The 115,343-nt window shown below is 41.7% G+C and carries 112 protein-coding genes and 1 tRNA gene (2 of these 113 running past the window's edge); 66 read left to right on the top strand and 47 right to left on the bottom strand.

Annotated features, from left to right (window positions below):
• The 6 genes from HC175_RS10675 to HC175_RS10650 all read right to left on the bottom strand — a co-directional run.
• A protein-coding gene (locus HC175_RS10675; RefSeq protein ID WP_168138481.1) for a substrate-binding domain-containing protein crosses the window boundary here: on the bottom strand, positions 1 to 684 show its 5' portion. The gene continues 165 nt to the left of window position 1, outside the view; 684 of the gene's 849 nt are visible here — the first part of the coding sequence; its start codon is at positions 682 to 684; its stop codon lies off the left edge, out of view.
• Positions 681 to 2,732, bottom strand: coding sequence for a polyphosphate kinase 1 (ppk1, locus tag HC175_RS10670; RefSeq protein WP_168138480.1), 2,052 nt, complete (start codon positions 2,730 to 2,732; stop codon positions 681 to 683). Before ppk1 ends, HC175_RS10675 begins: the two co-directional genes overlap by 4 nt.
• Positions 2,733 to 2,802: 70 nt before the next feature.
• Positions 2,803 to 3,675: a nucleoside phosphorylase gene (locus HC175_RS10665; protein ID WP_168138479.1), complete on the bottom strand. Its 873-nt coding sequence runs from the start codon at positions 3,673 to 3,675 to the stop codon at positions 2,803 to 2,805.
• A gap of 1 nt (position 3,676) precedes the next feature.
• Positions 3,677 to 4,612, bottom strand: coding sequence for a DUF1835 domain-containing protein (locus HC175_RS10660; protein WP_168138478.1), 936 nt, complete (start codon positions 4,610 to 4,612; stop codon positions 3,677 to 3,679).
• A 24-nt stretch (positions 4,613 to 4,636) separates the two neighbouring features.
• Entirely contained in the window at positions 4,637 to 4,993 is a 357-nt protein-coding gene (locus HC175_RS10655) for a translation initiation factor (protein WP_168138477.1), read from the bottom strand.
• 3 nt (positions 4,994 to 4,996) lie between these two features.
• Positions 4,997 to 5,944 carry an isopenicillin N synthase family dioxygenase gene (locus HC175_RS10650; protein ID WP_168138599.1) on the bottom strand — a complete coding sequence of 316 codons (948 nt, stop codon included), beginning with the start codon at positions 5,942 to 5,944 and terminating at the stop codon, positions 4,997 to 4,999.
• 132 nt (positions 5,945 to 6,076) lie between these two features.
• On the opposite strand from HC175_RS10650, the gene HC175_RS10645 reads away from it, so the two are divergent.
• The 15 genes from HC175_RS10645 (at position 6,077) to HC175_RS10575 (ending at position 19,953) form a co-directional block, all read left to right on the top strand.
• Positions 6,077 to 8,080 carry an alpha-ketoacid dehydrogenase subunit alpha/beta gene (locus HC175_RS10645; protein WP_168138476.1) on the top strand — a complete coding sequence of 668 codons (2,004 nt, stop codon included), beginning with the start codon at positions 6,077 to 6,079 and terminating at the stop codon, positions 8,078 to 8,080.
• Positions 8,081 to 8,208: 128 nt separating this feature from the next.
• Entirely contained in the window at positions 8,209 to 8,370 is a 162-nt protein-coding gene (locus HC175_RS10640; RefSeq protein ID WP_029033028.1) for a DUF1328 family protein, read from the top strand.
• Positions 8,371 to 8,445: 75 nt separating this feature from the next.
• The gene (locus tag HC175_RS10635) at positions 8,446 to 8,925 is read left to right on the top strand and encodes a lipocalin family protein (protein WP_168138475.1); all 480 of its coding nucleotides are present in this window, start codon (positions 8,446 to 8,448) and stop codon (positions 8,923 to 8,925) included.
• Between the two features lie 5 nt (positions 8,926 to 8,930).
• Positions 8,931 to 9,623 carry a YiaD family glycine zipper/OmpA-like lipoprotein gene (locus tag HC175_RS10630; RefSeq protein ID WP_168138474.1) on the top strand — a complete coding sequence of 231 codons (693 nt, stop codon included), beginning with the start codon at positions 8,931 to 8,933 and terminating at the stop codon, positions 9,621 to 9,623.
• Between the two features lie 55 nt (positions 9,624 to 9,678).
• Positions 9,679 to 10,797 carry an NAD(P)/FAD-dependent oxidoreductase gene (locus HC175_RS10625; protein ID WP_168138473.1) on the top strand — a complete coding sequence of 373 codons (1,119 nt, stop codon included), beginning with the start codon at positions 9,679 to 9,681 and terminating at the stop codon, positions 10,795 to 10,797.
• Positions 10,794 to 11,501 (top strand): methyltransferase domain-containing protein, encoded by a 708-nt coding sequence (locus HC175_RS10620; RefSeq protein WP_168138472.1) that lies wholly within the window; start codon positions 10,794 to 10,796, stop codon positions 11,499 to 11,501. The genes HC175_RS10625 and HC175_RS10620 overlap by 4 nt, the downstream gene beginning before the upstream one ends.
• 7 nt (positions 11,502 to 11,508) lie before the next feature.
• Positions 11,509 to 12,561 (top strand): type III polyketide synthase, encoded by a 1,053-nt coding sequence (locus HC175_RS10615; RefSeq protein WP_168138471.1) that lies wholly within the window; start codon positions 11,509 to 11,511, stop codon positions 12,559 to 12,561.
• On the top strand, positions 12,555 to 13,349 hold the full coding sequence (locus HC175_RS10610; RefSeq protein ID WP_168138470.1) for an enoyl-ACP reductase FabI: 795 nt from the start codon (positions 12,555 to 12,557) through the stop codon (positions 13,347 to 13,349). Before HC175_RS10615 ends, HC175_RS10610 begins: the two co-directional genes overlap by 7 nt.
• A gap of 69 nt (positions 13,350 to 13,418) precedes the next feature.
• Positions 13,419 to 14,225: an SDR family NAD(P)-dependent oxidoreductase gene (locus HC175_RS10605; RefSeq protein WP_209309968.1), complete on the top strand. Its 807-nt coding sequence runs from the start codon at positions 13,419 to 13,421 to the stop codon at positions 14,223 to 14,225.
• A gap of 4 nt (positions 14,226 to 14,229) precedes the next feature.
• Positions 14,230 to 14,664 carry a 3-hydroxyacyl-ACP dehydratase FabZ family protein gene (locus HC175_RS10600; RefSeq protein WP_168138469.1) on the top strand — a complete coding sequence of 145 codons (435 nt, stop codon included), beginning with the start codon at positions 14,230 to 14,232 and terminating at the stop codon, positions 14,662 to 14,664.
• On the top strand, positions 14,661 to 15,932 hold the full coding sequence (locus tag HC175_RS10595) for a beta-ketoacyl-[acyl-carrier-protein] synthase family protein (protein ID WP_168138468.1): 1,272 nt from the start codon (positions 14,661 to 14,663) through the stop codon (positions 15,930 to 15,932). Before HC175_RS10600 ends, HC175_RS10595 begins: the two co-directional genes overlap by 4 nt.
• Positions 15,933 to 15,991: 59 nt before the next feature.
• Positions 15,992 to 16,246 (top strand): acyl carrier protein, encoded by a 255-nt coding sequence (locus HC175_RS10590; RefSeq protein ID WP_168138467.1) that lies wholly within the window; start codon positions 15,992 to 15,994, stop codon positions 16,244 to 16,246.
• Positions 16,243 to 16,845, top strand: a complete 603-nt coding sequence (locus HC175_RS10585; protein ID WP_168138466.1) for a 4'-phosphopantetheinyl transferase family protein — start codon at positions 16,243 to 16,245, stop codon at positions 16,843 to 16,845. The genes HC175_RS10590 and HC175_RS10585 overlap by 4 nt, the downstream gene beginning before the upstream one ends.
• Before the next feature lie 59 nt (positions 16,846 to 16,904).
• Positions 16,905 to 17,636 (top strand): hypothetical protein, encoded by a 732-nt coding sequence (locus HC175_RS10580; RefSeq protein ID WP_168138465.1) that lies wholly within the window; start codon positions 16,905 to 16,907, stop codon positions 17,634 to 17,636.
• Between the two features lie 286 nt (positions 17,637 to 17,922).
• Positions 17,923 to 19,953, top strand: a complete 2,031-nt coding sequence (locus HC175_RS10575; protein WP_168138464.1) for an aconitate hydratase — start codon at positions 17,923 to 17,925, stop codon at positions 19,951 to 19,953.
• Positions 19,954 to 20,000: 47 nt separating this feature from the next.
• Here HC175_RS10575 and HC175_RS10570 read toward each other — a convergent pair whose 3' ends face one another.
• Complete coding sequence (locus tag HC175_RS10570) at positions 20,001 to 20,567, bottom strand: 3-hydroxyacyl-CoA dehydrogenase NAD-binding domain-containing protein (RefSeq protein ID WP_168138463.1); 567 nt, start codon at positions 20,565 to 20,567, stop codon at positions 20,001 to 20,003.
• Positions 20,568 to 20,765: 198 nt separating this feature from the next.
• On the opposite strand from HC175_RS10570, the gene HC175_RS10565 reads away from it, so the two are divergent.
• Complete coding sequence (locus HC175_RS10565) at positions 20,766 to 21,251, top strand: DUF4251 domain-containing protein (RefSeq protein WP_168138462.1); 486 nt, start codon at positions 20,766 to 20,768, stop codon at positions 21,249 to 21,251.
• A 336-nt stretch (positions 21,252 to 21,587) separates the two neighbouring features.
• On the opposite strand, the gene HC175_RS10560 is transcribed toward HC175_RS10565, so the two are convergent.
• A complete protein-coding gene (locus tag HC175_RS10560; RefSeq protein ID WP_168138461.1) occupies positions 21,588 to 22,061 on the bottom strand; it encodes a DUF1569 domain-containing protein in 474 nt (157 codons plus the stop codon).
• A 218-nt stretch (positions 22,062 to 22,279) separates the two neighbouring features.
• Here HC175_RS10560 and HC175_RS10555 point away from each other — a divergent pair, with 218 nt between their 5' ends.
• Positions 22,280 to 24,145 (top strand): M61 family metallopeptidase, encoded by a 1,866-nt coding sequence (locus HC175_RS10555; protein ID WP_168138460.1) that lies wholly within the window; start codon positions 22,280 to 22,282, stop codon positions 24,143 to 24,145.
• A gap of 65 nt (positions 24,146 to 24,210) precedes the next feature.
• Here HC175_RS10555 and HC175_RS10550 read toward each other — a convergent pair whose 3' ends face one another.
• The 3 genes from HC175_RS10550 to HC175_RS10540 all read right to left on the bottom strand — a co-directional run bounded on the left by HC175_RS10550 (position 24,211) and on the right by HC175_RS10540 (position 25,903).
• The gene (locus HC175_RS10550) at positions 24,211 to 24,654 is read right to left on the bottom strand and encodes a cold-shock protein (RefSeq protein WP_168138459.1); all 444 of its coding nucleotides are present in this window, start codon (positions 24,652 to 24,654) and stop codon (positions 24,211 to 24,213) included.
• Positions 24,655 to 24,876: 222 nt separating this feature from the next.
• Positions 24,877 to 25,332, bottom strand: coding sequence for a cupin domain-containing protein (locus HC175_RS10545; protein WP_168138458.1), 456 nt, complete (start codon positions 25,330 to 25,332; stop codon positions 24,877 to 24,879).
• Between the two features lie 112 nt (positions 25,333 to 25,444).
• Positions 25,445 to 25,903, bottom strand: a complete 459-nt coding sequence (locus HC175_RS10540; RefSeq protein WP_168138457.1) for a universal stress protein — start codon at positions 25,901 to 25,903, stop codon at positions 25,445 to 25,447.
• A gap of 173 nt (positions 25,904 to 26,076) precedes the next feature.
• Here HC175_RS10540 and HC175_RS10535 point away from each other — a divergent pair, with 173 nt between their 5' ends.
• The gene (locus HC175_RS10535) at positions 26,077 to 27,318 is read left to right on the top strand and encodes an APC family permease (RefSeq protein ID WP_168138456.1); all 1,242 of its coding nucleotides are present in this window, start codon (positions 26,077 to 26,079) and stop codon (positions 27,316 to 27,318) included.
• Between the two features lie 2 nt (positions 27,319 to 27,320).
• On the opposite strand, the gene HC175_RS10530 is transcribed toward HC175_RS10535, so the two are convergent.
• Positions 27,321 to 27,986 (bottom strand): hypothetical protein, encoded by a 666-nt coding sequence (locus tag HC175_RS10530; RefSeq protein WP_168138455.1) that lies wholly within the window; start codon positions 27,984 to 27,986, stop codon positions 27,321 to 27,323.
• Between the two features lie 154 nt (positions 27,987 to 28,140).
• Between HC175_RS10530 and HC175_RS10525 the strand changes: the two genes are divergently transcribed.
• Positions 28,141 to 28,524 (top strand): hypothetical protein, encoded by a 384-nt coding sequence (locus tag HC175_RS10525; protein WP_168138454.1) that lies wholly within the window; start codon positions 28,141 to 28,143, stop codon positions 28,522 to 28,524.
• Between the two features lie 139 nt (positions 28,525 to 28,663).
• Here the strand turns inward: HC175_RS10525 and HC175_RS10520 are convergent, their stop codons facing one another.
• The gene (locus HC175_RS10520; RefSeq protein WP_168138453.1) at positions 28,664 to 29,050 is read right to left on the bottom strand and encodes a nuclear transport factor 2 family protein; all 387 of its coding nucleotides are present in this window, start codon (positions 29,048 to 29,050) and stop codon (positions 28,664 to 28,666) included.
• A 195-nt stretch (positions 29,051 to 29,245) separates the two neighbouring features.
• Between HC175_RS10520 and upp the strand changes: the two genes are divergently transcribed.
• Positions 29,246 to 29,905, top strand: a complete 660-nt coding sequence (upp, locus tag HC175_RS10515; protein ID WP_168138452.1) for a uracil phosphoribosyltransferase — start codon at positions 29,246 to 29,248, stop codon at positions 29,903 to 29,905.
• Here the strand turns inward: upp and tamL are convergent.
• Both tamL and HC175_RS10505 read right to left on the bottom strand, forming a co-directional pair.
• A complete protein-coding gene (gene tamL / locus HC175_RS10510) occupies positions 29,902 to 32,244 on the bottom strand; it encodes a translocation and assembly module lipoprotein TamL (RefSeq protein WP_168138451.1) in 2,343 nt (780 codons plus the stop codon). The genes upp and tamL overlap by 4 nt on opposite strands.
• A gap of 2 nt (positions 32,245 to 32,246) precedes the next feature.
• Positions 32,247 to 37,253, bottom strand: a complete 5,007-nt coding sequence (locus tag HC175_RS10505; protein ID WP_168138450.1) for a translocation/assembly module TamB domain-containing protein — start codon at positions 37,251 to 37,253, stop codon at positions 32,247 to 32,249.
• A 326-nt stretch (positions 37,254 to 37,579) separates the two neighbouring features.
• Here HC175_RS10505 and HC175_RS10500 point away from each other — a divergent pair, with 326 nt between their 5' ends.
• Positions 37,580 to 38,440 carry an OmpA family protein gene (locus tag HC175_RS10500; protein WP_168138449.1) on the top strand — a complete coding sequence of 287 codons (861 nt, stop codon included), beginning with the start codon at positions 37,580 to 37,582 and terminating at the stop codon, positions 38,438 to 38,440.
• A gap of 48 nt (positions 38,441 to 38,488) precedes the next feature.
• Here HC175_RS10500 and HC175_RS10495 read toward each other — a convergent pair whose 3' ends face one another.
• Entirely contained in the window at positions 38,489 to 38,905 is a 417-nt protein-coding gene (locus tag HC175_RS10495; RefSeq protein WP_168138448.1) for a DoxX family protein, read from the bottom strand.
• A 211-nt stretch (positions 38,906 to 39,116) separates the two neighbouring features.
• On the opposite strand from HC175_RS10495, the gene HC175_RS10490 reads away from it, so the two are divergent.
• The 7 genes from HC175_RS10490 (at position 39,117) to HC175_RS10460 (ending at position 47,241) form a co-directional block, all read left to right on the top strand.
• Entirely contained in the window at positions 39,117 to 39,605 is a 489-nt protein-coding gene (locus tag HC175_RS10490; protein ID WP_168138447.1) for a DUF4402 domain-containing protein, read from the top strand.
• A gap of 166 nt (positions 39,606 to 39,771) precedes the next feature.
• Positions 39,772 to 40,266 carry a DUF4402 domain-containing protein gene (locus tag HC175_RS10485; RefSeq protein ID WP_168138446.1) on the top strand — a complete coding sequence of 165 codons (495 nt, stop codon included), beginning with the start codon at positions 39,772 to 39,774 and terminating at the stop codon, positions 40,264 to 40,266.
• Positions 40,267 to 40,354: 88 nt separating this feature from the next.
• Entirely contained in the window at positions 40,355 to 40,846 is a 492-nt protein-coding gene (locus HC175_RS10480; RefSeq protein WP_168138445.1) for a DUF4402 domain-containing protein, read from the top strand.
• Between the two features lie 70 nt (positions 40,847 to 40,916).
• Complete coding sequence (locus HC175_RS10475) at positions 40,917 to 41,735, top strand: fimbrial biogenesis chaperone (RefSeq protein ID WP_168138444.1); 819 nt, start codon at positions 40,917 to 40,919, stop codon at positions 41,733 to 41,735.
• A gap of 60 nt (positions 41,736 to 41,795) precedes the next feature.
• Complete coding sequence (locus tag HC175_RS10470) at positions 41,796 to 44,153, top strand: T9SS type A sorting domain-containing protein (protein ID WP_168138443.1); 2,358 nt, start codon at positions 41,796 to 41,798, stop codon at positions 44,151 to 44,153.
• Between the two features lie 4 nt (positions 44,154 to 44,157).
• A complete protein-coding gene (locus HC175_RS10465; protein ID WP_168138442.1) occupies positions 44,158 to 44,661 on the top strand; it encodes a DUF4402 domain-containing protein in 504 nt (167 codons plus the stop codon).
• A gap of 111 nt (positions 44,662 to 44,772) precedes the next feature.
• Positions 44,773 to 47,241, top strand: a complete 2,469-nt coding sequence (locus HC175_RS10460; RefSeq protein ID WP_209309967.1) for a hypothetical protein — start codon at positions 44,773 to 44,775, stop codon at positions 47,239 to 47,241.
• Positions 47,242 to 47,320: 79 nt separating this feature from the next.
• On the opposite strand, the gene gndA is transcribed toward HC175_RS10460, so the two are convergent.
• Together gndA and HC175_RS10450 are read right to left on the bottom strand one after the other, a co-directional pair.
• Positions 47,321 to 49,240 carry an NADP-dependent phosphogluconate dehydrogenase gene (gene gndA / locus HC175_RS10455; protein WP_235942584.1) on the bottom strand — a complete coding sequence of 640 codons (1,920 nt, stop codon included), beginning with the start codon at positions 49,238 to 49,240 and terminating at the stop codon, positions 47,321 to 47,323.
• A complete protein-coding gene (locus tag HC175_RS10450; RefSeq protein ID WP_168138596.1) occupies positions 49,237 to 49,749 on the bottom strand; it encodes a GreA/GreB family elongation factor in 513 nt (170 codons plus the stop codon). The genes gndA and HC175_RS10450 overlap by 4 nt, the downstream gene beginning before the upstream one ends.
• 75 nt (positions 49,750 to 49,824) lie before the next feature.
• Between HC175_RS10450 and HC175_RS10445 the strand changes: the two genes are divergently transcribed.
• Positions 49,825 to 51,069 (top strand): glycosyltransferase family 4 protein, encoded by a 1,245-nt coding sequence (locus HC175_RS10445; RefSeq protein ID WP_168138441.1) that lies wholly within the window; start codon positions 49,825 to 49,827, stop codon positions 51,067 to 51,069.
• A gap of 49 nt (positions 51,070 to 51,118) precedes the next feature.
• Here the strand turns inward: HC175_RS10445 and HC175_RS10440 are convergent, their stop codons facing one another.
• Entirely contained in the window at positions 51,119 to 52,447 is a 1,329-nt protein-coding gene (locus HC175_RS10440; protein WP_168138440.1) for an aspartate kinase, read from the bottom strand.
• 100 nt (positions 52,448 to 52,547) lie between these two features.
• Here HC175_RS10440 and HC175_RS10435 point away from each other — a divergent pair, with 100 nt between their 5' ends.
• Positions 52,548 to 53,195: a hypothetical protein gene (locus HC175_RS10435; RefSeq protein ID WP_168138439.1), complete on the top strand. Its 648-nt coding sequence runs from the start codon at positions 52,548 to 52,550 to the stop codon at positions 53,193 to 53,195.
• Here HC175_RS10435 and HC175_RS10430 read toward each other — a convergent pair.
• Positions 53,192 to 54,022: an SMP-30/gluconolactonase/LRE family protein gene (locus HC175_RS10430; RefSeq protein WP_168138438.1), complete on the bottom strand. Its 831-nt coding sequence runs from the start codon at positions 54,020 to 54,022 to the stop codon at positions 53,192 to 53,194. The two genes, HC175_RS10435 and HC175_RS10430, sit on opposite strands and share 4 nt — an antisense overlap.
• Positions 54,023 to 54,144: 122 nt before the next feature.
• Here HC175_RS10430 and HC175_RS24630 point away from each other — a divergent pair, with 122 nt between their 5' ends.
• Entirely contained in the window at positions 54,145 to 54,279 is a 135-nt protein-coding gene (locus HC175_RS24630) for a hypothetical protein (RefSeq protein ID WP_029036126.1), read from the top strand.
• Positions 54,280 to 54,290: 11 nt separating this feature from the next.
• Here HC175_RS24630 and HC175_RS10425 read toward each other — a convergent pair whose 3' ends face one another.
• The 3 genes from HC175_RS10425 to HC175_RS10415 all read right to left on the bottom strand — a co-directional run bounded on the left by HC175_RS10425 (position 54,291) and on the right by HC175_RS10415 (position 56,214).
• On the bottom strand, positions 54,291 to 54,923 hold the full coding sequence (locus HC175_RS10425) for a CPBP family intramembrane glutamic endopeptidase (protein WP_168138437.1): 633 nt from the start codon (positions 54,921 to 54,923) through the stop codon (positions 54,291 to 54,293).
• 63 nt (positions 54,924 to 54,986) lie between these two features.
• Complete coding sequence (locus HC175_RS10420) at positions 54,987 to 55,754, bottom strand: phosphatase PAP2 family protein (protein WP_168138436.1); 768 nt, start codon at positions 55,752 to 55,754, stop codon at positions 54,987 to 54,989.
• Complete coding sequence (locus HC175_RS10415) at positions 55,738 to 56,214, bottom strand: 3D domain-containing protein (protein WP_235942583.1); 477 nt, start codon at positions 56,212 to 56,214, stop codon at positions 55,738 to 55,740. Before HC175_RS10415 ends, HC175_RS10420 begins: the two co-directional genes overlap by 17 nt.
• A 286-nt stretch (positions 56,215 to 56,500) precedes the next feature.
• Here HC175_RS10415 and HC175_RS10410 point away from each other — a divergent pair, with 286 nt between their 5' ends.
• Complete coding sequence (locus tag HC175_RS10410; protein WP_168138594.1) at positions 56,501 to 56,929, top strand: FKBP-type peptidyl-prolyl cis-trans isomerase; 429 nt, start codon at positions 56,501 to 56,503, stop codon at positions 56,927 to 56,929.
• Between the two features lie 68 nt (positions 56,930 to 56,997).
• Here the strand turns inward: HC175_RS10410 and HC175_RS10405 are convergent, their stop codons facing one another.
• Complete coding sequence (locus tag HC175_RS10405; RefSeq protein WP_168138435.1) at positions 56,998 to 57,351, bottom strand: 4Fe-4S dicluster domain-containing protein; 354 nt, start codon at positions 57,349 to 57,351, stop codon at positions 56,998 to 57,000.
• A gap of 64 nt (positions 57,352 to 57,415) precedes the next feature.
• Here HC175_RS10405 and HC175_RS10400 point away from each other — a divergent pair, with 64 nt between their 5' ends.
• From HC175_RS10400 to HC175_RS10365, 8 genes are all read left to right on the top strand, one after another.
• Positions 57,416 to 58,489, top strand: a complete 1,074-nt coding sequence (locus HC175_RS10400; protein ID WP_168138434.1) for an acyl-CoA reductase — start codon at positions 57,416 to 57,418, stop codon at positions 58,487 to 58,489.
• Positions 58,490 to 58,587: 98 nt separating this feature from the next.
• Positions 58,588 to 59,652 carry a 3-phosphoserine/phosphohydroxythreonine transaminase gene (serC, locus tag HC175_RS10395; protein ID WP_168138433.1) on the top strand — a complete coding sequence of 355 codons (1,065 nt, stop codon included), beginning with the start codon at positions 58,588 to 58,590 and terminating at the stop codon, positions 59,650 to 59,652.
• A 27-nt stretch (positions 59,653 to 59,679) separates the two neighbouring features.
• Positions 59,680 to 60,630, top strand: a complete 951-nt coding sequence (locus tag HC175_RS10390) for a D-2-hydroxyacid dehydrogenase (protein WP_168138432.1) — start codon at positions 59,680 to 59,682, stop codon at positions 60,628 to 60,630.
• 116 nt (positions 60,631 to 60,746) lie between these two features.
• Positions 60,747 to 61,358, top strand: a complete 612-nt coding sequence (locus HC175_RS10385) for a DUF937 domain-containing protein (RefSeq protein WP_168138431.1) — start codon at positions 60,747 to 60,749, stop codon at positions 61,356 to 61,358.
• A gap of 1 nt (position 61,359) precedes the next feature.
• Positions 61,360 to 61,779: a DUF6146 family protein gene (locus tag HC175_RS10380; RefSeq protein WP_168138430.1), complete on the top strand. Its 420-nt coding sequence runs from the start codon at positions 61,360 to 61,362 to the stop codon at positions 61,777 to 61,779.
• Between the two features lie 62 nt (positions 61,780 to 61,841).
• On the top strand, positions 61,842 to 62,162 hold the full coding sequence (locus HC175_RS10375; protein WP_168138429.1) for a DUF6787 family protein: 321 nt from the start codon (positions 61,842 to 61,844) through the stop codon (positions 62,160 to 62,162).
• Positions 62,163 to 62,477: a hypothetical protein gene (locus HC175_RS10370; RefSeq protein ID WP_168138428.1), complete on the top strand. Its 315-nt coding sequence runs from the start codon at positions 62,163 to 62,165 to the stop codon at positions 62,475 to 62,477.
• Between the two features lie 60 nt (positions 62,478 to 62,537).
• Positions 62,538 to 64,829 (top strand): TonB-dependent receptor, encoded by a 2,292-nt coding sequence (locus HC175_RS10365; RefSeq protein ID WP_168138427.1) that lies wholly within the window; start codon positions 62,538 to 62,540, stop codon positions 64,827 to 64,829.
• A gap of 69 nt (positions 64,830 to 64,898) precedes the next feature.
• On the opposite strand, the gene HC175_RS10360 is transcribed toward HC175_RS10365, so the two are convergent.
• Both HC175_RS10360 and msrA read right to left on the bottom strand, forming a co-directional pair.
• Entirely contained in the window at positions 64,899 to 65,204 is a 306-nt protein-coding gene (locus tag HC175_RS10360; protein ID WP_168138426.1) for a hypothetical protein, read from the bottom strand.
• Between the two features lie 41 nt (positions 65,205 to 65,245).
• Complete coding sequence (msrA, locus tag HC175_RS10355; protein WP_168138425.1) at positions 65,246 to 65,797, bottom strand: peptide-methionine (S)-S-oxide reductase MsrA; 552 nt, start codon at positions 65,795 to 65,797, stop codon at positions 65,246 to 65,248.
• Between the two features lie 107 nt (positions 65,798 to 65,904).
• On the opposite strand from msrA, the gene HC175_RS10350 reads away from it, so the two are divergent.
• The 8 genes from HC175_RS10350 to HC175_RS10315 all read left to right on the top strand — a co-directional run bounded on the left by HC175_RS10350 (position 65,905) and on the right by HC175_RS10315 (position 75,358).
• The gene (locus tag HC175_RS10350; protein ID WP_168138424.1) at positions 65,905 to 68,316 is read left to right on the top strand and encodes a DUF5916 domain-containing protein; all 2,412 of its coding nucleotides are present in this window, start codon (positions 65,905 to 65,907) and stop codon (positions 68,314 to 68,316) included.
• A gap of 32 nt (positions 68,317 to 68,348) precedes the next feature.
• Positions 68,349 to 69,008 (top strand): ABC transporter ATP-binding protein, encoded by a 660-nt coding sequence (locus HC175_RS10345; protein ID WP_168138423.1) that lies wholly within the window; start codon positions 68,349 to 68,351, stop codon positions 69,006 to 69,008.
• A 65-nt stretch (positions 69,009 to 69,073) separates the two neighbouring features.
• Positions 69,074 to 69,838: a TIGR02757 family protein gene (locus tag HC175_RS10340; protein ID WP_168138422.1), complete on the top strand. Its 765-nt coding sequence runs from the start codon at positions 69,074 to 69,076 to the stop codon at positions 69,836 to 69,838.
• Positions 69,839 to 69,933: 95 nt separating this feature from the next.
• A complete protein-coding gene (locus HC175_RS10335; protein WP_168138421.1) occupies positions 69,934 to 71,112 on the top strand; it encodes a sensor histidine kinase in 1,179 nt (392 codons plus the stop codon).
• Positions 71,113 to 71,147: 35 nt separating this feature from the next.
• Positions 71,148 to 73,070, top strand: a complete 1,923-nt coding sequence (locus HC175_RS10330; protein ID WP_168138420.1) for a BatA domain-containing protein — start codon at positions 71,148 to 71,150, stop codon at positions 73,068 to 73,070.
• Entirely contained in the window at positions 73,067 to 74,320 is a 1,254-nt protein-coding gene (locus HC175_RS10325; RefSeq protein ID WP_168138419.1) for a dihydroorotase, read from the top strand. Before HC175_RS10330 ends, HC175_RS10325 begins: the two co-directional genes overlap by 4 nt.
• 49 nt (positions 74,321 to 74,369) lie before the next feature.
• The gene (locus HC175_RS10320) at positions 74,370 to 74,696 is read left to right on the top strand and encodes a magnetosome magnetite crystal formation protein family (RefSeq protein WP_168138418.1); all 327 of its coding nucleotides are present in this window, start codon (positions 74,370 to 74,372) and stop codon (positions 74,694 to 74,696) included.
• A complete protein-coding gene (locus HC175_RS10315) occupies positions 74,696 to 75,358 on the top strand; it encodes an alpha/beta hydrolase (protein ID WP_168138417.1) in 663 nt (220 codons plus the stop codon). The genes HC175_RS10320 and HC175_RS10315 overlap by 1 nt, the downstream gene beginning before the upstream one ends.
• On the opposite strand, the gene HC175_RS10310 is transcribed toward HC175_RS10315, so the two are convergent.
• A complete protein-coding gene (locus HC175_RS10310; RefSeq protein WP_168138416.1) occupies positions 75,355 to 75,852 on the bottom strand; it encodes a hypothetical protein in 498 nt (165 codons plus the stop codon). The two genes, HC175_RS10315 and HC175_RS10310, sit on opposite strands and share 4 nt — an antisense overlap.
• Positions 75,852 to 76,613 carry an MBL fold metallo-hydrolase gene (locus HC175_RS10305; protein WP_168138415.1) on the bottom strand — a complete coding sequence of 254 codons (762 nt, stop codon included), beginning with the start codon at positions 76,611 to 76,613 and terminating at the stop codon, positions 75,852 to 75,854. Before HC175_RS10305 ends, HC175_RS10310 begins: the two co-directional genes overlap by 1 nt.
• A gap of 122 nt (positions 76,614 to 76,735) precedes the next feature.
• Between HC175_RS10305 and HC175_RS10300 the strand changes: the two genes are divergently transcribed.
• Positions 76,736 to 78,190 (top strand): TonB-dependent receptor, encoded by a 1,455-nt coding sequence (locus HC175_RS10300; protein ID WP_168138414.1) that lies wholly within the window; start codon positions 76,736 to 76,738, stop codon positions 78,188 to 78,190.
• A gap of 68 nt (positions 78,191 to 78,258) precedes the next feature.
• Here the strand turns inward: HC175_RS10300 and HC175_RS10295 are convergent, their stop codons facing one another.
• A complete protein-coding gene (locus HC175_RS10295) occupies positions 78,259 to 78,735 on the bottom strand; it encodes an SRPBCC family protein (protein ID WP_168138413.1) in 477 nt (158 codons plus the stop codon).
• A gap of 210 nt (positions 78,736 to 78,945) precedes the next feature.
• On the opposite strand from HC175_RS10295, the gene HC175_RS10290 reads away from it, so the two are divergent.
• A complete protein-coding gene (locus HC175_RS10290) occupies positions 78,946 to 79,788 on the top strand; it encodes a phosphatase PAP2 family protein (RefSeq protein WP_168138412.1) in 843 nt (280 codons plus the stop codon).
• Between the two features lie 56 nt (positions 79,789 to 79,844).
• Positions 79,845 to 81,338 (top strand): S10 family peptidase, encoded by a 1,494-nt coding sequence (locus HC175_RS10285; RefSeq protein ID WP_168138593.1) that lies wholly within the window; start codon positions 79,845 to 79,847, stop codon positions 81,336 to 81,338.
• Between the two features lie 69 nt (positions 81,339 to 81,407).
• Here HC175_RS10285 and HC175_RS10280 read toward each other — a convergent pair whose 3' ends face one another.
• A complete protein-coding gene (locus HC175_RS10280; protein ID WP_168138411.1) occupies positions 81,408 to 82,226 on the bottom strand; it encodes an HAD family hydrolase in 819 nt (272 codons plus the stop codon).
• A 291-nt stretch (positions 82,227 to 82,517) separates the two neighbouring features.
• Between HC175_RS10280 and HC175_RS10275 the strand changes: the two genes are divergently transcribed.
• From HC175_RS10275 to HC175_RS24205, 7 genes are all read left to right on the top strand, one after another.
• The gene (locus tag HC175_RS10275) at positions 82,518 to 83,333 is read left to right on the top strand and encodes a universal stress protein (RefSeq protein WP_168138410.1); all 816 of its coding nucleotides are present in this window, start codon (positions 82,518 to 82,520) and stop codon (positions 83,331 to 83,333) included.
• 236 nt (positions 83,334 to 83,569) lie between these two features.
• On the top strand, positions 83,570 to 84,502 hold the full coding sequence (locus tag HC175_RS10270; protein ID WP_168138409.1) for a manganese catalase family protein: 933 nt from the start codon (positions 83,570 to 83,572) through the stop codon (positions 84,500 to 84,502).
• Positions 84,487 to 85,272: a DsbA family protein gene (locus HC175_RS10265; RefSeq protein ID WP_209309966.1), complete on the top strand. Its 786-nt coding sequence runs from the start codon at positions 84,487 to 84,489 to the stop codon at positions 85,270 to 85,272. The genes HC175_RS10270 and HC175_RS10265 overlap by 16 nt, the downstream gene beginning before the upstream one ends.
• Before the next feature lie 147 nt (positions 85,273 to 85,419).
• A complete protein-coding gene (locus tag HC175_RS10260; protein WP_168138407.1) occupies positions 85,420 to 85,788 on the top strand; it encodes an ArsR/SmtB family transcription factor in 369 nt (122 codons plus the stop codon).
• Positions 85,785 to 86,378, top strand: a complete 594-nt coding sequence (gene merTP / locus HC175_RS10255; protein WP_168138406.1) for a mercuric transport protein MerTP — start codon at positions 85,785 to 85,787, stop codon at positions 86,376 to 86,378. The genes HC175_RS10260 and merTP overlap by 4 nt, the downstream gene beginning before the upstream one ends.
• Positions 86,378 to 87,724 carry a dihydrolipoyl dehydrogenase family protein gene (locus HC175_RS10250; RefSeq protein WP_168138592.1) on the top strand — a complete coding sequence of 449 codons (1,347 nt, stop codon included), beginning with the start codon at positions 86,378 to 86,380 and terminating at the stop codon, positions 87,722 to 87,724. Before merTP ends, HC175_RS10250 begins: the two co-directional genes overlap by 1 nt.
• The gene (locus HC175_RS24205) at positions 87,681 to 87,956 is read left to right on the top strand and encodes a GDCCVxC domain-containing (seleno)protein (protein ID WP_438865930.1); all 276 of its coding nucleotides are present in this window, start codon (positions 87,681 to 87,683) and stop codon (positions 87,954 to 87,956) included. The genes HC175_RS10250 and HC175_RS24205 overlap by 44 nt, the downstream gene beginning before the upstream one ends.
• 98 nt (positions 87,957 to 88,054) lie before the next feature.
• Here the strand turns inward: HC175_RS24205 and arsB are convergent, their stop codons facing one another.
• The 6 genes from arsB to HC175_RS10215 all read right to left on the bottom strand — a co-directional run bounded on the left by arsB (position 88,055) and on the right by HC175_RS10215 (position 96,222).
• On the bottom strand, positions 88,055 to 89,113 hold the full coding sequence (arsB, locus tag HC175_RS10240) for an ACR3 family arsenite efflux transporter (protein WP_168138404.1): 1,059 nt from the start codon (positions 89,111 to 89,113) through the stop codon (positions 88,055 to 88,057).
• Positions 89,114 to 89,119: 6 nt separating this feature from the next.
• Positions 89,120 to 89,893 (bottom strand): metallophosphoesterase family protein, encoded by a 774-nt coding sequence (locus HC175_RS10235; RefSeq protein WP_168138403.1) that lies wholly within the window; start codon positions 89,891 to 89,893, stop codon positions 89,120 to 89,122.
• 247 nt (positions 89,894 to 90,140) lie between these two features.
• Positions 90,141 to 93,221 carry an efflux RND transporter permease subunit gene (locus HC175_RS10230; RefSeq protein ID WP_168138402.1) on the bottom strand — a complete coding sequence of 1,027 codons (3,081 nt, stop codon included), beginning with the start codon at positions 93,219 to 93,221 and terminating at the stop codon, positions 90,141 to 90,143.
• Positions 93,222 to 93,239: 18 nt separating this feature from the next.
• A complete protein-coding gene (locus HC175_RS10225) occupies positions 93,240 to 94,742 on the bottom strand; it encodes an efflux RND transporter periplasmic adaptor subunit (protein WP_168138401.1) in 1,503 nt (500 codons plus the stop codon).
• A 15-nt stretch (positions 94,743 to 94,757) separates the two neighbouring features.
• Positions 94,758 to 95,021, bottom strand: coding sequence for a hypothetical protein (locus HC175_RS10220; RefSeq protein WP_168138400.1), 264 nt, complete (start codon positions 95,019 to 95,021; stop codon positions 94,758 to 94,760).
• Between the two features lie 16 nt (positions 95,022 to 95,037).
• A complete protein-coding gene (locus HC175_RS10215) occupies positions 95,038 to 96,222 on the bottom strand; it encodes a TolC family protein (protein WP_168138399.1) in 1,185 nt (394 codons plus the stop codon).
• A 300-nt stretch (positions 96,223 to 96,522) separates the two neighbouring features.
• Between HC175_RS10215 and HC175_RS10210 the strand changes: the two genes are divergently transcribed.
• The gene (locus HC175_RS10210; protein ID WP_168138398.1) at positions 96,523 to 96,705 is read left to right on the top strand and encodes a hypothetical protein; all 183 of its coding nucleotides are present in this window, start codon (positions 96,523 to 96,525) and stop codon (positions 96,703 to 96,705) included.
• 385 nt (positions 96,706 to 97,090) lie between these two features.
• Here the strand turns inward: HC175_RS10210 and HC175_RS10205 are convergent.
• Positions 97,091 to 97,164, bottom strand: a tRNA-Arg gene (locus tag HC175_RS10205).
• Between the two features lie 321 nt (positions 97,165 to 97,485).
• Between HC175_RS10205 and HC175_RS10200 the strand changes: the two genes are divergently transcribed.
• From HC175_RS10200 to HC175_RS10185, 4 genes are read left to right on the top strand one after another with little or no spacing between them, the layout of a single operon-like run.
• Positions 97,486 to 99,366 (top strand): peptidase MATCAP family protein, encoded by a 1,881-nt coding sequence (locus HC175_RS10200; protein WP_235942581.1) that lies wholly within the window; start codon positions 97,486 to 97,488, stop codon positions 99,364 to 99,366.
• A complete protein-coding gene (locus tag HC175_RS10195; RefSeq protein WP_168138396.1) occupies positions 99,363 to 100,412 on the top strand; it encodes a glutathione synthetase in 1,050 nt (349 codons plus the stop codon). Before HC175_RS10200 ends, HC175_RS10195 begins: the two co-directional genes overlap by 4 nt.
• A gap of 51 nt (positions 100,413 to 100,463) precedes the next feature.
• A complete protein-coding gene (locus HC175_RS10190; protein ID WP_168138395.1) occupies positions 100,464 to 101,513 on the top strand; it encodes a glutathione synthetase in 1,050 nt (349 codons plus the stop codon).
• A gap of 13 nt (positions 101,514 to 101,526) precedes the next feature.
• Positions 101,527 to 102,426 carry a M14 family metallopeptidase gene (locus tag HC175_RS10185; RefSeq protein WP_168138394.1) on the top strand — a complete coding sequence of 300 codons (900 nt, stop codon included), beginning with the start codon at positions 101,527 to 101,529 and terminating at the stop codon, positions 102,424 to 102,426.
• Positions 102,427 to 102,432: 6 nt separating this feature from the next.
• Here the strand turns inward: HC175_RS10185 and HC175_RS10180 are convergent, their stop codons facing one another.
• The 8 genes from HC175_RS10180 to HC175_RS10145 form a co-directional block, all read right to left on the bottom strand.
• Positions 102,433 to 102,774, bottom strand: a complete 342-nt coding sequence (locus HC175_RS10180) for a hypothetical protein (protein WP_209309965.1) — start codon at positions 102,772 to 102,774, stop codon at positions 102,433 to 102,435.
• A gap of 90 nt (positions 102,775 to 102,864) precedes the next feature.
• Complete coding sequence (locus tag HC175_RS10175) at positions 102,865 to 103,731, bottom strand: EamA family transporter (protein ID WP_168138392.1); 867 nt, start codon at positions 103,729 to 103,731, stop codon at positions 102,865 to 102,867.
• An 11-nt stretch (positions 103,732 to 103,742) separates the two neighbouring features.
• Complete coding sequence (locus tag HC175_RS10170; protein WP_168138391.1) at positions 103,743 to 104,117, bottom strand: sensory rhodopsin transducer; 375 nt, start codon at positions 104,115 to 104,117, stop codon at positions 103,743 to 103,745.
• Positions 104,114 to 105,301 (bottom strand): D-arabinono-1,4-lactone oxidase, encoded by a 1,188-nt coding sequence (locus HC175_RS10165; RefSeq protein ID WP_168138390.1) that lies wholly within the window; start codon positions 105,299 to 105,301, stop codon positions 104,114 to 104,116. The genes HC175_RS10170 and HC175_RS10165 overlap by 4 nt, the downstream gene beginning before the upstream one ends.
• Positions 105,302 to 105,673 (bottom strand): sensory rhodopsin transducer, encoded by a 372-nt coding sequence (locus HC175_RS10160; RefSeq protein WP_168138389.1) that lies wholly within the window; start codon positions 105,671 to 105,673, stop codon positions 105,302 to 105,304.
• On the bottom strand, positions 105,657 to 107,270 hold the full coding sequence (locus HC175_RS10155) for an alpha-amylase family glycosyl hydrolase (RefSeq protein WP_168138388.1): 1,614 nt from the start codon (positions 107,268 to 107,270) through the stop codon (positions 105,657 to 105,659). The genes HC175_RS10160 and HC175_RS10155 overlap by 17 nt, the downstream gene beginning before the upstream one ends.
• A complete protein-coding gene (locus HC175_RS10150; protein WP_168138387.1) occupies positions 107,267 to 108,907 on the bottom strand; it encodes an alpha-amylase family protein in 1,641 nt (546 codons plus the stop codon). The genes HC175_RS10155 and HC175_RS10150 overlap by 4 nt, the downstream gene beginning before the upstream one ends.
• A gap of 6 nt (positions 108,908 to 108,913) precedes the next feature.
• Positions 108,914 to 109,879, bottom strand: a complete 966-nt coding sequence (locus HC175_RS10145; RefSeq protein WP_168138386.1) for a TIGR03885 family FMN-dependent LLM class oxidoreductase — start codon at positions 109,877 to 109,879, stop codon at positions 108,914 to 108,916.
• A 186-nt stretch (positions 109,880 to 110,065) separates the two neighbouring features.
• Here HC175_RS10145 and HC175_RS10140 point away from each other — a divergent pair, with 186 nt between their 5' ends.
• Positions 110,066 to 110,527, top strand: coding sequence for a hemerythrin domain-containing protein (locus HC175_RS10140; RefSeq protein WP_168138385.1), 462 nt, complete (start codon positions 110,066 to 110,068; stop codon positions 110,525 to 110,527).
• Between the two features lies 1 nt (position 110,528).
• Here HC175_RS10140 and corA read toward each other — a convergent pair whose 3' ends face one another.
• Positions 110,529 to 111,611 carry a magnesium/cobalt transporter CorA gene (corA, locus tag HC175_RS10135; protein WP_168138384.1) on the bottom strand — a complete coding sequence of 361 codons (1,083 nt, stop codon included), beginning with the start codon at positions 111,609 to 111,611 and terminating at the stop codon, positions 110,529 to 110,531.
• A 119-nt stretch (positions 111,612 to 111,730) separates the two neighbouring features.
• Between corA and recQ the strand changes: the two genes are divergently transcribed.
• Entirely contained in the window at positions 111,731 to 113,833 is a 2,103-nt protein-coding gene (gene recQ, locus HC175_RS10130) for a DNA helicase RecQ (RefSeq protein ID WP_168138383.1), read from the top strand.
• 73 nt (positions 113,834 to 113,906) lie between these two features.
• Here recQ and HC175_RS10125 read toward each other — a convergent pair whose 3' ends face one another.
• Entirely contained in the window at positions 113,907 to 114,692 is a 786-nt protein-coding gene (locus tag HC175_RS10125; RefSeq protein ID WP_168138382.1) for a tRNA pseudouridine synthase A, read from the bottom strand.
• Between the two features lie 127 nt (positions 114,693 to 114,819).
• On the opposite strand from HC175_RS10125, the gene HC175_RS10120 reads away from it, so the two are divergent.
• Positions 114,820 to 115,343, top strand: the 5' portion of a protein-coding gene (locus HC175_RS10120) for an AI-2E family transporter (protein ID WP_168138381.1). 550 nt of this gene lie beyond the right edge of the window; only the first 524 of its 1,074 coding nucleotides appear in the window; the start codon lies at positions 114,820 to 114,822; its stop codon lies beyond the right edge, outside the window.

Genomic DNA, 115,343 nt, shown 5'->3' with positions numbered 1-115,343 from the left:
TGCGAGCGCCACTTCAATCTTTGGGATCTCCTTAAATTCTGAAGTCACCTTATTTAGAGTTTTGAGCATATTTATTATTGAGGCTGCAGATTTTTCCATTATTTCCTTTCTCACCGCAATCACAAAACAGGACCATGGGGTCGGGCAATCGGCAATTCTTCTGAAAGTGCCATTATCCACTAATGGTTTGGTCGTAAAATGTTCCCACATGAAATAGCCAGCAGTTCCGTTATCTAAAGCTGTAATGGCACCATTAATATCTCCCACCACCTCGAACTTCAGCTGTGCCGGATCCCATCCAAGGTTTCTGGCATTTACGTAGGCCATGAGATGGGAACCGCTGCCATAACGGCTTATTGCCACTGTTTCATTCCGCAGGTCTTCCATAGTCCTAAAAGAACTACCAGCCGCCACATGAATTCCCCAAATCAAGGGGGAAGCAATATATTCCTGAACGATCACCGCCTCATTTCCATTAAGGATGTCCTTAACGATTCCTTCTGTTAGGATAACGGCAACATCTATTTCTTTATTTCGCAAAGCTTTGCACATTGCTCCTGTACCGTCTGGAAAATCCTGCCAGGCCACATCTATACCATTGTTCTTAAAGTTGCCATCTTCGATGCACAGGTGCCATGGTAAATTAAAATGTTCGGGCACACCACCTACTTTGATCCTTTTCATGAGGTATGTTTTTGTTTCAGATAATTATAAATCTCATATTGTGAACGAATGTCCTTTTCTCCGCGCTTTTTCTGAACAAATTCATTTTTTTCAAGAGGCTCCTGAATTCTCGCCTTCATATTATCCCGCAATTGAATTTCAAGAATATCCTTGAATTCTGCCGCAATATCTTCATCGTATAGGGGAGCGATTACTTCTATACGGCGGTCGAGATTGCGGGTCATCCAATCTGCACTGCCAAAATAAAGTTCCTCATTTCCGTCATTTTCAAAGAGGTAGATCCTACCGTGTTCCAGGTAACGATCAACTATGCTGGTCATATAAATATTTTCGCTAAGACCTTTCACACCTGGCAGAAGGCAAGTGAAACCCCGCACCAATAACCTTACAGAAACACCTGCCTCACTGGCATCATACAAAAGCTCAATGATCTCCTTGTCTTCAAGGCTATTCATCTTTGCAGTGATTCCCGCTTTTTTCCCCATTTTTGCATTGGTGATCTCCCTGGTGATCATATCACTGAAATCCTTCCGGGTAGAAAAAGGTGAAATCAGGAGATGTTTTGCTCTTGGAATGATCAACTCTCCCTCCAGTACCTGAAACACACGCAGAAGTTCGGATGTTATCTTTTCATGTGCCGTGAACAGAGCATGGTCACAGTAAATTCTGGCTGTTTTACTGTTAAAATTTCCAGTACCAATATAGGCGTAACCTTTAAGCTTCCCTTCCTCCTCTCTGTTTACAAGCAGGATCTTGGAGTGAACCTTTATCTTTGGATAGCTGTAAATCACTTTGGCGCCTTCGTCTTCCAGTTTTCTTCCCCAGTCTATATTGTTCTTTTCATCAAACCTCGCCTTTGCTTCAATAAAAACAGTTACGTTTTTGCCATTTTTGACAGCCTTAAGCAGGGAAGAGGTTACTATAGATTCGTCGGCTACGCGATAAATGGAGATCTTTATTTCCTTGACCTGTTCATCTACGGCAGCTTGCTGAAGAAATCTTTCCACATAGTCAAAAGACATGTATGGAAAGTGAACGGCCTGGTCCTTTTCTGAAATAACATCGAAATAATTTGTGGCATTTTCAAGAACTGCATGCTTTACGGCAGGCATTTCTTCAAAATGCAACTCCGGATTCTCACTTGGGTCGGGAAAGGAAAAATAATCGCTAAAATTATGATATCTGCCTCCGGGCATCATATCGATCTTTCCTAATTTCAGCGTTTTCCTGAGTACCTTTTGTGCATGAACTGGCATGGCCGAATCATAAAGTAATCTTGTAGGCTGTCCTTCAGATCTTTGATTCAGGGATTCATAGATCTTTTCGGCAAGAAGCCCATCCACTTCATCATCTATGTATAACTCGGCATCTCGCGAGAGTTTGATCTCATAAATTCCATCAATATCATCTCCCGGAAATAAATGTGCAATATTTGCCTTTACAACATCATCCAAAAAGGTGATCTCATGTGCTTTTGTTTCTGAAGTAAAATGGATGAACCTGCCACATTCTTCGGTAGGGATATTAACTATCCCGAATTTCTCGGAATCAGGAAATAACACCATGAAATAAAGCTGATTATTTTCCAGGAACAGGTCTCCCTCGTCATGATCTTCAACAACAACGGTTTTCACGCAATCTTTGATCTTCTGAAAATATCTGCGGGCAAATTCTTCCTGTAGGGGAGTGTAGGCTTCCTTGTGAACGAGGTAAATTCCTTTTCGTTCAAGTTCGGGAATGATCTCCTCCCGGTATATTTCTCCAAATCTTTCCTGTTGTTTCCTAACTTCTCTCAGGATTTCCTTTACGGTCTTATTCGGTTTTAGAGCCAGTCGTTTCCTGATACTTTTTTCCACCCTTTTCATTTGCCGAAGCTGTGAAACACGCACCCGAAAATATTCGTCCAGGTTCATTGAAAAAATAGCAAGGAATTTAAGTCTCTCGTAAAGAGGAGTAGTAGGATCTTGTGCTTCCTGAAGCACTCTTTCATTAAAACTTAACCAATTTAAATCTCGATGCCTTAAAATCTTGTCTTCAGGCTTTAGCATACGGCGGGGTTTCCCCAAAAATACGAATATGCAGAAGCCACGTTTTTAATATTGTGTTAAATGAAAATTTTTATCCCACCAGTTTATCCAGAGCGTACCTGATGGTTTTATCTATGGCTTGTGCCCCGTCGCTGGTGAAGTTACCAGTTGCACGATTGGCTATGATCGAATTTACAGAGAGGGCTCGATGTCCCAGCATTTTGCTCAATCCATAAATAGCTGAAGTCTCCATCTCAAGATTGGTGATCTTTTTCCCTCTATGAGAGAAGGTGGCTAGTTTTCCTTTCATGTTATCATCTCGCAAAGGTAATCTCAACACCCTTCCCTGCGGCGCATAAAAACCGACATTAGATCCTGTAAAGCCTTCATAGACTTCGGGAGAGGAAAATTGTGCAATAAGATGTTGATCTGCTGCAACCACGTAGGGTTTACTATTGCGATCGTAAATATCCAGGTGTCGTTCAAGGGCTTTATTAAAGTCCTCAAGCTGTATTTCATCGCTTTGATAGAAATGCAGCAAACTATCAAAACCTACCGCAAGATGGCTCAATAGTATAGAGTCAACAGGAATTTCCTGCTGAATGGAACCTGAGGTACCTATTCTTATAATGTCAAGCTGCGTATGTTCTGGTTTTATTTCACGTGTATCGAAATCTATATTGACCAAAGCATCCAGTTCATTTAAAACGATGTCAATATTGTCTGTTCCAATTCCTGTAGAGATCACGGTTATTCTCTTGCCTTTGTAGGTACCTGTCTGCGTATGGAATTCCCGTTTTTTGACAACAACTTCAACAGTATCGAAATACTGAGTGATCTTTTCGACCCGATTCTGGTCTCCAACAAGAAGTATGGTTTGAGCTATTTGTTCTGGCAACAGGTTCAAGTGATAAATACTGCCATCCTGGTTCAGAATTAATTCTGAAGCGGCTAAATGATTCATTCTATAATTTTAATAGGTCATGATTTACGGAGTCGTATAGAAAATCATATTTTCTAACGCCTCCATAATACTCGTTATCTTTTAAATTCTGATAGTAATTTTTGGAGCCAGCTAGTGCATTTCTTCCATCCCCATTAATGATAACTCCATCTTCTGAAGTGTCGTAGAAGGGGCTGAGCTTGTCAATTACTCTTTCCATCTGTACGTCCACGTATCCATAATAGCCCTGATACTGCAGTGCATAACCCAACAGGTGGTTGAGTGATTTTATCTGGTGTTCATCAATTAACTTAAGAACATTGATCTCAAGTGAATTAAGACCGGTCTTTAAACCTGGAAATCTTTCAATATGTGCTCTAATACAACTCGACAGATATTCAAAATTTGTAGTTTTCTTTATTTCTGATGCCAGTTTCTTTGGATTTTTACTGCAGTAGAGCTCCCATATAAGCTGCGCCGTCTGGATGTCATCATCAGTTAAGGAGATACGGTGCTTGTAATGCTGTCTAAGATGCTTGCCCGAGAGTTGAGAAAGAGGCGCCATTTCTTCCTCTCCCTTTAACTTCCGACTACAAACAAGGGAAAAAGGCCCCTGTTTTTTATTCTGTACAAGGAAACTGATAAGAGCCAGCATATTCATGTGGGAAAAAAGGTCGAATTCGAACCAAAGTACGATCTCATCATGCCCATTGATCGCTGCCAGTTTCACGAGCTCCTGAAGAAACCTTTCCCGGTAGTGCTCCTCAGAGATCCTGTAGTTTTCCTTAAGGAAAGTTTTTCGAAGCAGAACAAATTCTTCATCTCCCACATCCATAGAGGTAGGACCTTCACACAACATTTCTCGCCACGTGATCACTTCCCCCGGCAAATCCAGAGAAAGGATTTTTTGCGAGATGTCATCACCGTTGGTGATATGCAGAAAGTTTTTTTCCTCCATATATTTGATCTGAGTTGATCTGGGTTAACCGCCTATCCTTTTCACCTTGTATCCCAGGTCTTGAAGATAGGCCATTATTTTATCCCGCACATCGCCTTGAATAATAATTTCTCTGTCCTTAACAGATCCTCCAACGCCGCATTTTTTCTTTAGATCTTTCCCAAGTTGATTGAGATCTTCTTCTGGACCTATATAACCTTTTATAACGGTGACTTTTTTCCCTGCCCGGCCTTTGGAACTATAGTGGGCTTCAAGCAGCTGTTCATGTGGCTGAAGGATTTCGTCGTATTCCTGCGCTCCATACTCCTTAGGATCGAATTCTTCATTTGTCGAAAAAACAAATCCGCCTAGATCTTCCAGCCCCATTTTTTTCTTAGCCATGGTCTATTTTTTCAGCCCTATCTCTACCAGCCTCTGGTGTAAAAATTCACCAGCAGTAATATCTGGATATGATTTTGGATTCTCGTCATCAATACATTCCTCAAGGCAGTTTAGAGGCATCTCACTACGTGGGTGCATAAAAAATGGAATGGAATATCTTGGACTGCCCCATTGCTCACGTGGCGGATTAATAACTCTGTGAATGGTGGAGCGCAACTTATTATTGGTATGTCTTTCCAGCATATCACCCACGTTTATTACCAATTCATCTTCCTGAGGAATGGCATCAATCCATTGCCCATCTTTGCGAAGCACTTGCAGGCCTCCTGTAGAAGCTCCCATTAAAAGCGTAATAAGATTAATGTCCCCGTGAGCTCCTGCGCGTTCAGCTCCTTTAGGTTCTTCTGTTATTGGTGGGTAGTGTATTGGTCTTAAAATACTATTGCCGTTACTTGCCCAATGGTCAAAATAGAACTCATCAAGACCTATATACAGCGCCAGAGCTCTTAAAACATAGATCCCGGTCTTTTCGAGCATTCTGTAGGCTTCCATACCTGTATGATTGAAATCCTGCAATTCCTCAACCTGTACGTTTTCGGGGTACTCCTCAATAAGATTAGCATCTTCTGAAGGTTCCTGACCAAAATGCCAGAACTCCTTTAGATCTCCTTCCTTTTTTCCTTTCGCATGTTCTTTTCCAAATGAGATATAACCGCGCTGGCCTGCAAGCCCTTCTATTTCGTACTTCTTCTTTGTTTCCAATGGAAGCGCGAAGAAATTTTTTACTTCTTTATATAGTTCATCAACCAGGTTATCGCTTAGAAAATGATTTTTTAATGCTACAAATCCTATCTCTTCGTAAGCCTTACCGATTTCATTAACGAATTTCTGTTTTCTCTCTGGATCATCAGATAAAAAATCTGCCAGGTCAACACTTGGAATATTGTTCATTTCCATAAGATCATGTTTAAATATTATCACAAAGTTAAATAAAATCCCAAGAGTGTAGCGGGCTTTAAATAATTCTTAATTGAGCGATATCTAATTTTAAGTACATTTGAAAAAGTATTGTTTCCTATGCAAATGAGTAGACCAGAAATCGCCACACAAATTAATTTTGAAAGATCGGGTTATGACAATGAGCAATTGCTCATGCTTTATAAGGCCCTTTTAAAACCCAGAATGATCGAGGAAAAGATGCTGGTGCTGCTGCGCCAGGGAAAGATCTCAAAGTGGTTCAGCGGAATTGGACAGGAAGCCATTTCAATAGGAGTGACCTTATCCTTGCTGAAGGAGGAATACATCCTGCCAATGCATAGAAATCTGGGAGTCTTTACTGCCCGGGAAATTCCGCTTTATAGATTATTTAGTCAGTGGCAGGGAAAAGCATCCGGTTTTACGAAAGGAAGAGACCGCAGTTTCCATTTTGGTACGCAGGAATTCAGGATCATTGGGATGATCTCCCACCTTGGCCCACAATTGGGAGTTGCCGATGGAATTGCCCTCGCGCATAAGCTTCAAAAAGAGCAAAATATTACTGCAGTTTTTACAGGGGAAGGCGGTACAAGCGAAGGAGACTTCCATGAAGCCTTGAACATAGCTTCTGTTTGGTCATTGCCAGTGTTATTTTGTATCGAAAATAACGGATATGGCCTTTCCACACCAACTTCAGAACAATATAATTGTAAAGATCTCGCAGATCGTGCTGCAGGCTATGGAATGGAATCTCATATCATAGACGGAAATAATATTCTTGAGGTATACAGTAAGATCTCCCAACTTGCTGAAAGCATGAGAAACGATCCGCGCCCGGTCCTGGTGGAATTCAAGACTTTTAGGATGCGAGGCCATGAGGAAGCCAGTGGAACAAAATATGTTCCCGATGACCTTATGGAGGAATGGGCGAAGAAGGATCCTGTAGATAATTTCAGGGAGTTTTTACTGAATCAAAACGTACTTTCCGAAGCACTCGATAAGGAATATCGAGAAGAAATAAAATCAGAAATTGATGAAGATCTGAAAAGGGCAAATTCAGAAGCAATTATAGAATTCAATGAAAGTGAAGAGTTAAATGATGTTTACCAGGAATTTAAATATCAAGAGGTTAGCCCTTCAGAAGAAACTGAGGAGCTGAGATTTATTGATGCCATTTCCCGAGGTTTGAAACAGTCCATGGAGCGCCATGAAAATCTGGTACTTATGGGACAGGATATTGCAGAATACGGAGGAGTTTTCAAAATCACCGAAAACTTCGTGGAATCCTTTGGCAGGGATAGGGTGAGAAACACTCCTATTTGTGAATCGGGCATCCTGGAAACAGCAATGGGGCTTTCCATCAAGGGAATGAAAGCCATGGTGGAAATGCAGTTTGCCGATTTTGTTAGCTCCGGATTTAATCCTATTGTTAATTATCTGGCTAAGGTGAATTACAGGTGGGGACAAAATGCAGATGTTGTGGTAAGGATGCCATGTGGCGCTGGAGTAGGAGCGGGCCCTTTTCACAGTCAGACCAACGAAGCCTGGTTCACCAAAACTCCGGGGCTTAAGGTAATATATCCCGCATTTCCTTATGATGCCAAGGGATTATTGAATACAGCTATTAATGACCCTAACCCGGTTCTTTTCTTTGAACATAAGGCCCTGTACAGAAGTATTAGGCAACAAGTACCGGTTGATTACTATACGCTGCCCTTTGGAAAAGCATCTTTATTAAGAGAGGGAAAAGAGATCTCTGTCATTTCTTTTGGAGCTGCAGTACACTGGGCACTTGAAATTTTAGAAAACCATCCAGAAATACAGGCAGATCTGCTTGATCTGCGCAGCCTTCAACCTTTAGATAAGGACGCGATCTATAACTCGGTCAAAAAAACAGGAAAAGTTATTATTCTGCAGGAAGATTCTGTCTTTGGCGGAGTAGGTTCTGATATTGCGGCGATGATTGGAGAGGAATGTTTTGAATTCCTTGATGCTCCGGTAGTTAGAGTAGGGAGCCTGGAAACCCCTGTGCCCTTCTCGAAAGCCCTTGAAGAAGGCTATCTTCCAAAGAAGCGATTTGAAGAAAAAATCCTTCAGCTTTTGCAGTATTAAGAAAGAATTGGCTTCTGCTTTGGCTTGTTAGGATTTCTTTACAAAAATATTGTTAAATAAGTAATAATCTTTTGCCTGCCGCAAGCCCTCAATGTAATTTAGAGTAACTAACCAATAAACTTTAAATTATGATACGTTTGATCGTTATCTTTTTAATCATTGCAATTATTGCTGCCATTTTTGGATTTGGAGGAATCGCAGAAGGTGCTGCCGACATCGCGCAGATCATTTTCTACATTTTCCTTGTTCTTCTGGTAATAGCGCTGATAAGTCGACTTTTCAGAAGATAATTGTAGGACAACTAATCCAGTGTCAGGTATGGAATATTTTGGCATTGGATTTTTTAATTAATCTAAATATCAAATATGAAAAAGATTGCTTTATTATTTTTAACTGTGGCTTTTCTGGTATCCTGCGGGAGTAGCAAAGTAGCCAATGAAGCGAGAAAAACCATGAATGGTGACTGGCAGTTGACCAGTATTACCTATCCTGGAAATAATCAAAATGTAGAGGTAACCCTGCTGGACAATATTCCGGCAAGATGTCTCGAAAACAGCTCGTGGGTCTTCGTGAGCAACAATAATACTGGTTCATACCAACCTTCTGGCATGACTTGTGACTCTAATACCAGGTTCTTTAGATGGTCAATAGATGATACGAATGCGGCAATGGGTAATTTTGACCTTATGTTCAAACCTACAAATGCCGATCATAAATCTGAAACCGGGAACACAGGTTACAGGATAAATCTTTCTAACCTTACGGGAGACCAGATGGTTTGGGAACAAACCGTAAACTTTGAAGGAAAGCCCTTCACAATAAGAATGAACTTTACTAAAAACTAAATAATATGAAATTGACACAAAACAGATTTTTTGCACTTCTTTTTGCAGTAGCCACTCTGGTTGGTTGTGATGCAACCAGAAATGCGAATAATAAACAAAAAGGTACCGTTATTGGCGCTACAGGTGGTGCCGTAATTGGTGGTGTTGTAGGTAACAATGTAGGTGATGGAAATACCGCATTAGGTGCCATTATTGGTGGCGTAGTAGGTGGTGCAGCAGGTGCTTATATTGGAAACCGAATGGACAAACAGGCACAGCGAATTGAAGAAGAAATTCCTGGAGCAGAGGTAGAAAGAGTAGGTGAAGGTATTAATGTCACTTTTGATGAGACCAGTGGTGTATATTTTGCTACAGATAAGTACGCAGTAGAAGGGCAGTCAAGAGAAGCTCTTATGTCACTTGCCAACATCTTTAAGGAGTATCCAAATACAGATATCCTGGTTGAAGGCCACACAGATAGTACTGGTAGTGACGCCTATAATCTTACGCTTTCCAAGAACAGAGCACAAGCTGTTACTAATTTCCTGGTAAACCAGGGAATTTCTCCTGGAAGGATAGATACAAAATGGTATGGTGAAGCTCAGCCTAAGTATGATAATACTACGGTAGAAGGACGTTCCAAGAACCGAAGAGTGGAATTGGCCATTGTTGCCAATGAAGAACTTAAAAAAGAAGCAGAAAGACAAGCCGGCAACTAATATTCCGGCAGTAGTTTAAAAAGCCCGGTTTCGCCGGGTTTTTTTTATCTCTAAGATGAAACAACACGAGGTGGTCATAGTAGGAGGTGGGCTTGCGGGTTTGACTGCGGCTATACACCTGGCTCAAAAAGGGCAAAAAATCACCCTTTTTGAGAAGGATGCTTTTCCGCGTCATAAAGTTTGCGGGGAATATCTTTCGCTGGAAGTGAAACCGTATTTTGATGCGCTCAAAATTCCTTTTGATGACCTCGAACCAGCCAGGATCACAAAACTTCATTACAGTACACCCTCGGGAAGAACGGTGCAGGTTAAGCTGCCTCTTGGAGCATTTGGCGTAAGCCGCTATGCCCTCGATCATCTGCTTTACAAGACGGCTTTGGACAATGGTGTTAAGGTAATTCAGGAAAAGGTTCTGAAAATGACATTTTCAGGAAGTGAGTTCGTCGTATCCACTGCACAAGGGGATCACTCAGCCGCCTATGTTCTTGGCAGCTTCGGAAAAAGATCTCTTCTGGATAAAAAGCTGGACCGAAAATTTTTTAGAGAGCCTGCACCATGGGTCGCTGTTAAAAATCATTACCTGGAGCAGGATTTTCCAAATGACCTTGTAGGGCTTCATAATTTTGATGGAGGTTACTGTGGCTTGTCCCGCACTGAAACCGGGGAGATCAACCTGTGTTACCTGGCGACATATAGGAGCTTCAAAGATCATAAGAGCCCCGAAAGATTTAACGAAAATGTACTTCGGAAAAATCCATTTTTGGATCGTTTTCTTTCCCGAGCCACACCTGTTTTTGAGCAGCCCCTAAGTATCGCGCAGATCTCCTATGAAAAGAAAGAGGCCGTTAAAGATCATGTGCTTATGCTGGGAGATGCTGCGGGACTTATTCATCCCCTTTGTGGTAATGGAATGGCAATTGCCATTCACAGCGCTAAAATTGCTTCAGAAGAACTTCTAACACACCTGGAAAGAAAAACTTCGCGACAAGAAATGGAAGCTGCTTATAAAAAACGGTGGGAAAGGAGCTTCAGCAGGCGATTTAATGCTGCAGGCTGGCTTCAGAAAATATTGCTGCAACCGCAATTAGCTGAAATTTCTCAAGGCTTGATCTCGAGAATGCCTTTTGTCCTGCCGCAGATCATTAAACAAACTCATGGCAGTCCAATAATATGATCGAAACCAGGCACAGATCTAATAAAAAAGAGATCATGGATGATCTTGAGATGCAGGGTGAGGAACTGGAAAAGACCCTGCTGGACCTGGACAAGGTAAATAAATGGCTGGGAGGTAATGCCATTACGCTTGATGGAGTAAATAAACTCCTCAACAGCTGTTGTTATAGCAGGCCAATTAAAATAATTGATGTTGGCTGCGGGAATGGAACTATTTTAAAGGAAGTAGCCGAACTTGGCCGGAAAAGGGGTGATAGGTTTCAACTATTAGGAATTGATGCCAATGCTAACGCCATGAAAATTGCGCGAAAAAATCTTTCCGCATATCCGGAGGTCGAATTTAGAGCAATGGACGTTTTTTCTGATGAATTTAAAACCCTCGACGCCGATATCATTTTATGTACCTTGACCTTGCACCACTTCAGCAATGAGCAGATCGAGATCCTAATGCGCAGGTTCGCGACAATGGCGCGTCTCGGAATAGTAATAAATGATCTTCAGAGAAGCAGGATTGCCTATTATCTTTTTAAGTTATTCTGCCTTGTTTTCAACATTAGGGAAATCAATAGAGAAGATGGACTCACCTCGATTTTGAGGAGCTTTAAAAAAGAAGAACTAAAAAAATTTGGAAGCCGGCTTAAGGTAAGTCGGCAGGAGATTAACAGCAAGTGGGCCTTCCGCTACCAATGGATCTTGTATAAATAAAATAAATATGAGTGTCAGAATTACTACTGTTGCAAAGCAATTACCCGAATACTCCAGAGAAACCAGAGAAGTGATCCCTTTTGTGGAAACCTGGCTTAATGGGCAGGAGGAACGGTTTAAACGTAAGGTGATCAAGATCTTTGAAGGTGCTGCGGTAGATAAGAGGTATTCGATCATGGATCCTTCTGAAGTTTTTACAGCTACGTCTTTTGAAGACAAAAATAAGATCTACTCACGGGAGGTAAAAAAGCTAGGGAAGATGGCCTTACAAAATGCTCTGGAAAAAGCAGACTGGAAGTCCGATTCCATAGATTATCTTATTACTGTGAGCTGTACAGGCATAATGATCCCATCGCTCGATGCATTTTTGATCAATGATCTGCAAATGAGGCAGGACGTTTTGCGACTGCCTGTTACAGAAATGGGCTGTGCAGCAGGAATATCGGGAATGATCTATGCTTCAAACTTTTTAAAGGCAAATCCGGGGAAGCGGGCAGCTGTTATTGCAGTAGAAAGTCCTACTGCGACTTTGCAACTCGAGGATTTCTCTATGGCAAACATGGTAAGCGCAGCCATTTTTGGAGATGGTGCAGCTTGTGTACTTATGTCTTCTGAAGAATCCGCCACCGGTCCCGAGATCATTGGGGAAGATATGTATCACTTTTTTGATGCCACAACCCTCATGGGCTTTGATCTCACCAACCACGGACTCAAAATGGTGCTCGATCCAGAAGTACCCCAGACTATTGCCGATCATTTTCCTGATATCATTCACCCTTTTCTCAAAAAGCATAATTCCTCCATTGAAAAAGTAGAGCATCTTATTTTTCATCCCGGAGGAAAAAAAATCGTGCAGACAGTTGAGGATCTTTTTGGTAAATTAGGAAAGAATATAAATGATACTAAGGAAGTTTTACGCTTATATGGCAATATGAGCAGTGCAACTGTACTTTATGTTCTTGAAAGATTTCTCAACCAGCCGATAGCAAAAGGGGAGCAGGGATTGATGCTGAGTTTTGGCCCGGGGTTTTCGGCACAAAAAATACTTCTGCAATGGTAAAAGAATTCGAAGGAAAAAATTACTGGGCCCTGGTTCTGGGCGGCAGTAGTGGATTAGGTTTTGCTTCAGCCAGGAAACTGGCAGAGCACGGCATGAATATTCTTATTGTTCACAGGGACAGGAAAGATGATCTTCCCGAAATAAAATCAGCGTTTGAAGACATTAGAGGCCTTGGTGTCAAGCTGCATTCGTTTAACCGGGATGCCACAAGAAAAGACCGCAGGGAAGAAATACGGGAGCAAATAAAAGAGATACTGGGAGAGGAAGGAAAGATTAGAACTATGCTGCACAGTATTTCCAAGGGAAATCTGAAATCCATGTTAGGAGAGCAGCCAACCCTCCAGAATATCGATTTTCAGCAGACAATAGATGCAATGGCCATTAGTCTTTACGACTGGACAAGACTCATCTATGATGCGGAACTCTTTTGCAAAGACGCGAGAATCCTTTCCTTCACCAGTGAAGGAAATACTAAGGCCTGGAAAAATTACGCTGCTGTTTCCGCGGCTAAAGTGGCTTTGGAGGCCATAACCAGGAGTATAGCCCTGGAGTTCGCTCCAAAAGGAATAAGGGCCAACTGTATCCAGGCGGGCGTTACCGTGACGCGTTCCCTCGAACTCATTCCCAGTTTTGAAACCCTGAGACAACATGCTTTAAAAAGGAATCCTTTCAAGAGGCTAACGACGCCATCAGATGTTGCAAATGCCGTTTACCTTTTAAGCAAAGATGAGGCCAGCTGGATCACAGGAACCGTAATCCCGGTGAATGGCGGGGAACATCTTAAATAAAAGAAATACAGGCAATGATTAAAGTGCTAGTAAAGAGAAAATAAATCATAAAAATACATTTGAACAATAATGTCAAAAACTGATTCAAATAACATGGTGAATTTTGATTTTTCCGGAAAAACGGTAATGATCACCGGCGGAAGTTCGGGGATTGGTTTTGCTACAGCCCAGCAATTTTTAAAATCGGGTGCAGATGTCATTGTACTCTCGAGAAATCCTGAAAGGAATTTTCAGAAGGAGGAGGGGCTTTTCACCTATGCAGTCGATCTAAACGATTCTAAGGCTGTTAATCAAACCTTTCAGAAGATAAAAGAAATACATCCCTACATTGATATTGCAATTAACGCAGCTGCTGGTGAAACGGGCCTGGGTAAGGGAATACAGGAATTTTCAGAAGAAGATTTTGACACCACCATCAATGTAAATCTAAAAGGCTTGTGGTTAAGCATGAAATACCAGATCGAAAAGATGCTGGAACACCCGGAAAGAAATTGTAGCATCATCAACATATCATCTGTAAATGGACTGGGAGGCGTAGAAAACGGTTCACTATATGCAGCTACAAAAGCCGCTGTTCTGGCTTTAACCAAGTCGGCTGCCTTAGAGCTTGCCAGCTCGAACATTGCTGTAAATGCAGTAGTTCCGGGAGCTTTTGATACAGAACTATTGAAGAAGGCCATGCTCTCGCAGGTCAATGGAGAAGAAGGAAAACTGGAATCGGTAAAGGAACAGTACAAGAAGCATATCCCAAAAAATCGACTGGGAGAGCCTCATGAAATTGCCTCCCTGATCCTCTTCCTGGCATCGGGCGCATCAGATTATTTCACAGGGCATTCGTTCGTAATTGATGGCGGTATGAGCAGTAGATACAGGTAAGCCTATGGAGAAAGAACAGATCCTTGAGTTACTGCCTTATTCCGAGCCATTTCGATTTGTGGACAGCCTGGAAAATGTCTCTGAAAATGGCATTTTTGGAACCTATACTTTTCAGGAAGATGCTTTTTTTTACAAGGGGCATTTTAAGAATAAACCAGTTACTCCTGGAGTGATCCTCACCGAATGCATGGCTCAAATAGGTGTAGTTTGCCTTGGAATCTTTCTTCTGAAGGAGAAGGTTTCCGAAGATCTCCAGGTCGCTTTATCAAATGCCAGCGTAGATTATTATTTGCCTGTATTTCCGGGGGAAAAAGTAAAAGTAAGTTCAGAAAAAATATATTTCAGGTTCAATAAGCTCAAATGCAAAGTAAAAATGTTTAATGCTGAAGACAAGCTCGTATGTAAAGGGGAAATTTCAGGCATGATAAAAGCAGGATGAACAAAAGAGTAGTGATCACGGGAATGGGAGTGGCTGCGCCAAATGCGACTGGTATTGCAGCCTTCTCTGAGGCCCTCAAAAATGGCAAAAGCGGCATTAGATTTTATCCGGAGCTGGAGCGTTTAAAGTTCAGGTGTCAAATTGCAGGGCAGCCCGAAATTTCTGAAGAGCTGCTTCAGAATTACTTTACCGAACTAGAATTAAGAGGTTTAAACTGCAGTGGCATTGTCTACGGTGTGATCGCGGGAGTTGAAGCCTGGAAAGATGCAGGCTTGCCCATTGACCCAAAAGGAGAAACCGATTGGGACAGCGGGATCATTTTTGGCACCGGTATCCTGGGAGTAGATAAGTTTCGGGAAGCCATTCATCTTATTGACGACAAGAACACAAGAAGGTTAGGGAGCACAAGCGTTGTGCAAACCATGGCAAGCGGAATAAGCACCTACCTGAATAGTAAACTCGCCTGCGGAAACCAGGTCACCACAAATTCTTCTGCCTGCAGCACAGGAACTGAAGCAGTTTTAATGGCTGCCGACAGGATTAGGAGTGGAAAAGCCAAGAGAATTCTCGCTGGAAGTTGCAGTGATAGTGGCCCTTACGTCTGGGGAGGTTTTGATGCCATGCGTATCTTACCCCACAAATACAATCAACAGCCTGAAGCTGGATCAAGGCCCATGAGTGCCACGGCTGTGGGGTTTGTTCCGGGAAGTGGGGCGGGGGCGCTCGTCCTGGAAGACCTTGAATCGGCTTTGGAACGCGGTGCAAAGATCTATGCAGAAGTTTTAGGAGGACATATTAACAGCGGTGGCCAGCGCAATGGCGGTTCCATGACCGCACCAAATTCGGAGGGAGTGCAAAGAGGGATCAAAAATGCCATTTTTGATGCAGGAATCCGGGCAGATGAGATCACAGCAATTAATGGACATCTCACTGCAACTTCCATGGACGCTACAGAAATAGCGAACTGGAGCGAAGCCCTCGAACTCAAAGGTGCAGAGATGCCGGTGATCAACAGTCTGAAAAGCTTAACAGGGCACTGTTTAAGTGCATCGGGAAGTGTGGAATGTGTTGCCAGCGTCCTTCAAATCTCAGAGGATTTTATTTTCGGAAACTTGAATTCGGAAGATCTTCATCCCGCAATTGAAGCTCTTGTAACTCGAGAAAAAGTACCTGAAAAAAGCATTTTTAAGGAAGTAAATGTTGTTGCCAAATCCAGCTTCGGATTTGGAGATGTAAATGCCGTGGTAATTTTTGGTAAATTCAGGTAAAATAGTGAGCAGAAATTGGTGGTCCGGCTTGAAAAAAATATAAATTTTGAATCTTGAAAATGGAAACAAACGAAATAATTTATTGTCTTAAAAAGATAGTGAAGCCATATGTACAGAATGACCTGGCGTTTCAGAATTTTGGACAGGACACAGATTTCATAAAGGATCTGGAAATCAATTCGGCCAATCTTGTGGATATTGTCCTTGATGTGGAAGATGAATTTGACATTGCCATAGACAATGATGCTATGGATAACATGCTAACTGTAAATGATGCAGTTAAGATCATTAAAACAAAGCAGCAGGAGGCGTGATTGGAAATGATGTGGTAGACCTCGAACTGTCACGGCGTCAAAGTAACTGGCGTAGAAATGGCTTTTTAGAGAAGGTTTTTTCAAAAGCTGAAAGAGAGATCATTCTAACATCTGAAGATCACGAGCTGCATGTATGGCTGCTATGGAGCATGAAAGAAGCGGCATATAAAGCCCATCAAAGAAAATTTCGACTTCCCCGGAATTTAAATTGGTTAGCACAGCAGACTGAGATCATAAAGCAGGAGGAAGGAGGAGCTATTGGCCTTGTGAAGATCGATGCCGAGGAGTATTCTACTACTTCAGAGGTCACTTCGGCTTATATTCATACTTGCTCGAAAAGCCGGGAGATAAGAGGTGTCAAAAATGCCATTTTTGAAACCCCTTCTTCCGAAGCCAAGAAACAACTGCTTCAAGAGGTGAGTAGGCATTTCGCTATTGATCAGGACCAACTTTCCCTGAAAAAAACTTCTGCTGGAATTCCCTTTTTTGAGACCCAAGGCGAGCCGATATTCACTCACTTTTCTCTTAGTGATCACGGGAAATTTTCTGCTTACAGTCTCTCGTTAATTAACTGTGAAACTCCAGTTAAACATACCTAAAGACTTTGGACGATTTTGGGTGCGGTTGTATCTTTAATTTGAACCCAAAAACAGATTAAATGAAATCCATAGATAAAAAAGAAGTCATTAGCAGCCAGTCGGCTGAATTTATCCAACAAGCCGAGCCGGGACAATTCCACAAGATGGTTCCCGATACCTTTATAATTAAAATGGAAGATGGTGCACAGGGTTATGCCATTAGACATTTGAACAGGCAGGACATGCTTCTTATTGACACCACTGGAAAAGGTGCCGATAAGGGGATCAAACACCTGGTGGAAGAGGGCTACAGGATCAAAGGAATTCTTGTAACTCATAAAGATGCGCTGCAAAACACTTACGCTCCTCTAAAAACTATTTCTAAAGATGCTGGCGGGGCACCCATTTTTAGTCACCCGGTTAACAACACGAATTCAGAATTCAATGTGAGGGACATCAATGGTAAAAATGACATTTTCAAGCACTTTTCTATCGAACTCACAGATTTTCCTTCAAAATCGGGCGAAACTGCGGTGATATATACTGAGATCAATGAAGGGATGATCTTTGCCGGCAATACGATTGAGGCCACGCCTTACGAAGAAGAAGGGGAAGATATCAACAGAGCCGATACCGGAAGTGAAAACAAGAACAGAGGGATCGCAGAGACATGGCGCACCTTTATGAAGGATTTCAGGTATTTCTTTCCATACAAGGGAAAACCAAAATTCAATCTTTCTGAAGGACAGCAAACAGATCTTATTCAGAAATTAGGAAGTACTGGAGAAGGCGGCAGCAATCCCAATTTATAAGTAACGAAACTCGTTAAAAATGGACCGCCAAAATGGCTGAATTTATTTGCTTTTTGGCGGTTTTGCTATGAAAGAGGAACGGGACTATACCCTAGTGTACTTTCGCGTTAGCTTCAACTTTTCCAGTTAATCCTGGAGGTTCCGGCGAACGTATATGGAAGGTGCTTTTCGGATAGTCCTTTTTCTTTTTTAAAACCAGGCCACAGTCTTAACTATAAGATATTGTTAAACCAACGGCTTTTCCGTCCGAATTTTGATAATTTAAAAGGAAATAAATCTTAGCAAAATGTCACAACTCAACGTTACACAAAAGCTCATCAAAAACCACCTGTTGAAAGGAGAAATGATTCCTGGAAAGGAGATTGGTATCAAAATAGACCAGGCCTTGCTTCAGGATGCGACAGGTACCCTTGTGCAGCTCGAGCTGGAGGCTATGGGCCTGGATCGCGCAAAGACAGAAGTTGCAGTACAGTATGTGGATCATAATTTACTACAAACAGATTTCAAAAATGCCGATGATCATGCTTTCTTACTTTCGGCATCTCAGAAGTTTGGCATCTGGTACAGCCGCCCAGGCAATGGCGTAAGCCATCCTGTACACATGGAACGCTTTGGGAAACCAGGCAAGACCATGGTGGGCTCAGATAGTCATACTCCGGCAGCTGGTTCTCTTGGGATGCTGGCAATTGGAACTGGAGGTCTTGACGTGGCAGCTGCAATAGCAGGCCAGCCTTATTTCGTTAAGATGCCCCAAGTAATGGGAGTGAAGCTTACCGGGAAAATGCCCGATTGGGTAAGTGCAAAGGACGTGATCCTGGAAATGCTGAGGAGGTATGATGTAAAAGGAGGAGTTGGAAAAGTAATTGAATACTACGGTCCCGGCCTTGCAGAATTAAGTGCGATGGATCGTCATGTGATAGCAAATATGGGAGCCGAATTGGGCGCCACCACAACCGTTTTTCCAAGTGACGAGATGACCCGAAAATTTCTGAAAAGCCAGGGTAGGGAAGAGGATTGGACAGAACTCGTTGCCGATGAAGGCTGCTCGTATGATCTTGAAGATGAAATAGTGCTAGATGAGCTCGTGCCACTAATAGCCAAACCTACCAGCCCGGGAAATGTTGTTCCCGTACGAGAAGTGGAAGGCATGGAGATTGGACAGGTAGTTATTGGTTCTTCGGCTAATCCCGGAGTTCGGGATTTCTGGGTTGCTGGAGCGATCGTAGATGGCAAGGCGACCAGAGAAGAAGTCTCTTTCGATGTTAATCCTACTTCCAGGCAGGTAATTCAAAACCTGATAGCTAATAAAGGTTTTGAAAAGCTTATTGCCGCAGGAGCACGATTCCATCAGTCGGGTTGCATGGGATGTATTGGGATGGGCCAGGCACCAGCATCTGACACTATAAGTCTTAGGACCATGCCACGGAATTTTCCAAGTCGGTCGGGTACCGAAGATGATCAGGTTTATCTTTGTAGCCCTGAGACAGCGGCAGCTTCTGCATTAACCGGAAAGATCACCGATCCCAGAGACCTGGAAAAGCTATACGGAATGAGTTATCCCAGATATGAATATCCTGAAAAGGAACTTATTAATACCATGATGCTGGTTGCTCCACCTGAAGATGGTTCTCAGGTAAAGCTGAAGAAAGGGCCGAATATCAAGTCTCTTCCCTACATCGATCCGCTTCGCGAAAGCTGTGAAGTACCGGTGCTGTTAAAAATGGGAGATAATATTTCTACAGATGAGATCTTGAGAGCAGGAGCAGAGGTTCTGCCATTTAGAAGTAACCTGCCCGAAATAAGTAAATTTTCCTATTCTGTTATTGATGACACTTTTTACGACAGGGCACAGAAGGCAAAAGAAACCCATGGTGGTCACATAGTTGTTGCCAAAGATAATTATGCGCAGGGTTCAAGCCGGGAGCACGCCGCACTTGCACCAAAATACCTGGGACAGATCGCGGTTATTGCAAACTCCTATGCCCGAATCGCCTGGCAAAATCTGGTGAATTTTGGAATTCTCCCACTGGAATTCATAGAGATTGCAGATTATGATAAAATAGAACAAGGAGACGAGGTGAGTTTTTCAAACTTGCGGGAAGATGTGCAAAACAGAAATAACATAAAAGTCGTCATTAATAAAAAGAACGGAAGTTCTGAAGAAATTGAAACCCGTCATAGTCTCAGCGATCGCCAGATACAAGTCTTGCTTAAAGGTGGAATCATCAATGAATTCAAGGAGCAGTTAAAGAATAGTGAAGTTGGAGCCGTTAAGGAAAATACAGTGACAGATAATGAAAGGAAGCAGGTGAAATAAGTGTGGACAGCATTTATGGCTAATTACTTTGAGCTGGATCTTTCTATCTAATCCTGTTGCTCTAGATGATTTATGTTCACTTCCATACCAATCTGTTCAAAAAACTGAGACACAATATTCAGCACTTGATTTGTTACTGCCGGTAAGGCTACGATTTCCAGAACATGTTTTTGTTCGAGATTTCCATTGAAATGGAGGGAAATGAATTTCTGCGACTTACCTGAAGCTTTGGCCAGGATCTCAGGATCCAGGCTTTGTGATGTTGTGCCAAAAATGGCATTTTTGGGTGCTGCATGTTGCAGCTCCTCATAGAAGCCTTTCTTGGCGTGTAGATCTTCAGCAACGGCCTCGATGATCAACTGCGCATTTCCTGCAGCCTCAGGAATATCCATAGAATAGGCAATATTAGCCAAAGCGGCCTCAACCTTGCTGGTAGGAATGTTGTATTTCTCCTCATAGAAACTTGAAAATTCCCGAAATTTTGTCCTTGCTTCCTCAAGAAGACCATAATCACGATCGTATACGGTCACATCGATACCATTAAAGGCTATATGAAATGCCAGGCGAGCACCAAAATTTCCAGCACCAAACACAGTAACTTTTTTAATTTCCATCAGCATTATTTTAACCCTTTCGGGAATCTATACATACTTCAAGGTCCTCTTTATTTTTCCCAAATCATCTCAACAGATTACTAATTGAGAGGAATTTAACTAGTCTTAAAATCAAAGAGATCAGGACAGTTGCGAAAAAAAGAAGTTCGGGGGAGTTAGAAGGAATTCAGATTTTTTGTAAATTAAAAAGAAAAAATCATGAGAAACATATTGGTTCTTGTTACACTTTTTGCCCTGTTACTTTCCTGTGGAAGTACAGACGTTGGTAATGCCAATTCCGCAGAATATCAGCAGATGCTCGAGCAGGTGAAAGATCTTGAATTTGAAATCGAAAATCAGTGGGCGAATCCCACAAAATACGGTCGCGTTAATCTTATAGGTAACCCTAATCATATCAAATTCGAAAATGATAGCGTAGATATTTTCCTTCCTTTTGTGGGTGAAAGACATGCCGGGGGTGGATATGGAGGCGAAGCAGCCATAAAGTATGAGGGAATCCCACAGGATTTGAAAATAGAGGAACGTCCGGGAAAGAATCAGGCAGTCATTACTTTTAAAGGAAACCATAAAGGTGAATATATGGATTTTCGAATTGCTGTCTTTCAGAATGGAAATACCAGTACTTCAGTAACTTCGTCGCAGCGTGATCAAATTGATTACGATGGGAAGATTGTGAGAGAATAAATTTTTATAAAACTGAAGCAGTTGGTGTCGGAAATCTGCAATCTGAAAAATTTAGCTTCACGAGCAAAACATCATTATCGCTGAAGTTACCAGTTGCTGAAGTTTGATGGGTGGTGAGGGAAGTTTTACGTTCAGAACTTAACAGAACGAGGAAAGGTAAAGGAGAATTCAGTAGCCCGGGATGATCTTGCAATAGTACGATTTCAAATTACCCTATTTTACATAATATAAATTATAGTGCAAAAGTAGATATATGTAAATGGAGGATCCCTTTATGTAATTCATTAGCCGATCCTACACTTAACTGTCGCTCTCACCAAATCTATTAAGATAGAACTATTTGTCCTTCAGAATATCCCGCACGATCTTTAAATGGTGTTCTGTATGAATTACTAAAAACTTAGGTGTTTCTTCTTTTCGCAGATGACCAAAAAATGGATGTTCAAAAAAGGCATTTTCAGGAAGAGTTTGAAATGAATTCAATTTCTTTCTAGTTGTTTTGATCTTGTCTTCTAATTCTTCTGCAGAAATTTCTCCATCTGGAATAACTCTTCGTGGTGCTCTTGCTTTTCCTCTTGGGATCTTGTTCAGAAGAAAAACCAGTTTCTTTTTCCAGCTGAAGGATCTTTTATAAGCCTGAGGTTCAGAATTCTCGAGTCCCGAAATAACGGCTAAAATCACCCTGAGGTCATGATCGAGATGCCAGCCTACCGTAGCTTTAGAGATTTCGGGAGCTTTGCTTTTTAAAAAAGGAATCTTCTGTTCCATTTCGTCCAGCTGGTATTGTAACTTTTGAAGCTGTTTATCCATTTACTAAAGAAAAGGATTTCTCCTCAGAAAATATGTAATCAGCCTCTATTTTCCGCAAAAGATACTTGCTTTCAACTAATATTTTAGTCGAAAAGAACTTAGGAAGCAGACGCTTACATACATTTCGCAGCCTCTATCGACTTTTTATGAACATTTTCAGGTTTGCATTTGTAACGATTCCTAACTTTACAAGTCTTATTTATTATCAAACTATACTTATGAAAAAATTATTTTATCTAGTCCTTATTGGTCTTTTCCTTCAATCCTGTAAAACCTCTCAAGGGACCGGAACAAAAGAACAACCTGTAATTGCAATTCTTGATCTCGTGAATGTCACAGATGATAAATTATCTATTACAGTTGATCCCGGAGTGATTACCACGGAAGAAATCACTTTCTATATCCCTAAAACTGTACCCGGCACCTACTCTACTTCTAATTACGGCAAATTCGCAGAAGATTTTAAAGCCTATGATTATAAAGGCAACGAGTTACCTGTAATTGCTCTGGATGAGAATAGCTGGAAAATTTCAAATGCCACCAAACTTGATAAGGTGAGCTATCTTATGAACGATACATTTGATGTTGATGGTGAAGGCGGCATCTACTCTATGGCGGGAACTAACATCGCTGCCGGTAAGAATTTCATGCTCAACCTCCACGGATTTGTAGGTTACTTCCAGAATATGACCGAAGAACCTTATAGACTGGAGGTCATCCGCCCTTCAGACCTGTATGCCGGTAGTGCTCTTACTGTAGACGAAACCAAGGAAGAAGCAGGTCAAAAAAGAGACATTTTTGCTTTGAACCGGTATTTTGAAGTCACCGATAATCCAATCATGTATGCAGCACCCGATACTGCCAGTTTTAAAGTAGAAAATATGGATGTGCTTCTTCACGTCTATTCTCCAACAAATGCCTTTAGCGCTGCCGATTTCAAACCAGCCATGGAAAAAATGGTGAACGCCCAAAAAAGGTTCTTGGGAGAAATCGACGAAACAAATAAATATGCCATTCTATTATACCTGTCGGCGACCCCTGGAGAAGGAGATGCAGGGAATTTCGGAGCTTTAGAACATCATACATCAACTGTTGTGGTAATGCCCGAAACAATGACCAGAGAGGCTTTAGAATCATCACTTACAGACATCGTTTCCCATGAATTCTTTCACATTTTAACTCCGCTGGGAGTACATTCCAACGAGGTACATTACTTTGATTACAACGACCCAAAGATGTCTCAACACCTGTGGTTATATGAAGGTGTTACCGAATATTTTGCCAATCTTTTTCAGGTCAACCAGGGATTGATCTCCAACCAGGATTTTTACGATCGTATCAATGAAAAGATCACCACCTCTAAAGCCTTTGACGACAGTATGTCCTTTACGGTGATGAGCAAAAATATACTGGAAGAACAATATCAGGACAGCTACTACAATGTTTACCTTAAAGGCGCGCTTATTGGTATGGCGCTAGACATTAAATTGAGAGAACTTAGTAACGGTGACATGGGGCTGTTGGATCTTATGAAGCAGTTGACTGAGCGTTATGGAAAGAACAAACCTTTCAATGACAATGAATTGTTTGATGTAATAACCGAACTTTCATATCCTGAAATTGGTGAATTCTTTCAAACCTATGTTGTTGGCACCACCCCAATCCCATATAACGAATTTTTTGAAAAAGTTGGTCTGGAACTCAGAGAGGGTGAGATCCCTGTTGATTATTTTCTAAAAGATCAGTCAACCCCTTTCATAACGGTAAATGCATCGGGTGAGATTGTTATTAGAAACGACATTGAGCTTAGCACTTTTTTCTCTGAATTAGATCTAAAAGGAGGAGATGTAATAAAGAGCATCAATGGGAAAACCTATACTGTTCAGAACATTTATGATCTCATCTCAGACTCAGTAAAATGGACTGTAGGAGATGAAATCAAACTTGTCATTAGCCGAAATGGAACAGAACAGGAGATTTCCGGAAAGATCATTGAACCTATGTCTACAGGTTTCAGACTAGTAGAAAAGATGAATGCCGACGGAGAGCAAATGGAATTGCGCCACGCCTGGCTCAAAGGATAGTTGGTCCTACAAATAAATAAGAAAGCCGGCGATGTGCCGGCTTTCTTATTTATTCTCAAAAAGGTCTATAGTTTTTTAACTCTCACCGCGTTCATGCCTTTTTGGCCACGTTCCAGTTCAAAAGTTACTTTGTCATTTTCTTCAATGTCGTCTATAAGCCCACTAACATGTACAAAATATTTTTCCTGAGTTTTGCTGTCCAGGATAAAACCAAAACCTTTTGAATGATCGAAGAAAGATACCTTTCCTTCTTTGCTGAAATCCACTTCTTCGTCTGAATCTTCTTTCTTTGGAATTCCTATTTCAATGCTCTCGGCATCAACTTCTATCTTCCTTGAAGGATCTGGTGGCGTATCGGTTAGGTTTCCATACTCATCTACATAAGCAAATTCGGAAGCGCTTTCTCCACTTGCTTTTCTCTCCTCTTTTTTCTTCTTCTTCTCTTCACGCTTCTTTAAGCGCTTCTTTTCTTTTTCAGTTTTGTTGTACGTTTGTTGTGATTTCGCCATTCGGTCTTTACTTGTGATTTTAAATGAATATAAAAATTTTACCTGAAGTTCTAAAAGAAAGTTTGGAAAAAGATCAGGAAAGAAGATTTACCTAAAATTATTCAGAGCTGCAGTAAGACACAAAGTTATGATTTCTTTTTGTCTTTTTCGCACAAGAAGTCGACCTCCTCCCGAAAGAATTATTTTTTACAGTTCCTGCTTTTTAAATTATTCTGAAAAATGTCATTTTTGAATGGCAAAAGCATCAACTGGCTCTTCAAAAGCTATAAATAATATGCATTCTCCAGCACTTCCACATTTTGCTATGTGCGGCTTCTTGGCCGGGCCATAAGCATAAGATCCAGTTTTAAGGGTTTGCGTTTTTTCACCTTCATAAGTGATGTCCATTTCACCCGAGAGCAGGATTATCCTTTCTGCTGAAGTGTGATTGTGATTAGGAATCGCAGAATTTGCCGGTACCTTGAAAAGTATATCTGAATTTTCTCTGGCTGGATTCCCATTCAGAATTGCAATTTGGCAACCTTTGGGCATAAATTCGGGACATGGCCCCCATTGTAGTTCTTTGTCGTTTGCAGTTCGAACAACAGATTCGCTGCTTTCCTGTGCGTTTACTCCGGTAATGAAGAGTAACAACGCTCCTGCAATCAACGAGCTCTTTAAAAATTCCCAGTTTTTCATATCATATAAATTAAGGTTATTTACAAAAGGGGAATTTCACTACTCAGCAAACTGTCACATATTACTGATTTTTAGTTGATTACCACAAGGTACATCAATTTTATTTCAATTGCTACTTTTTTACAGGAACGAGGTAAACGGGGATCGAAGTTTTTTCAAGAATTTTCTCAGCCACCGTTCCTAAAAGAAGTTTTTCCAGTACAGAATGGCTGTGCGTTCCCATCACCAGAACATTTGCTCCCCATTCTTCAGCAAAAGAAAGTATGGTTTTGGTAGTATCTCCTTCGGCGAGATGCGTTTCTACCTTTTCATCCTGGAGATGGCTCTTTGCCTTCAGCATGAATTCTTCAGCTACATTTCTCATTTCCATGGCAACATCAAAGTCGGGCCCCATCCCGGTATAACCGTCATATCCCATAAAAGTAGGATACTGTGTTCCGTAGAAGCCAACATCATCCAGAACATGTAAAAGACAGACTTCGGCATTTAGATTCCGGGCGAGTTCATAACCGGCATCTGCTACTTTTTCGGAGACAGGATGATAATCTATGGCAATCAGTACTTTTTTCATCGGGTTATTTTCTTCTGAAATTACAAAAAAAATCATTGACCCTCATAACTCTGATGTTCCTTACTCCTACAGGCAGGATTTTAAAATTTGTTAGGGTTTTCTATAGATCCTGTTAAACGTCTTTGGGGAATAATCTGAAAAATTATATTGTTTATGCGCAACATAAATATACTATGGGAAAAAAGGGACTAAAGCGAAGTTTGGGATTTTGGGATGTACTCATGTTTGGAGTAGGCGGAATTGTTGGAGCCGGAATATATGCGATCATTGGTAAAGCTGCGGGACTTAGTGGAAACCTGCTATGGTTAAGTTTCGTTATAGCTGCAGTAGTTGCCTTGCTTACCGGCTTATCATATGCCGAATTTGTAAGCAGGTATCCCGATTCCGGCGGAAGTTTCGAATATATAAAACAAGGTTTAGGTCGAAAAACAGCCTTTGGAATGTCGATTTTCATGGCCTTTACCGGAATCGTAGCAGCCGCGGCCATTGCCATTAGTTTTTCAGATTATCTTAGTCGTCTCATTAACTTCCCATCGCGTCTCATCATCATAGGGATCATTGGTTTCATGGCTCTTGTAAATATTGTAGGAGCAAAATACAGCTCCTATTATAATGGCTTTGCTACCATTGTGACTTTGATTGGGCTTTTAGCAGTGGTAGTGGTAAGTGTACCCAATTGGGGTACTGTAAACCTTTTACAGGTAAATGAGAATGGCTGGAGTGGTATTTTAGCCGGAGGCGCGTTGATCTTCTTTAGCTACATTGGCTTTGAAGACCTGGTCAAGATGGCCGAAGAAACAAAAGAACCAAAGAAGAATATGCCACGGGCCGTCATCATGAGCGGTCTTACAGTTCTCGTTATCTACGTGCTTATAGCTATAAGTGCTGTTAGTGTCCTGGATTGGGAAAACCTTTCCAATTCAAACGGACCATTAGCCGCAGTCATAGAGACAAAACTTGGAACTATTGGCGCCACTGCCCTGGTAGTGATCGCCCTGTTTGCAACGAGTAAAACAATTTTAAGTAATATTCTTGGAACATCCCGCCTTGTATATGATGTAGCCAGAGATAGTGAAAAGAAATGGCTCAAGAAATTCACAACAATATCGGGAATTGGGAATGCTCCAAATTATGCAATTCTCGCCATAAGTATTGTGGCTGTAGCATTTGGTTTAATTGGCAATTTAAAGATAGTGGCCAGCATTAGTAACATCTTTATATTTATCGTCTTTGGAATGGTCAACTTGGCATTATTGAATCTGAGATACAAGAAAAGAAAAGAAACAAATGAAAAACCGCCCTTTTACATAAGGTTAAACGTAGGAAACATTCCTGTTCCCACGGTCATAGCTTTAATTTCAATCCTAATACTTTTCGGATTTAACATTTACAACCTGTTTCAGGGGAACGCCTAATTCTATTGCTTGACAACCACAAGGTTCGCCTTTGCCCCGGTTAGCAGATTCCACTCCTTTCGAACCACTTCCCTACCCTGATCATCATAAACCCGCAATTCGGCAGTATTAGGGCCGGAGGTGCCCTGGTTCAAGGCTTCAAATTCAATATTGTTGAGACCATTGTCCAATCTCACCATTATAGGAGTGTAACTTGCTCCCAGAGACATGTTTGGATTGATCACAATACCATTTACAATGATCTTTACCTTATCTCCATCAACATATTCATGGTCTCTGCAGTAAAGTTCTACAAAAACGCCAGTGGTCTTAAAATCTCCCAGATACTGGTCCCTGCGGAATTCCTCCCGGGTCTCTTTGTCTTTGGTAAAAGCTTTTGGTGTAAAGTCCTTTCCTTTAAAGGTCATAAGACCATTCTGATCTGTTCTCATGCTGAAGGATTTCTCTTCCTTTTCTCCTAATTTCACCGATTCACTTTCATTGCTGAAAATTCCTTTTTTTGTACTCAAGCTATGATTGCCGGAAGTTTTAAGGTAAGATGAAGATTCAGCTCCTGTTTTTGGAGCCATTAATTCTCCAGGAGCCTTCACTGGCGCAGTGGGATTATCGACCTGGGCATAGCCCGCAGCAGTTATTAAGAAAATAAGGAAAAGACTAAAAGCTCTCATGTACAAAGGTTCTTCCGGATGAATATATCAAAAATTCAACCAATTTTCTGAACTGGTTTAAAAAAAATGATAGGCTATAAAAATTAACTGCATTTTAACCGCGAACTTCTGGATAAAATGCAGATAATCTGTAATTTAAAACAAAAACCAGATTATGACAAAGAAAGAAGAACAACCAAAAGGAAATGAGCGGGATCGCAAAAATGACCAAAAATCTGATTACAACTCTAATATCACAGATCATGACAAGCAGATCCTGAACAACCAAAGCCAGGACGAGAAAAAGGGAGAATATTTTGAAGAAAGAGATCAACCCATAGATTATGCCGGTGCAGATCTTGACATTCCGGGTGAAGATGATAGAAAGGTCTTCCCTACCAGAAGTAAGCCACAGGATGTTGAGAAGGAAAGAAAACCTAAGGAATCTGCGAATTCGAACGATAATATTGAGTCACAGACAGAAACTGTTTATAAAGGTGAAAAAGCTGAAAAATATAAAGACCCTTCAGAAAAAACGCGAAATAAAGGTAGCGAATAATAGAATTATGAGGCTGTCTGAAAAGTTCTATTCATAAAGCTGAACTCGTTACAGCTTTCAGTTTATAGTGATTTTCAAAAAATATGATCCTGAAATAAATTCAGGATAACTTGCTAACTACTTTTCAGACAGACTTCTATTAACATTGCTCCTTATACTGCATATGTCTGCTTATGTCGATGACATAAGATTTAATGTTCTGAATTGCAGGGTGAGTACCTTCTTTAAATCTATAGATATCACAGAATCCGAAGTGCTTTTTCTGGCCCAATCTGTTTCTGCTTTTTACTACTCCTTCAACGATTCCATAATGGTCATTGATGATAATGTTCTCCACGTCAATTTCCATAGATGGCATTTCCTGCATCTGTTCAAGTACTTCCTGAAATTCGCTTTTTCCCCCAATATACCTCTCACCTACTATTTCCCAGCATATATCATCAGTAATATGATCCATAAAAAATTTTGAATCCCCTTCAGTATATGCCCTGATCACCTCCCTTAAAAATTTTTCTCTTTCTTCCATTTTCTTGCCGTTTTTCTACAATCACTTAATTCACAGTTCCTTAAAAATAAGAAATAAAAAGCACATTTTTGAGAGGTATAAATTCAAGAGCTTTCCTTCTGGTATAGCAGGGGCTTGATTTCTGGATTTTTTTGATAGGAGAGCTTTTGCTCCAAAATATTTAACTTTACACATTGAAACTTCAGACTAAACTTTATGCAGGTCCATCATCTTCTTGAAAAAAATTCAGTAGCCAACACTTTCATTTCCCAACTTCGCGATACTTCTGTTCAAAATGACCGGATGCGATTCAGAAGAAATGTGGAAAGACTGGGGGAGATCTTAGCTTTTGAACTAAGCAAAAGTCTGGATTATTCCGAGAAGAAAGTTGAAACGCCTTTAGGCACTGCAACAATTTCAGAAATTGATGAAGACCTTGTTATTTGCTCGATACTAAGGGCGGGGCTTCCACTGCATACCGGGATCCTCAATGTTTTTGACAATGCAGATAATTCCTTCATATCGGCATACCGGCATCATCCCAATGATGATGAGGAGTTTGAAATTCTTGTAGAGTATTTAGCTTCTCCATCACTTAAAGATAAAACTCTTATTCTTGCAGATCCTATGCTGGCTACTGGAAGGTCTTTTGTAAATGTGCTGGGAGCACTAAAAAAAATGGGAGAGCCAAAGGTGATCCACCTGGTTTCGGTCATTGGTGCTCGTGAGGGAATTGAATACCTGCAAGAGGTCTTTCCTGAAAATTCGCATTTATGGATTGCCGCAATTGATGAAAATTTAGATGAAAGAGGTTATATCGTACCGGGGCTTGGAGATGCCGGTGATCTTTGCTTTGGCCCTAAAATGCAGCATTAGAAAGGATAGCCAATGGCAAAGTTAAAGACAGGATCTTTTAATCTGAATTCCCAGCGTTGACCTTCTTCAAAATACGGCGTATGCACAGGGATTCCAAGATCAAATCTTATTACAAAACTCTGGATATCTATTCTTAAACCTGCACCAACGCCCACTGCCATCTCATCGAGAAAATCTGATCCAAAGGTGCCCTTTTCAAGAAGGAGCCGTTGCTGCTCTATTTGGGCGGGAGTGAGATCTTCTTCCTGCTCATCATCTACCGGTGCGTAATTACTTTCTGTGTTCCAAACGTTACCAGCATCGGCAAAGACTGCACCTTTTAAAAACTGATATAAAGGGAACCTGTATTCAACATTTGCTTCCAACCTTATATTTCCCATTCGGTCATAATATGGGATACCATCTTCTGCTGCGGGCGGAGAGTATGAGCCCGGGCCTAAAGACCTTATTTGAAAGGCTCGGACGCTATATGGACCTCCAGAATAAAATTGCCTGCTAAAGGGCATAACCTCCGAATTTCCATAGGGTAATCCAATGCCACCAAATAAGCGGGTAGCGATCACATGCTCTGGGGAAAGTTTAAAATGGTAACGAAGATCTGTGTCAAATTTTGCGTATTGAGCGTAAGTGAGTCCAAGGAATTTTCTCGGTGGTTCGCCACTACTTAGCATATCCAGAATGTTTCCGGCCACATCAATATTTGCGTTTACAAAAAACTGGTGACGATCCAGTTCGTCGATCATTTCATTGTAAATAAAAGAATAGGTCAATCCCGCAATAAACTGCTGGTCAAAACTGCTTTTTAGAAAGGGATTGGATTTTAGAATATCCTCAAACTCGGCTGTTTTCTGACTTAACTGAGTGTAAGTGACAGAAAAAGGATTTAGTTCATGGGTTACAAAGCGGTTAGCTTTCCAGAGGTATCCAAAGCTGCCATTGACCGAGAACAGGCTAAAAAGATTACTTCGATCCAGGTACTCAAAACCCAGCCCGATCTTTGTCTTAGGAATGGAATACTGGAACCAGTTACTTTTAATTTCAAAAATTGGGAAAAGCATCCTCGGAAAAATAAGATCTGAATCCACCCCCAGCACAATACTGGTTTGCCCCGAACCACTTTCACTGGAAAGCTGAGTTTCATAACCAGCCTTGGCCGATAAGCTTAAAATTTCTCCTCCTTCGAAGAGATTTCGGTTAGTATAGGTCACTGCCAGGTGAGGCCCTGCAAAATTGTTAGACTTAGTAACTGCTTGTAACTCCAATCGAATAGCCCTTTTATTCATGGGCGACAAAAAGATATTGGCTTCAAGATATCCTAAGCTATCTGTGCTTAAAGAATCTATTTCATCGTACCGAATATTCACAAATTTGTATGCACCAATGGAGGTTAATCTCCTGCTGGTTCTCCCCGATTTCTGTGGATTATATAATTCACCTTCTTCAAGAAGCACGAAGGGATCAAGTTTCTCTGGTTCAAAGAAAACTTCGTTCTGAATATAATTTCTGTTGTTGAACCTGGTAGTATCTCGAGCCACAGAATCTGTATCTACGCTATAGTTTGGATAGATGTTGACGTGCTCTATAATATAAGGTTTCACCCCCGCATTGGGCACATCTTCCTTGAGCCGTAGAAAAAGATCGAATTTCTTTCTGTCATACTGATTTGTATCGGCTTCAAAAATGAGAAAATTAGGACTAAAATTGTAGTAACCTCGGGCCTTCAGGTAATTGTCGATCCTTTCCCGTTCAGCTTTCATAACAGAAAGATTAAAGGGCTCATTCTCCTTCAGAAGCGACTCAGAAAAGCTGTTCTCTATTGCTCGGTATAACTGAATACTATCGGACTCCATTTGGTATTGGGCCAGAATATAAGGATTTGCCGGCAGGACTGCGTTATATGTTATATTTGCCGTTTTTTCTGAATCATTTTCCTGTACACTGTGGCTCACCCTGCTGTAGAAATACCCGCGGTTCTCCAGCCGATTCTTTAAAAGATCTTCTGTTTGAAAAGGATCGGCGTCAGAGAGATATACCGGCTCCTGCCCAAGCTGCTTATTTAAAAAGCGATTAATGAACCCGGGATTCTCCTGCTGTGCTTTATAGTGAAAGTATAGACCAATTCTCGAACCTAGAAATTTGCTATTAGGACTCGGCATCAAAAGCGCTTCAAGTTCAGATTGAAGTGCTTTTCGGTTTTCAATTTCTTCTTCTGTTTGTAATTTTAAGTCTGCACCAGTGTATAACAATTCATCTTCCGGAATAAATTTCTTTACACTACAAGCCTGCAGGACTAGAAATCCAGATAGTAAAAGCACAACCTTTAAAACATTTTTTGGCATAATTATTCTTCGCTTTGTTCCTCTTCTTCCTTAGCTTCCTTGTTCGTGATCTGGTTCCACAGTTCCCTGAACTTATTAAATTCCTGAGTATAAATGAGAGCAAGGCCACTTATGATCAATTGCCCGTCAATAACATTCTCAAACGTATTGCGTCTGAAACCCTGAACCCTAAATCTTCCATCTTCAGTAATGAGATATTCCAGACTTACATTTCCAATAAGAGGTGAACTTTCTTCCACCGGGCTGCTGCCCTGAACATCTACTTCGCTTCCTACTCTTACTATCAGCCTGTCATCGAGCAAGGTCTTTTCTGCCGTGATATCCAGCTGAGTCCTGTCCTGAGGGCTGGCTCCCTGGTAATCTGTAAAGGAATTGAGACCAAAATTAAGATCGACTCCTGTTTGGCCTAGAAGTCTATCGGAAAATATGTTCAGTTGGTCAGAAAGCGCTTCATTCAGGTTATCTCGTGCAAAAGATAAGGTTCCACCTTCTGTTCCAGGACTTCCGGCAGAAGGGAAGAAACGATTCAGAACGAGCAGGGAAAAGACCTGTTTGTTGAGCTCATTTTCCTGCTGATTTAACTGCTGAACTCGGCCATAGACCTGTCCGCTTAAAGCTCCTTGTTCATCTTCGGGCATGTCCAGACCAAAGGAGAGTCTAGGCGCAGAGATCTCCCCTCCTATCTTGAGGTATACAAGAAAATTGAGTTCCTGCCTGTATTGATTTCTCACATCCATATCTGCACCTGTGATTTGTGGCGCCATTAAACCCGATGCCGCTGCTTCTACTGCATAAGAGGCTGTAATATTGAGATCTGCATCCATAGGATCGCCGGCCCATACCACAGAGCTGCCATCAAGGATCTCAAAGCGTCTTGTAACAAGATTGTACAGGCTCATTTCATAATGCCCGTCATTTATCTCTACGCGGCCCGACATTGTGGTGCGCCCATTGGGATAAATATCATAAAGGATATCCCCGTCTCCCGATGCCTCAAAATGATCTCCTGTATCCTCATCAAGTACTATAATAAAGGTTGCACCTTTCTGTAAGGAAACGTATGAATTGAGTGCAAATCCCGAAAAGCCAAAGTTGCTCTCCTCCTTGGTCCTTCGGGTAAGGATTCTATCGGGATCTTCTCTGTTTACAAAAATGACCACGCCTTCCCGCTCCTCAATTTCAAGATTAGCTTCAGGAATAACGTAGGTAAGATTTGTAGCTTCAAGTATCTCCAGGTCAAGTTCCACCTGCGGAAGTTCCATATTACCAGTTACAGAACCTGTGGCATCAAAAACTGCTTTTCCGTAGAAAAGATCAAAATCCTCTTCAGAAGAATTCAAGGCCATAAAGTTGTTTGCTGTAAAACTCAGATCAAATTCAGGATTTAAAAGACTCTCTGTAAGCACCGCTCCGTTAAGGGTAAATGAATTCCCATTGACATCTCTAATCTCAAAATCCTGCATACTAACTGCTGCATTGTCTATTTGAAGGGTTTCATTAGGAAGTGTAAATGGAGTGTTTAGAATATCTATGGTAAACATGGCATCATTAAAAGTGAGCGACCCTTCATATGTAGGTTTAAGAGGTTGCCCTGTCACCGTAAAATTACCCGAATAGCTGCCGCTGGTATTGGAAATGGCGCCAAATGAAAAACCTTCTATGAGCTTCATGTTCACTCTGTTCAGATCGATCTGCATATCGAGATTTCCTCCGTTAGCATCGGCAACATAAGATCCATTAAGATCGATATCGGCATTACCTTCTTTCACAGTCATGGCAAACTGGTAATTATTAAAACCGATTGCCTCGGCATCAAGGGATAAAACTCCCAGAGGCACTTCTAAAACTCCAAATTCCCTTATGGTGAGATCTGCAACCATTCCCGTACTTCCAAAGGGCTCTTCGATAACAAGGTTGCCATTCATATTTCCAGAAGCAAGAATGGTTTCGGGATTGAGATAAGAAAAGATCGCTGCCAGATTAAAATTTTGAAATTCTATTCCAATATGCTCTTTTTGAACTCCCGCCATATCATTGGTTACCTTTAACTCCTGATTATTTCGCGAGAGCCTGAAAATATTGAAGGTGTAGTAGTCTTCGCCAATAAGAATTTCATTCTCTGGGGTGATCTCCCATGGATTCCCATTTAAAGTAAGTTTTTCGGGAGCAATATGAACCCGGAGAACGCCATCTGTTCGTGAGATCCTGGATTTTAAATTCACCAGTGTATCCTGCTCATAATTAGAAACAAAATCAAGAGCCAGTTCCTCATCGACCAGCCTGCCTTCCATCAGCGTTTGTTTTATGGCGACTGGCCCGGCATTAAGGCTTTTTAACCCGAAGTTGAAATACAGCTCTTCTGGATTCGAATCTACATTGACATTAAGACTATCGACCTCACTTCCGAAGTAATGGATATATGGAACACTAACGTTTCCAACCAGCGTTTTTTCTCTTTCTCTAAAATCGACCTTTACATTAATAGTATCAAATGCCTCCAGCTGCGGAAGAAAAACCTCTTCAAGAATGGGGGAAGGACTTAGCTGTGCCCTTAGATCAATATTTACGGGATTGGTAACAGTATCTGAAACATCTACGCTGTCATAATAACTTTGATAATGACGATTCAAGGCATTGAAAAAATCGACCGGCCCGGCATTGGAATTCAGTCGAAGATCCAGCATTTGATTCTGGACTGCAACAGCAGTGGTGTCTGGTCTAACATGCGCCAGGAGATCCACATCTCCTAAAAGATATGATTCATTGGCATAAACAAAGACCCCGTTTGAAACAGTAGCTGTGGCATCGTAACTTTGTGCATTACCTTTAAAGTTACCCTTGATCTCCATGGCAGTGTTTACCGGATTAATAGAAAGACCAAGTGCCTGTAAATCGGCGCCAATAATATTCAAATTCAATGCAACCTCAGGAGCAACAGAATCCAGCTGTACAAAACTCTCCAGCTCCATATTTAAATTTTCATCCTTATAATTAAGGTTGGCAAATCCCTCCCCTTCTTCCATTTCTGCATATAGGCCAATATCCTTGAACTGGTACTCGTTATATTCAAAAGCATTAATGGTTCCTTCCACCACAGCATCCAGAGAATTCACATCATCACCACTTCCGGAGGCTTCAATCTGGAGGCTCAGAGTTCCTAAAGCCTGGTTCTGCAAAACTTCCCCAAGCGCCAGTTCTTCAATCTTTACATCGGCATTGAAAGCAATACCAGGTGCGCTGACAAACTTTCCATTTACACTAATTTTTCCAGAGGAAGAATTTAAAACAGCATGTGCTCTAAGATCTTCTGGAGAGCCAGAAAAACTCCCGGTTAAAGCAACTTTTTGAGGCAGCTGAATTCCTAAGTCCTCTTCCTTTACAAAACTCCTTAGATCGTTCCTGGTAGAATTCATACGAACCTGAGGAAGATCAAATCTCAGATTATCTGGGTCGGTTGCATTATAGATGGTTCCTGTTGCAGCCAGGGAGGTACTTGCTCCCCAGTTGATATTGGCTCTCTGAATTTTCACGGCAGCCATTTCTCCCCGGGCAGCTACATTGCCTGAAAGATCTTTTTTGGCAAGGGCTGAAAAATAGGCATTCTGCATAAGATCTGGCTGAAAGCGGTATATCTCCGAAAGATCGATATGGAATTGTGAAAGATCAAGATCGAGGCTGGCCGTTTCCGGATTTTGGATGAAAGCGTTCAGGGAATTATAGTCAATGAGGAGTCTTCCCTCCGCATAATTATCATTTAACTGAAGTACGAAGTCTTGCAGCAATATCTGTTCTTTATTTATTGCAAGCTCAAAATTCATCTTTCTGAGGTTCAGACCAGAAGCTTCAGTAAAATTCAGCCTTTCTACTTCAGCATTCAAAGAGCTGCCTGCCAGTTCCAAACGTGGCATTTGAAGCATAAGATCCTGCAATCCCACAGCTTCAGGATTGAAAGTGCCAGGAATTGGTCTCTTGTCATTAACCCAATACCTGATGTCACTATTGATGATCGAAATATTTTTTGCATCGACCTTCCATTCTGGCCATTCAAAAGCTGCTGCACTTTCAGAAGAAATCGTGTCTTCCTGGGCTTCTACGGCTGACATTTGCAGGTACACTTTGGAATTTTTCAGATCCAGTCGATCGATCACAAGAGAGGTGTTTTCAAGATCGGCTTCGGGAAGTTCCAGGAGCAGATCGGGTAAGTTAACGTCAGCAACAATCCCGTCTGGCACAGATTTATAAGTTCCTGCGACATTCTTCAGCTCCAGGTTTTGCACAGAAAATGAGGGTAAGGGAATTTCTTCTTCCTCCTGTGAATCGGGTGCCGGTTTGGTTTGGGCGTAAGTAAATCGGGCATTTTCGAGCAGAGCGTCGCCGGCTGCAAATTTCATACTGTCCAATCCAAATTCTCGCATCTCTACTTGAAGTCGCCCCAGGGTGACTTTAGTATCTATTCCCAGATATTGATCCTCGTAGGAGAGTCGAAAATTCTCAATATTCATATCTCCAAGGCGAATCTCCATTGCAGCGGCCGAAGTATCGACCGGAGTAGTTGCTGCAGCAGTGTCGGCTGTCGCAAATGCTTCGGTCAAGAAATCAAAGTTAAAACCTTCAATGGTATCTTGTCTTTTGATCTTGGCTATTCCCCCATCCCAGTCAAGGCTTCTAAGGTGGAAACCTTTGCCTTGAATTAAAGGCAGCAGCGGTATGTCGGCTTCGAGCTTCCTGGAATAGACCAGAGTGTCGCCAGCCTCATCTTCCATATACAGCCCTTCCAGGCTAATATCACCACCAAATGTGATGAACAACCTGTCTACTTCAATGGTCGTATTCGTTTTGTTGCTTATATAACTGACAATTTTGTCGACAATTATACCCTGCCCCCATGGACTACGAATAAATAATAATAAGAGGATAATAAAGAGGAAAATGCCTGCCAGGATCTTTAGAAATAATCTAAGACCAGATCCTTTTTTCTTTTTTTCCTTCTTTTTATTTTTTGCTTCCAAAGAATATTGCTCTACTGCTCTAAAGTATCTTATTTAAACGAACTCCGGAAATACCATTAGGTAAATCCTTGTTAAACAACACCTTCCAAAAATGTCATTCTTAAAGACCAATGTGAAGTTCTCTTTTCTCTGAAAAAGATAAAAATTTTAGCTTTATATGCCATTTTATTTGGAATAATTTAGCAGGAGCTAAGAGTAACTAATAATCTTACGTTAAAATTGAATAGCTGCGAAAGCCTTTTCTATAATTTCGACGCCAATAACCCGTTTCTAATGGCAAACGGCTCCCTACTTGAGCCATTAATTAGAACATAAAATTTAAAAAGATGAAAAAAATTCTTACCGTTACGGTAGTGGCAGCAACGATGTTGACCTCATGTGTTTCAAAGAAAAAATACGTTGCTCTTGAGGAAGATTACAATAACACCCGAAGCAATCTTCAACAAACTCAGGTGGAAAAAGAAGAACTTGAGGAAAGATTAAATGCCATTGAACAACGAGTAGCAGATTACAATGCGAGGATCAATTCCTTGACAGAGGAGAATGACCAAAAACTGGAAATGAATCAGTTAACGGCTATGTCTAATGCAAATAAGCAGAAAATGAGGGAGACCCTAAAAAATGTGGATCCCGAAAAATTAGCCGGCGCCGAGACTCTGGAAGACTCTATCAATATTGCCGTTGCTCATAACCTGGAAAGCCAGATTAGCAATGGAAGTTCAGAGGATATTGATATTACTGTGGACAAAACTGTAGTAATGATCAACGTTTCTGATAAACTGCTTTTTAGAAGCGGAAGCCACAGAGTAAGCCGGGACGCGTATCCCTTACTAGAAAAACTTGCAGAGGTGATCAATTCTGAACCTGCTATGGAAGTCATGGTAGAAGGTCATACCGATTCTCAGACCATGGTTGAAAATTCATACATCCAGGATAACTGGGAATTAAGCGTTAGAAGGTCAACTGCAATTGTAAGATTGTTACAGGACAGGTTCAACGTAGATCCCGAAAAACTGATCGCTGCAGGACGTAGCAGTTATAAACCAGTTGCCGAAAACGATACAAGAGAGAACCGGGCGCTTAACAGAAGAACGAGAATTGTGATTCTTCCAAATCTTGATAAGTTCCTTGCTCTTCTTGATTCTGAACAATCAGCTGCGCAGCCAGTAGACAGAACCAACGACTAAATTATCATTGACCACATTAGAAAGGCTGCCTCCTAAAGGCAGCCTTTTTTATTTTTTCTTCAGCCATAAGTAGTCCAGAGAATGTTTACCTGCTCCTGTTATAAGCAAGACAGTAAAGATCACCAGATACAAGAGGGCCATTTCCTTACGTTGAAAAGGATCTTGAGCATGAATAACAAATGCTGCCATAAACATTGTTATCATCACGGGAATAGCTGCGAGTCTTGTACCCAATCCTAGGATGATAAGAATGGAACAAATAAACTCTGCAAATACAGTAAGAGCTAAAGTAATGCCCATTCCTAAACCAAAAGGATCGGCAAAGGTTATTTCTTCGCTCTCAAAAAGAGTGATGAGTTTCGGGGTACCATGGGTGAGCATGAAGCCACCGGCTCCAAGGCGAAGAAAGAGTAGCCCAAGATCGATCTGGGCAAGGTTGAGGTTAGTAGAATATGTGTTTTTCATTTTACTAAAATATATAATCTTATTGATCCTCTAAGTTTTAGTTTTCCTACAATCGATAATAGTCTAATAAATTAATTTAAAGAACGATAGGAATTTTTCTTACATTTTTCTCGTAACAATGTTGATGCAAGTGCACCTTTCATCTATTTTTTACTGCATTTTATCGAATTTTTAAGAAAATTTTATAACTTCGAAATATCGATATTTCTACATGCGGTTATTTCTTACTTTCCTTTTATTATTAAATTTTTCTGAGATTACAGCTCAGGCGACGGCCAGTTTTACTGCCTCTGCCACAATTATTGAACCCATTGGCATAAAGACCCTGAGCAATTTGAATTTTGCAGAAATTGATCCTCGATCTGGAGGAGGGATCATTCTCACCCCCCAGGGAGAAAGAATAGCACTTGGAGAGGTGATTTTGGAGAACAGCACGGCAGTTACGGCCGCCTCCTTTGAAGTTAAAGGCCAGCAGGGATATAACTTTTCGATAAGTCTGCCATCGGGATCTTATTCCCTGGTGCATGGAGAGGAGCAAATGAGCCTTCAGGATTTCACCAGCAGTATTGGTAGGGAAGGAACTCTGGGATCGGGAAATGCGACTTTCAGGATTGGAGCCACTCTCCTGGTTAAAGCGCAGCAGGCTCCTGGCTTCTATTCTACCTCTACTCCTTTGGAGATCACGGTAAACTACAACTAAATACAAGGTCTAAAAGACCTTTCTATCTTCAATTTCTGATTAAGATTTCTTTAAAGTTGGTTATTCAACGAATATTCAGGGGCTTTGCCGAATAAGTTTTTTCCATTGGGTATGGAAAAATATATTCGCCCTGGTTTAAAAACCGACAACCCTATATACATTAACCATGAAGAAAATTACCTTTATTTTATTTGGCCTTATTGCAGGAACTGCTTTTGGACAGGAAGGAGTTAAAGCTCAAGCTGATGTACTTGCTGAAATTGTAAGCCCTCTAGAGATAGTAAGTGGCACCAACCTTAATTTTGGAACTATTAATGGAACAGCTACCGGAGGAGATGTAACAGTTGCTTTTAATGGCAATAGAACTTTTGTAAATCCAGACATGGAGGTGACTTCTGCAACAGCCCCAACAGCTGCTTCTTTTACAATAAAAGCTGCTTCAGGATATTTATTCAGTATTACTATTCCCAATGCTAAATTAGATAATGGTGCTGGACTAGATATGGATGTTACTTTTGTACACAATAGAAAAAGTATTGCTCGAAGAACTGGTACCGGTAATCCTGAAGAATTGCTTGTAGGTGGTACCCTTACAGTTGGTGATGATCAAACTGCTGGTTCGTATACAGGTACCGTTGAAGTGACCGTTGCTTACGAATAAATATGAAGATATAAAATTACGAATCGCCGCCCACTGTGGCGGCGATCTTGTTTTTCCTTATCTTGTTAATTAACCACCTCTGTCTGAAATGTATAAACTAATTCTAGTGTTTTCCCTGCTCTTCTCTCCTCAGGTTTTTGCCCAGGCTTCTGCTTCGGCAACCGTAGAAAGCAGAGCGACTGTGATCGATCCTATACAAATAGAAAAGACGGTAGATCTGGATTTTGGGAATGTGATCTCTGCCTATACTCCGGGGACAGTGATCCTTTCTCCAGAGGGAACCAGAGTTGCTTACGGGGTGCTACTGTCGAATTCCATTCCGGGGAACGTGGCACCAGCAGAAGCTGTAGTTACACATGGAAATCATAACTATGCGATCTCCTTACCAGATTCCTTTACATTATATCATCAGGAAAATCCGAATCAGGTACTTATTATTGAAGACTTTACTGTTACGCCCCTGCCGGGAGAGGAACGTGATGTTCTTCGAATCGGGGCGACTCTTAAGCTTGAAGCCAACCAGGTTTCAGGATATTATACAAACTCAGCCGGGTTTAACGTGACTGTTTCTTATAATTAATTTTCACATTTCCTTAACAATCTGATGCTTAATCAGTAATTTTGAAATCTACCGCAATTCCCCCCAGGACATGAATAAAAAATTACTACGTCTCCTACTTCTCAGCTTTACTTTTTTCTTTCCTGCGCCTCTTTTCGCTCAGGGGGATCTAATGATCATGCCTAAGCGACTTGTTTTTGATGGATCCCAACGTTCGCAGGAAATTAACCTTGCAAATACCGGAAGCGACACTGCAGTTTATGCTGTCTCCTTTGTCAACTATAAAATGACTGAAGAAGGAAATTTTGAACAGGTAGAAGAAGCTGAAGATGGCCAGCGATTTGCCACAGACTTTCTAAGGTATTTTCCGAGAAGAGTTACTCTCGCTCCCAACGAAGCACAGACAATACGAGTGCAATTAACCCGCACCGGAAATCTCGAGCAGGGAGAATATCGCTCCCACATGTACTTTAGGGCTGTAGAGGAACAAACGGCTCTGGGAGCCGAAGAAGCAGAGGATGCAGAGGGTATATCGATCAATATCAAGACCATATTCGGAATTAGCATCCCAGTTATAATTCGTCATGGAGCTTCTACTACCAGTTTGGAATTAAGGGATCTCGAACTCGCGCTTTCCGGAGAGCAGCCTGCACTCTCTCTGGGTATCTTCCGTAGTGGAAACATGTCTGTCTATGGAAATTTAATAGCGGAGCATATTTCCACAAGTGGAAAGATCACAGAAGTAGGAACTGTAAAAGGAGTCTCGGTCTACACGCCTAATGCTCACCGAAAATTTCGTTTTGAGCTACGAAATGCGAAAGAAGTAGATTTGACAAACGGAAAGATCAGAGTGACCTATGCTGATGAAAAAGGGGAACAACTGGCCACTGCCGAAAAAGCCTTACCCTAGATGAACTTTACTTGTTCCGGTTCATTGTTCAGAATATTCGTGGTTCCATTCCTTTTATTGATGGGAATCTCAAGCTTTGCACAAACTTCCTGGAATGACCTTGCAATTGAAAATCAAAGCTACACGATCCCTGCCGGCACAAAAGAAGAATTTCAAAACGTTTATCTCAATACCAATAAATCCATTCTTACCGTCAACGGAACACTAATTGTTCATGGCAATCTCGATATGGTGGGTAACCAGTCGCAATTTATCATGGGACCCGATGCGGTGGTGATCATCTACGGTGACTTTCTCTCTTCGAACAGCGTGAGCATAACGGCAAAAAGTTACCTTATCATTTACGGAAGTTTCATTAATAACACGCCTTCCAATAAAGCTGAATTGGATATAGAAGGCGGAAATATTTACATTTTTGGAACTGTAGATAACTGGGGAGAAAATTTTACTACCTGCGACGCATATGAAGGCAATACAGAGGAACTTAACACCGAAACCTGTGACTATGGAACCAAAGATGACTTTGATGACAATGCAGATGACTTTCCCGATGATGTAAAAGAGCTCCTGCCTTGTGTTGCGAATTACGCCTGGACTGGTGCAGTAGATTCCAATTGGAATAATACTGCAAACTGGAGTTGCGACCAGGTACCAGATCTTAGTACTTCAGTACTTATCCCGTCTGGATTGAATAATTATCCTACGGTGAATTCCGGCGCCAACGCCCTCGCAAAGGATCTCACCATTGATGCAGGTGCCGAGCTAATCATTACAAATAACTGGATTCGTATTGCCGGAACCCTCGCAAACTCCGGAAGTCTTAATGTGGAAAACGGAAGTGTTTCTTTTGAAGGAACTTCTGCTCAAACCATACCTGCCGGCGCTTTTACCGGAAATCGCGTCCTAAAACTTAGAATAAATAATGTGGCGGGTGTTTCTTCACAAGCCACTATTGAGATCATAAATTCTTTAGAAGTCACTACCGGAATTTTTGCGACCGGAAATGACCTTACATTGTTATCTACTGCTTCGGGAACTGCCTATATCGAAGGAAGCGGCGCGGGAGAGATCACCGGATTGGTAAAAATGCAGCGGTTTCTAAATAATGGGTTTGGGTATAAATATTTCAGTTCTCCTTTCAGCAATTCAACCGTGGCCGATTTTTCAGGATTTATGGATCTTACTGAAGCTACTACGGGCTTCCCTCACTTTTACGAGTACCTGGAAAATAGAAAAGATAGTGATGGCAATGATCTCACCGGCTGGCAGGCTTATACAGCACCTGCAAATAGTCTGGATATTGCCCGGGGTTATGCTTTGAACATAAGTGGCAGTAATTCTCCTGTGACCATAGAAATAGCGGGAGAAGTGAATAATGGCCCTGTGAGTATTTCTCTTGAAAATAACGGCGGTCTCTTTACCAAGGGCTTTAACCTGGTAGGAAATCCATACCCTTCCCCAATAGATTGGGATCTCATGACTCCGGGTCTTTCGGGAATTGATAATGCTGTTTATTTCTTCAAAGCCGGAAGTGAAAACAGATATACCGGCACTTATTCCTCCTTTGTGAATGGGGTATCTACAGGGGTGAATAACACAATCATTCCGTCGATGCAGGGATTTTTTGTAAGAGTAAGCGATCCTGGAACTGCGACGCTTGACTTCAGCAATGCCGTACGAACCGGAAATCTTGTTTCCCAGGCTTTCTACAAAACAAAAAGGAACAAGATCCTTCCGCAGATAAAACTCACAGCGGGTTTTGCCGGAGAAACGAATTCTGATGCAACTGTTATCTATTTTGAGTCGGGCGCCACACCAGCCTTTCAGAAAGAATTGGATGCGCTCAAACTTCTTAATACTACGGCCGAAGTTCCAAGTCTTTACAGCATTAGCGGCGAGCAGGAAAAGCTTTCCATCAATGCAATCAGTGCTGCCGAATTTCAGGAAATTCCTTTAGGAATAAATTCCGAAAAGGGAGGTCAAATGATCATTGAACTAAAAAATGTTCAAAATGTCTTTCCTTCAACTTTTATCTATCTAAAAGATCAGAAAAACAAGCTGATCCATAATTTGTGGGAAGTCCCGGCCTATTCCTTTACCTCTCAAAAAGGGGAAAACAACAATAGATTTTCCCTTATCCTTTCATCTGAAAATTTATCTGAAGATCTTTTAAAATCGAGCTTTGCACTATTCTCTGCTCATAACTTTGAAGGAGATATTTTGGTAAGGCTACAGCTTTCAGAAAATGTATTGGGAACTGTCATTTTAAGCAACCTTTCTGGACAGGTACTTCAGAAGAGAAAAGGGAAAGGGAAAGAAGAGTTACGGTTTTCAGGAATCAGTGCTCCAGGAGTATATCTGGTTACGCTGGAACTCGGGAATGAAATTCAAACTAAAAAGATCCTGATCAAAAAGTAAAGCAATGAAAAACATTAGCCGGCATTACTTCACTTTTTCGACATTTTTACTGTTGTTGACCACAAGTATTCATGCCCAGGAGAACCCTCCTATTCCAGTAAGTGTTGAGGTAAGAAATGCCCAGGGGCTTAATTTTGGTGCATTTACGGTTGGAGACGCGGGTGGTAACGTGATCATTAGCTCTAATGGAGATCGTTATGGAGACACAGATGTACAACTGCTCAATTTTGGAAGCGTCTCTCATTATGCCATTTTTGACGTTTATGCGAATCCCGGTACCCTTATTCAAATTCAGCCCATTCCAGATATTTCACTCTCGGGACCTTTGGGGAGTAATGTTTCTCTGAGTATAGATCCGTTTATTGATACAAGCACCGGTCAAACCTTTATTATTAGTACAAATCCTCATGAGGTGCTGGTGGGAGGTAAATTAAAGATCCCCAATGGTGCTGCCGGCCCTGCTGGTAATTACAGCGGAACTTTTACTTTAACCTTCATCTACGAATAGCCAGTCAAAGTGATATTCCCCTCCTCTCTTCTTTCTGAAAGATCAAATTTAAGGATCACATTTCTTTTTATCCTGCTGTTGAGCTCCTGGTTTGTTACAGGCCAATCTATAATGCCAGATTATGATGAGCTTAGTGTGGAAATGGATATTCCCCGGCTGGGAACTTTTGAAGTTCCAATTGCAATTAAAGGTGAAGATGCTTATTTGCCGGTCTCTGCCATATTTAATCTTTTAAAGATAAAGTACGAAGGCGATGCAGATGTAGTTTCTGGTTTCATAATTCATCCCGATTCCACTTACCAGATCGACTGGCAAAAACGCGAGATCCTCTATAAAGCCGAAAAATATATACTATCCAAAAATGACATTTTAAGCACCCCTTCCGGCAGGTATCTGAGATCAGATCACTTCGGAAGCATCTTTGGACTAAATACCCGGTTTTCCTTCCGAAGCCTTTCACTAAAACTTGAGACAGATAAAGATCTGCCTGTTCTTAAAGAAATGCGGCTGGCGCGCATGAGGAAAAATCTGGATAAGGTAAAAGGTATCATCACGCCCGATACCATCATCCCAGTAAAAAGGCATTTCTTTAAACCCGGAACTGTAGATTGGGGGATCATTACTACCCAGCAAAGTGAAATAGACAACGATCACCGGCTTATGCTTGGTCTGGGAACTATGTTTTTAGGAGGAGAGACCAACCTAATGCTGAATCATTCCAGCAGAGTTCCTTTTAACTCCAGAAACCAATTCTACCAGTGGCGGTATGTCAACAATGAGAATTCGGTGATCAAACAAGTGACCGCAGGAAGAATTTTCCCACGCGCTACCTCTTCCCTGTTTGCTCCAGTAAGTGGAGTTCAAATAAGTAATACGCCTCTGCAAAACAGACGGTCTTTTGGCTCTTATCTCCTGCATGATTATACCGATCCCCGCTGGACTGTGGAACTGTATGTAAATAATGTACTTGTGGCATTTACTGAAGCCGATGCTTCGGGCTTTTATAGTTTTGAAGTTCCGTTGATGTACGGAAACACCTCCGTTAGTTTAAGATTTTATGGCCCGTGGGGAGAAGAGCGTACAGAAGAGCGCAATATCCACATCCCTTACAACTTTGTGCCTAAAAAAGAGCTTGAATATTCTTTGAGCGCCGGAGTGGTGGAAAATGATCAGTGGCAGCGTTTCAGCCGACTTGACCTTAATTATGGCCTTACCAATGCACTCACCATTGGAGGTGGTGTAGAGTATCTCGGGGAAGTAAAAAGTGGAGAGATCATGCCGTTTGTGAACACTTCAGCTAGAATAGCTTCAAGATTACTTTTTTCGGGAGAATATATGTACGGTGTAAAATCGGAGGCACTTCTAAGTTATCGTACTCCTCAAAATTTGCAGGTAGATCTAAATTATATAAATTATGATCCCAATCAAACTGCTTTGAATCTCAATTATCTGGAAGAAAGAAAAATAAGCCTCTCTACGCCCATCCGCACTAAGAACTTTTCAATGTTCGGGAGACTTTCGCTGAACCAGATCATTATGCCCACTACAGAATTTACAACGGCCCAGATGTTACTCTCGGGTGCGATAATGGGTGTGAGTACGAATTTCACAACTTATGGTCTTTACAATGATCGCATGGAGGAGCCAACTATCTACAGCTCAATCTCCCAAACTTACAGACTTCCGAATAGATTTCTTTTCTCGCCTCAGGTTCAGTATGATTTTACCCGAAGCCGCTTTAATAATCTTATTCTTGAACTTGAACGGCCAGTTTTCAAACAAGGCTTCCTCAATCTGGCCTACGAGAACAATTTTCTTCGGGAAGCTCACATTTTCGAAGTTGGACTGCGTTATGCCTTTAATTTTGCACAAACTTCGGCTACCTCGAGAATTGGGAACCGCAATTCCTCCTTTGTACAATCGGCCCGAGGAAGTTTGATGTTAGATGATAATACCGGTTTTGTAATGAGCAGTAATCGCACTGCAATGTCACGTGCAGCATTGACGATTATACCTTTCCTGGATCTCAATGGCAATAGCAAAAAAGATCCTATGGAGCCAGGAGTCCAGGGGCTGGAATTAAAGAACAGGAGCGGCAGGCTTAACTACAATGAAGACAGAACTATTCTGAGAATTACAGAGCTGCAGCCTTATATCAACCTGCTGCTTGAACTCGATCCATTGAGTCTTGACAATATTGCATGGAAGTTACCCCAACCCGTGGTGATGGTGCAGACATTACCAAACCATTTCCAGGAGATCCATGTTCCGGTACAGGTGCTGGGAGAAGTAGGCGGCATGGTCTATCTCAGAGATCAAAACAGTACCCGCGGAATAGGACGAATTACAGTCAATATGATTGATGAAAACGGAGTGAAAGCAGCCCAGATCCTTACCGAAGGTGACGGTTACTTCACTTACCTCGGCCTTGCTCCGGGAAAGTACACCGCCCAAATAGACCAGGAGCAACTTGAGAATCTCGGCTATGTTGCAAATCCGCAACAACTCAAATTCGAGATTGAGGTAGATCAATACGGCGACATTGTTGATACGCTGGAGTTCGTTCTTTCAGAAGAATGACGTTCTATAGGAATTCCAAAAGTATTTCTTCAAAGGATCTTTTTCTGTTCTGCATTCAATTCTCTTCTGAAGGTTGAATTTATAAATCCTCTTCTTTTTCAGAAGTCCATGTGGTATGAAAAAATGTGCCTCTTGGATGATCTGTTCTTTCATAGGTATGAGCCCCGAAATAATCCCGCTGTGCCTGAATCATATTAGCCGAAGATTGGGCAGAAGTAAAGTTTAGTAAATAGTTTGCCGCAGCACTTGTCACCGGAAGTGGAATATTTGCGCTTAGAGCTTCTGAAACTATGCTTGTAAGTGAATTTCTATACCGGGAAATTTCCTGCACAATTTCCTCATGGAGCAGTAAATGTTCAGAATGATCCTTGAATTTATATACCAGATCTTCCATGAGCTTACTCCGAATAATACAGCCGTTGGTCCAGATCCTGGCGATTTCTGAAAGATCCAGGTTCCAGTTGTATTCTTCTGAAGCAACAGCGAGAAGGTCAAATCCCGTCGCGTGGTTTATGATAGCTGTAGATTTATAGGCTTCAAAAAGCCGTTTTCTGAGATCCTCTTCATCTTTCGGTGCTGCAGTCATGAAATTATACTTCGCTGCTGCCTGGCGCCGCGTAGTCTTCATTCCCGAAATATTTCTTGCCATTACTGCCGCACTAATGGTATCCAGCGGCACTCCTAGTTCCAGAGCTGCATTTGTAGACCATCCTCCGGTTCCTTTTTGTTTTGCAGCATCAAGAATATAGTCCAGGAGCAGTTCATTATTTTCCTTTTTTCGCAGGATGTTTATGGTGATCTCAAGAAGGTAGCTTCCCATTTCCCTGTTCCAGGCTTTAAAAATCTCAGCTATTTCCTCTGGTGCAGAGTTTTTATAAAATCGAAGGAAATGATAAGTTTCAGCGATGAGCTGCATTTCTCCATATTCGATCCCGTTGTGTAGCATCTTTACAAAATGGCCGGCGCCATCTGGACCTAAATAGGCGCAACAGGGATCTCCATTCTTATCTTTGGCAGCGATCTTTTCAAGTATGGCTCCTACCCTGTTGTAAGAACTTTTTGATCCAGCCGGCATAATGGAAGGACCGTTTCTTGCGCCTTCTTCCCCACCCGAAATTCCGACGCCCATGTACAGAATTCCATTTTCCTGCAGTTCTTTTTCTCTCCTCATCGTGTCCTTATAATGAGAATTTCCGCCATCAATAATGAGATCTCCTTTTTCCAGATATTTCGACAGGCTTTCGAGTACCAGGTCCACAGTCTTACCTGCATTTACCATGAGAAGAATATTCCTTGGCCTTTCCAGGCTCTTTATGAAGCTCTCAAGATGATCAAATCCAAGAAGATCTAATTCTGGATTTTCAGCAACAAAGGTCTTTGCAACATCGACCTCGATCTGGTCGACATGCCTGTTGTACACCGAAATCTTGAATCCGTTAGAGGCCAGGTTAAGAGCCAGACTCCTGCCCATAACTCCCAATCCAAAAAGGCCTATTTCTGCTTTCTTTTCCAGACTTTCCATGATCTGTTTCAAAATTTGTTCTGGAGATTGATCCACTTCAATATGAATTCCGTAGGAAGGAAATTCCAGAGCTTCATATTGGGATCGCAGCAACTCTTCTTTAAAGTAATGTCCTTCCCTGCCGGTTATACGCTTGTGGATGATCTCATAAGCCGAATGAAGGAAGATCCAGGTTATTCTCCCCGAAGGAAGCTCCTGAAGTTGCATCCTGTACTTTTCCTTTAAAGCAGAACAGGCAACCACGGCTCCTTCTTTTGCCTGCCAGGTCTTTATCTGCGCCCCTAAATGCTTCAGCCATTCAAACCTATCCTCGTCCTTTAACGGAATTCCCTGTGACATCTTCTCAACATTCGCAGGAGGATGAAAATCATCGGCGTCAAAAAAGGGAATTTGGAGCTCGTTTGCCAGCATTTTTCCAATCGTGGTCTTTCCAACCCCCGATACTCCCATCACGATATAAACCTCTCCTTTTTTCAATGGTATTCGATATTAAGAATTTCCAGGGCCTGTGTGTCTCCGGCCATTTTCACCTCTGCCACCTCTCCTGCCTTTTTACCAGTAAGTGCGCGGGCAAGAGGTGCCAAAAATGCTATTTTACGAACCTTAATATCTGCCTCATCTACTCCTACCAGCTGGAAACTCTGTATCTTCTCTTTTTGATTCCCAGTGAGGTACTTAAAGGTTACCATGGCTCCAAATCTCACCTCCTCGCGAGGTTGCTCTAATGGATCAAGGATACGGGCAGATGCCAGGCGCTCATTCAGTAAGTTTAGCTTCCCGTCAAGTACAGCGGCAGCATGCCTTCGCTCTTTGTCACTGCTAATATCGAGCTCCTTTCGTTGCTTTTCCAGGCTCTCCCGCTCTTCCAGAAGCTGTTTGTGCCCCTGCGGAGTCACATAATTAGTTACGCCCGGTGGCAGTGCTGCTCTGGGTGGTATAAAAGGTGCTTCTTCCTGGTCTTCTTCTTTTACAAATCCGCGGCTCATGATCCTGTTTTGTTTAAAGGTCACAAATTACCCGCAGAAATCAAAATATCTATTAAATCCTGTTAATTTTGGAAAATGTCTCAAAAGAAGTTATTAGTAATAGGTTATCTGTGGCCCGAACCCAAATCTTCGGCTGCAGGTGCACGAATGATGCAGTTACTGGAATTTTTTGCTGCGGAAAAATACGACATCACTTTTGCCTCAACTGCCACCAAAACTGAATTTAAGGCAGATCTTTCTCATCTGAATATTTCCGAAAGAACGATCGATCTGAACAACGATAGTTTCGATCATTTCCTTGCTGAAATATCTCCTGAAATTGTCATTTTTGACAGGTTTATGGTAGAGGAGCAATTCGGCTGGCGAGTGGCAGAGGTTTGTCCGAAAGCCCTCCGAATACTGGATACAGAAGACCTTCATTTTCTGCGGAAAGCTCGCGAGGAAGCTGCAAAAGCCGGGAAAGATGTCGCTGAAGCCAATCTCTTTTCAGATGTAGCAAAAAGAGAAGTTGCGAGCATCTATCGTTGTGATCTTAGTTTGATCATTTCAAAAGCTGAAATGGAATTACTTCAAAACCACTTCAGAGTTCCTGAACAAATTTTGTTCTACCTCCCGTTTATGCTGAAATCGACTCCGCCAAAAAAGATCAAAGCCCTGAGACCTTACCAGGAGCGAAAGGATTTTATGAGCATTGGAAACTTTCTCCACGAGCCCAATAAGGATGCAGTCCTGCAGCTGAAAAAAGAGATCTGGCCGCTTATAAGAAAAAAAATAAAGGGTGTCAAAATTCACATTTTTGGTGCCTATGTGCCGCAGCAAATTCTGCAACTCAATAATGAGAAAGAAGGCTTTATTGTTCATGGCAGGGCTACTTCAGCAAAGGAAGAAATAGAAAAAGCAAGAGTACTGCTCGCACCGCTACGGTTTGGCGCCGGAATAAAAGGTAAATTCACAGATGCTATGCAGGTAGGAACACCCAGCGTCACTACCACTCTTGGTGAAGAAGGCATGAGCCACAACCTGAACTGGAATGGAATGATCGCCAATAGCGCCGGAGCTTTTTCAGAAGCCGCAGTAGCGTTATATCAAAATGAAGACCTGTGGAGCAAAGCCCAGGCACAAGGTTTTGAGATCCTGGAACAAAATTTTTCAGAAGCTATACACCGCGAGAGATTCAGAAGGAGAATTCAGGAGCTTTCACGCGCGCTAAATGAACACAGAAATTCAAATTTTACAGGCCTAATGCTGCAGCATCACAGCATGAGCAGCACCAAATATTTGTCTAAGTACATAACTGCCAAAAATAAGAATCGCCCGTAAAAACGGGCGATTCATCCAAACAAATAAACTAACAACTCGAGCTGAGCAACTAGGTTACCTTAAATAACTTTTCTTCAAAAAGCTTATGATGTAAAAGCTGTAACGCCTGCACCTTATTTTTGGAGTCTACCAGCAAAGAAATATTATGACTACTCCCGCCATAAGAGATCATTCTCACCGGCAGGTCATTGAGCAATTCGAACAGCCTGAAGGTCTCATGATCATCAATAACTCCTTCTCCAACAACACAAATAATGCTGTGATTGGAATCTACAGTGATCTCACCATATTCATCGAGCTCATAAAAGATCTTGTCCAGATTTCTGGTATCGTCGATGGTAAGGGAAATGGCAATTTCTGATGTGGTGATCATGTCAATTGCGGTCTCGTGTTTGTCAAAAACATCGAAGATCTTCTTTAGAAAACCGTGAGCCATTAACATCCTGTTCGATTTGATCTTGATCGCTGTAATTCCGTCTTTGGCCGATATAGCTTTTAATCCGCGGCTATGGATCTCTGAAGAGATACAGGTGCCGGGAGCAGCGGGTGTAAAAGTATTCTTCAGGTAAATAGGTATGTTCTTTTCCTTAACAGGCGAAACGGTTTGGGGATGCAGGATCTTTGCACCAAAATACGCCAGCTCTGCCGCCTCTTCGAAACTAAGATGGGTAAGAGCCGTGGTATTTTGCACATACCTGGGATCATTGTTATGAAAACCATCGATATCTGTCCAGATCTGAACTTCGGTTGCATTCACGGCTGCACCAATAATAGTCGCTGTATAGTCGCTGCCGCCTCGTTTAAGAGTGCAAATATTCTTATTTCTGTCAATTCTTATAAACCCCTGGGTGATATATACTTCATTGGTAACTTCTCGTTGTAGAGTGGCCTTCAGCAGCTTCTGAACAGTTTGAACTTCAGGATTCTCCACGTTAGCAACATGCATGAATTGCTTTGCATCCAGAAGGGTGTTGGAAATGCCTTCTTCCTCCAGAAATTGAGAAAAGATAAGACTCAGAAAACTCTCACCAAAGGTCACGACAGTGGCTTCAGAAACTGGTTTTTGCGAAAGATACTCTGCTAACTGATCAAATAATTCAAGAAAAAGATTTTCAGTGATTTGTTTTGTTTCAGAGACTACAAAGAGCTCCTCTATAAGCTGCAGGTGTTTCAATTTTAATTCAAGCATTAAACCTTCAACAACTTCAGCCTTGCCATGCTTTTCTGCTGAAGCAAGCTCTACCAGCATATTAGTGACCCCAGACATTGCTGAGACCACTACAATCTTTCTGCCTTTTTGGGAAGCAATGATCTGCTTTACATTTCGAATACTTTCCGAAGACCCTACAGAAGTACCACCAAACTTTAATACTTTCATTTCCATCATTAATCTAATTGCATAATTAAGGCAAGACCTTTAGCAATTAAAAAAAATCCCTCCTTTTTCATATCTTCGTACAAAATGTATATTATTTAACATGAAGACCATAAGTACCTGTGTACATGACATTATAAAGCACCAGCCATTCCTGGATGATGCCCTGGCGCGAAATATTATAAATTTTAGTTCCCTGGCGGCCGATTTACAGCCACAGGTGGAAAAGGAAATGAGAAAACCGGTCAAGCAAGGCTCCATTATTATGGCCCTGCGCAGGTACCATCCAAAACGCAGCAAATTTTCTGCAAAAGATTTTCGGGAATTGGGGGATATGATCGTACGATCGGGCGTTACAGAATACACCTATTTGAATTCCAAAGACATTGTAGCCCGTAAAGCCGAACTTTTGAATGCGATTAAAGACCGTACCGGCATCTTCCTAAATTATTCCAGCAATTTCCAGGAAAGTAACTTCCTCGTCTCCACTACTCTGCAACCTGTGATTGAGGACATCTTTAAAGAGGAGCAGCTGGTAAGTATTTCGGAAGAGCTTTCGTCTATTACCATTGCCCTGCCCGAGAAGAATACAAAGACTGTAGGGCTATATTTTTATATTTTTAAGCTGCTTGCTTATGAAGGCATTCCGGTTTATGAGATCATTTCAACCTCCAATTATTTCACGCTTTTCCTGGAAAAAGAATATGTAAACCAGGCTTTTCAACTCATGAACGAAATTAAATCATCTTAGTTAAGGTCGTAGATCCATACCTCATTCTGGTGATTCATAGGAACGTAAAGTTTGTTTTCCGCTTCCATGAAAAGAATATCACCCGAACTTTTTTCAGAAGTAAGAATTTTTGTGAGATTTCCATCCATGTCAAAGCTAAAGATCCTGCCTGTCGCCCAATCGGAGAGGTAAAATTCATGCTGAGCTCCTTTCTGAATTCCGTCCAGATTTCCCACTCCTTGCGTAGTAAGTCTGATGATCTCCCTGGTTTCTCTGTCGATCTTCAGGATATTTCCGTTTTGTTCTTCACTCCAGGCGGCAACCAGAATATAATCGGGCATTATAAGGAGACCGTTAGGCCTTTCAAGTTGTACATTTGAGAGCCATTCCTCAATTTCGCCCGAGCCGTTCATTCTGTAAATTTTATTTCCGGAAAGATCTGAGAAATAAATATCGCCATTGTCATCTAAAGCGGGATCGTTTAAAGATTTAGCATCCGGAACAGGAATCCGGTTGATTATTTCCCCTGAATCAATATTAATTTCTATAAGTTTAGTAACGTCGGTAACGAAGAGATGCCCATCTCTTAAGACCATTCCTTTAGGATCCTGCAATCCCGTTACCCAGGAATGATCCAGAATTTTGCCATTTTTGGATACCTTGGAAATGAAACCATCGCCTGCTTCTTTCCCCGCCATATTGGAGACGTAAAAATTTTCTCCTGCTTTGTCATAATACACAGATTCAGGGTGACTGAACCCTGAAAGCTTAACTTCCGGAGTTTTATTCTGGGCGGTGCTTAGGGTAAATACTCCGCAGAAAAACGAAAATAGGATAGCCTGTTTCATCTTTTTTTTTCTAAAATACCAAAATCTCACATATTAGGAGATTTTTTCAGCCAATTAAAAATATCCTAAACATGCTGCTCAAATGAGAGCTTCCTATTAATTTTAGATAAAATAAAATTGCTATGAGAAAGATCATCAGAGCCCTGCTTGCAGGTTGGGGCGCTAAAAAATTAGGAGGCAAGACCGGATGTGGCTGTATTGGTACTATAGTGGTCTTCATTATTCTTTGGTGGCTTTTATCAAACCTGGGGATTTGATGATCTTTTAATTACTGAAAAAAATATCCAAAGCCGATAGTGAACATTATCAGTCCATAAAAGTAATGTTCGAGACTTACGTTTAAGAGGCTTTTCGTTCTGTAGTAATTATAGATAAAGATCCATCCCGCAAGGAAAGTGGCAATTGGCGCTACCCAGTTTCCGTAGATGAAATGGGTAAGCCCAAAGATTATCGCGTTGCTCAGCATCAAAAGATATTTTTCGGGAATCAGTTTTTTGTATCTGTGGAAATAATAGACCCTGTAAATGATCTCCTGCGGAAAAACGGAAGCAACAGGGTACAGAAAGAATGTGAGCAGGTAGCTATTAAAGTTCTCCACAGGATACATGAAGAACAGATCTGGATAGATCCACCAGGTAAACCAAATGAGCAGAACTGTAATAACGATCATCCTGGCAATGCTTTGCCCTAAATAGGTGCTGTCAAATCTAATAAGAGCTCTTCTGTCAAAGCGTGGATCTTGTAGTAACAGAAAAAGGAAAAAGCCGGCAATTAAAATAAGTGGAATGATCTTTAACCAGCCATCGAGAAAATGATTTGCAAAAAAGGGAAAAAAGACATAAAAAATGATAAACTCCAGGACCAGATAAGCTTTGGAATTAAAAATTAATTTCGGGCTCATAGGTCGTGCAGTAGTTCTCTAAAAATGTTTTTTTCTGCTAAGTGAGCACATCCCAAAAAATTGCTATTCTGTTTCCAGGTTTTCTTCCTCCTCCTGAGCTGTATATCTTATCCTTCTTTCCCGCAATAAGTCCAGAATATTGAACAGAAAAACGCAAAATGCGATCCAGATGAGACCAGCAACAAAACCTCCAACAACATCTGAAGGAAAGTGAACCCCAAGATAAATACGGCTGAGCCCTATGAGGAGAATTAATGTTGCGAAGAGCAAGGAAAGAAAAATTCTTAAGCCCCTGTTCATTTTGATCTGGAAGATGAGATAGATGAGGAAACCGTAGAATGACATAGCGCTCATCGCATGGCCACTAGGATAACTAAGTGTCTTAACAACTACCATGTGCTCCAGGGTTGGCCTGGCACGGTCAAAAGCTTCTTTTAATGCCAGGTTCACCAGAAATGACAGGATCACCACCCCCACAAGCTGTAAGATGAATTTTTTGTTCTTCAATTTATACAAGAAGAAGAGTCCGGCAGTGATCGTGGCAAAGAGATAGGCATAGAAATCTCCAAGATCTGTAACAAACTGAAAGAAATTATTTAACTCGGGAGTTCTGAAGGAAGTAACGAATTCTGTCACTCTTTTATCAAAATGGTCGATCGTTTCTCCCTGAACTTCTTCCGTGAGATTTACAAAACCATTTATACCTACTACAAAAACTATAAAGGCCAGGAAAATTAAAAGATAGAATGGGAAATCGGGATGTTCCCGGGAGACATGCCTTTTGAAAAATTCTACAAATTCATTGATGTACTTTTTAGTGATCTGTACCATCTGTATCTAATTTTTCTTCTGTTTCTGTTTTTCCGGGAAAGGCAATTTCTACCTTTCGCCTCCCCCATTTTAATGCCTTGGCCTTATCTTCTCCCATATAGATGTCTATCTTGTTTCTCCAGCGGGGATGCATCTTGTCATTAACAACAAAAAGCCCATCAAAGCCATCTATTTTCACCAGCGTCTGGTGCGTAAGTCCTCTTTTTATAAGATCTCGAGAAACCGCGATAGACTGCACTTCGGGCTTCAGGGTGTCTCCCCAGGCGGTAAGATATGGATTCCCATCTCCTTGCCTCTTGAGAGAATTATAGGCTGAAGCCGTCACTGTGAGCTTTTCCCATTCCTCAAAATTGTATTCTTCAGCCTCTTTTTCATCACAACTTCCCATTCCTGCTATTATGAAAAGCGGAAGAAGAAAAACCTTTAAAAACATCTTTCCAGAGACCATGAATACCAACATAGCAAAAAATTATTCATTTCACAATATTATGCTTTACTCTTAACCCATCTTTAAGAGAGAACTCAAAAGTATAGAAGTAAACTCTATTTTTCCTTTAATATTTTTCACAGCCCTCAACTATTCTCATCTTGCATGAGCAAATAGCTGATCTTTTGGTCGTCCGGTTTAAAAATGGTACTTTTGCACGGCGAAATGAGTTATTTCCCAGCGCTGTAAAGGTCCTTCCTTTTTATTTTCTGTTTGATTTCCATTTCCCGAAAATTTTTTAATTGAAAAATACATTATGATGAGTCAGATTAAACAAAATGACACAGTAAGAGTACATTACACCGGAAAACTTACCGATGGCCAGATCTTCGATAGTTCCCTGGAAAGAGAACCAATTGAATTTACAATGGGACAGGGACAGTTGATCCCCGGGTTTGAAAAAGGATTACTGGATATGAAAGAGAATGAAAAGAAGACTATTGAAATTCCAGCAGATGAGGCTTATGGGCAACCAAGAGAGGAATTGATCCAGGAAGTAGAGAAAAGTCAGCTGCCAGAAGAGATCAAACCAGAACCAGGAATGGGCTTAGTATCAAAGAGTCCCGATGGTCGTGAAATGAACCTTGTAGTGAAAGAAGTGAAAGAGGATACTATTGTTGTAGACGGAAATCACCCGTTAGCAGGAAAAGATCTTATTTTTGATCTGGAAGTTGTTGAGATCAAGTAATAAGGCTCTCAAGAAATAAAAAAAAGACCTGCAAATTTGCAGGTCTTTTTTTATGCCATAACACCAGTTTATTCGTCGTGGTGCATGAATTTTTGTTTTGCCATCAATTGTTCCTGTGATTCCTCATTCGCTGGATCTGGCACACAACAATCTACGGGACAAACTGCCGCACATTGTGGTTCATCGTGAAACCCTACACATTCGGTACATTTATCTGGAACTATATAATAGATCTCATCACTCAAAGGTTCGCGGGCTTCACCGGCACTTGCAGCTTTTCCATTAGGAAGTACAATGTCTCCGCTAAGGTCTGTACCGTCTGCATAACGCCAATCATCTGCACCTTCATAAATGGCCGTATTAGGACATTCGGGTTCACAAGCGCCGCAGTTAATGCATTCGTCGGTTATTATAATTGCCATAGCTTTTTTTTGTTCTAAATTTGCACAAATTTAAAGCCAAATCAGTTCTTAAACAAATAAGGTAATGACAATCGAGCAGCGCATGGAAAAGTTGGAGAAACTGGGAAAATTCCTGGGACAGTTCAAAATCTCCGGAATCCAAAAAGAAGAAGACCTTTCTCATAATGAACCTTATTTTTCTGAAATGCTTGCGCAGATCGAAGCTGCCGTACATCACAACGGCTGGTTCACTAAGGAAAATGTTCTTTTTTCATTAGAACAATGGGCCAAAGCATTAACGGGTGAACAACTTCAGAAATGGCTTTCCAGGTACGACTTTAAAAATGTCACCCCTAAAACTGTAGGGATCATTATGGCTGGAAATATACCGCTGGTTGGTTTCCACGATTTCCTTTCGGTTGTGGTGAGTGGCCATAAAGCGCTGGTGAAACAATCTTCAAATGATCAGTTACTACTTCCTGTAATTGCCGACTACCTCACAGCCATTGCTCCCGAACTGAAGAATAAGATCGAAATTCTGCCTAATGCTGCAGATGGACCTTCAAAAATGACAAATTTTGATGCTGTTATTGCTACCGGGAGTAATAACACTGCACGTTATTTTGAATATTATTTTTCAGGAAAACCTTCTGTTATTCGGAAGAACAGGAATTCTGCAGCTATTTTGACCGGCAAAGAGTCAAAGGAAGAGCTCAGTGCCCTGGCAGAAGATATATTCAGATATTACGGACTGGGATGCCGAAATGTATCAAAGCTATACGTGCCTCAAGATTATGATTTCACCTCTTTTTTTGAAGCTATCTATTCCTGGAACCCTATTATTAATCAGGCGAAATATGCCAATAACTACGATTACAACAAAGCGGTATATCTTATGAGCCAGTATCAATTACTGGAGAATGGTTTCCTCATTTTGAAGGAAGATAAATCCATGAGCTCGCCTATTGCGACCCTATTCTATGAAAAATATGAGGATCGCGAAAAGCTGGAAGAAGAATTAAAGTTGCGCAGAGAGGAGATACAATGTATTGTGGGCAATGGTGCTTCAGAAATTAAATTTGGGGAAACGCAGCATCCAAATCTCTGGGATTATGCAGATAATGTTGACACCCTTCAGTTTTTGACCGAAAAAATCTAAAAACTTCAACTTTTGCGGGGAAATCCTCTTAAATTATCATTTCAATAACAGGAATTCCCTCTTGTTTTTCTCATATTTGTGACTGTTAAAATTCAAATATGAAAAGACATAATTATAGTGCCGGGCCTTGTATACTTCCGCAGGAAGTTTTTCAGGAGGCATCGCAGGCAATACTAGATTTCAATAATTCAGGTTTATCCATTTTAGAAATATCCCATCGCAGCAAGGATTTTGTAGATGTCATGGAAGAAGCGAGGAGTCTGGCTCTCGAACTTCTGGGGCTCGAAGGAAAAGGTTATAAAGCATTGTTCCTTCAAGGAGGTGCCAGCCTCCAGTTCCTGATGACGCCTTACAACCTTCTGCAAAATAAGGCGGCCTATTTGAATACCGGAACCTGGAGCACCAAAGCCATCAAAGAGGCCAAGTACTTTGGAGAAGTTACAGAAGTAGCATCTTCTGCAGATAAGGATTTCAGGTATATCCCTAAAGGATTTTTTATTCCTTCAGATGTGGATTATTTCCACTGTACGAGTAATAATACGATCTACGGGACTCAGATCAAGGAATTCCCAAATACTCCCAAGCCCGTGGTTTGTGATATGAGCAGTGACATTTTTTCACGGCAACTGGACTTTTCCAAATTCGACCTCATTTATGCAGGGGCACAAAAGAACATGGGGCCAGCAGGTACTACGCTTGTAGTTATTAAGGAAGAAATTCTGGGGAAGGTGAATCGTCCTATTCCTTCGATGATGGATTACAGGGTTCACCTGAATAAAGCGAGCATGTTTAATACGCCAGCAGTTTATGCGGTTTACGTCTCCATGCTTACCCTAAGATGGCTGAAAAAGAATGGAGGTATTTCTGCTATCGAAGAACAAAATGAAAAGAAGGCGAACCTGCTTTATTCAGAGATTGACATTAATCCCCTTTTTGAAGGTTATGCTGCAAAGGAGGACAGGTCAAACATGAACGCTACTTTTAACCTCGTGAATGATGATCTCAAGGAAACCTTCGATACGATGTGGAAAGAAGCGGGAGTCAACGGTCTTAATGGTCACAGAAGTGTAGGCGGATATCGCGCCTCTATGTACAATGCTTTGTCTTTGGAAAGTGTACAGGTTTTAGTGGATGTAATGAGCGAACTGGAAAGAAAAGCTTAAGCCAAAATAATCACGAAAGAATAAAGAATGAAAGTTTTAGCCAACGACGGAATTGCAGCGGGCGGAAAAAAAAAGCTCGAAGAAGCCGGATTTGAAGTGATAACTACAAAAGTTGCTCAGGAACAATTGAGTAACTACATCAAAGAAAATGAGATTAGCGCTTTAATAGTACGTAGTGCTACCAAGGTGCGAAAGGATGTAATTGATTCTTGTCCAAGTTTGAAGGCCATTGGTCGGGCGGGAGTAGGAATGGACAATATTGACGTTGAATATGCCCGCAGTAAGGGCCTCTATGTTTTCAATACTCCGGCAGCATCCTCCTCTTCTGTAGCCGAACTTGTTTTTGCACATCTCTTTGGAGCAGTAAGATTTCTCTATGATGCCAACCGGAATATGCCTCTTGAGGGAGATTCGAGGTTCAAGGATCTCAAGAAAAGCTATGCCGCCGGTTCAGAATTACGTGGAAAAACATTAGGAATTATTGGGTTTGGACGTATTGGTCGGGAAGTAGCTAAAATTGCTTTAGGCATCGGAATGAAGGTAATTGCAAGTGACAGTACCAAAGGAGAGGCCGAGATCACCCTCGAATTTTACAACCATCAGGAAATAAAAATTCCTATTAAGACTGAACCTGTTGAAGAACTCATCAAACATGCAGATTTCATCACGTTGCATGTACCTTCCCAAAAAGAACCTATTTTAGGAAAGGAAGAGTTCAGCCAAATGAAAAAAGGGGTGGGTATCATTAACGCGGCACGAGGTGGAGTGATTGACGAAGTGGCCCTTGTTGAAGCCATTGATGATGGGAAAGTTGCGTTTGCAGGACTTGACACTTTTGAGAACGAGCCATCTCCCGCCATTAAAATACTTATGCATCCAAACATTTCTCTTAGTCCGCACATCGGGGCGGCTACAAATGAAGCTCAGGAAAGAATTGGATATGAGCTGGCAGAACAGCTTATTTCACATTTTCAATAGAATTTTTTCTATCGATAAAAACTAAATGCTTCTGTTAAAGGAAGCATTTTTTTTGGTTAAAGTACACGAACAGACATTGGTACAGCTTCATTTTTTTGTAATTTAAAAAGAAAAAAATGGCTTCTATTCTAGATTTTTTAGACACCGAAAAAGGGAAGGAATTTATTAATAGCTCCAGCAAGGAGGTGAACGAATCTCCCGAAAAAGTAAAATCGGCTCTGGGTATGGCTTTACCCATGATCCTGGGTGCCATAAAAAAGAACACTGACGCTCCCGATGGGGCACAAAAACTTAATGCTGAACTAGAAAAAGAAAAACATGACGGCTCGGTCCTCGACAAAATAGGGATTGGCGGCCTTTCGGGATTAATGGGAGAAGGCTCTGGAATCCTGGGACATGTTCTTGGTGGCAGCCAGTCGAAAATAGCAACGGCGGTAGGATCTGCTATAGGAATGGATGCTGGAAAAGTGAATAAATTGCTTCAAATGGCAGCCCCGGTCGTCATGGGCATTCTTGGAAAACAAAAAAGAAAGGATAATGTAGAAAGTGGAGGAGGAATTTCAGATCTTGTAGGATCGGTATTAGGTAGCAATTCCTCTCATGATCAGTCACTTCTTGAAACTTTCATGAATTCTGATAAGGGTGAAAATATTGCCGGAAATGTCGCCGGAAAAATCTTTGGAGGTAAAGGAAAATCAAAAGGCCTGGGAGACTTTTTTAAAGGATAATATGAAATATCTATTCTACATCTGCTTTTTAGGGCTGTTCATTTACAGCTGCTCTTCCACCCGAGACCGGAATCTCGGATCAAACGATACTATTAATGATACGGTTCGAATTTCCAATGATAGTCTTGAATATGAGATCCTCATTATCGATCCTGGCTTCTCCTATTTTTTAAACGCTGTAGCCCGCCCGGAAGGATATCATTCGCTGTCCTATTTAGAAAGCAAGAATCGCTTTTTGGTAAATGATTACAATCAAAGGGTAAGAATGCCCCAGCAATATGATCCGCAGATCTATGAGATGGAGATCAATTACGATCCGAACATTGATTATGGCTATGAAGTGAATTATAAGTTATACAACTATTTTGTCTTCCTGTCCAGGAAATACAACCAGCGGTTTTCTGTACCTACACGACTTTAAGAAAAGAAGTTCCTGATAGGTATGTGCGTGACAGGTGTGGAATCTTTTTTTATCTTTGCCACATGAATAAATTGAAACAACGCTGGGGCATATCATCGAACTGGCAAATTTTGATTATCCTTCTGGTCTTTAGCCTCACGGGGTCTTCCTCTCTTTTTGTGACACGGCCAGTATTGGATTTCATAGGTTTATCCCGGGTCAATTTTCCTTCCGAATTTCTTTGGGGAGGCATTTCATATTACGCCATAAAGATCGTCATGGTATTTCCTGTTTACCAGGTATTGTTAGTAACCTACGGATGGATCTTCGGTCAGTTTCAGTTTTTCTGGCAATTTGAAAAAAATATGCTTAGCCGAATAGGCCTTGCTAAAATTTTGAAGTAGATGCAGCTGTGGCAAAAAATCTTTCTGGTTTGCTGTACGGGATTGATCATTTTCCCTTCAGCTCTGGACCTTGCTCACATATTTGCCGGCCATAAACACGATTACTGTAACCATTACGCCGAATCACATTTTCATGAAAAAACCGTCGATTGTGACCTGTTCGATTTTCAGAAACAGGTGTTTTACTTTCCCCCATTTCCTTCAGGAGAAATAGTCAATACAGAATTGACTGTACTACCTCCTAAGCGGGAATATCTCTATTTAAGTACTTTCCAAAAGCTGCACTTCTCGCTGCGGGCACCTCCTGTAGCTTAAAGTTCAGATTTTATTTTTTTAAAGCTTTCGCTTTTAATCTTTAGTACTTAAAACTTACCCATGAAAAATATCATTATTGGGCTGCTTTTTTTAGCGGCTGGAAATCTATATAGTCAGCAATCAATCCAAGGAACTGTCATCGATTCAAATACCGGGGAACCCGTAGTTGGCGCAGCAATAGTTCTGCAAAAACCTGAAAGAGGCACAATCACGAACCTTGACGGGGAATTTATCCTAAATAATCTTTCTGAAGGAACTTTTAATCTGGTGATCTCCTCTCTTGGTTACAGCACCCAAACAGTAAAGCTCGAACTTCCACTTACAGATCAGCTTCTGGTACAACTCAGTCCCTCGGCCATTGAAATTGAAGAAGTAATTATTTCAACCCCTTTTCATCAATTGCAAAGCGAAAACGTGATGAAGGTAGAGCGAGTAACCATCGAAAACCTGGAAAGAACAGGGGCTAACAGCATCACAGATGGAATTTCACAAATTGCCGGAGTAGAAACGCTTTCTACTGGCTCGGCGATTGGCAAGCCTGTAATTAGAGGCCTTAGTTCAAATCGCGTACTTGTTTACACCCAGGGCGTAAGGTTGGAGAATCAGCAATTTGGTTCAGAACACGGGCTTGGTTTAAGCAGCTCTGGCGTAGAAAGCGTGGAGGTGATAAAAGGCCCTGCCTCCCTACTCTATGGAAGCGATGCCTTGGGGGGCGTATTGTACATTAATCCGGAACGTTATGCTCCTGCAGACTCCACACAGGCAGATCTTGAAACCAATTACTATACGAATACCGAAGGAATTGAATTCAATGGCGGATTTAAAACCTCGGGAGAGAAATTCAGCTATCTCCTTCGAGGAAATTTTGGATCCTACAGCGACTATGATACCGGAGATGAGCTTAGGGTGACCAATACCAGGTTCACCGAGTATGACCTTAAAGCAGGAATTGGATTTCGCGATGATTCCTACAAAGGGGATTTGAGATATAACCTTAATAGTAGTTTCGCAGGTATTCCTGAAGAAATTGGAATTCAAAGTACCTCCAAAAGTAAGATGCTTCCATATCAACAGGTGGACAACCATATTTTAAGTCTTGATAATTCCTTCTATTTTGATGATTCCAGCCTGGACCTGAAACTGGGATATATTTTCAATAACAGAAAGGAATTTGAAGAAGAGCATGAGGAAGAAGAACATGAGGAAGAAGAACATGAGGAAGAAGAACATGAGGAAGAAGAATTCGAAGAGGAACATGCGGATGAAGAACCTGCTTTAGAAATGCATCTTAAAACTTTTAATTACGACGCCAAATATCACTTTCCAGCCCGTGGAAAATTTGAGACCATTGTGGGAGTTCAGGGAATGTTCCAGACAAACGAAAATCTCGCTGAAGAAATTCTTATTCCCGATGCCACCACCAATGATATTGGAATTCTAGCTACTACACATTACCATTTGGAGACCATAGATTTTCAAGCCGGATTACGTTACGATCTAAGACGAATTTCAGCTGAAGGTTATGAATTACACGAAACTGAAACTGAAACTGAAGTGGCTCCTCTTGAAAGGAGTTTCAACAGTTATAACGGGGCTTTGGGAGTAAAAATAGACCTTTCCAGCACCTTTACCGGTCGCCTCAATCTTGCAACGGGATTCCGGGCGCCTACCCTTGCCGAGCTTACCTCATACGGCAGCCACCATGGCACCAACAGGTTTGAAATAGGGAATCGCGATCTTGATAATGAACAAAATTACCAGCTTGACCTGGCCCTGGAATACAGAAATGATCATTTCGAAGTTTATTCCAATGCTTTCTATAACAGGATAAGCAATTATATTTTCCTTGACCCAACCGGAGAAGTTCTTGATGATAATTTCGTATTCGAATACCGCCAGAATGATGCAAAGCTTTACGGAGGAGAAATGGGACTTCACATACATCCTCATCCTCTCGATTGGCTGCACTTCGAATCCAATTACGAACTTGTTGTAGGGAAACAGGACACCGGGGATTACCTTCCATTAATACCTGCTCAATCTATACTCAATAAACTCTGGGTAGAATTACCCGAAGGCACAACCTTCAAAAATGGATATGCAAGCCTAAGTGTGAAATCTGTATTTGACCAGGAAAAGATTGGGTTGTTTGAAACTGAAACTGCAGGCTATTCTTTGGTCAATGCAGGATTTGGAACTGCTGTACTCTTAAACGAAATCATGTGGAATTTTAGAATTACCGGCACCAATCTTCTAGATCGTTCCTATATATCGCATCTCTCCAGGTTAAAACCTGAAGGCATACCCAACATGGGACGCAACGTGATCTTTAGTATAGGTCTTCAGTTCTAAACCATATAAAATATAAAAGAAATGCCGGTAATATTTTACCGGCATTTATGTTTAAGAGATTTTCTTTATTTATCGCGTCCTAACAGGAATAGTCTGCAATCTTCCGGTTTCTTCCTTCTGCCATACAAAAGTGTAGAGCCACATCAAGGTGAAGGTCGGAATGATATCACTGAACGGAAGGATCTCTTCAATAAAAACAAGAACAGACGCTAATTTCCCCTTTTTGCCGGGATACATGGCCGACATTTTTTTGGCGGCATACGGAGCCCACAAAAGATCAAGGAATCCTCCAACTAAGGGAACAGCTCCACTCGCCATACCAACAGCGTCATATATTAAACCCTTTATTAGTAATGTTTTCTTTTCAGCTTTCATTTGTTTCATTTTCTTAGTCTCATACAAGAAAAGTGCCAGTTTTAAGTTGCTGGTTTCACCTTTGCTGAAAACTTGTGCATGAGCTTCTGCACTTTAGGATCTATGATGACCCTGCAATAAGGTTGATTCCTGTTTTGGTTATAGTAGTCGTGATGTTCCTGTTCGGCTTCGTAAAAAGTTCCAGCCTCAGTGATCTCAGTAACTATGGGATCAGAAAAAGTTTTCTCCTCTTCCAGTCTTTTCACCACTTTCTGAGCAGTTTTCTTTTGTTCTTCAGAATGATAGAAAATTGCACTGCGATAATGAGTGCCTACATCATTTTGCTGCCTGTTCAAAGTCGTTGGATCGTGAGTAGCAAAGAATATGTTTACCAGGTCCTCAAAAGTGACCTTTTCAGGATCAAATTTTATATTGACAGATTCCGCATGGCCCGTTCTTCCAGTAACTACCTCCCGGTATGGCGGATTCTTAATATTACCACCGGTAAATCCAGAAGTTACCTCCTCTACTCCCTCCACTCTTTGAAAAACAGCTTCGGTACACCAAAAGCAACCGCCAGCAAAAGTTGCCGTTTCTAATCGTCGTTCTTCCATATTTTCTTTTTTTAAAAAGTAAGAAAAACATTGAAACCTGCCAATTATAAATTTTCAGATTTTGTAACATTGCAATGCAAATTATTCCTCTGTACAAAAATCTGCTCATGCCTTTTAAACTTCAGGTGTTATTTAGTCTTTTCCTTACCACGCACTTGGCAATTTCCCAGAATTCAGCTTTACTTCAGAAAAAAGAATATTCAGCAACAAAATTGACGTCTGCACCGATGATTGATGGCGTCCCTACGGATAACGTCTGGGAAAAAATACCTGTAGCTTCAGAATTTGTCATGATAGAGCCTGGCGATGGCACTCCTTCGCGTACCACACATCCTACTGAAGTCAAAATTGCCTATACAGACGATGCCATCTATGTGGCGGCATATATGTTTGATAACAATCCTGAGGAAATTAGAAGAGAATTTGCCCAACGCGATAATATTCCTGTGTCAGATTATTTTGTGCTGGATATCAACACCTATAATGACGGGGAGAATCAAACAAGGTTCATCGTTACTGCAGCAGGAACTATTGCAGATGCAAAAATGAAAGGGGAAAATGAAGATTATGCCTATAACGTAGTTTGGGACGCCCAGGTTTCACTAGATGATAAAGGCTGGTACGCAGAGATCAAAATTCCCTATGCTGCCTTAAGATTTCCTGAAAAGGAGGAACAACTTTGGAGCCTGCAGCTGGGTCGACATATCAATCACCTCAATGAAACTTATGTGTGGAACTACATCAATAAATCAATTGGAAAAAGCACCCACTATAATGGCCTTTTGAAAGGTATTTCTAACATTGATGCCCCGGTAAGGCTAAGTTTCTATCCGTATATCTCGGGAGAAGTGGAAAGGTTTGAGGGAAAGACGGGTACCTCCTTTAATGCGGGAATGGATTTTAAGTATGGAATAAACGATGCCTTTACTCTTGATGCCACACTTATCCCCGATTTTGGACAGACGGCTTATGATGAGGTGGAGCTTAACCTTGGACCATTCGAACAGACTTTTGGTGAAAACAGGGCCTTCTTTACCGAAGGAACCGAACTCTTCACCAAAGGCAATCTTTTTTATTCCAGAAGAATTGGAGACACACCCTTAGGTTTTAATGAGGCCCAGGATGCAAGGCTGGAAAATGAGAAAATACTTGAAAATCCCGAAAAAACGAATTTGCTCAACGCGCTGAAAATTTCGGGAAGGACAGAGAGTGGACTAGGAATTGGCTTTTTCAATGCTATTACAGAGACTGAGAAGGCAAGGTATTATAACACAGTTACCCGGGAAGTAAGAGAGATGGTCACTTCACCCTTTTCCAATTACAATATTTTTGTTCTTGACCAGCAGTTCAACCAAAAATCCTCTATTTCTTTAATTAATACTAATGTTACCAGAGAAGGTCATTTTAGAGATGGAAATGTTACCGGTTTTCTCTTTGATGTTTTTAACAGGGAGAGTTCTTTTAATCTTTCGGGTGAGGCCAAAATGAGCCGGGTGAATACTGCAACCCGAAATAAAATGGGTTTTGCCTCTGCCCTGTCTCTGGAGCGTACCAAAGGCAACTTTCGATATGGTATCTCCCACGAATTTGCGAACGAGACTTACGACATTAATGACCTGGGAGTCAATTTTGTGAACAACTACAATAATTTCTACCTAAATACTTCCTACAGGATCTTCGAGCCTCAGGGCATTTTTAATCAATATAACCTAAGATTTTACGGAAATCACCAGCGCCGATATCGACCAAACCTTGCTTTGGGCTCAGGAATTGGCAGCAGTTTCTTCGGAATGACCCGCGAGAGATTTGCATTTGGTGGTTTTATAGAAGCCAATACTAAGTTTAAGGATTATTTTGAGCCCCGGCAGCAGAATTCTTTTATTACCTATCCCGCATTTGGTACCGCTGAAGCCTGGATCTCTTCTGACTATCGCAAGAGGTTCGCTGTAGATTCAAGGCTTGGATACAGCGAATTTATAGATTCAGATCGTACAGCGTTGAACTTTAATTTTAGTCCGCGATTTCGTTTCAGCAACAGGTTTACTCTGGTCTATTCATTTGAATTTGAGCAGGAGAACAAGCGCCAGAGCTTTGTAGAAATACTTTCCAAAAATGTCATTTTTGGAACCCGGGATATGCAAAGTATTGAAAATTCTTTACAGGGAAATTACAACTTTAATACGCGGGAAGCGGTAAGTTTGAGCTTCAGGAATTTCTGGTCTTCTGCATCCTTTTTGAAAAATAAGTTCTCACGTCTCGGCCAAAATGGAAATCTCAGCGCCTTTCCTTACGAAACTTCAGAAGCCAATGATCCCAATGCAAATTTCAACATCTGGAACCTTGACCTGAGCTACCAGTGGCGGTTTGCCCCAGGTAGCGAAATGATCTTACTTTACAGAAATTCTATTTTTAAACTTGATAACCAAAGTGACCTGGTTTATCTTGAAAGTGTCGACCAGCTTTTCCAGCAGCCGGTGAGGCAGCAACTTTCGCTGAGAATAGTATACTATTTAGATTGATTAAAAGTTAAATTGCAACTAGAAATAATTAGATGATAGCAGCCCGTAATATTCATAAATCCTATAATGATCTTCATGTTTTAAAAGGTGTGGATCTATATATTCCCAAGAGTGAGATCGTATCAATTGTTGGAGCTTCAGGTGCAGGAAAAACTACGCTGCTTCAAATTCTGGGAACCCTCGAAAAACCCGATCAAATGATAGATAGTGAATTAAGGGTCAATGATATTGATGTTTATTCACTCAATTCCCGGGATCTTGCAAAATTCCGAAATGATAATATTGGATTCATTTTTCAATTCCACCAGCTGCTCCCGGAATTTACTGCAATGGAAAATGTTTGCATCCCGGCCTTTATTGGAAACAGGCCAAAAGCTGAAACCGAAAAAAGAGCTAAAGAGCTCCTCGGCTTTTTAGGGCTGTCAAAAAGAGGAGACCACAAGCCTTCTGAAATGAGTGGTGGCGAGCAGCAACGGGTCGCAGTGGCAAGATCTCTTATCAATAATCCCGGAGTGATCTTTGCCGATGAACCTTCAGGAAATTTAGATAGCGAGTCGGCCGAAAATCTTCATAAGCTTTTTTTCGACCTGCGAGAGGAATTTGGACAAACCTTTGTCATTGTTACCCATAACGAGGAACTCGCAAACATGGCCGATAAAAAGCTCACTATGGTCGATGGAAAGATCATTTAGAAGTTAATGCTTAGATCACTTTTTCTTCTGAAGCTGGCAACAGACTAAAAATATATTATTAGGACATGACTCAAAAAGAACTCAAGGAATTTCTGGATTTCAAAGTTGAGCAATATAATACCCCCAAATTCATAGAGACAGACCCGGTTCAGATCCCCCATTTGTTTTCCCGAAAGGAGGATATTGAAATATCAGGATTTTTAACGGCTACCATTTCATGGGGAAACAGAAAGAGCATTCTCAAAAGTGCACATTCCATGATGGACCTGTTAGATCGTGCTCCATACGAATTTGTGATGCAGCATACAGATGCAGACCTGGAAAGGCTTCAGAATTTTGTTCACCGCACCTTTAATGGCCGGGATCTCATTTATTTCATCAAGGCCTTCAGGCACATCTACACCACTTACCAGGGCCCTGAGGCCATCTTCAGTAATTATTCAGATAAGACCAGCTTACAGCCTGCTATCCACAAGTTTAAAGAATTATTCTTTTCGCTGCCGCATGAGACCAGAACCGAAAAACATGTGAGTGATCCACTTAAGAATTCCGCAGCAAAAAGGATCAACATGTTCTTGCGATGGATGGTGAGAAATGACAATAATGAGGTCGACTTTGGAATTTGGAAGAGCTTATCGCCTGCCCAACTGAGTTGTCCTTTGGATGTACATTCGGGCAACGTGGCCAGGAAACTGGGGCTGCTTAAAAGGAAACAGAACGACGCAAAGGCACTAAAAGAGCTGGACAATAATTTACGAAAAATTGATCCGGAAGATCCGGTAAAATATGATTTCGCTCTGTTTGGGCTGGGAGTTTTTGAGAGTTATTAGAGCTCTTGTAGGAGGATTCTGAAAAAAATTCTTAAAAATTCAGCTTTAATTAGGTACAATTAATATCTTTAACTTCCTCAAAGGTTGAAATAATTATGCCTCACTCGCAGATTCAGAGTAATGAAAACCGCAGGCATCCTGCTCCTGAGGAATTTCATATTCTCAAAACCTCCTCTAACAAAGATTTCTCTGACCTGCTTTTTCTTTGTGCAGAAACCTTAAAGGCACAAGGCGCTGCGCTGGTTATTCTGGAAAATGGAAATACCTGGATAAAATCCTCTTACGGCGCTTCACATAAAGAAATTCCTGAAGTTGAGGACCTGTGGCAAGAGATCCTCGATCAAGAAGAGATCATCGTTTTTACACCCGAAGAGTTATCAAAGAAAAGTATCGACTTTAACGGTTTGGCAGCTGTTCCCTTAAAAACTGTATCGGGAGAAAAGCTGGGAATAATTGCCATTTTTGAGCCTCAGGAAATGCCTCTTTCTCCAAATCAAGAGCACGCACTTCAGGTTTTGGTCAAACAGATCCTAAACGTGGTAGGCTTCAGGAAACAGAACAATCTCTACAAGCGTATGCAACAGGATCTTGAGCAGCGCTATCGTGAGCTGGAAAGGTTTGCAAGTGTGGTCTCACATGATATTAAATCCCCTCTCGCAAATATAATTTCCCTTATAGACCTTCTAAAAGAGGAAAATCAGGATATATTTAATGAGGACACAAAACAATACATAGAATTTCTATCCCAGGCTTCTCACAGCCTGCGCAGTTATGTAGACGGCCTGCTGGTATTTTACCGCAGTGAAAGGATTCTTGAAAAGGAAGAGGAAGATGTAGAGCTCAAGCCGTTCTTCGATAACCTTACCAAACTGTTTAGTGTTGATCCTGAAGTAGAGATCACTTATCCTCAACACGGGATCTTAAAAAAGGTAAATAAAGCTGCCCTTACCCAGATCTTTATGAACCTAATTAGTAATGCCCTTAAATATAATCACAAGGATCAACGCAGGGTCAATATTTCCTTTCGGGCCTCTGAAGATTTTTATGAATTTGAGGTGCAGGACAACGGAAATGGAATTTCAGAAGAAAATTTTGAGAAGATCTTTGATCTCTTTACTACACTCGATCTTAATGACCGGGAAGGTAATCCCGGAAGTGGAATTGGGCTGGCAACGGTAAAAAAACTTTTAAATCATATGGGAGGTGATATACAGATAGAATCGGAGCCTGAAATTGGCAGTAATTTTATCTTTCAAATTAAAAGGTCTTGCTAAGGCCTTTTTTTATATTTGATAAATAATGCCTTTGCATGTACTTTAAACATCCCGAGCTTCTCTATGCCCTGCTCCTGCTGGTAATTCCAATCGTGGTTCACCTTTTCCAGTTGAGAAAATTCAGGACTACCAGATTCACGAACGTAAAATTTTTAAAAAAGGCTGTCCTTCAAACTCGTAAAAGCTCCCGTTTAAAGAAATTTCTGGTCTTATGCACGCGTCTCCTGCTGCTGGCTTCCCTTATTCTGGCCTTTGCCCAGCCGTATTTCCCGCCCACCTCGGGCGAAATAAAAGCTTTGGAAACAGTGATCTATCTCGATAACTCTTACAGCATGCAGGCAAGAGGAAAGGAAGGGATCCTGTTTAGGCGAGGCGTACAGGATCTTTTGGAAAATTTACCTCCTAATGAAAATGTAAGCCTTTTTACGAATAATGAGGAGTTCCTGGATATTTCGGGCACAGCGCTGCGGAAAGAACTTCAGAAGTTGGACCTCTCTGCACAGGAACTTACCTGGGAAGAGATCCGGCTCAAGGCAAGCAACCTCTTAAAGAGAGCTGATGCAGAAAAGAATTTCATTGCGATCTCAGATTTTCAACACAGGGCTAAGTCAGTCACTCCTGTTGCCGGTGATATTTCCACTTTTCTTGTACAATTACAGCCTGAGAGCAGTGAAAATACTGCAGTAGATTCTATCTATGTTACTTCCCGTAGTCTCGATGAGATTATCCTAGAGGTACAAATCTCCGGTTCTGGCAGCATAAAAAGTGAGGTAGCCATTGGGCTGTACGATGATTCCAAATTGATCTCCCGAAAAACCATTGAGCTTGACGAACAGAATAACAGCACTGCTAGTTTTAGCTTACCTGCACAAGGAATTGCAAAAGGAAGGGTTGAGATCGAAGATAATGGCTTGCCTTTCGATAACCAGATGTATTTCAGCATCAATGATACTCCGCCAGTACAGGTCGTCGTAATTGGAGATACAGAAGCTGATTTCCTTTCCCGCATTTACACAACTCCGGAATTTGAGCTGAGTATCTTCCCCGAGAACAATGTTGATTTTAATATCCTGGCTCAGGCAAACCTTGTGATCCTTAATGAAGTAGAGAGAATCCCCCTGTCTCTTATTAATAATCTGCAACAGCTTCAAAAAGAGGAGGTTTTCCTGGTGATCATTCCTTCCCCCAACCTAAACTTACAGGATCACAACAGGTTATTAAGAGATTTGGGTCTTCCTGTTTTCTCAGAAAAAGTAACCAGCGAAAGACTCATCACAAATATCATTTTTGAGCACCCGCTGTACCAATCTGTATTTAATGAAAGGGTAAATAATTTTGAGTATCCAAAAGTGAAGATATCATATCCTGTTCAGGGAAAACCTGGCGGTATTCTCGAGTTCCAAAACGGGGAGCCGTTTCTTTATGAACAGCAGCAGGTTTTCGTATTTACTGCACCTTTGCAAAGTTCAAACTCTAATTTCAAAAATGCGCCCTTAGTAGTTCCCACCTTTTATAATATAGGCAATTTGGCCATTTCCCCCTCAAAGCTTTACAGCCTTTTGGGGGCAGCAGAGCAGATTAGTATAAAGGCAAATCTTCAGAAGGATGAGATCCTCAAGCTTTCCTCTCCCGAAACGAGTTACATTCCGCAGCAACAAAGCTTCCAGAACAAGGTTTCCCTCTTCATCAATGATCTACCTGAAAAACCGGGACATTATCAGGTAATGCAGGATTCGATGATCCTTCGCAGTCTTAGCTTTAATATTGATCGTTCAGAAAGTGCGATCGTGGAAACTATAGTGAACGATCAAAATGAGTTGGAAGTTTTTTCAAAGATTCCGGAAGTTTTCTCCAACATTAAATCGGCGCGCGAAGTGAATACGCATTGGAAATGGTTTGTTATTTTTGCACTGTTCTTCCTATTAACTGAAATGCTTATCCTAAAATTCCTCAAATGAAAATACTGGTAAAGTCTGCCAAGATCATTGATAACGAAAGTCCGTTCAACAATAAAGTGATGGATATCCTCATCGAAGATGGCATGATCAAAGAAATTGCTCCAGCCATCAAATTAAAAAAGGTAGATCTTGAAATAAGCAGGGAAAATCTCCATGTTTCTCAGGGCTGGTTTGATAGCAGTGTAAGTTTTGGAGAGCCGGGCTTTGAGGAAAGGGAAACGCTGGAAAACGGGTTAATGACAGCAGGACGCAGTGGTTTCACCGCAATAGCTCTTAATCCAGGCAATGATCCTGTGACAGACAACAAGGGAGCCGTTAGTTTTCTTAGAAGCAAGGCAGAAAAACAGCCAGTGAGCCTCCTCCCTATCGGCGCCCTTACCAGGAAAAGCGAAGGTGCAGACATGGCCGAATTGTACGATATGAAACAGGCAGGCGCTGTTGCCTTCGGCGATTACAAAAGGGCAGTTATGAATCCAAACATGCTGAAAATAGCACTGCAGTATGCTCAGAATTTCGACGGACTCGTTTTGTCATTTCCGCAGGAAAATCGAATAGCTGGAAACGGCCAGGTACATGAGCATGAAAATAGTACCTCCTTAGGTCTAAAAGGTATTCCGGCTTTGGCCGAGGAATTGAATATCGTAAGAGACCTGCATCTACTGGAGTATACCGGCGGCAAACTTCACATTCCCACTATTTCAACAGCAAAATCTGTCGAACTTATTCGAGATGCAAAGGAGCGCGGGCTCGATGTCACCTGCAGTGTTGCCATTCACAACCTGTTTTTTACAGACGAGCAGCTTCAGGAATTCGACACAAACGCTAAGGTACTTCCGCCGTTACGCACTAAAAGCGATGTTAAGGCCCTCATTGCCGGAATAAAAGACGAAACCATAGATATGGTTACTTCAGATCATACCCCAATTGACCAGGAGCATAAAAAAGTAGAGTTTGATAATGCCCTTTTTGGAACCCTTGGCCTGGAATCGGCTTTGGGTGCACTCTTGCAGATGTTCTCAGTTAAAACTACTGTGAGGCTACTTACCGCCGGAAAATACAGATTCAACCTGGGCGATGGAGTGATCGACGAAGGCTATCCTGCTAATCTTAGCTTCTTTGATCCAGATCACACCTATACCTTTCAAAAAGAGCAAATTTTGAGCACTTCTAAAAATAGTCTTTTCCTCGGAAAAGAATTGAAAGGTAAGGTATACGGCATTCTTGTAGGGGAAGAATTTCTTGCCTCATAGCTTTACCGAAAAGAGGATTATCTTTAATTTTATAGCCTATTTAGAAATCATGGAATATTCGTCAAATCAAGGTAAAGCGCCGGCAATCATTGCTTATCTCACCATTATTGGGACTATTATTGCTTATTTTATGAACAATGATGAAAAAGATCCTTTCGCTTCCTTTCATATAAGGCAGGCTTTGGGTATCCACATCACCTTTTACCTGTTGGGAATTGTGGTTTCATGGTTTGATTCATGGTTTATTTCTGCGCCGTTCTACCTGTTTATCATTGTGCTGTGGGGGTATGGATTGATCGCAGCAATACAGGGAGAAAGAAATGAAGTTCCTATTTTAGGCAGACAATTTCAAAACTGGTTTAGTACAATTAATTAATGGAAACGGAAAAATTCACTTTATATCATCTTATCAGGAAACCCAAAAAGGCCGTAGATAATGCGCCATTACTTGTAATGCTTCATGGATATGGCAGTAATGAAGAAGATCTTTTTTCCTTTGCAGATGAGCTGCCCGATGAACTTTTCATCGTTTCAGTAAGGGCTCCATATCCAATGGCACCTTACGGTAATGCCTGGTATGCCATTCACTGGGATGGCAGTGCAAATGGAAAGTTCAGCGATGATAATCAGGCGGTAATTTCGAGGGAGAAAATAGTACAGTTCCTGGAAGAAATTGTAGAAGCGTATCCTGTAGATCGCAATAACATCACCCTGGTTGGTTTTAGTCAGGGTTGCATATTAAGCCTGGCCGTTGCACTCTCCTATCCTCAGAAGATCAAAAATGTGGTGGCCTTGAGTGGCTATCTCAACAAAGGGATCTTAAAGAAGGGATATGAGAAAAATGACTTTTCAGGGCTTTCTGTCTACTCGTCTCACGGCAGCGTTGATCAGGTTATTCCTGTAGCCTGGGCAAGAATGACAAAGCCTTTTCTGGATTCTCTGAAGATCGAAAATACCTACTCCGAATTTCCTATAGGTCATGGAGTATCCCCACAAAATTTCAGGGAACTAAACGAATGGCTTAAGAAACATCTCTAATTCTTCGGATAGAGCAAGGCTTTTTCTGAAAATACCTCGATCTTTCCGTCGTCATCGATTTCAAAACTTACCAGGAGATCACCCCAAAAGCTTCCATCTGTAAAGCTGGCGATCGCCCATTTATGATTGAGCAGTTTAACCTTATTGATCCTGAAAGGTCCTGCCATTCCTTCAAAAGGAATGAGTTCGTTGTCTGTATCTACCGAATTTCCACCTATTAATGCTGCTTCGACCTTATCATTGATTTCAGCAGGATCGAAACCTCGATTTTCGAGATATGAAAGTGCCTCTTCATTGTCTACCAGGGAAAAACTATCTTCGGAAGCATCTTCTTCCGAAGAAATAGAAGGCAAAGATTGCTGTTCCTCCAGCTCCTTTTGTAAAACCTGGATCTCTTTATCCCTGGAAGCTACCAGCTTTGTACCGTTAACGTAGAAAAAAACAGCTAATAAGGCTGTAAACACAAACAGATACAACAAAATACTTTTTCGCATTAAATTTCGATTTGAAGATTATCATAAGCCAGGAATACATTTTCTGGCAAGTTGGCCTGTACCTCGTCGTGAAATCCCATATTATGACTTATGTGAGTCAGATACGCGCGCCTGGGATTAATTTTTGCAATGAACTCCAGAGCTTCGTCAAGATTAAAATGGGAATGGTGTGGTTCTGTACGAAGTGCATTGACTACAAGCACGTCAACGCCTTTGAGTTTTTCAGCTTCGGCCTGGGCTATGGTTTTGGCATCTGTGAGATATGCAAAATCTCTTATCCTAAATCCAAAGACCTGCACTCGATTATGCATCACTTCTACAGGTATCACGGGAATACCTTTGACTGTAAAAGATGTGTTCTCAATTAAATTTTCCTGAACACTTGGAGCTCCCGGATATTTATTTTCGGAAGCAAAGATATAATCAAAGCGCTTTTGCAGAGAAGCCATTACCCGGGCGTGTGCATAAATGGGAATATCTCCCTGCCTGAAAAAATAAGGCCGAATATCGTCCAGGCCGGCAGTATGATCACTGTGTTCATGGGTATAAAGGATAGCGTCAATACGTTCCACCTTGTTGGTCAACATCTGCTGCCTGAAGTCGGGGCCACAGTCAATTAGAATTCGAAGGTCATCGACTTCCACAAGAGCAGAAACCCTTAATCTTTTATCTTTAGGATTTTGGCTTCGGCAAACCGGGTGATTACTACCTATTACGGGTATCCCCTGCGAAGTTCCTGTACCTAAAAATGTGACCTTCAAAGCTCCTAATTTTACCACAAAACTAAGTATTATTTTTTTGTTTAGCCCTCCGTTTTAGTACCTTTGACTACAAATTAGGCCGCTTTTAAAGCATGGCTTACTTGGAACAAAAAAAAACAGCTATGCCAATAACCATAATGGGTGACAGGGAGTTTGAGAACGTCCCGTCTATCAAGAGTAAAGCTTTACGTATAAATCTCAATGAAAATATCTACGGTACCTTTTCTGAAATAGGAGCCGGACAGGAAACGGTTCGGAATTTCTTCAGAGCCGGAGGAGCTTCAGGAACTATCGCCAAGGCAATGAGCGCCTATGATAAAGACTTTAGTGATGCCATCTATGGGATCGAAGATGATAGGAGATATGTCACCGAAGAGCGATTGAAAAAGATGCTTACCCATGAGACAAACCTAATTGAGCAAAGGATCTCTCGTGATAAGCACCCCAATAAATTGTTCTTCACCTACGCCAATACTGTCGCTACCATTGATTTTGCCAAGAAATACAAGGGCCACGGCTGGGTAGGTATAAAGTACCAGGTTCATCCCGAAGAGGATTATAATGAGATCATACTTCACGTGCGGTTTCATGAAAACGATGCCCGCCTGCAACAGAACACTTTAGGTATATTGGGCGTAAATCTTATCTACGGGGCGTATTACAAATACGATAATCCCAAGAAATTACTGCGTTACCTCTATGATCATATTGACAAGGACCAGATCGAGATCGACACCATCAACTTCTCGGGGCCTCGTTTTGAAAGAGTAGATAACAGGTTGATGAGCCTACAGCTAGTCAAGAACGGAATGACCGAAGCGGTAATGTTTGCTCCTGATGGTAACAACGTGCTTCCCGCCAAAATACTTTACAAAAAGAACATCTTGGCCCTGCGCGGCAGCTTTAGACCTGTTACCAAAGTAAACATGGACATGTACAAGCGTTCGCTGGAGCTTTTCCTGAACGAGAACAGGGTTTCTGAAGACAATACTGAGGTCATTTTTGAGATCACCCTCTCTAATCTCCGGGCAGAAGGAGAAATTGACGAGAGAGATTTCATGGACAGGGCCGAGCTCTTATGCTCCTTAGGTCAAACCGTGATGATCTCCAATTTCCAGGAATATTATAAGGTGGTGGAATATTTTTCAAGATATACCAAAGAACGCATGGGGCTCGCAATGGGAGTCAATAATCTAGTGGATATTTTTGACGAGAAATATTACAGGCACTTGAGTGGTGGAATTCTTGAAGCTTTTGGAAAATTATTCTTTAAAGACCTTAAAGTTTATTTATATCCATTTAAAGATCGTGAAACAGGTGAGGTCACAACCAGTGATAACCTGAAGGTACATCCAAGAATGAAAGAACTTTATAAGTTCTTTAAGTACAACGGAAAGGTGGTGGACATTACCAACTACGATCCCGCAATTCTCGACATTTTCTCCCGTGAAGTCCTACAATTAATTGCTGAAGGTAAAGGCGGCTGGGAAGAAATGCTACCTGAGAAAACTACTGCGATGATCAAAGAGCACGATCTGTTTAGTCATTATAAGCAAAAGACTGCGCAAAAGATATAAAGACCAGTAAATTATAGCCGTCTGAGTTGCCGAAGAACCTTTAAAATTGAGGTGTCAAAAAAGGCAATTCAGACGGTTTCTTTTTGGAAACTTCCGAAGAGTTCTACTAGCTTCCTTTTCCTGAAGTTAAAGATTTCCTCCAGTTTTGGCCTTACCAGCATCGGATGAACCGCCCGGCCTATAATCCCCAGTGGAAGTTTGTAGTCTATTACATCCTCCATCTCCACGCCTCCTTCTATCTCTTTGAAAAAGTGTTTGTGATGCCAAAGAGAATAAGGTCCAAACCGTTGTTCATCAACAAAATAGAACGGTGCGTCTACATGAGTGATTTCGGTAACCCAGGCAAGCTTTAATTTTCCCACTGGTGTCACAGTATATTGGATGATCTGCCCTGCAAACATAGTCCTCTCCCCTCCTCTTTGAATGTCAAAACCCATATATGGTGGCGTAATGGTCTTTAAATTCGAAGGGTCGGAAAAAAAATCCCACGCCTGTTCCAAAGAAAGGGGAAGTTTCTGCACACTTCGCAGCTGATATAATTTCATAGCATTAGTTTTTTCAAAGATAAGTATTGTTTAAAAACAATGAATATTTTTTAAACAATTTTCAGTTTGAAAAGCCTCCTTTCTTCCTTTTTATACCCGCAGTTTTCCCTAAAATTTCTGAAAACTGCTCGTTCCCTTCTTATAATTGCGTTAATATCTCTGGTGTTAATTGGCAAATGCACGAGATTTGGCCAAAACTTGATATAAAATATGAAATCCATACTGTCCCTTGTCTTGATCTTCAGCATTACTTTTTCGGCTTATTCCCAGACATTTTCAGCAAACACTTCAAACCCTGCCTTCGAATCGCCTTATAAGACCAGCTGGGCGGTAGATGGCACCTGGGTAGGAGTTGGCCTAGGATTAAATGCTCTTGGTGTAAAATTAATTCAGGATAAAGAATCTCTGAGTCTGGCGCACCTTAATGATCTGGACAAAAAAGATGTACCGGGAATCGACAGGTTTATTGCTGGTAATTACAGCCCCAGAGCCGATGAAATAAGTTATTATCCTTTCTATGGATCATTTGCTGTACCGGTTGTCATGATGCTTGCAGATGGAAATATGCGTTCTAATGCAGGGCAGATTTCTGTGATGTTCGTGGAAAGCATGGCTACAACAGGCGCTCTTTTTACAATAACTGCTGGTCTTGTAGACAGACCAAGACCTTTGGTCTATAACACTGCTGTACCCGAAGAGGAACGTCGTGAAGGAGGTGCACAAAGGGCCTTTTTTGCAGGTCATACAGCGGCAACTGCTTCGGCAACTTTCTTTGCTGCTAAAATCTATCATGATTTCTATCCAGATTCTGCTGCCCGTCCATATGTGTGGACTGCTGCGGCTCTTGTACCGGCCTGGGTTGCCTACCTTAGAGCCGAAGCCGGAAAGCACTTTTTGACAGATAACCTGCTGGGATATGCCATAGGTGCTGCCAGTGGTATTCTGGTTCCGGAATTTCACAAAAAAGACACTGATTTTCAGGTTGCCCCAACAATGGGTCTTACTCCGGGAGGTGAAGAATATCAGGGGCTTTCTGTCCAGTACTCTTTCTGATCCATCTGATTATCGGCTGAATTTTTCTATTTTTAGGGCTTTAACCAAATCCTATGATGAAAAAAATATCAGTTTTAATGATCTTTCTGGCGCTGCTAAGTGCTGAAGTCGAAGCTCAGAACGTCGAAATTCCTGTAGACACTACCGTGGTCACTTCTCACCGTGTTAACATTAACGGTAAGCGTATAGATTATACTGCCACTACCGGAATGCAGCCGGTTTGGAATGATGACGGGGAAGCTATTGCCAGCCTCTTTTATACCTATTACAAACGGGAAGGTATTGCCGATGTTAAGAACCGTCCCCTTGTAATTTCCTTTAACGGTGGCCCGGGTTCTGCTTCGGTGTGGATGCATATCGCTTATACCGGACCCAGAGTTTTAGAAATTGATCCCGAAGGTTTCCCTATCCAGCCATATGGTACAAAAGAAAACCCACATTCCATTCTGGACATAGCCGATATCGTCTATGTAAACCCTGTCAATACGGGCTATTCCAGAATTATAGAGCCAAAAGGAGAAAAGAAAAGGGAAAGAGATCAGTTCTTTGGAGTCAACGCAGATGTAAGCTACCTGGCAAAATGGATCAACACATTTGTTACCAGGAACAACCGCTGGCTTTCACCAAAATATCTCATTGGAGAGAGCTATGGCACAACAAGAGTTTCAGGATTGGCTTTAGAGCTTCAGAATTCACAGTGGATGTACTTAAATGGTGTGATCCTTGTTTCCCCAACAGAAATTGGTATTGAAAGAGACGGCCCTGTAGAAATAGCCAACCGTCTCCCCTACTTTACTGCCGCTGCGTGGTACCATAATATTCTTCCTGAAGATCTTCAAAAAAGAGATCTTGAAGAATTACTGCCTGAAGTAGAACAATATGCCATCAATGAAGTGCTGCCTGCACTTGTTAAAGGAGGTTTCCTAGAGCAGGAAAGAAAGGAAGACATTGCTGCTGAAATGGCTCGATATTCGGGTATTTCTAAAGATGAAATTCTGCAGCACAACCTGGAAGTGCCTTTCAGGTATTTCTGGAAGGATCTTTTAAGGGATCAAAAAGGTCTTAGCGTGGGAAGACTTGATTCCCGGTACCTTGGACTTGACAGAAAAACTGCCGGTGATTCTCCCGATTATAATTCAGAACTGACTTCCTGGTTACATTCCTTCACGCCCGCAATAAACCATTATCTAAGCAACGACCTGAAGTTTAAGACAGATCTTACTTACTACATGTTCGGTCCCGTGCATCCATGGGATCGCAGCCGTGATAATACGGGCGAGAACTTAAGGCAGGCTATGGCACAGAATCCGAACCTGGACGTTCTCATTCAGAGTGGATATTTCGACGGAGCTACAACCTACTTCAATGCCAAATATACCATGTGGCAGCTTGATCCCAGCGGAAAGATGCAAGACAGGTTGAGTTTTAAAGGCTATCGAAGCGGCCATATGATGTATCTTCGAAATGAAGATCTCAAGAAAGCTAATGACGATGTTAGGGAATTTATTCTCAATTCAATGCCGAAGGCCGGTGCACCAGCCACTTATTAATTTCCGATTAAATACGGAAAAATTAAAGGGTTCCAAAAATGTCATTTTTGGAACCCTTTAATTTTAAACCTAAAGTTGAGCAGTTACCTTTTTCTTGAGGAGGTCTTCAAGAATTACTTCTACCCCAAAATTGTCATTGCTCGACGTGGTATATTCAGCTGCCTGTTTAACTTCGGCATGTGCGTTCTCTACTGCAAATCCAATTGCGGCATGTTCAAACAACTCCAGGTCATTCAGGTAATCACCAAATGCCATGGTTTCCTCCTTAGTTATTCCTAATTTTTTCTGAAGTGCCTTAAGAGCATTTCCTTTTTGAGCTTCGAGATCATTAAAATCTATCCAAATCTCTCCTGAAAGCTTTACCTGTAGCTCCTTCTTGAAATGCTCCACATGTGGTAGTGAATTCTCCTCTGCTCCCTGCAGGTCACAGATCGTTACCTTGAGGATTACATCATCCTTTACTGCCAGGAGGTCATCGACCAAGAGATATTTTTCATAATGATTGAGGAAGGGCTCCATAAATTCGGGAGCATCATTTTCAATGTAAGCCTGTTTCCTGCCGCAAAGGATAAGATATTTATTCCCGAGCTCTCTTACCTCCTTTATCAACTGCTCCACCAGTTCCATCTTCATGGGCACAAGATGCTGTTCCTCTCCATCCTGGATCACAATTGCCCCATTTTCGGCTATGTAGATCATTTCCTCTTTCACGGGCTCCATTCGTTCTCGCAGACTGTAATACTGCCTGCCACTGGCCACTGCAAACTGGATATTATTTTGTTTTAGCTGTTGAAAAGCCTTGAAGAACCTGGAACTCACCTCATGCCTGCTGTTGAGCAGCGTCCCATCCATATCACTGATGATCAATTTGATCTTTGAATAATCCATTCCTATTTTCTAAGGCTGCAAATTTAAAATTAAGACTTCGGAAGATGTAATTACTCACGTTAATTTTCGAAAAGATCCAGTTTTAAGTATCCTGTTACTACAGGCAAGCCCGCAACTGGAAGAAATGGAAAGGTTTTCAGATGCAATTATTTCTACAGCAAATTAAGAATGTCCTTGTTTTATACATGAAAGGCTGCTCCAATAGGGCAGCTTTTTTTTTGGTCAAACTGATCAATATCATCCTTTTTGAGAGCTATGCGAACTACCTTTAGATCTCTAAATCATGATGTCATGAAAAAGATTATATACGCCACAGATTTTTCGGAAAATTCGGTTGCAGCACTTCAGTCGGCTGCAGGACTAGCTAAAACACTTGGAGATGATCTTATAGCGCTTCACGTTTATACCACCGGCTCAAACGGAGTTAAGAATGCTGGAATACTGAAGCAACATCAAAAAGAACTTATAGATTTTTGCCAGGAACATCTGGGAGAAAAATATGATCCGCACATGATCTCACCTGCAGCAATTTCGGGCAACGGTGTAGCCGAGGAGATTCTGAAATTCTCAAAGGACCTTAATGTGAGGATGGTGATCATGGGAGCCTGTGGTGCAAGCAAGCTTAAAGATCGAATTCTTGGTACCACCACGGGGGAAATGATAGGAAGATCCTCCATTCCGGTCTTGGCAGTTCCACCGGTTTTTGAGTTTAAACACCCTCAAAAAATCCTTTTTTCCAGTACTTATGATGATCAGGACGTAATCTTTTTGAAGGAACTAATTCCTTTAGCAAAGCTACTGAAAGCAAAAATCGAGGTCCTTCACATAAGTCACAAACAAGAAACTGAAGCCCTGGAAAATCTCGATAAGTTTAAAGAGAAAGTTTGTGAGCAGATCTCTTTTGAAGATATCAGCTATAGAATGCTTTACTCTTCTGAAGTTTTTGAAACTCTGAAAGAAGCAATTGGAAAAGAGCGACCCGATATCGTGCTAATGCCCGACAGGAAGAACAGCAATTTTCTAAAGAGAGGTCTTACCAGAGATATGATCAAAAAAATGCAATACTGTAGTCCTTCTCCTCTTCTCAGTTTCCCTGCAATGCCATAAGCCGAAACAAACTTCTCAAAAATGGCATTTTTGGATGCTAAGTTTTTGCCGACTTACCTTAAGGATTACTAGTAGAAAAGCGTTTCATAAAATGTGAAGCGCTTTTCTATTTACATCCAACAGGAATCTAAGTTAAACAATAACAGAACTTTAGAAAAGTTTTAACCGCTCGTAGAGATTAAACATTCTAATTTAATAGTGGAAAAGAAAAATTATTAACCACTAATCTAAACATTATGTTTTACCACGTAAAAGAACTACAATTCAATGCGCGGGTATCGAAACCAGATCCTGCTTTTGCCACTTTACTTCTTGAACAATTCGGCGGTGCCAATGGAGAGCTAAAAGCTGCTCTTCAGTATTTCACACAGGCGTTTGCTGCCAAGCAGGTCCATCCAGACAAGTATGATCTGCTCATGGACATTGCAACAGAAGAATTCAGTCACCTGGAAATTGTTGGCGCCACCATTCAAATGCTGCTGAAAGGCATTCACGGAGATTTAAAAAATGCCGCTGAAGAATCTGAAATTATGGCTCTCCTAAAGGGAAAAGCTTCAAAAGAGGGTTTTATTCACAATGCTATGGTGAATCCTCAATTCTTCAATCTTTCGGGAGGTGGACCTACTTTATCTGATAGTAATGGAAATCCATGGACATCGGCCTACGTGACCGCGAACGGAGATCTTACTGTAGATCTCAGGTCCAATATTGCTGCAGAATCCCGAGCTAAAATCGTTTATGAATACCTGATGCAGCATACAGATGACCCTTATGTGAAGGACACACTAAGGTTTTTAATGACCAGAGAAGTTGCTCACTTCCAGATGTTCCAGGCTGCCCTGGAAACCATAGAACCTAATTTCCCACCTGGAGTACTTCAAAGCGATCCAAAATATAGTAATAAATATTTCAACCTTTCTAATGGCGAAGATGTGAGAGGGCCCTGGAATGAAGGAAAGAGTCCGGAGCTGGGTGAAACCTGGGAGTACATTTCAGATCCAATTGAGCACGTGAGGAAAACAAAAGGAATGACTGAAGGAAATGACGACAAGAAACTTTCCCGGGACCCTAAAGAGGTGGAAAAGAAGAATAAGGAACTGAGTAAAAAGAAATTTGAAGAAATTAAAAAAGCCATGCCTACAGGTGAGGCTCAATGGAGCAAATATTAATCTTTTCTATGTCCATGGAAAATTACAGAATTGAATACTTTACAGATCCTCTTTGTTGCTGGAGCTGGGCCTTCGAGCCACAACTGCGAAAGCTGCGTTTTCTTTTAAAAGACCGCCTCGAGATCACCTATGTGATGGGCGGTCTTCTAAGAGATTGGAAATCCTTTAACGATCAAATGAACGATATTGCCCGGCCTGCCCAGGTAGGACCCTTATGGATGCAGGCAAAAAATATGTCGGGCCAGCCTATTGAGGAGAATATCTGGATCTCAGATCCTGTAGACACTTCTTATTTAGCGTGTATGGCAGTTAAAGCCGCTGCTTTGCAATCTAAAGTTGCTGAGGAAGCTATGCTCCGCAAACTCAGGGAAGCAGTAATGATTCAAAAGAAGAACATTGGAGAAGTAGCCGTTATTCTTATAATAGCTGGGGAATTGGAAAAAGAAGGGATCCTCAAAAAAGGCAAATTTAAGGATGATCTCTTTGGAGATAAGGTGAGTGAGCTATTTAAAAAAGATCTCGATAGAACTAAAGCCTCGGGAATTACCCGCTTCCCCAGCCTTTTAATCACGTACTCGGGAAAAACCTATCAAATTACGGGCTACAGGCCTTTTAAAGAGTTAAAGAAAACCTTTTCCCTTTTGGATCCGGAGCTTGATCTGGATATTCCTATCAATGAGGAGAACTACAAAAACAGCTGGCAGAGCCTTACAAAAAGAGAACTGTCAGAGATTACGAATGTACCGGGAGAATTGTGCATTTCAGGCTAATTGAAGCTTGCGAGAGTTTAATGGGATTTTTTCCGCCTTATGCCTCCTAAGGTAGATTTTCAGCTTAAGCCAGTTTTTATCTCACCTAAAAGATTTTTTCTAAATATTATTTAAGTAATTGCTTAAATAATGTTTTACTTTTGTGAAATGAAAAATACCAAGTGCATACGTAAAGAAGCTGATTTTGACCAGATCAAACGTTGTCAAGAGCAACTTTCAGAAGCTGAAGAGGTTGTGAGTGCCTTAACAGATAAGCTCTCCCTGGTGAGTAACAGTGTACGGTTAAAAATTCTTTATGTCCTGCAAACAGAGAAAAGATTATGTGTGTGTGATTTAAGTGATATCCTGAATATGACTATTCCGGCAGTTTCTCAGCACTTGCGCAAATTGAAGGATAGAGCCTTTGTTAAATCGGAAAAAGAAGGTCAGACAATTTTTTACTCACTGCGTAATGATCATCGGGAACTCCTTGCTCCCTTTTTCAAGGTAATAAAGCATCAACCTGAAGCTATATGAGAACAAAAAACGGATTTCTTGGAGTGGGAATTTTCACTGGGATTGGCAGTTCCCTTTGTTGTATAGCTCCCTTACTTGCTGTAATAGCAGGAACAGGAAGTACGGCAGGTGGTTTTGCATGGCTGGAGCCTTTTAGATGGCCACTTGTAGCAGTTTCAATAGTTGCTTTGGGTTTCGCCTGGTATTTGAACCTGAAGTCTACAGATGATGATTGCGGCTGTGAAAGCAATTCCCGATCTTCCTTTTTCCAGTCCCGTAAATTCTTGACTGGAGTGACTGTTTTTGTTATTCTGAGCCTGGCTTTTCCTTATTATGCTGAAGCTTTTTATCCTTCTGATGAAAAAGAAGTGGTTTTTGTTCAGGAAAAAAATATTCAAACGCTAGAATTTTCTGTGAGTGGTATGACCTGCACAGGCTGTGAGGGTCATGTAAAATCTGAAGTTAACAAGCTAAACGGGATTGTCACCTGCAAAGTTTCTTACGAAGAAGGTATTACGGTTGTTGAATTCGATAGTACACGCACAAACGTTGAAGAAGTAAAAACGGCTATTGAACGAACAGGATATAAAGTCACAAAAATAGAAAGATGATGAAGCAATATGATGTGATAGTAATAGGTTCGGGCATGTCTGGTATGACAGTTGCCAACAAATGTGCATCCAAAGGATTAAAAGTTGCTGTAACAGATGAACTACCCTATGGCGGAACCTGTGCGCTTCGGGGATGTGATCCTAAAAAAATAATTATTGGTGCTACCGAGGTGAGAGACTTCGCTCAACGATTGGCCGGAAAAGGCATTGATACTGTTCCTGAAGTAAACTGGAAAGATGTCATGGCTTTTAAGCAGGAATTCGTAAATGCCATGCCCGGGAAAATCGAAAAAGGATACAAACACAATGATATAGACACCTATCACGGTGCTGCTCGCTTTATAAGCAATGATTCAGTTGAAATTGAATCGCAAGTTTTAAAAGGAGATAAAGTTGTTATTGCCACAGGAGCCAGATCACGTACACTAACTTTTGAAGGCGGTAACTACGCTTTGACGAGTACAGATTTTCTCAACCTGAAGGAGCTGCCAAAGTCCATGATCTTTATAGGCGGCGGTTATATTGCCTTTGAATTTGCACATATCGCCAGGCGATGTGGGGCCGAAGTTACCATAGTACACCGGGGACCACGACCTCTGGAAAATTTTGATAAGGATATAGTTCATCATTTGTCCGAAGCAACACAGAAGCTGGGCATAAAATTAGTGCTTGAAACAAACGTAACCGGAATTAAAAAAGAAACAAAAGGTTTTACTGTTGTTGGTGAAAAAAATGGTTCTGAAGTAGAGTTTGCGGCTGAAGCAGTTTTTAACAGTGCAGGAAGAGTGCCCCATATCAATGATCTGGATCTTAAGGCTGCATCTGTTGCTTTAAACAAAAGGGGTATTGAGGTCAATGAGTTTTTACAGAGCACTTCAAATCCCAACGTATATGCTGCCGGAGACGCTGCCGACAGCAATGGACTTCCGTTAACTCCGGTAGCCGTTTATGAAGGTCATATTATTGCTTCCAATATTATAAAAGGAAACAACAGGAGGGCTGAATATCCACCCATGCCATCTGTGGTCTTCACCTTACCGGCTATGGCTTCAGTAGGATTAACAGAAGAAGAAGCCAGGAAGTACGGGATGGATATAAGAGTAAATAATAAAGCGGTTCCGGAATGGTTTAATGCAAAGCGTCTAAATACCTCCGAATATGCATTTAAGACCATCATAAACACCGATAGTGGAACTTTAGTAGGTGCACATTTAATTGGTCCGGGAGTTGAAGAAACAATTAATTTTTTCTCTCTTGCTATTTACAAATCGATACCAGTTCAAGATTTAAAGAAAATGATATATGCGTATCCCACAATGGGTTCGGATATCACATCAATGTTATAAAGAATTCCAGATGGAGACAATTAAAAAATCTATTCTTACTTGCCCGAATTGCAATGTGTCCAAGGAGGAAACAATGCCTACAAATGCATGTCAATACTTTCACGAATGCTCCAGCTGTGGAGTTGCTATGAAACCTTTGGAAGGTGATTGCTGCGTGTTTTGCAGTTATGGTTCTGTACCATGTCCACCAATTCAGGAATCAAAATCATGCTGTAACTCCACTTCTACATAAATTATGGAGAACAGTAATTTACTTGAAGCTGCTTCTCCCTTTTTGAGTGTGTTACTGCGCAACAACTTCTTCTCCTCTATCTAAGCTCAGTTATTAGTCTATGCTGGTACTGCTTCTGGATAATATTTCTTCCGCAGCCAAAAAGCAACTCTTACCAGGAGGATTAAAGCGGGTACTTCTACCAGCGGACCAATTACTCCGGCAAAAGCCTGTCCTGAATTAAGACCAAAGACAGCGATGGCCACGGCAATGGCAAGTTCAAAGTTATTGCCGGCAGCGGTAAAAGCTACCGCCGCATTTTTATCGTATTCGGCACCGGTCATTTTCGTCACAAAGAAGCCAATAAGGAACATCACTGCAAAGTAGATGAGCAGTGGGATAGCGATGATCACCACATCCATTGGGATCTCTACGATCATCTCTCCTTTTAGTGAAAACATTACCACAATAGTGAATAACAGCGCGATAAGCGTAAGAGGTGAGATAGCCGGAATGAAGGTTTCTGAATACCATTTTTCACCTTTAGCTCTTACCCCAATCCAGCGGGTTATAATTCCCATAAAGAACGGCAAACCCAGGTAAATGGCGACACTTTCAGCAATAGTGCCAATGGAAATATCAACAATGGCACCTTCAAATCCGAAGTAAGGAGGAAGAACGGTAATAAATATCCAGGCGTAAAAACTATAGGCAAAAACCTGAAAAATACTATTCAAAGCTACCAGGCCCGCACCATACTCGCTACTGCCTTCAGCCAGATCGTTCCATACCAGTACCATTGCTATACAACGTGCCAGGCCAATAAGAATTAAACCTACCATATACTCAGGATGGTCCTGAAGAAAAAATATTGCCAGCGCAAACATGAGTACAGGACCAATGATCCAGTTAAGAAGTAGAGATACAGAGAGGATCTTTACATTTCTGAATACTTTGGGTAACAATGCATAGTTGACCTTAGCAAGCGGCGGATACATCATTAGAATAAGTCCAATGGCAATAGGAATATTCGTAGAGCCACTGCTCATCTCGTTCAGCCTTTCGGGAAAGGAAGGAAAAAAGAATCCAATTCCCACTCCAACAGCCATTGCAATGAAGATCCATAGAGTGAGGTAATTGTCCAGGAAGTTTAATTTTTTCTGCTTTAATGTGCTCATAACTAATTAAAATCCGTTTCTTAAGTTCTCTGCGTAGGTATTTGGCAGGCGGCTGTTCTCGACAGCTTTTGCTGCTTTTTCAACATCATATTCAAATCTGATGAACTGAGGTTTGATACTTTCCTTATTTAAGGCTGAAGCATTTTCACCTATTTCCAACAGCACATAGCAGCCGCGGGGGTCGCTGTCCTTTGGTTTTCCCACAGAACCCAGGTTGATCGCGTGCCTGTATCGCCCTTTTTCTTCATCTCCGGAATTCAGGATGCGATGGTATGGCTTATGGGTATGACCAAAACACATGATGTCGGCATCTGCATCCTTCATGATGCGAAGCAGACTTTTCTCTGCCCGGTCCTCAAATAAATATTCGTTGATCTTACGTGGACTCCCATGGACAAGTAAGAGATTGAGTTTCTCATCTTTCAGCTGAAATTCTATTCTTATATGTGATGGAAGAGTTCGGAGATAAGCCCGGTTCTTTTCTGAAATCAATTCATTAGTAAGGGAAATAGAAACTGCCCCGTTGGCTTTTTCTTCTTCAGTTTTGTAAGCGCAACCACATTCATCGCTGTTCCTGCCAATTCCGAAATCGTAGTTTCCTGCGATGGTAGGTACTTTTCTTTTTCTTATTTCCTCAGTTACTTCATTTGGCCAGATGTTATATCCCACGAGGTCACCCAGACAATAAATGGCATCGATTTCCCGCTTTTCGACATCAGCAAAAAAAGCTTCCAGAGCCGGAAGGTTGGAATGAATGTCACTGAATAATGCGATTTTCATAAATAATTTATTTTTAGGTGAGCAGCAGCCCTTAGAAAAAAGTGTGCTGACTGATTAGCAATCTTAGCCCACTAAATAAATGTCCACATTACTTTTTACCATGATATTGAAGAGTCTGTCTGAAAAGCATGTCTTAAATCAATAAATTCAGCATGACTTAATTGGCTTTTCAAACAGTCTCTTCATTTTTTCTTCAAAAGAAAGAGGTAAAATTAATATTTTGAGCTAAGTCCGGTTAATATTAAACTCATTCTTTTTCCGATACCAGTTCATACACACAGGGTATAACAACCAGATTCAATAAAGTCGCCGAGAGCAATCCCCCAAGGATCACTACAGCCATAGGGCTTTGGATCTCACTCCCCGGTTCCCCTCCTTTTAAGGCTAATGGAATAAGCGCTAAACCTGTGGTGAAGGCTGTCATCAGGATAGGGTTCAACCTGTCGAGTGCCCCGGTTTGAATTAATTCAAAACCTCTAAGACCTTCCTTTCGCAGATCTTCGAATCTCGACACCAGTAAAATTCCATTTCGGGTAGCGATCCCAAAGAGACTGATGAAACCGATTGTCGAAGCAATACTTACTATTCCCGATGTAAAGTATACGATCAGGATTCCACCAATTAATGCCAGCGGCAGGTTGATGAGAACGATGAAAGCCAGTTTGACATTCTGGAATTCGAAATACAGTAAAAGAAAAATTACGAGGATCGCCAAAACAGCTGAGATCATGAGCATTTGTGAGGCTCTGGATTCGCTTTCGAATTGTCCGCCGTACTCAACCCTGTAGCCTTCGGGAATATTTACGGAAGAATTGACGGTCTCCCTAATCTCTTCTACCGCGCTTCTCAGATCCCGCCCCTGCACGTTAGCAGCGACAACGATCTTACGCTGTACATCTTCCCTGCTTATGGTATTGGGGCTGCTTACCGAGGAAACTGTGGCAAGCTGTTCTAATGGCACCTGTGAACCGTTAGGCAGTCCTACCAGAGCAGTTTTGATATTCTCAATACTGTTTCTGAAATCCTCTTTATATCGCACTACCAGATCAAAATATTTCTGTCCTTCGTAGATCTCCCCTACCTCGTGACCGGCAAAGGCAATATCCACCTGCTCCATCAATTCGCCCACAGTCATTCCGTAAGCAGAGAGGATCTGGCGTTTTGGAGTGATCTTGATCTGCGGCACTTCGATCTGCTGATCTACGGCAACATCGGCAAGTCCGTTTATGGGGCTTATACTTTGCTCCACGTTTTTTCCAATTTCATAAAGCTGTTGTAGATCGGGTCCGAATATTTTGATCGCAATATTTGCCCGGGTTCCCGAAAGCATATGGTCAATACGGTGAGCGATTGGCTGACCTAAAGTGATATTCACTCCGGGAACCATACTAAGTTTTTCCCTGACCTCCTCAAAAAATTCCTCCTTTGATTTATCTTCCAATGTAAAAGGCACATCGATCTCGGCTGCATTGACTCCCTGGGCATGTTCGTCGAGTTCTGCTCTTCCCGTTCTTCGAGTAACCACATTAACTTCGGGCATTTCCAATAACAGCTGTTCTACTTGCCTGCCGGTCTTGTTGCTTTCTTCCAGCGACATTGCAGGAGGACCAACCACGCTGATCACCAGGGAACCTTCATTAAATTCCGGCAGGAAACTTCGTCCTAATTGAGTGAAAAGGGCGATACTCAGTAAAAAAGCGATCACAGTCACTCCAATAACGGTTTTTGGGATCTTAAGGGCTCGGTTGAGAGTTGCGGCGTAACGCTGCTGTAACCATTTTTCAACTTTGGTTCCTTCGGCCTGCTTCTTCAGCATTTTTTCTTCTTTTAGAAGATAAGAACATAGCACCGGAGTAACGGTAACTGCAACCACCAATGAGGTCAAAACTGAAGTAATAAAAGCGATTCCAAGTGGCTTCAGCAATCTGCCTTCCATTCCGCCAAGGAAAAACAGCGGAATAAATGATACGATGATGATGAGCGTAGCAATGATAATCGAACTTCTAATTTCCACCGAAGCATCCCTCACCACCGTAATAACAGATTGTCTTTCCGCTTCCGGTTTTCGAACATTCTCCCGCAGGCGTTTATATACGTTCTCCACATCAATAATGGCGTCATCTACGAGTGCACCAATGGCAATGGCCATACCTCCCAGACTCATCGTATTGATGGTGTAACCCAGCCATTTTAAAATGATGATGGACACCAGTAAGGAAATTGGAATAGCCAGTAGTGAAATAAAGGTGGTTCGCCAGTTCATCAGGAAAATGAATAATACAATGACCACAAAGAAGGCTCCTTCGAGCAGGGTCATATTCAGATTGCTGATGGAAGCATCAATAAAATCGGCCTGACGGAAGATCTTACTTTTAATTTCCACACTTTGTGGCAGACTTGTTTCCAGTTCGGCGATGGCTTCATCCAATCTTTCGGTAAGCTCCAGCGTATTCACATCGGGCTGCTTTGAAATCGTCAGGATAACTGCAGGGTTCGCGTTGAGGGAACCATCCCCGATCTTGTCGGCAGCACCTATCTGTACTTCAGCAACATCCTTTATCTTAATGCTCTGCCCGTTTACCTGTTTGACTACAGCTTGCTCCAGGTCTTCTACGGCGTATGCCCTACCGCTACCCTTGATGATATATTGATTTCCATACTGATTCAGAAAACCGCCCGGTGCATTCATATTTGCCTCCTGCACTTTTTCAGTCAGTTCGGCAAGGCTAACGTCGTAGTACTTCATTTTTGCAGGATCGGCAAAAACCTGGTATTGTTTGTAATCTCCGCCAATCACCACCACGTTGGCGATTCCACCAATCGCCTTGATTCGCGGCCTGATCTGCCAGTCAGATAGAGTGCGAAGTTCCATTGGGCTAAGACTGTCTGAAGTCACTCCCAGAAGCATTACCTCTCCCATAATAGAAGAAATAGGTGCCATAGTAGGCGCGCCTACTCCTCCAGGAAGATTTTCCCGAACCATCGGGATACGTTCACTTACGATCTGTCTTGCCTTGTAAATGTCGGTGCCCCAGTCGAATTCAACCCAAACGATAGATATTCCCGCGGCTGAAGAAGAACGTATCCTTCTTACATTAGGGGAACCGTTCATTGCGGTTTCCAATTGGTAGGTTACCAGCTTTTCCACCTCTTCCGATTCCATACCATGAGCTTCGGTAAGTATGGTCACTGTGGGCGCAGTAAGGTCGGGAAAGACATCCACGTTCATAGTACGTGCATAGTAAAAGCCCATGACACTCAATACTACCGCTGCCAGAAGAACAAGAAGCCGGTTGTAAAGCGAAATTGATAATATTTTGTTTAACATCTAATTTCTGTTTCAGGATTAATGTTCGTGTCCGTGACCGGGAGTTTGACCTGACATTGAAGCCATCTTTACCTGGTAATTCCCGGTTGTAACCACCACATCCCCCTCTTGGAGTCCGCTCAATACCTGTGCAGATTTTCCGTTTCGCTTCCCGATCCTTACAGGTCTTCTTTCGAAACTTTCACCTCCCGTTTGCACGATCACAGAATAACTTCCGTAATCTTCAAGAAGGGCAGCTTCTGGCACCACGATTCCGGTTTCAGCCTGGCCAAGGGCGATCTGTACTTCGGTAAAACTTCCTTCGGGCATTTCAACTAGGTAATTTACTTTGACATAGACCGGGATCATTGGCTTTCCATCCTGCACCTCCTTGCCCACAGATACAATAGTTCCACCTGAATCCAATGCACTTTTCCAGTCTCCCACATCATTCCGATACCAGACATTGGCGATGGTTTCCTTACTTGGATTATAGGTTGCACTTAACTGGGTTTTCAGGAGTCGGGATCTATCGGTTCCAATTGCAATAAGATTTGCACCTTGTTCTACATAGTCGCCGTTTGAGGTGTTGATGGATTTAATAAACCCGTCAAAAGGGGCGCGGATCTGCTTCCCCCCTGCTCCATAATTGGAGGCCAGCGCACGGTAATTCGCTTCGGCTACCCGAAAATCGCTTTCCACCTTTTCGAATTCCGATCTTGGAACTATTCTATCTTCATAAAGTTCCTTTTTTCGCTCATATTCCGCTTTCGCCTGATCATATCTGGCCTTGGCTTGTGCGATCTCTGCCTGCATATTGTTGGAAGAAAGCCCTTCACTGCTCAAAGTCAATAGCAGCTGACCTTTCTTGACCTGGCTACCTTCCGTCAGATTTTCTGAAACGAAATTTACCATTCCATTAGCCCCGGCTGCAATAGTTTTAAAAGTCCCAGGCGCCGCCTGCCATACTCCGGAAGTATGAACAATGTCATATACTTCTCCCTTACTTACAGGGGCTGTCTGGAAATCGATCTTCCAGGCTTGTTCTTTCAAAAAGCTTATTCCGGCTTCTTCTGCTGCCTCAACGTTTTCTGAAGCTTCAGCAACCGATTCATAGACCCGTACATTTTCGATCACGATCCTGTCTGAATATTCTGGAGTTTTTAGGTCAAATACCAGGTTGTAAATTCCCGCTTCCTTTGGCTGTAAGGCCGGAGAAAAAATTCCGGGAGAAGAAGGTGCTTCTGCAATATTGCGAATACCGCTATTACCTTTTACAAGACTTACGGTCACCGATCCTTCACGAATCGGTTGATGTTTGTCCAACGAGGTGAAATGGGCAGCAAACTTGCTGATCTTTCCCTCCACCATAGCCGGATATTCTACGAAAAGCTCCGTCTGGTCTGTCCACACGGTTTTGCTTATCGCCGGAACGTCACCGGCAACATGGTTTCCTTCGGCATCGTGCGCGTGGTCTTCTTCCGGGTTGTTTCCGCAGGAATAAAGAAAAAGCGAGATGCAGGCTATAAAAATGTATTTCATATCTAAATTATAATTTTAGTGAGCTTCGTGCTCTGTTCCGTCATCATGAGTATGATGGCCAGATTCCTCCTGGATATCCAGCGAATCCTCACCTACTGTGAACTCTTCCTGCATATGCCCGCCATCTTCATCATGTGGATGACCATGCTCTTCTTCCTCATGGGCGTGAGCTTCGACTCCCTCTTCATGTTCGTGCCCGTGATCTTCCCTAGCTGTATCTCTACAAGCTGAAAAACCAAATACTAATATTGCTGCGAAAAATAAATTCCTGAATTTCATAATGTTTAATTTTAAATTATAATTGATGTTTTAAAAGTTCTGCTTTTAGCTGAAAAAGCTCTTTTTGCATTTCCAGCATGTTGTTATAAGCCTGCCGGTAAAATTCCACTTCCCGGTAATAATCCAGAAAGGAAAATTCTCCCAACTCATAGGCTTTAAGTAGAAGTTCTTCGGAATTAAGATCTTTAAAAGTATCCTGGTATTCCTCGTATTTCTGCTTTATTAACTGGTATTGCAAGTAATTTTCCTGAAATCGGTTATAGAACTGGGCAGTCTCGGCTTCGGCATCAGCCTGAACATATTCCAGCTGAGCTTTGGCAGCTCTCACCTTATTCTTACTATTCCAGAGCGGAATGGAAAGTCCACCCAGAAATCCAGAGTAACTACTGGAGTTCACTCCCTGATAGTTATATCCAAGGGTAAGGTCTGGTAAAATCTTATTTTTTTCCAGTTTCACCTGTTGTTCCGCCACCGACTCCAGAGCAGTCAACATTTGGACTTCGGCATCTGCGGAAAGTTTTTCATTCCAAAGCACCTGCATTTCGGCAACTTCAGCTTCTTCAATGAACATGATTTCACCTCCCTGAACCGGGTTTCCTCCATTCAGTTTCTGAAGTTCCATTAAAGTGTTTTTTGTTTGGATCTCTACTTGGTCCAATTCAAATTGTTGCTGCAGCCAGGCAATTTTGGCCTTATTCAGCTCCAGGATTCCGATTTGTTCTGCATCGAATAATCGCTGGATCTGTTTATACACCTGTTGTGCCTGTTCCAAGCGCTGTTGCTCCAGCTCTTCTCGCTGCTGCAAAAATTGAAGCTCTAAAAGCTCATTTTTGGCCTGCAGAAGAACTTCCTGGCGCATGGCGTTGTACTCCAGTTCGAGTAGCTTCTTTTGTTTGTCAATTCGTTTGCTGCGGGCGGCGTAAACGGTTGGGAATTCAAGGCGCTGAGATATCTGGTATTCATAATAATCTTCTGTCTCATGCTCCCCAAAGGGTAAAAAGTATGCTGAAGCCTGAGGATCTGGCAGATTATTTTCCGTTTTATTTCCAAGGTTCTGACTGCGAATAAACGACTGGTACGCCTTGAGTTGCCCGTTATTCTGGCCTATCTCCATTAGGACTTCATTCATACTGAGATCCTGCGAAAATGAACTAATAGAGATAAAGAATACGCAGAAAGCGGAAACTATATATCTGTACATAATTTCTGATTTTAATTTAATCAATAAAAATAGTGGCGACCTGCTGTTTTACAGCAAAGTCGGGCTTTTTGATCAAATTAATTGCGGAGGCCCCCGCAGAGAAAGGAAGGATAAATATGGATCGAAGTAGTTTGGAGGCGGTTGGTAATTTTGAATGACCTCGGCAGTAACACTCGTGAAAAAAGCATTTTTTGGCAAATAATGTTGAAGAGAATTTGTCTCAGTTTTTACCTTTTTCAGATAGACATGCTGTATGGAATTTTCTACAACCGGGACTTCTGAAGAACTTCCACCATGTGAATGCATAGCCATAAGGATCGAAAGAAGATCTTTAGAATTTCGAGATTTCCTTTCATGCTTATGCTCATGCCTATGTTCATGAATGTGATCATGAGAATTTTCAGAAAAAAGGTGCTCACTTTTTTCCTGATGATCGTGATGGCTATGAGGTACAATCTGGTGCAGGAGCAACAGAGAAAATAATCCCAGAAGAAAAGATGCCTTTATTTGAGGTTTTACCTGCACTTTTCAAAGATAGGAATAATGTAGAAACTCTTTAGCTGAGTAAGAAGATTAGGTCTTTTAAATATTGATATTAATATTTCTCATTGAAAATTTAAGAAGTGGAAATTTTATTATTTAAAAAGCCTCTGATTCCAGGTACTTCAGAAAGCACAAAAATCCTTAAAATGAGGAGCTTTCATGATCGCGAGAGGATTGGATCTCCCTGGTAGATGCACTCCTGCAAATACAAAACCACGGCTTACGCCGTAGTTAATTTTGTTCCACTTCAACCTATAATGCTTCGCTTCAGATTTCCGAGAAACAAAAAAACCACGCCCTTCGGGACGTGGTTTTGTACTTGATGTGATCGCGACAGGATTCGAACCTGTGACCGTCTGCTTAGAAGGCAGATGCTCTATCCAACTGAGCTACGCGACCTTTAAAGCGGTGCAAATATAATGAGGTTTTTAAGAACAACAAGTAAAAAAATAAATTTCTTAACCGGTAAAATCTAAGTATAACCACAACAATAGGTTAGCCTATAACATATTTTCATTTCTCTAAAGCTGTTGATCCCTTCCGTGCAGTAGCATATCCAAACGTACTATTAAATGTTTCCTAAACTTCAGCTAATAGACCTCTCGCCATTCTTTGAAGATGCACGAATCTGTTAAATTTACAATTGAGCATTTTTTCATGGGATTCCCGGCGAATTCCTTTGCAATCTCTTCCCAGAGAAAATCAACAAATTTTATGGAATTGAGCACATCTAAAAATTATCCCCCCCTTGGTGAGGACTCCATTGCAGAAATTATTGAAGAACTACAGGAAGAATGTGAAATAGAAAAACATCTTCCCGGAGGTGGGTATCTCCATATGAGCGATGAGCTTCCTTATCTGGTGGTCTATCGAAATCCCAATGAAGATCAGGAAGAAATCAAAGACAGGTCTACTGTGAGGCTTATCTTAAGCGAAGCCTCCTTTCTTATAATTGGAAACAAAAATTATGAGGGGTATCAACGGCTCATGTTCAGCCTTAGCGACGCCATGGCGGCCAAATTCAAATCCTTCCTGATCATTGAAGTTTTTACAGGTGACCAGGCAAGTTCCGGATTCTGCATTAAGGGTCCTGCAGATAAATTATCTACAACCCTAAAAGTTTTTAAGGAAGAACTTGACACTATCCACTCTGGATATAGGGCTCTTAACCTTAATTCTACCATCATTGAAGATACCACCGAAAGACAACCCGAAGGAAAAAAGCCACTTTTGACAGTGCAGCAGTTAAAGGAAGCGGGATGTTTGCTTCTGGGGCTAGAAGTTCCACCAGTCTACCGGAGTGAAGAAGGACGCGATTACCCGGTTTTCTTCCGAAGGTTCAAAGATGATTTCGTAAAAGCCCTGCATAAGGCTATTTTCCAATTTATAAGGATCCAGACGTCGAGTGGCGTGAAAAGTTACAGGGCTCTGGGCCAGAAAAGACTTCAGAAAAAAGTGCTTGAAATTGACAGGACGCTTGCAGAAATAGAAACTTCCTACCAATTCCTCTGGCTCGTGTCTCCCGCGAACATTCGGCAGATAAAAGATACTTTCTTTGAAAGCAATTATGAAAAGGTGCTCAATTATCATTATCGCTTATTACCATTTGACCCCGATGTGCTTAAGCGAAAACTGTATAACCTGAAGATGGAGGAGATAGACGACCCTGCCCTATCTTACATCTTCCGTGAAAAAAGAGAAGAACTCGATCTGCAAATAAGTATGCTCACAGATCGAGGCTCCGACAGTTTTTTTTATAACAGTATGATGCTCTACGGCAAGATTCCGAGAGACCTGCAGCGAGAGGCCGAAAATATACTGAAAGAAGTACCCGAAAAGGAGGTGCAGGAATTTGAAAGCATCATGCGAGCTGAAGATTTTAAAGCTCTTGCACACCAGGAATTCGAATATTTCAGGGAACAGGACAGGAATTTTTCAAGTAAAGTGCATGTAAGAGATGATGTGAATATCTTAATGGTTTCTCAAGGGGAACTCTATTTGCCCAGTGACTACAAGCTCAACGGGAATGAGACCCGCGCCTTGATCCAGCATGAGATTGGCACACACGTTCTCACTTTTTATAATGGAAAACAGCAGCCCTTGAAGTTACTTTCCATTGGCCTTACAGATTATGATACGCTCCAGGAGGGGCTAGCTGTTTTGTCTGAATACCTGGTAGGAGGGCTTACCTCTAACAGAATGAGAACCCTGGCTGGAAGAGTAGTTGCAGCTTCAGCTAGAATGCACGGGGCAGAATTTCAGGAAATTTTCAGGCTTCTGGAAGAGGATTATGGTTTTAGCGCCCAAAGATCTTTTAATATCACCTCCCGAATAATGCAGGGCGGAGGTTTTACAAAGGATATTTCGTACCTGAAAGGATTACTGCAGCTAAAAAAACACCTGGAAGATGGAGGTGAGATCTCTCCCCTGCTTACAGGCAAGTTTGCTCTGGAACACCTGCAAATCATTAAGGAACTAGAGGAAAGAAGGGTTTTAAAGGCGAATAATCTTATTCCACGCTATTTAAATACAGAAGAAACTAAAGAAAAAATCAACTTAATCAGAAAAGGAATTTCCCTTTCACAATTGATCACCGCATGAAAATATGTTTTGTTGTCAACAGTGTTGAAACTGAAGGCGCCGGTACGACCGTTTACATAATGCACGAAGCCTTTAAAAGAGGTCATCAGGTTTTTATTATGGGGGTTGGTGATTTCAGTTTTACACAAAACAAAGAACTGAGTTTAATTACCAGATCTCTTCCAAAAAGTGCGAAACCCGAAACTCCTGAAGAAAACCTGGAAATCCTTCAAAGTGAAAAGGCAAAGAGAAAAAAGATCAATAGCAAAGACCTGGACGTGCTCTTTATCCGAAATAATCCAACCGAAGAAGGAACAGACAGGCAATGGGCCGAGCAGTCTGGCGTCGCTTTTGGACGAATGATCCAGCAGGACGGAGTCCTTGTCCTGAATGATGCCTATGCCCTCTCCTATGCCTTTATTGACAAGCTTTATTTTGAGGAGTTGCCTGCTTCGATCAAGCCAGCATCCCTTATTACGAGAGACAAAGAGGAGATCCTTGAATTCTTTGAGGCGCACAATAAGAAAATGATCCTTAAACCTTTGGAAGGTTCAGGAGGGCGCGGAGTTTATCTTATTGACAAAAATGAGAAGAACCTGAATCAGATCATCGAAAACCTATCTAAGAAAGGATATATCATCGCCCAACAATATTTACCAGCTGCTAAGGAGGGTGATGTACGTGTGCTCATGCTTAACGGAAAGATCCTGGAGAAAAATGGAAAATACGGCATTATAAAACGAGTTACCGGAAAAGGGGAATTTCGCAGTAATATTTCCCAGGGCGGTACGCCTGAAGCCTATGAACTTACCGAAGATATAAAGAAAATTGCCGAAATAATTAGTCCGAAGCTCATACGGGACGGACTTTTCTTTGTAGGTCTCGATGTGGTCAAAAACAAGTTGATCGAGATCAATGTCTTGAGCCCAGGAGGTTTGGACGGACTTTATAAAATTGGTGTAGACAATTTCGCCGATGTCATTATGGAGTCAATTGAGAGAAAATTAGAATACAAAAAAAATTACGGAGACCGTATCTCCAACCGCGAACTTGCCACAATGGTATAGCGCGAAATAGATAAAATTTACAACCGGGAAGGTTCCCATAAAACTTAAAGAATGAAGATTTGTTTTGTTATCAATAGTGTAGAAACAGAAACCTGTGGCACTACCGTCTATCTAATGCATGAAGCTCAAAAGAGAAAGCACGAGGTTTATGCTATGGGAGTAGGAGATTTTTACTTTTCCCAGAATGAGGCTCTTAGTATTGACTCTACTTATGTTTCTCCTAAACTGGAAGCAAAGACTCCGGCAGCCTATTTGGAACTCTTACAAAGTGACAAAGCCACAAAAGAGAGAATAACAGCAAAAGATCTTGATGTGCTGTTTATTCGTAATAATCCTACAGAAGAAGGTTCTTCCCGACAGTGGGCAGAACAGGCAGGTGTTGCTTTTGGACGTATGGTCCAACAGGAAGGCGTTCTGGTATTGAATGATGCTTACGCCTTATCTAATGCCTTTATTGACAAATTATATTTTGAAGAATTACCTGCGAGCATTAAACCTAATTCCATTATTACCCGCAAGAAAGAAGATGTGATGGAATTTTTTGAAAAGCACAAGAAAAAAATGGTTTTAAAGCCATTGGAAGGATCGGGAGGAAGAGATGTATATCTTATAGACAAGAACGAGAAAAACCTCAACCAGATCATAGAAAATCTCTCTGCTCAAGGGTATATCATTGCACAGGAATATCTTCCTGCAGCTAAAGATGGGGATGTACGGGTACTTTTAATGAATGGTCGCGTTATGGAAAAGGACGGTAACTTCGGAATTATTCGCAGAGTAACAGGAGAAGGAGAATTCCGAAGTAATTTCAACCAGGGAGGAACTGGCGATAAAAGTCCCCTCACCGAGGAAATGAAAAGGATCATCGAAATTACAGCCCCTAAACTTATTAGAGATGGATTATTCTTTGTTGGGCTGGATATAGTAAAGGACAAATTAATAGAGATCAATGTTCTGAGTCCAGGAGGACTTGACCATTTTGAGGAGATTGGCCTGCCCGATTTTTCTGATGTTGTAATAGACGCAATTGAGAAAAAGGTAGAGTACAAGAAAATGTACAAAGGACAAATTTCTAATCAGGTACTAGCCACGATGGCATAAACAGGAAAAATGTATGAAAGAGAACAATAGAATCATAGGAGATTATTCAAGTGGACATCCCGGCCCTTTACTTTTCGTTACTGCAGGAGTTCACGGTAATGAACCCAGCGGAGTAAAGGCTTTAAAAAAGGTATTTTCTGAACTTGAAAAAACCAAACCCACAATCGAAGGACGAATTGTGGGGGTAATGGGAAATAAATCTGCGCTTGAAAAAGGACAGCGATATATCGATGAAGACCTCAACCGAACCTGGACAGAAGAAAATGTGAAGAACCAGGATCCTGAAACTCAGGAACAGCGCGAGATGCACGAGATCATTGAGGTGTTGGAAAAATTTTCTGAAGATGATTATTCCAAAAGATATTTCCTCGATTGTCACACCACCTCGTCGGATAGCCTGCCATACATCTCAGTTCAGGATGTTAATGACAATGATCAATGGGCACAGAGATTCCCCACATATATCGTAAGAGGTTTCAGCGATATCATTTACGGAGCCATAGACCATTATATGAGTCGCACAGGCCTTACAGGTTTTGTTTTTGAAGCCGGGCAGCATGACAATCCTGCTTCTGTAGAAAACCATGAAGGGGTGATTTGGTTATGTCTTAAAGAAGCAAATGCTCTCGATGTAACGAAGCTCTCCTGTTATCCCGAATGTGTGGAACGGTTTACAGAAAAAAATGCCCCCTCCCAAAAGGTTTTTGAGATCACTTACCGGCACGAGATCAAGAAAGGAGATCGATTTAAAATGGAACCCGGTTTTAAGAACTTTCAGAAGATCAAAAAAGGACAGTTACTGGCTACCAGTAATGGGAGCGAAATTACAAGTGACTGGGACGCTTATATTTTTATGCCGCTCTACCAGAGTCAGGGCAATGATGGATTTTTTGTAATTGAAGAAGCAGAATGAGCCTACTCATTTTTTCACGATTCCCATTACCACACCGGTTCGGCAGTTGATTCGAAGCAGTTCATCTTCTCCAACGCCATACCTGCCCACGGGTACCGTATAATCACCTACTTCTTCAGATCCAAAGGAAGAGTACATTTTTATCGTCGTACCATCCCGTGGGTCGGTCAATGGGCTCACACAGGCATTACTGGTTCTGGTAACGCCATGGGGAGCGTCAAATTTTTCGGGAATATCTATAGCCTGCCTTTCAATAGGTTTCATAGAGCGATTCACAGATGTAGTACCGCAGCTCAAAAGCACAAGAAGGATAAGGAAGTTCAGGGAAACCAGGAATTTGCTTTTCATCTCTTCAAAATTAGAACCTAGCTTAAAGTAAATCATTTTTCGCCATATTTTAAATAAAAATTTTTGGATAAAAAGCTCTTTTTAAGAGAGCTAGGAGATAGCAATCACAAAAAGACCCGAAAGAACTATAAAGATCCCAATGATCCTGTTCCTGAAGTTCTTTTTTTCATTCAGGAAAAAGAATGCATAAAGGATGATGAAGATAGCACTTGATCTTTTAATAGTAATGACATAAGGAACCAGGATCAACTGGAGCGCAAACATGTGCGCGAGTACGCTGGTGGTTCTGAAAAAACCCACCATCATGAAAGGCCCTTTTCTGTTCCTTATTTGCAGCCAGGGGTGCTTTGACTTCCATAAAAGGATTGGTACCAGATACACAAGAATGGTAAAATCTTTTGTAAAGGCCCAAAACACGGGAGATGTCTCCTCTACTCCAATCTTGTCAAGATTGGCAGTTATACTCCAAATAAAAGCCACCATGAGCATATATCTTGATCCCTGGTTCTTTACCAGAGAAACAAAGGGTGCAAATATCTTTTTTGGATCCTCACTCAGGTTGGAGATGTAAGTACCAATTACAATTAAAACGATCCCCACCAGGCCCAGCGCATTTGGAAATTCCCCTATCATAATTGGAGAGGTAATGAGCATGAACAGCGGAGTGAGCGTTATTAAGGGAAGGGTTACTGAAATTTCTGACCGCTTAATGGCCTTGAAATAAAGCAGGATCACCATGAGCTGAAGAAGAGAGCTCGCTAATAAAGTCCATAAAAACCGAACCGACATTAGTTCTATCCCCATGAAAAAAACAACGGGGATCAACAAAACACTTTGAACCAGGTGCATGGCAAATGCCGCGGTATACTCATCTACGTGATGGAGATTGTGCTTGCTGGTAATATCTTTTAAAGCTTCAGAAACTGCGGTTCCAAAAGCCAGTAAAAATCCTAACATGGTGTCAAATATTAATCGGCAGGAAAAGCTATGGTTCCCATGACAGCATTCGCAGCCTGCCCTGTATCCATCCTGCTAAATTGAACAACTACAGGTAAACTGGAACGAAGATAGCAACTAAATTTCCTTTCTAATTGAATTGCTTCAGGGTCAATGAGATCGTTAAATCTTACCTTCCTAAGGCGCTGTGCCTTCACTTTTAGCGAGTAGGAACCTACAGGAGCAGAATTTTCATAGAAAATGAAAATTTCAATCTCCGCTTCCTCTTCCGCAGTATTTAGAATAGCTATTTTATCATGACTATTGAACATTGGTTCTTCGCCGGTTGACGCAAATGGAATATGACCTCCAGCAAAGGCCCAGTTTAATTTACCAATTCTGTTCATTGACCTGAAATAAAAAGGTTATGCATATAAGGTGTCAAAAAGGTGTTTTCCGGATCATATTTTTTCCTTACCTGCTGAAATTTTGCCCAATTGGGATACATATCTTTTAACTGTTGGGCTTTCAAAGTAAATTTCTTCCCCCAATGCGGTCGACCTCCGTATTTCAAGAAAACTGGTTCGATAGCTTTAAAATATTGCCAGAAACTAAGGCCGGCGTTATGATGTAAAGAGATTGTGACAGATTCCCTCCCACTCATAGGACTAAGGTAGGCATTATCTTCTTTTATGGTGCGCACGAGAATCCTCCATGCCACCTCTCTTCTAAAATTCTCTTTTACTTCCTTTCTAACTTCTAAAAAACAGTCGATGGCACGTTCTTTTGGCAGGACGTACTCCATTTCATCAAATTTGAGATGCCGGGAACGCGGTAAGATCTCATGGCCAGGACCTTCTTTTTCCAGATCTAAAGTTCCGTATGGAATTCGAGGCATTTCTTCCTCTTGTGTATTCATGATCCTGATCTTGCAGAGATCTGTTCTTGGATACCAGTAGAAATCAAAGTTTCGGTTCTTCTTAAGATCTTCAAAATGATCTAAGCAGTCTTTTAAACTTACACAATATTCCTTGCGATATAAATGATATGCAGGCTCCAGCTGCAGCTGCATTTTGAGAAAGATGCCACAACTCCCCATAGAAACCTGAAGCGCCTTCATATCTTCCTCATTATTCTTTTTATTCAGCTCTACAATATCGCCTGTGCCTGTCACCATTTTCACACCCCAAAGCATGGTAGAGAGGTTAGCGAGTTCCACTCCCGTGCCGTGAGTCCCCGTTCCTATCGCTCCGGCCAGGGTTTGAACATCGACATCTCCGGTATTGTGCATGGCCAAACCATACCTAAAAAGGTCTTTTCCAGCCTCCTTTACCGTCATCCCTGCTACTACTGTCGCTGTATGATTTTCAAGATCGGGATCCTCTACTCCGCTGAAATGTTCAAGGGAGAGCAAATAATCATCTGTTCTTACAAGAGGCGATGAAGAATGTCCTGCTCCCACTACTCTAACCTTCTTTCCTTCTTTGCAGGCTTTTTTAACTAAGTCACATACCTGCTCTTCCCCCTCGGGAGTCACGATCTCCCCCGGAGTAAAGGCCATACTTCCGCTCCAGTTTTTGAAGATCGTCATCTACTCCGAATATGCAATGGTCGTTAAAAGAGCATTTTCGGCCTGTCTTGAATCCAAACGCGTATGTTGCACCACAATAGGAACTGAAGACTCTATGACGCAAGCGTAGTCTGTTCCCAGAGGTACTGGCTCCGGATCTTTAAGGTCATTGAACCTTAAATGCTTTGTGCGCTGCGCCTCTACCGTAACTTTATACGGCCCCACCGGATCTTTGTCTGCAAAGAAAATAGTTAGTTCAACTTCTGCATTTTGAATGGAGGTGTTAAGGATACATGCGGTTTCGTGGCTTGTAAATTCAGGTTCCTTTCCTGTACCATAGGCTGGTATATAGCCCTCTGCAATTACCCATGTCTTTTTACCTAATGTTCTCATTATTATCTAATTTGATTAACAATCCTAAATTTCCCGCGATCTTTATTTCGTCTCGCACTTCCTTTCCTTCCATCTCGGGATGCGTAGACAACATTATTATTCCCGACCATTTGAAACTGGGAGTAAAATTCAATTCTGTATTTCCAAGATTCAAGATGACCAAGAATCTATCATTCTCATGTTTCCGGATGTAAGACAACAGGTTCTTTTCCGTAAAGACAGGTTCATAATCACCAATATGAAGGGCTGGTTCCTCTGCTCTTATTTTCAATAACTTTCGATGTAGCTGTAGCATAGAGCCGTCCTTGTCCCAATGTCGCTTTACATTGAGCTCTTTAAAATCTTGACTTACGGGCAACCAGGGTTCAGCTGTTGAGAAGCCTGCATTTTGAGTGTCGTCCCATAACATTGGTGTTCTTTCAGGATCCCTGCTTCTACCCACTCCCGGTTCGTTCAAAGCCTGCGGATCTTTGATCTTATCTTCAGGAATAGCTACATTCTCCATTCCCAGTTCATCACCATAGTAAATGGTGGGTGTGCCTCTAAGAGTAAGTAACATCATTGCTGCCACCCTTGCCTGCTCCTTTCCAATTCTAGAGGCTATTCTTGAATTGTCATGGTTTCCCAGCACCCAGTTTGGCCATCCATTTTCGGGTAAAGCGCCTTCATACTCATTAATAGCTCTGTTGATCCTTTCGGCATCCCAGGCTAACTCCAGTAGCTGAAAATTAAAAGGAAGATGTGCCCCGTTATTCTCGTGCCCATAATATTTCACCAATTTGTCAATAGGCAGATAGATCTCCCCGATAAGTAATCTCTCCTCATATTCTTCAATGACCTTTCGCATTTTCTCCACAATGTCATGAACCTCATCCTGGTCTGTGGAATACGTGGGGATCACTTTATTATAAGATGACATTCCCTCTTTAAAATCGGGATTTGGCGGATTATTTCTGAAATGTTCATCTTTGATCATGTGCCACATTACATCTACCCTAAAGCCATCTACTCCTTTGTCTAACCAAAATCGCATGGCATCAAAAATGGCATTTTGGACATCCGGGTTTCTCCAATTGAGATCGGGTTGTTCCTTTAGGAAAGCATGGTAGTAGTATTGCCCAGATAGTTCATCAAATTCCCAGGCCGATCCTCCAAAAACGCTCATCCAGTTATTGGGAGGTCCGCCATCTTCTGCAGGGTCTTTCCAGATATACCAGTCGCGTTTCGGGTTGTCTCTCGACTTCCTGGATTCCAGGAACCACGGGTGTTCATTTGAGGAATGGTTGGGTACCAGGTCAAGGATCAACTTTAGTCCTTTTTTATGCACTGCCTTTAGAAGAGCATCAAAATCATCCATATTTCCGAACATAGGATGTATACCTGTATAATCACTTACATCATAGCCAAAATCGGCCATGGGAGACGGAAAGATCGGCGAGATCCAAACTCCTTTCACTCCAAGATCCTTCAGGTAATCCAGCTTTTCAATGATCCCTCTTAGATCTCCTATTCCATCGCCATCACTATCTTTAAAAGAACGGGGATAGATCTGGTAAATTACTTCCTTTTCCCACCATAAGTATTCCTTCTCTTTCATAAGTATAAATTTCTTTTGTGCATCCAGCGATATCCATAAGGAGTAAGGGTGACCTTTCCATCTTTAGGATCAAATGGTTCATACCTTATGTTTCCAAACGTATCACTCAAATCCTTCAGCTCATCATCAATACTCAGATCAAAATCGATCACCTGCTTTTTGTTAGAAAAATTGTGGAATGCGATGCCTATTCCTTTTTCAGATTTAATGTAGTGCCCCAGCACCTTTGGATTTCCGGTATCTATGATCGTAGATTTTCCCCAGCCGTATTCTGGAAATTCTTTCCTGTAATCTATGGCCTTGGAGATCCAGTTCAAAAAAGAATTGGGATCCCTGTGCTGATCACTGACATTGACTTTCTCAAATCCAAATTCTCCTCCAGAAATTACATTTCTTATGAGCTTATCTTCAGGCGCATTTGAGAATCCGCCATTTTTGGTATTCGCCCACTGCATCACGGTTCTTACACTAGACCTTCCTTCCATGGAAAGGTCCTCTCCCATGCCTAATTCTTCCCCGTAACGCAGTACAGGTGTACCAGGAAGGGTAAACAAAAGACTGTGTGCCAGTTCCATTTTTTTCCTGTCGTTCCCCAGGATAGAAGCCAGCCTTCTTCTTATTCCTCTGCCAAAGATTCTCATATTTTCCTTAGGCGCGAAGGCCTCGAACACTTCCTCTCTCTCATTTTTAGACAATTTATCCAGGTTCAGTTCATCATGGTTTCTAAGAAAAACCGCCAACTGCTCCTTTTCTGATATCTCGGGCATACGCTGCATGGCTTTTGCCAAAGGCGTTGCCTCTTCCCTGGCAAATGCCAGATACAGGAAATTGTTTACATAAAAATTAAAGAGCATATGCATCTGGTCTTCATTTCCCAGGTATTTGTCATACTGGTTGGGATCCAGATCCACTTCGGCCAGGAGTATGGCATCTGGTTTCTGGGTTTCTACAAATTCTCTGAAGTGCCTGAAGATCTCATGTGGATCTCCATCAAAATCCATCTTTCCTTTTTCCTTGAACATATGTGGCGCGGCATCGATCCGGAAACCGGAGATCCCTAGCTTTAGCCAAAAATGCATGATCCTGAAAATCTCCTTCTGCACATCTGGATTTGAGAGATTTAGGTCGGGCTGGTGTGGATAAAAGGAATGAAAGTACCAGGCCCTGGCCTTTTTGTCATACTTCCAGCTCGTGCCTTTTTCGCCTTCTCCTGCCATCATGTTAGGCTCGGGATCATCTGGCTTCTCTTCTACCCAGATATAATAGTTGCGGTATTTCGAATTTTTGTCGGCACGTGATTTCTGAAACCATTCGTGCTCTACAGAAGTGTGATTTACTGCCAGGTCCATTAAAATTCGAATTCCTACCTCCTCAGCAGCATCTATGAGTTGTGCAAAATGCCCCATGTCGCCAAGGCGCGCATCGATTTTATAATAATCGCGCACATCATAACCATTATCGCGATTAGGAGTGTCGAAAACTGGCAGCAACCAAAGGCAGGTTACGCCTAAACTTGACAAATAGGTGAGCGCACCTTTCAGGCCCTCAAAATCGCCTGTTCCATCATCATTGGAATCTTTAAAAGTCTCTACATCCAGGGAGTAGATGATCGCATTTTTGTACCAGTATTTATTCATTTGATCTTAATCCTGTTTAAATTCTGGCAAAACTTCCTGCCCGAAAAATTCTATAAAAGCTTCCTGCTGTTTATTTACGTTGTGAATAATGATCTTTTCGAAGCCCATGGCCTTAAATTCCCTGATCTTTTCAATAAAGGTTTCGGGTTTGTTTCCAATGATCACATGCTTTTCAAGATCTTCCTTCCGCGTATTGGCACCCAATGCATCGAATTTTTCGGGGCTATCAATGTCGGCGATCAGCTTACTGGGATAGATATTGTTGCGCCATTGTTTCCAGGCACCGGTCAAGGCTTTTTCTCGGTCTTTATCATATGAGATCTGTACTTTCAAAGTCATTGGCTTATTAGCTCCTTCTGCTCCCTGAAAAGCTTCCACCATTTTTTGTAGTTCGTCCACAGGTTTTGAAATTGTGATCAAGCCATCTGCCCAGGAAGAAAGCCAGGCTGCTGTTTTTTCGGTAATTGCTGCACCAAAGATCATGGGTGGCTGGATAGGTTTGGTAAAGAGCTTTGCACGTTCTACAGTAAACATGCCTTCATGATTAATGTAATCTTCCTCTTTCCATAGCCGTCGCATGACTTCGACCGCTTCCTGCAACCTGATGTTCCTATTTCTTTTTGAAGGCCATTTTTCTCCGGTGATGTTCTCATTCAGCAATTGTCCGCTGCCAGAGCACATAAAAAATCTTCCGGGGAACATCTCATCCAGGGTAGCTGCGGCCTGTGCAATGATAGTGGGATGATATCGCTGCCCAGGGGCGTTGACTATTCCAAATTCAAGATTAGTCGCTTGCATTGCCGCTCCCAGCCAGCTCCAGGCGAATCCACTCTCTCCTTGTTCATCACTCCAGGGATGAAAATGGTCTGAAGATAAGACCGCCCGAAATCCTGCCTCTTCAGCTTTCTGAACCAGATCTAAAAGATGCCTGGGTGAAAATTGTTCATGGGAAGCGTGAAAACCGATCTTCATAGAATTAGGTGTTTAATTCATAAAAATTTTTCAATGCTCTTCTAAATTATAAAGCTTATCATGATAATTACGATTTCCCGTATTAAAAAAAAGATAAAATCTCGAAGGACCCCAGGCTCCTTATCTTGTGATCTGTCTCATAAAGAACTCGCAAATAATCTCCTTACCTTTAATAAAAAATAATCCATGACCACACCTTTGAAAAGACATGAAAATTTAAAACCTCTTAGCAGAGACCACCACCACGGGCTTCTCTTGTGCTGGAAAATTACGGTAGGATTAAAAAACGGAGTTGAACAGGAAAGAATAAAGGGTTACCTGGATTATTTCTTTTCTTCCCAGCTAGTACCTCATTTTCAATTTGAAGAAGCTGAGGTTTTTCCCCTTTTAGGAGAGGATCATCCCATGGTGGAGAGAGCATTAAAGGAACACAGACGTCTTAAGGAATTGTTTCATACAAGCCTGGATACTCCAGCTCTACGCGCTATAGAAATTGAGCTCAACCGGCATATAAGATTCGAAGAACGAGAATTATTCACAGAAATTCAAAGGGTGGTGCCCGAAGAGAAAATAAGGCAGATCGACAATAAGGAAAAGAAGATCCTTACCCCAGATCCTGATGATTGGGCAGATAAATTCTGGACCTAAATTACATCCACCGCTTTTTCTTAAAGTAATACAACATCAGCATCAGTAAAAAAAACATGATCCCCAGTAATGCTGGATAACTGTATTTATAATGAAGCTCTGGCATATATTCGAAATTCATTCCGTACAAACCGGCCAGAAAGGTCAGCGGAATAAAGATGGATGCCATGATGGTCAATACCTTCATCACCTCATTCATTTTATTGCTAATGGTGGTCATATACATATCCATGAGGCCCCAGGTCATTTCTCTGTAGATCTCAATATTCTCTGAAACCTGGATGAGGTGATCATAAAGATCTTTTATGTAATTTATCGTTTGCTGCTGCACCAGTTCATTATCGATCTTTTCAAGACGGCTTACAACCTCCCTTAAAGGATTAACGGCTCGCCTTATGCGCAGCATGGTGCGCTTTAATTCCTGGATCTCCAGGGTAGTATCATCATTTGGTTGAGCGTGGATAAGATTCTCTTCCATGGTCTCGATCTTATCGCTCATTTCTTCCACCACTAAAAAGTAGTTATCCACTATGGCATCCAGAAGAGCATATGCAAGATAATCTGCCCCTCTGCTTCTTATTCTGCCCTTTGCTTTTGAAAGTCTTTCCCTCACTCCCTCAAAAACATCTCCTCCTGCTTCCTGGAAAGTAATGACATAATTTTTCCCCAGCACAATGCTTATATGTTCATTTTCCAAACGACCATCTTCCCTGTAATAAAGCATCTTGGCGACTATAAAGAAATAGTCGTCATACTCATCGATCTTGGGTCGCTGATTGGTGTTTACAATGTCTTCAATGATAAGAGGATGCAGGTCATAATATTTTCCAACCTTCTCGATTTCCGCAGTATTGCTTAAACCATCGATATTGATCCAGGTAGTGCGATCTTCGGCCTCAAATTGAAATGCATCTTCGGGAGATTTGGAGTTGAACCTTTCAAAATGATCTGCATTGTAATCTATGACTTCCAGAACGGTCTCGGCCTGTTCTTTTGTACCCACGTAAGTTACGGTTCCAGGGGCCTGATTCAGGGCTTTTGTAGATTTTGGCCGCCTTGGCAGGTAACGCATTCTTTTTGCCATGTAGGAAAATGTTTTTCTAAAAGTAAGAAACTTCAGCCTATTAGAACAGGCATGCGCAAAACTTCCTTTTTCAGCAGCTATTCATTGTCTATTGCATTAGGTTTATATTTCTTTGCACAATGGTAAAGGAAGAATTGATCTTAGCAACACTTAAGGAATATTTTGGATACGACAGCTTCAGGCCGTTACAGCAGCAAATAATCAATTCGGTTTTTGACAAAAAGGACAACCTGGTGATCATGCCTACCGGGGGTGGAAAATCCATTTGTTTCCAGTTACCGGCCATTTTACTTCCGGGGATCACCATTGTTATTTCCCCATTGATCGCCTTGATGAAGGACCAGGTAGACGGTTTGACCGCAAATGGCATTCCAGCAGCTTTTCTGAACAGCAGTCAGAAAGAAAAAGAGCAACAGGAGATCTTCAGCAAAATACAGAAGAACGAGATCAAGTTGCTTTATGTAGCACCCGAAAGTCTGCAGTTCATTGATGCTGTTTTCTCCGCAGGGAACATTAGCCTTATTGCTATTGATGAAGCTCATTGCATTTCCAGCTGGGGCCATGACTTCAGACCGGCATATACGCAGCTGGGATACCTCAAGAACCGACATCCCGAAACTCCCATCATCGCACTTACTGCAACAGCCGATAAAGCGACCCGCAAGGACATTTGTGATCAATTGAATATTCCTCATGCTGCACAGCACCTTTCGTCTTTTGATAGAAAGAACCTGAGTCTTGAAGTTCGCCCAGGAATCAAGAAATTCGAGCAAATAATGGCATTTTTGAAAGGTAGAAAATCTGAAAGTGGGATCATTTACTGCCTAAGCCGGAAAAACACCGAGGAGCTCGCGGCAAAATTAAAAGCCAAAGGTTTTAATGCCGAGGCTTATCACGCAGGTCTTTCCCACCAGGAGCGCATAAAGATCCAGGAAGATTTTATCAATGACAGGAATGAGGTGATCTGTGCCACAATTGCCTTCGGAATGGGAATCGACAAATCAAATGTGAGGTGGGTGATACACTACAACATGCCTAAGAATTTAGAAGGTTACTATCAGGAAATAGGAAGGGCCGGCCGTGATGGTTTGCCTTCTTCCACCCTGCTCTTTCATAGTTATGCCGATGTAGTGCAGCTTCAGAAGTTTGCTGAAGGATCGGGCAATGCTGAAGTTCAACTGGCCAAACTTGAGCGCATGAAACAATATTCCGAAGCCTTGAGCTGTCGCAGAAGAATTCTTCTCAGCTATTTCGGAGAATTGATCTCAAAGGATTGTGGCAACTGTGATGTGTGCCGCAATCCACCAGAATTCTTTGACGGCACTCTGCTTGCGCAGAAAGCTCTTTCTACTGTTTATCGACTAAGAGAGCAGGAACCAGTTTCTATGGTCATTGACGTTTTACGGGGCGCACAAAATGCACAGGTTTTGGAAAAGGCTTATCAAAATTTGAGCACCTATGGAATTGCCGGAGATGTTTCCTGGAGAGACTGGCAGCAGTACATGATCCAATTGATCAACCAGGGATACCTGGAGATCGCATTCCACGATCAGAACAAGATCAAACTCACGAGCCTTGCCAAAAATGTCCTTTTCAACGGAGAAAAAGTTTCGCTGGCTGATGTCACCCAGGCAGAGCTAAAGAAAGAACCCACTGTAGAACGAACAAGTGCAGAAAATACCCTTTTTGAGAGGTTAAGAAAACTAAGACTGGAGCTCGCAAAAGATGAAGGAATTCCCGCCTATCTTATTTTCAATGATGCCACTTTAAAGGAAATGGAAAAAGAAAGACCAATGACCGATGAAGAGTTTATGCAAATTAGTGGGGTTGGGAGGCAAAAAATGCAGAACTACGGGTACAAATTCATCAAAGAGATCATTGCACACAGCAAGGAAAAAAGGGAAAAGAAATCTCGTAAAAAAGGCAATACCTATAAGGAAACTTTTAAGCTGTATAAGGAAGGAATGAGTATAGAAGAAATTGCAGGAGCCAGGAATCTCTCTCCCACCACTGTTTTCTCTCATCTTTCAAAACTATACGAGACAGGAGAAGATGTAGATCTCAAAAGTTTTATTTCTGAAGTCGATCTGGCTGCTGTTCGAAAAGCTAAAGCCGAGCTCGATGGAGCCGAAACCTTACGCCCTTATTTCGAACATTTCCAGGAAGCAATGGATTACGGAACAATACGTGTCGCACTTACCATTCTGGCAAAAGAAGGATAAGGTTAACCTGGGGCTTATTTCTGAAATAACGAGTATTCCTCTCGCCTTTCAAAAAAGGCATTTTTGCAATGCCTTAATCGAAATCTACTTTATTAAGAATTAAGCCGCTTCCTGGCGCGATAAAGCTCATAGGCATTTGAATTGCAGGATCAAGACTAGATTTTATATCATCTAAAGAAAGGTCGTCTCTCCCCAGCAGTACCAGCGCCCCCATCATTAACCGAATCTGGTTTCTTAGAAATCCGCTGCCCGATATTCTCAGTAAATAAGATCTTTCCGGAAAGAAGCTGGCTGTAATTTCTGTATTGAGCACAATCTCACAGGTATTGATCTCTCGCTCCAGAATAGTATGTTCTGTAGGCTTGGTACAGTAGTTATGAAAAGAATGGGTGCCTTCAAAAAGTCTGGCGCCGTTCTTCATGGCGTCCAGGTCAAGCTTTTCGAGGAATGTAGCTAAAAGAGGAGCAGCAAAAGGATGGCTTTTCTTCCCAAAAGAAAACAAATATAGGTATTCCTTCCTCTTAGGGTGCTGAATGATATTAAAATCGGGGCCTACTTCTTTAATGCTCAAAGCTCTTACATCTGGAGGTAAATTGCGGTTAAACAGTACTAGAAAATCGGCAAGATTTTCAAGAGGCTCGTGATAAGTAAAGAGCTCAAATGCAGATTCATGTGCAGAAACCATAGCATCTGTACGACTGGAACCCAGGATCTTGAATTGAAGCTCCCCCAGCACAAAGCGCAACGTCTTTTTTATCAAACCTTCTACAGTTTTCAGGCCCGGCTGTTTTTGCCAGCCGTGCAACCTGAAACCCAGGTACTGGATCTTAATAAGGTAAAAATACTTCTGTTTGTTCACAATGATCCTTTCCGCGCAATTTAGCTTTTAATCTGCATTTTCTAAGGTTTAGTCCTTTTCCAGTGATAAAAACCCTTTAACTTTTACTTAAAATTAATTGCCACTTACTTTTGTATCTTCACTACATATGGAAAAAATCACCTCTTCTAAAGGAAAGCAGATCCTAATTTATGCAACACTCTTCCTGGTGGGGATCTATGTTCTTTTCCTGAGTCTTGTTAAAGCCAGTAGTTTTCTCATTCCGCTGGCTACAGCTACGATCCTCGCTTTGCTCATGATCCCGCTTTCCCGAAGAATGGAGAAGACCTTTTTAAACCGGTCCACCTCCTCTCTTCTGAGTACTTTTATAGTCCTCCTGGTTTCTGTAGGATTCATGGCTTTGGTTTCCATGCAGGTGAAAACCGTGGTAGATGACTGGCCCCAAATCAAAGAAACTATGAAGCCTAAGGTCGAGAATCTCAAGGCTTTTTTACTCGAGCACACTCCCTTGAACGCGAAAGATCTGGAAAGTTCAGACCAGGGCTCGGGAGGTTTCCTAATGAACAGCAACTCGAATGCGGGACAAAAGGCTGCTACTTTTCTAAATAAAGTTCTTGGATTCTTTGGGGATTATCTGCTCACTTTTATTTATCTCTTTTTCCTACTGAATTA

It is taken from the genome of Salinimicrobium oceani (assembly GCF_012037645.1).
Note: the sequence above shows the minus strand (reverse complement) of the source record. Positions and strands in the feature narration are given on the sequence as shown.

Coding starts and splice junctions, on each gene's coding strand:
- ppk1 (WP_168138480.1), bottom strand. CDS start 2,732: ATGCTAAAGCCTGAAGACAAGATTTTAAGGCATCGAGATTTAAATTGG.
- HC175_RS10665 (WP_168138479.1), bottom strand. CDS start 3,675: ATGAATCATTTAGCCGCTTCAGAATTAATTCTGAACCAGGATGGCAGT.
- HC175_RS10660 (WP_168138478.1), bottom strand. CDS start 4,612: ATGGAGGAAAAAAACTTTCTGCATATCACCAACGGTGATGACATCTCG.
- HC175_RS10655 (WP_168138477.1), bottom strand. CDS start 4,993: ATGGCTAAGAAAAAAATGGGGCTGGAAGATCTAGGCGGATTTGTTTTT.
- HC175_RS10650 (WP_168138599.1), bottom strand. CDS start 5,944: ATGAACAATATTCCAAGTGTTGACCTGGCAGATTTTTTATCTGATGAT.
- HC175_RS10645 (WP_168138476.1), top strand. CDS start 6,077: ATGAGTAGACCAGAAATCGCCACACAAATTAATTTTGAAAGATCGGGT.
- HC175_RS10640 (WP_029033028.1), top strand. CDS start 8,209: ATGATACGTTTGATCGTTATCTTTTTAATCATTGCAATTATTGCTGCC.
- HC175_RS10635 (WP_168138475.1), top strand. CDS start 8,446: ATGAAAAAGATTGCTTTATTATTTTTAACTGTGGCTTTTCTGGTATCC.
- HC175_RS10630 (WP_168138474.1), top strand. CDS start 8,931: ATGAAATTGACACAAAACAGATTTTTTGCACTTCTTTTTGCAGTAGCC.
- HC175_RS10625 (WP_168138473.1), top strand. CDS start 9,679: ATGAAACAACACGAGGTGGTCATAGTAGGAGGTGGGCTTGCGGGTTTG.
- HC175_RS10620 (WP_168138472.1), top strand. CDS start 10,794: ATGATCGAAACCAGGCACAGATCTAATAAAAAAGAGATCATGGATGAT.
- HC175_RS10615 (WP_168138471.1), top strand. CDS start 11,509: ATGAGTGTCAGAATTACTACTGTTGCAAAGCAATTACCCGAATACTCC.
- HC175_RS10610 (WP_168138470.1), top strand. CDS start 12,555: ATGGTAAAAGAATTCGAAGGAAAAAATTACTGGGCCCTGGTTCTGGGC.
- HC175_RS10605 (WP_209309968.1), top strand. CDS start 13,419: ATGTCAAAAACTGATTCAAATAACATGGTGAATTTTGATTTTTCCGGA.
- HC175_RS10600 (WP_168138469.1), top strand. CDS start 14,230: ATGGAGAAAGAACAGATCCTTGAGTTACTGCCTTATTCCGAGCCATTT.
- HC175_RS10595 (WP_168138468.1), top strand. CDS start 14,661: ATGAACAAAAGAGTAGTGATCACGGGAATGGGAGTGGCTGCGCCAAAT.
- HC175_RS10590 (WP_168138467.1), top strand. CDS start 15,992: ATGGAAACAAACGAAATAATTTATTGTCTTAAAAAGATAGTGAAGCCA.
- HC175_RS10580 (WP_168138465.1), top strand. CDS start 16,905: ATGAAATCCATAGATAAAAAAGAAGTCATTAGCAGCCAGTCGGCTGAA.
- HC175_RS10575 (WP_168138464.1), top strand. CDS start 17,923: ATGTCACAACTCAACGTTACACAAAAGCTCATCAAAAACCACCTGTTG.
- HC175_RS10570 (WP_168138463.1), bottom strand. CDS start 20,567: ATGGAAATTAAAAAAGTTACTGTGTTTGGTGCTGGAAATTTTGGTGCT.
- HC175_RS10565 (WP_168138462.1), top strand. CDS start 20,766: ATGAGAAACATATTGGTTCTTGTTACACTTTTTGCCCTGTTACTTTCC.
- HC175_RS10560 (WP_168138461.1), bottom strand. CDS start 22,061: ATGGATAAACAGCTTCAAAAGTTACAATACCAGCTGGACGAAATGGAA.
- HC175_RS10555 (WP_168138460.1), top strand. CDS start 22,280: ATGAAAAAATTATTTTATCTAGTCCTTATTGGTCTTTTCCTTCAATCC.
- HC175_RS10550 (WP_168138459.1), bottom strand. CDS start 24,654: ATGGCGAAATCACAACAAACGTACAACAAAACTGAAAAAGAAAAGAAG.
- HC175_RS10545 (WP_168138458.1), bottom strand. CDS start 25,332: ATGAAAAACTGGGAATTTTTAAAGAGCTCGTTGATTGCAGGAGCGTTG.
- HC175_RS10540 (WP_168138457.1), bottom strand. CDS start 25,903: ATGAAAAAAGTACTGATTGCCATAGATTATCATCCTGTCTCCGAAAAA.
- HC175_RS10535 (WP_168138456.1), top strand. CDS start 26,077: ATGGGAAAAAAGGGACTAAAGCGAAGTTTGGGATTTTGGGATGTACTC.
- HC175_RS10530 (WP_168138455.1), bottom strand. CDS start 27,986: ATGAGAGCTTTTAGTCTTTTCCTTATTTTCTTAATAACTGCTGCGGGC.
- HC175_RS10525 (WP_168138454.1), top strand. CDS start 28,141: ATGACAAAGAAAGAAGAACAACCAAAAGGAAATGAGCGGGATCGCAAA.
- HC175_RS10520 (WP_168138453.1), bottom strand. CDS start 29,050: ATGGAAGAAAGAGAAAAATTTTTAAGGGAGGTGATCAGGGCATATACT.
- upp (WP_168138452.1), top strand. CDS start 29,246: ATGCAGGTCCATCATCTTCTTGAAAAAAATTCAGTAGCCAACACTTTC.
- tamL (WP_168138451.1), bottom strand. CDS start 32,244: ATGCCAAAAAATGTTTTAAAGGTTGTGCTTTTACTATCTGGATTTCTA.
- HC175_RS10500 (WP_168138449.1), top strand. CDS start 37,580: ATGAAAAAAATTCTTACCGTTACGGTAGTGGCAGCAACGATGTTGACC.
- HC175_RS10495 (WP_168138448.1), bottom strand. CDS start 38,905: ATGAAAAACACATATTCTACTAACCTCAACCTTGCCCAGATCGATCTT.
- HC175_RS10490 (WP_168138447.1), top strand. CDS start 39,117: ATGCGGTTATTTCTTACTTTCCTTTTATTATTAAATTTTTCTGAGATT.
- HC175_RS10485 (WP_168138446.1), top strand. CDS start 39,772: ATGAAGAAAATTACCTTTATTTTATTTGGCCTTATTGCAGGAACTGCT.
- HC175_RS10480 (WP_168138445.1), top strand. CDS start 40,355: ATGTATAAACTAATTCTAGTGTTTTCCCTGCTCTTCTCTCCTCAGGTT.
- HC175_RS10475 (WP_168138444.1), top strand. CDS start 40,917: ATGAATAAAAAATTACTACGTCTCCTACTTCTCAGCTTTACTTTTTTC.
- HC175_RS10470 (WP_168138443.1), top strand. CDS start 41,796: ATGGGAATCTCAAGCTTTGCACAAACTTCCTGGAATGACCTTGCAATT.
- HC175_RS10465 (WP_168138442.1), top strand. CDS start 44,158: ATGAAAAACATTAGCCGGCATTACTTCACTTTTTCGACATTTTTACTG.
- HC175_RS10460 (WP_209309967.1), top strand. CDS start 44,773: ATGCCAGATTATGATGAGCTTAGTGTGGAAATGGATATTCCCCGGCTG.
- HC175_RS10450 (WP_168138596.1), bottom strand. CDS start 49,749: ATGAGCCGCGGATTTGTAAAAGAAGAAGACCAGGAAGAAGCACCTTTT.
- HC175_RS10445 (WP_168138441.1), top strand. CDS start 49,825: ATGTCTCAAAAGAAGTTATTAGTAATAGGTTATCTGTGGCCCGAACCC.
- HC175_RS10440 (WP_168138440.1), bottom strand. CDS start 52,447: ATGAAAGTATTAAAGTTTGGTGGTACTTCTGTAGGGTCTTCGGAAAGT.
- HC175_RS10435 (WP_168138439.1), top strand. CDS start 52,548: ATGAAGACCATAAGTACCTGTGTACATGACATTATAAAGCACCAGCCA.
- HC175_RS10430 (WP_168138438.1), bottom strand. CDS start 54,022: ATGAAACAGGCTATCCTATTTTCGTTTTTCTGCGGAGTATTTACCCTA.
- HC175_RS24630 (WP_029036126.1), top strand. CDS start 54,145: ATGAGAAAGATCATCAGAGCCCTGCTTGCAGGTTGGGGCGCTAAAAAA.
- HC175_RS10425 (WP_168138437.1), bottom strand. CDS start 54,923: ATGAGCCCGAAATTAATTTTTAATTCCAAAGCTTATCTGGTCCTGGAG.
- HC175_RS10420 (WP_168138436.1), bottom strand. CDS start 55,754: ATGGTACAGATCACTAAAAAGTACATCAATGAATTTGTAGAATTTTTC.
- HC175_RS10415 (WP_235942583.1), bottom strand. CDS start 56,214: ATGTTGGTATTCATGGTCTCTGGAAAGATGTTTTTAAAGGTTTTTCTT.
- HC175_RS10410 (WP_168138594.1), top strand. CDS start 56,501: ATGAGTCAGATTAAACAAAATGACACAGTAAGAGTACATTACACCGGA.
- HC175_RS10405 (WP_168138435.1), bottom strand. CDS start 57,351: ATGGCAATTATAATAACCGACGAATGCATTAACTGCGGCGCTTGTGAA.
- HC175_RS10400 (WP_168138434.1), top strand. CDS start 57,416: ATGACAATCGAGCAGCGCATGGAAAAGTTGGAGAAACTGGGAAAATTC.
- serC (WP_168138433.1), top strand. CDS start 58,588: ATGAAAAGACATAATTATAGTGCCGGGCCTTGTATACTTCCGCAGGAA.
- HC175_RS10390 (WP_168138432.1), top strand. CDS start 59,680: ATGAAAGTTTTAGCCAACGACGGAATTGCAGCGGGCGGAAAAAAAAAG.
- HC175_RS10385 (WP_168138431.1), top strand. CDS start 60,747: ATGGCTTCTATTCTAGATTTTTTAGACACCGAAAAAGGGAAGGAATTT.
- HC175_RS10380 (WP_168138430.1), top strand. CDS start 61,360: ATGAAATATCTATTCTACATCTGCTTTTTAGGGCTGTTCATTTACAGC.
- HC175_RS10375 (WP_168138429.1), top strand. CDS start 61,842: ATGAATAAATTGAAACAACGCTGGGGCATATCATCGAACTGGCAAATT.
- HC175_RS10370 (WP_168138428.1), top strand. CDS start 62,163: ATGCAGCTGTGGCAAAAAATCTTTCTGGTTTGCTGTACGGGATTGATC.
- HC175_RS10365 (WP_168138427.1), top strand. CDS start 62,538: ATGAAAAATATCATTATTGGGCTGCTTTTTTTAGCGGCTGGAAATCTA.
- HC175_RS10360 (WP_168138426.1), bottom strand. CDS start 65,204: ATGAAAGCTGAAAAGAAAACATTACTAATAAAGGGTTTAATATATGAC.
- msrA (WP_168138425.1), bottom strand. CDS start 65,797: ATGGAAGAACGACGATTAGAAACGGCAACTTTTGCTGGCGGTTGCTTT.
- HC175_RS10350 (WP_168138424.1), top strand. CDS start 65,905: ATGCCTTTTAAACTTCAGGTGTTATTTAGTCTTTTCCTTACCACGCAC.
- HC175_RS10345 (WP_168138423.1), top strand. CDS start 68,349: ATGATAGCAGCCCGTAATATTCATAAATCCTATAATGATCTTCATGTT.
- HC175_RS10340 (WP_168138422.1), top strand. CDS start 69,074: ATGACTCAAAAAGAACTCAAGGAATTTCTGGATTTCAAAGTTGAGCAA.
- HC175_RS10335 (WP_168138421.1), top strand. CDS start 69,934: ATGCCTCACTCGCAGATTCAGAGTAATGAAAACCGCAGGCATCCTGCT.
- HC175_RS10330 (WP_168138420.1), top strand. CDS start 71,148: ATGTACTTTAAACATCCCGAGCTTCTCTATGCCCTGCTCCTGCTGGTA.
- HC175_RS10325 (WP_168138419.1), top strand. CDS start 73,067: ATGAAAATACTGGTAAAGTCTGCCAAGATCATTGATAACGAAAGTCCG.
- HC175_RS10320 (WP_168138418.1), top strand. CDS start 74,370: ATGGAATATTCGTCAAATCAAGGTAAAGCGCCGGCAATCATTGCTTAT.
- HC175_RS10315 (WP_168138417.1), top strand. CDS start 74,696: ATGGAAACGGAAAAATTCACTTTATATCATCTTATCAGGAAACCCAAA.
- HC175_RS10310 (WP_168138416.1), bottom strand. CDS start 75,852: ATGCGAAAAAGTATTTTGTTGTATCTGTTTGTGTTTACAGCCTTATTA.
- HC175_RS10300 (WP_168138414.1), top strand. CDS start 76,736: ATGCCAATAACCATAATGGGTGACAGGGAGTTTGAGAACGTCCCGTCT.
- HC175_RS10295 (WP_168138413.1), bottom strand. CDS start 78,735: ATGAAATTATATCAGCTGCGAAGTGTGCAGAAACTTCCCCTTTCTTTG.
- HC175_RS10290 (WP_168138412.1), top strand. CDS start 78,946: ATGAAATCCATACTGTCCCTTGTCTTGATCTTCAGCATTACTTTTTCG.
- HC175_RS10285 (WP_168138593.1), top strand. CDS start 79,845: ATGAAAAAAATATCAGTTTTAATGATCTTTCTGGCGCTGCTAAGTGCT.
- HC175_RS10280 (WP_168138411.1), bottom strand. CDS start 82,226: ATGGATTATTCAAAGATCAAATTGATCATCAGTGATATGGATGGGACG.
- HC175_RS10275 (WP_168138410.1), top strand. CDS start 82,518: ATGAAAAAGATTATATACGCCACAGATTTTTCGGAAAATTCGGTTGCA.
- HC175_RS10270 (WP_168138409.1), top strand. CDS start 83,570: ATGTTTTACCACGTAAAAGAACTACAATTCAATGCGCGGGTATCGAAA.
- HC175_RS10265 (WP_209309966.1), top strand. CDS start 84,487: ATGGAGCAAATATTAATCTTTTCTATGTCCATGGAAAATTACAGAATT.
- HC175_RS10260 (WP_168138407.1), top strand. CDS start 85,420: ATGAAAAATACCAAGTGCATACGTAAAGAAGCTGATTTTGACCAGATC.
- merTP (WP_168138406.1), top strand. CDS start 85,785: ATGAGAACAAAAAACGGATTTCTTGGAGTGGGAATTTTCACTGGGATT.
- HC175_RS10250 (WP_168138592.1), top strand. CDS start 86,378: ATGAAGCAATATGATGTGATAGTAATAGGTTCGGGCATGTCTGGTATG.
- HC175_RS24205 (WP_438865930.1), top strand. CDS start 87,681: ATGCGTATCCCACAATGGGTTCGGATATCACATCAATGTTATAAAGAA.
- arsB (WP_168138404.1), bottom strand. CDS start 89,113: ATGAGCACATTAAAGCAGAAAAAATTAAACTTCCTGGACAATTACCTC.
- HC175_RS10235 (WP_168138403.1), bottom strand. CDS start 89,893: ATGAAAATCGCATTATTCAGTGACATTCATTCCAACCTTCCGGCTCTG.
- HC175_RS10230 (WP_168138402.1), bottom strand. CDS start 93,221: ATGTTAAACAAAATATTATCAATTTCGCTTTACAACCGGCTTCTTGTT.
- HC175_RS10225 (WP_168138401.1), bottom strand. CDS start 94,742: ATGAAATACATTTTTATAGCCTGCATCTCGCTTTTTCTTTATTCCTGC.
- HC175_RS10220 (WP_168138400.1), bottom strand. CDS start 95,021: ATGAAATTCAGGAATTTATTTTTCGCAGCAATATTAGTATTTGGTTTT.
- HC175_RS10215 (WP_168138399.1), bottom strand. CDS start 96,222: ATGTACAGATATATAGTTTCCGCTTTCTGCGTATTCTTTATCTCTATT.
- HC175_RS10210 (WP_168138398.1), top strand. CDS start 96,523: ATGCATAGCCATAAGGATCGAAAGAAGATCTTTAGAATTTCGAGATTT.
- HC175_RS10195 (WP_168138396.1), top strand. CDS start 99,363: ATGAAAATATGTTTTGTTGTCAACAGTGTTGAAACTGAAGGCGCCGGT.
- HC175_RS10190 (WP_168138395.1), top strand. CDS start 100,464: ATGAAGATTTGTTTTGTTATCAATAGTGTAGAAACAGAAACCTGTGGC.
- HC175_RS10185 (WP_168138394.1), top strand. CDS start 101,527: ATGAAAGAGAACAATAGAATCATAGGAGATTATTCAAGTGGACATCCC.
- HC175_RS10180 (WP_209309965.1), bottom strand. CDS start 102,774: ATGAAAAGCAAATTCCTGGTTTCCCTGAACTTCCTTATCCTTCTTGTG.
- HC175_RS10175 (WP_168138392.1), bottom strand. CDS start 103,731: ATGTTAGGATTTTTACTGGCTTTTGGAACCGCAGTTTCTGAAGCTTTA.
- HC175_RS10170 (WP_168138391.1), bottom strand. CDS start 104,117: ATGAACAGAATTGGTAAATTAAACTGGGCCTTTGCTGGAGGTCATATT.
- HC175_RS10165 (WP_168138390.1), bottom strand. CDS start 105,301: ATGACGATCTTCAAAAACTGGAGCGGAAGTATGGCCTTTACTCCGGGG.
- HC175_RS10160 (WP_168138389.1), bottom strand. CDS start 105,673: ATGAGAACATTAGGTAAAAAGACATGGGTAATTGCAGAGGGCTATATA.
- HC175_RS10155 (WP_168138388.1), bottom strand. CDS start 107,270: ATGAAAGAGAAGGAATACTTATGGTGGGAAAAGGAAGTAATTTACCAG.
- HC175_RS10150 (WP_168138387.1), bottom strand. CDS start 108,907: ATGAATAAATACTGGTACAAAAATGCGATCATCTACTCCCTGGATGTA.
- HC175_RS10145 (WP_168138386.1), bottom strand. CDS start 109,879: ATGAAGATCGGTTTTCACGCTTCCCATGAACAATTTTCACCCAGGCAT.
- HC175_RS10140 (WP_168138385.1), top strand. CDS start 110,066: ATGACCACACCTTTGAAAAGACATGAAAATTTAAAACCTCTTAGCAGA.
- corA (WP_168138384.1), bottom strand. CDS start 111,611: ATGGCAAAAAGAATGCGTTACCTGCCAAGGCGGCCAAAATCTACAAAA.
- recQ (WP_168138383.1), top strand. CDS start 111,731: ATGGTAAAGGAAGAATTGATCTTAGCAACACTTAAGGAATATTTTGGA.